At 63.9% G+C, this 113278-nt stretch carries 101 protein-coding genes and 4 pseudogenes (2 of these 105 running past the window's edge); 63 read left to right on the top strand and 42 right to left on the bottom strand.

All coding sequences use genetic code 11. The annotated features are described in order from the left end of the window. Both ACLH0J_RS21310 and ACLH0J_RS21305 read right to left on the bottom strand, forming a co-directional pair. Positions 1-382: the 5' portion of a creatininase family protein gene (locus ACLH0J_RS21310; RefSeq protein ID WP_411388897.1), read on the bottom strand. The gene continues 365 nt to the left of window position 1, outside the view; only the first 382 of its 747 coding nucleotides appear in the window; the start codon lies at positions 380-382; its stop codon lies beyond the left edge, outside the window. A 30-nt stretch (positions 383-412) separates the two neighbouring features. Then, positions 413-1126 carry a murein L,D-transpeptidase catalytic domain family protein gene (locus ACLH0J_RS21305; protein WP_411388896.1) on the bottom strand — a complete coding sequence of 238 codons (714 nt, stop codon included), beginning with the start codon at positions 1124-1126 and terminating at the stop codon, positions 413-415. Between the two features lie 39 nt (positions 1127-1165). Here ACLH0J_RS21305 and ACLH0J_RS21300 point away from each other — a divergent pair, with 39 nt between their 5' ends. Continuing rightward, a complete protein-coding gene (locus ACLH0J_RS21300) occupies positions 1166-2767 on the top strand; it encodes a L,D-transpeptidase family protein (protein WP_411388895.1) in 1602 nt (533 codons plus the stop codon). A 187-nt stretch (positions 2768-2954) separates the two neighbouring features. Here the strand turns inward: ACLH0J_RS21300 and ACLH0J_RS21295 are convergent, their stop codons facing one another. The 3 genes from ACLH0J_RS21295 to ACLH0J_RS21285 form a co-directional block, all read right to left on the bottom strand. Next, on the bottom strand, positions 2955-3380 hold the full coding sequence (locus ACLH0J_RS21295) for a GNAT family N-acetyltransferase (RefSeq protein ID WP_411388894.1): 426 nt from the start codon (positions 3378-3380) through the stop codon (positions 2955-2957). 18 nt (positions 3381-3398) lie between these two features. After that, entirely contained in the window at positions 3399-3890 is a 492-nt protein-coding gene (locus ACLH0J_RS21290) for a GNAT family N-acetyltransferase (protein WP_411388893.1), read from the bottom strand. Positions 3891-3991: 101 nt separating this feature from the next. Further along, positions 3992-5407 carry a purine-cytosine permease family protein gene (locus ACLH0J_RS21285; protein WP_411388892.1) on the bottom strand — a complete coding sequence of 472 codons (1416 nt, stop codon included), beginning with the start codon at positions 5405-5407 and terminating at the stop codon, positions 3992-3994. A 216-nt stretch (positions 5408-5623) separates the two neighbouring features. On the opposite strand from ACLH0J_RS21285, the gene ACLH0J_RS21280 reads away from it, so the two are divergent. Beyond that, complete coding sequence (locus ACLH0J_RS21280; protein WP_411388891.1) at positions 5624-6535, top strand: LysR substrate-binding domain-containing protein; 912 nt, start codon at positions 5624-5626, stop codon at positions 6533-6535. 24 nt (positions 6536-6559) lie between these two features. Here ACLH0J_RS21280 and argE read toward each other — a convergent pair whose 3' ends face one another. From argE to ACLH0J_RS21260, 4 genes are read right to left on the bottom strand one after another with little or no spacing between them, the layout of a single operon-like run. Beyond that, positions 6560-7708, bottom strand: a complete 1149-nt coding sequence (gene argE, locus ACLH0J_RS21275) for an acetylornithine deacetylase (protein ID WP_411388890.1) — start codon at positions 7706-7708, stop codon at positions 6560-6562. Next, complete coding sequence (locus tag ACLH0J_RS21270; protein ID WP_411388889.1) at positions 7705-8382, bottom strand: DUF1028 domain-containing protein; 678 nt, start codon at positions 8380-8382, stop codon at positions 7705-7707. The genes argE and ACLH0J_RS21270 overlap by 4 nt, the downstream gene beginning before the upstream one ends. Positions 8383-8392: 10 nt before the next feature. Further along, the gene (locus ACLH0J_RS21265) at positions 8393-8803 is read right to left on the bottom strand and encodes a RidA family protein (protein ID WP_010171793.1); all 411 of its coding nucleotides are present in this window, start codon (positions 8801-8803) and stop codon (positions 8393-8395) included. A 23-nt stretch (positions 8804-8826) separates the two neighbouring features. After that, positions 8827-10158 carry a flavin-containing monooxygenase gene (locus tag ACLH0J_RS21260; RefSeq protein WP_411388888.1) on the bottom strand — a complete coding sequence of 444 codons (1332 nt, stop codon included), beginning with the start codon at positions 10156-10158 and terminating at the stop codon, positions 8827-8829. A 217-nt stretch (positions 10159-10375) separates the two neighbouring features. Between ACLH0J_RS21260 and ACLH0J_RS21255 the strand changes: the two genes are divergently transcribed. The 4 genes from ACLH0J_RS21255 to ACLH0J_RS21240 all read left to right on the top strand — a co-directional run bounded on the left by ACLH0J_RS21255 (position 10376) and on the right by ACLH0J_RS21240 (position 15299). Then, positions 10376-10810, top strand: coding sequence for a GNAT family N-acetyltransferase (locus tag ACLH0J_RS21255; RefSeq protein ID WP_411388887.1), 435 nt, complete (start codon positions 10376-10378; stop codon positions 10808-10810). Between the two features lie 185 nt (positions 10811-10995). Beyond that, the gene (locus ACLH0J_RS21250) at positions 10996-12579 is read left to right on the top strand and encodes a ShlB/FhaC/HecB family hemolysin secretion/activation protein (protein ID WP_411388886.1); all 1584 of its coding nucleotides are present in this window, start codon (positions 10996-10998) and stop codon (positions 12577-12579) included. Positions 12580-12586: 7 nt separating this feature from the next. Further along, positions 12587-14386, top strand: a complete 1800-nt coding sequence (locus tag ACLH0J_RS21245) for a filamentous hemagglutinin N-terminal domain-containing protein (protein ID WP_411388885.1) — start codon at positions 12587-12589, stop codon at positions 14384-14386. 10 nt (positions 14387-14396) lie between these two features. Then, positions 14397-15299, top strand: a complete 903-nt coding sequence (locus ACLH0J_RS21240; RefSeq protein WP_411388884.1) for a hypothetical protein — start codon at positions 14397-14399, stop codon at positions 15297-15299. Between the two features lie 34 nt (positions 15300-15333). Here ACLH0J_RS21240 and ACLH0J_RS21235 read toward each other — a convergent pair whose 3' ends face one another. Continuing rightward, on the bottom strand, positions 15334-15801 hold the full coding sequence (locus ACLH0J_RS21235; RefSeq protein ID WP_411388883.1) for a copper chaperone PCu(A)C: 468 nt from the start codon (positions 15799-15801) through the stop codon (positions 15334-15336). Next, the gene (locus tag ACLH0J_RS21230; RefSeq protein ID WP_411388882.1) at positions 15801-16406 is read right to left on the bottom strand and encodes an SCO family protein; all 606 of its coding nucleotides are present in this window, start codon (positions 16404-16406) and stop codon (positions 15801-15803) included. The genes ACLH0J_RS21235 and ACLH0J_RS21230 overlap by 1 nt, the downstream gene beginning before the upstream one ends. A gap of 642 nt (positions 16407-17048) precedes the next feature. Between ACLH0J_RS21230 and ACLH0J_RS21225 the strand changes: the two genes are divergently transcribed. From ACLH0J_RS21225 to hemN, 4 genes are all read left to right on the top strand, one after another. Continuing rightward, positions 17049-18365 (top strand): OprD family porin, encoded by a 1317-nt coding sequence (locus ACLH0J_RS21225; RefSeq protein WP_411388881.1) that lies wholly within the window; start codon positions 17049-17051, stop codon positions 18363-18365. 99 nt (positions 18366-18464) lie between these two features. Further along, on the top strand, positions 18465-18908 hold the full coding sequence (locus ACLH0J_RS21220) for a hypothetical protein (RefSeq protein WP_411388880.1): 444 nt from the start codon (positions 18465-18467) through the stop codon (positions 18906-18908). Positions 18909-18998: 90 nt separating this feature from the next. Beyond that, positions 18999-20318 carry a coproporphyrinogen III oxidase gene (locus ACLH0J_RS21215; protein ID WP_411388879.1) on the top strand — a complete coding sequence of 440 codons (1320 nt, stop codon included), beginning with the start codon at positions 18999-19001 and terminating at the stop codon, positions 20316-20318. After that, positions 20305-21690, top strand: coding sequence for an oxygen-independent coproporphyrinogen III oxidase (gene hemN, locus ACLH0J_RS21210; protein ID WP_411388878.1), 1386 nt, complete (start codon positions 20305-20307; stop codon positions 21688-21690). The genes ACLH0J_RS21215 and hemN overlap by 14 nt, the downstream gene beginning before the upstream one ends. Positions 21691-21712: 22 nt before the next feature. On the opposite strand, the gene ACLH0J_RS21205 is transcribed toward hemN, so the two are convergent. The 11 genes from ACLH0J_RS21205 to ACLH0J_RS21155 are packed head-to-tail and all read right to left on the bottom strand — an operon-like array spanning position 21713 to position 30619. Beyond that, on the bottom strand, positions 21713-23164 hold the full coding sequence (locus ACLH0J_RS21205) for a cytochrome D1 domain-containing protein (RefSeq protein WP_411388877.1): 1452 nt from the start codon (positions 23162-23164) through the stop codon (positions 21713-21715). Continuing rightward, complete coding sequence (gene cobA, locus ACLH0J_RS21200; RefSeq protein ID WP_411388876.1) at positions 23161-23985, bottom strand: uroporphyrinogen-III C-methyltransferase; 825 nt, start codon at positions 23983-23985, stop codon at positions 23161-23163. The genes ACLH0J_RS21205 and cobA overlap by 4 nt, the downstream gene beginning before the upstream one ends. Positions 23986-24029: 44 nt before the next feature. Then, positions 24030-25211: a heme d1 biosynthesis radical SAM protein NirJ gene (gene nirJ / locus ACLH0J_RS21195; RefSeq protein WP_411388875.1), complete on the bottom strand. Its 1182-nt coding sequence runs from the start codon at positions 25209-25211 to the stop codon at positions 24030-24032. Between the two features lie 3 nt (positions 25212-25214). Beyond that, positions 25215-25724 carry a nitrite reductase gene (locus tag ACLH0J_RS21190; RefSeq protein WP_411388874.1) on the bottom strand — a complete coding sequence of 170 codons (510 nt, stop codon included), beginning with the start codon at positions 25722-25724 and terminating at the stop codon, positions 25215-25217. Then, on the bottom strand, positions 25699-26142 hold the full coding sequence (locus tag ACLH0J_RS21185; RefSeq protein ID WP_411388873.1) for an Lrp/AsnC family transcriptional regulator: 444 nt from the start codon (positions 26140-26142) through the stop codon (positions 25699-25701). The genes ACLH0J_RS21190 and ACLH0J_RS21185 overlap by 26 nt, the downstream gene beginning before the upstream one ends. Continuing rightward, positions 26135-26623, bottom strand: coding sequence for an AsnC family protein (locus tag ACLH0J_RS21180; RefSeq protein WP_411392871.1), 489 nt, complete (start codon positions 26621-26623; stop codon positions 26135-26137). The genes ACLH0J_RS21185 and ACLH0J_RS21180 overlap by 8 nt, the downstream gene beginning before the upstream one ends. Before the next feature lie 23 nt (positions 26624-26646). Then, complete coding sequence (locus tag ACLH0J_RS21175) at positions 26647-27105, bottom strand: Lrp/AsnC family transcriptional regulator (RefSeq protein ID WP_411388872.1); 459 nt, start codon at positions 27103-27105, stop codon at positions 26647-26649. A gap of 1 nt (position 27106) precedes the next feature. Continuing rightward, positions 27107-28276 (bottom strand): cytochrome D1 domain-containing protein, encoded by a 1170-nt coding sequence (locus tag ACLH0J_RS21170; RefSeq protein WP_411388871.1) that lies wholly within the window; start codon positions 28274-28276, stop codon positions 27107-27109. After that, positions 28273-28590 (bottom strand): c-type cytochrome, encoded by a 318-nt coding sequence (locus tag ACLH0J_RS21165; RefSeq protein WP_411388870.1) that lies wholly within the window; start codon positions 28588-28590, stop codon positions 28273-28275. Before ACLH0J_RS21165 ends, ACLH0J_RS21170 begins: the two co-directional genes overlap by 4 nt. Before the next feature lie 16 nt (positions 28591-28606). Beyond that, positions 28607-28921, bottom strand: a complete 315-nt coding sequence (locus ACLH0J_RS21160; protein ID WP_411388869.1) for a c-type cytochrome — start codon at positions 28919-28921, stop codon at positions 28607-28609. 24 nt (positions 28922-28945) lie between these two features. After that, positions 28946-30619, bottom strand: a complete 1674-nt coding sequence (locus tag ACLH0J_RS21155; RefSeq protein ID WP_411388868.1) for a cytochrome D1 domain-containing protein — start codon at positions 30617-30619, stop codon at positions 28946-28948. A 192-nt stretch (positions 30620-30811) separates the two neighbouring features. On the opposite strand from ACLH0J_RS21155, the gene ACLH0J_RS21150 reads away from it, so the two are divergent. The 6 genes from ACLH0J_RS21150 to ACLH0J_RS21125 all read left to right on the top strand — a co-directional run bounded on the left by ACLH0J_RS21150 (position 30812) and on the right by ACLH0J_RS21125 (position 36292). Then, entirely contained in the window at positions 30812-31591 is a 780-nt protein-coding gene (locus ACLH0J_RS21150; protein ID WP_411388867.1) for a CbbQ/NirQ/NorQ/GpvN family protein, read from the top strand. Next, positions 31575-32147 carry a cytochrome c oxidase subunit 3 family protein gene (locus tag ACLH0J_RS21145; protein WP_411388866.1) on the top strand — a complete coding sequence of 191 codons (573 nt, stop codon included), beginning with the start codon at positions 31575-31577 and terminating at the stop codon, positions 32145-32147. Before ACLH0J_RS21150 ends, ACLH0J_RS21145 begins: the two co-directional genes overlap by 17 nt. Positions 32148-32154: 7 nt before the next feature. Further along, a complete protein-coding gene (locus ACLH0J_RS21140) occupies positions 32155-32385 on the top strand; it encodes a cytochrome C oxidase subunit IV family protein (protein ID WP_411388865.1) in 231 nt (76 codons plus the stop codon). A 107-nt stretch (positions 32386-32492) separates the two neighbouring features. Next, positions 32493-32933, top strand: coding sequence for a c-type cytochrome (locus tag ACLH0J_RS21135; protein WP_411388864.1), 441 nt, complete (start codon positions 32493-32495; stop codon positions 32931-32933). Between the two features lie 3 nt (positions 32934-32936). Then, complete coding sequence (locus ACLH0J_RS21130) at positions 32937-34358, top strand: cbb3-type cytochrome c oxidase subunit I (RefSeq protein WP_411388863.1); 1422 nt, start codon at positions 32937-32939, stop codon at positions 34356-34358. 89 nt (positions 34359-34447) lie between these two features. Beyond that, positions 34448-36292 (top strand): nitric oxide reductase activation protein NorD, encoded by a 1845-nt coding sequence (locus ACLH0J_RS21125; protein ID WP_411388862.1) that lies wholly within the window; start codon positions 34448-34450, stop codon positions 36290-36292. Here the strand turns inward: ACLH0J_RS21125 and ACLH0J_RS21120 are convergent. Further along, positions 36286-36477: a protein DnrP gene (locus ACLH0J_RS21120; RefSeq protein ID WP_411388861.1), complete on the bottom strand. Its 192-nt coding sequence runs from the start codon at positions 36475-36477 to the stop codon at positions 36286-36288. The genes ACLH0J_RS21125 and ACLH0J_RS21120 overlap by 7 nt on opposite strands. After that, the gene (locus ACLH0J_RS21115) at positions 36474-37157 is read right to left on the bottom strand and encodes a Crp/Fnr family transcriptional regulator (RefSeq protein WP_411388860.1); all 684 of its coding nucleotides are present in this window, start codon (positions 37155-37157) and stop codon (positions 36474-36476) included. Before ACLH0J_RS21115 ends, ACLH0J_RS21120 begins: the two co-directional genes overlap by 4 nt. A gap of 251 nt (positions 37158-37408) precedes the next feature. Between ACLH0J_RS21115 and ACLH0J_RS21110 the strand changes: the two genes are divergently transcribed. Together ACLH0J_RS21110 and ACLH0J_RS21105 are read left to right on the top strand one after the other, a co-directional pair. Then, positions 37409-38599 (top strand): NnrS family protein, encoded by a 1191-nt coding sequence (locus tag ACLH0J_RS21110; RefSeq protein WP_411388859.1) that lies wholly within the window; start codon positions 37409-37411, stop codon positions 38597-38599. Between the two features lie 9 nt (positions 38600-38608). After that, a complete protein-coding gene (locus ACLH0J_RS21105) occupies positions 38609-39040 on the top strand; it encodes a hypothetical protein (protein WP_411388858.1) in 432 nt (143 codons plus the stop codon). Here the strand turns inward: ACLH0J_RS21105 and ACLH0J_RS21100 are convergent. Then, positions 39041-39490 (bottom strand): annotated as a pseudogene (locus ACLH0J_RS21100) (hemerythrin domain-containing protein); the annotation flags it as partial. Positions 39491-39688: 198 nt separating this feature from the next. On the opposite strand from ACLH0J_RS21100, the pseudogene norR reads away from it, so the two are divergent. The 13 genes and pseudogenes from norR to ACLH0J_RS21035 form a co-directional block, all read left to right on the top strand. After that, positions 39689-40648, top strand: a pseudogene (gene norR / locus ACLH0J_RS21095) (nitric oxide reductase transcriptional regulator NorR); the annotation flags it as partial. A gap of 99 nt (positions 40649-40747) precedes the next feature. Continuing rightward, on the top strand, positions 40748-41395 hold the full coding sequence (pdxH, locus tag ACLH0J_RS21090) for a pyridoxamine 5'-phosphate oxidase (protein WP_411388857.1): 648 nt from the start codon (positions 40748-40750) through the stop codon (positions 41393-41395). Positions 41396-41480: 85 nt separating this feature from the next. Continuing rightward, a complete protein-coding gene (moaB, locus tag ACLH0J_RS21085; RefSeq protein WP_411388856.1) occupies positions 41481-42035 on the top strand; it encodes a molybdenum cofactor biosynthesis protein B in 555 nt (184 codons plus the stop codon). After that, the gene (gene glp, locus ACLH0J_RS21080) at positions 42032-43264 is read left to right on the top strand and encodes a gephyrin-like molybdotransferase Glp (RefSeq protein ID WP_411388855.1); all 1233 of its coding nucleotides are present in this window, start codon (positions 42032-42034) and stop codon (positions 43262-43264) included. Before moaB ends, glp begins: the two co-directional genes overlap by 4 nt. A 9-nt stretch (positions 43265-43273) precedes the next feature. Beyond that, positions 43274-44269 (top strand): peptidase U32 family protein, encoded by a 996-nt coding sequence (locus tag ACLH0J_RS21075; RefSeq protein ID WP_411388854.1) that lies wholly within the window; start codon positions 43274-43276, stop codon positions 44267-44269. A gap of 10 nt (positions 44270-44279) precedes the next feature. Continuing rightward, positions 44280-45170 carry a U32 family peptidase gene (locus ACLH0J_RS21070; protein WP_411388853.1) on the top strand — a complete coding sequence of 297 codons (891 nt, stop codon included), beginning with the start codon at positions 44280-44282 and terminating at the stop codon, positions 45168-45170. Then, the gene (locus tag ACLH0J_RS21065) at positions 45164-45631 is read left to right on the top strand and encodes an SCP2 domain-containing protein (RefSeq protein WP_010564601.1); all 468 of its coding nucleotides are present in this window, start codon (positions 45164-45166) and stop codon (positions 45629-45631) included. The genes ACLH0J_RS21070 and ACLH0J_RS21065 overlap by 7 nt, the downstream gene beginning before the upstream one ends. 269 nt (positions 45632-45900) lie before the next feature. After that, the gene (gene nosR / locus ACLH0J_RS21060; protein WP_411388852.1) at positions 45901-48033 is read left to right on the top strand and encodes a transcriptional regulator NosR; all 2133 of its coding nucleotides are present in this window, start codon (positions 45901-45903) and stop codon (positions 48031-48033) included. Positions 48034-48044: 11 nt separating this feature from the next. Beyond that, entirely contained in the window at positions 48045-49946 is a 1902-nt protein-coding gene (gene nosZ, locus ACLH0J_RS21055; RefSeq protein ID WP_411388851.1) for a TAT-dependent nitrous-oxide reductase, read from the top strand. A 52-nt stretch (positions 49947-49998) separates the two neighbouring features. Beyond that, positions 49999-51270, top strand: coding sequence for a nitrous oxide reductase family maturation protein NosD (locus tag ACLH0J_RS21050; protein WP_411392870.1), 1272 nt, complete (start codon positions 49999-50001; stop codon positions 51268-51270). Next, on the top strand, positions 51270-52193 hold the full coding sequence (locus ACLH0J_RS21045; protein WP_411392869.1) for an ABC transporter ATP-binding protein: 924 nt from the start codon (positions 51270-51272) through the stop codon (positions 52191-52193). The genes ACLH0J_RS21050 and ACLH0J_RS21045 overlap by 1 nt, the downstream gene beginning before the upstream one ends. Next, complete coding sequence (locus ACLH0J_RS21040) at positions 52190-53020, top strand: ABC transporter permease (RefSeq protein WP_411388850.1); 831 nt, start codon at positions 52190-52192, stop codon at positions 53018-53020. Before ACLH0J_RS21045 ends, ACLH0J_RS21040 begins: the two co-directional genes overlap by 4 nt. Before the next feature lie 30 nt (positions 53021-53050). Continuing rightward, positions 53051-53566 carry a nitrous oxide reductase accessory protein NosL gene (locus tag ACLH0J_RS21035; protein ID WP_411388849.1) on the top strand — a complete coding sequence of 172 codons (516 nt, stop codon included), beginning with the start codon at positions 53051-53053 and terminating at the stop codon, positions 53564-53566. Between the two features lies 1 nt (position 53567). Here the strand turns inward: ACLH0J_RS21035 and ACLH0J_RS21030 are convergent, their stop codons facing one another. The 3 genes from ACLH0J_RS21030 to ACLH0J_RS21020 form a co-directional block, all read right to left on the bottom strand. Then, positions 53568-54248: a Crp/Fnr family transcriptional regulator gene (locus ACLH0J_RS21030; protein WP_411388848.1), complete on the bottom strand. Its 681-nt coding sequence runs from the start codon at positions 54246-54248 to the stop codon at positions 53568-53570. A gap of 982 nt (positions 54249-55230) precedes the next feature. Then, a complete protein-coding gene (gene narL, locus ACLH0J_RS21025; protein WP_411388847.1) occupies positions 55231-55878 on the bottom strand; it encodes a two-component system response regulator NarL in 648 nt (215 codons plus the stop codon). Continuing rightward, positions 55875-57677 (bottom strand): HAMP domain-containing protein, encoded by a 1803-nt coding sequence (locus ACLH0J_RS21020; RefSeq protein WP_411388846.1) that lies wholly within the window; start codon positions 57675-57677, stop codon positions 55875-55877. Before ACLH0J_RS21020 ends, narL begins: the two co-directional genes overlap by 4 nt. A gap of 311 nt (positions 57678-57988) precedes the next feature. Between ACLH0J_RS21020 and ACLH0J_RS21015 the strand changes: the two genes are divergently transcribed. From ACLH0J_RS21015 to ACLH0J_RS20960, 12 genes are all read left to right on the top strand, one after another. Continuing rightward, complete coding sequence (locus ACLH0J_RS21015; protein WP_411388845.1) at positions 57989-59245, top strand: MFS transporter; 1257 nt, start codon at positions 57989-57991, stop codon at positions 59243-59245. Positions 59246-59247: 2 nt separating this feature from the next. Further along, on the top strand, positions 59248-60645 hold the full coding sequence (locus ACLH0J_RS21010; RefSeq protein ID WP_411388844.1) for a NarK family nitrate/nitrite MFS transporter: 1398 nt from the start codon (positions 59248-59250) through the stop codon (positions 60643-60645). A gap of 57 nt (positions 60646-60702) precedes the next feature. Next, a complete protein-coding gene (locus ACLH0J_RS21005) occupies positions 60703-64476 on the top strand; it encodes a nitrate reductase subunit alpha (RefSeq protein WP_411388843.1) in 3774 nt (1257 codons plus the stop codon). A gap of 1 nt (position 64477) precedes the next feature. Further along, the gene (narH, locus tag ACLH0J_RS21000; RefSeq protein WP_078733535.1) at positions 64478-66016 is read left to right on the top strand and encodes a nitrate reductase subunit beta; all 1539 of its coding nucleotides are present in this window, start codon (positions 64478-64480) and stop codon (positions 66014-66016) included. A 3-nt stretch (positions 66017-66019) separates the two neighbouring features. Further along, entirely contained in the window at positions 66020-66775 is a 756-nt protein-coding gene (gene narJ, locus ACLH0J_RS20995; RefSeq protein ID WP_411388842.1) for a nitrate reductase molybdenum cofactor assembly chaperone, read from the top strand. Further along, complete coding sequence (narI, locus tag ACLH0J_RS20990; protein ID WP_411388841.1) at positions 66768-67448, top strand: respiratory nitrate reductase subunit gamma; 681 nt, start codon at positions 66768-66770, stop codon at positions 67446-67448. The genes narJ and narI overlap by 8 nt, the downstream gene beginning before the upstream one ends. Before the next feature lie 10 nt (positions 67449-67458). After that, entirely contained in the window at positions 67459-68385 is a 927-nt protein-coding gene (locus ACLH0J_RS20985) for a peptidylprolyl isomerase (RefSeq protein WP_411388840.1), read from the top strand. Between the two features lies 1 nt (position 68386). Beyond that, complete coding sequence (gene moaA / locus ACLH0J_RS20980) at positions 68387-69373, top strand: GTP 3',8-cyclase MoaA (RefSeq protein WP_411388839.1); 987 nt, start codon at positions 68387-68389, stop codon at positions 69371-69373. 197 nt (positions 69374-69570) lie between these two features. Continuing rightward, complete coding sequence (locus ACLH0J_RS20975) at positions 69571-71571, top strand: ribonucleoside triphosphate reductase (protein WP_411388838.1); 2001 nt, start codon at positions 69571-69573, stop codon at positions 71569-71571. Positions 71572-71602: 31 nt separating this feature from the next. Beyond that, complete coding sequence (nrdD, locus tag ACLH0J_RS20970; RefSeq protein ID WP_010567361.1) at positions 71603-71758, top strand: anaerobic ribonucleoside-triphosphate reductase; 156 nt, start codon at positions 71603-71605, stop codon at positions 71756-71758. Further along, the gene (locus ACLH0J_RS20965; protein ID WP_411388837.1) at positions 71755-72450 is read left to right on the top strand and encodes an anaerobic ribonucleoside-triphosphate reductase activating protein; all 696 of its coding nucleotides are present in this window, start codon (positions 71755-71757) and stop codon (positions 72448-72450) included. The genes nrdD and ACLH0J_RS20965 overlap by 4 nt, the downstream gene beginning before the upstream one ends. A gap of 71 nt (positions 72451-72521) precedes the next feature. Then, positions 72522-74141 (top strand): methyl-accepting chemotaxis protein, encoded by a 1620-nt coding sequence (locus ACLH0J_RS20960; RefSeq protein WP_411388836.1) that lies wholly within the window; start codon positions 72522-72524, stop codon positions 74139-74141. Between the two features lie 601 nt (positions 74142-74742). On the opposite strand, the gene ACLH0J_RS20955 is transcribed toward ACLH0J_RS20960, so the two are convergent. From ACLH0J_RS20955 to ACLH0J_RS20940, 4 genes are read right to left on the bottom strand one after another with little or no spacing between them, the layout of a single operon-like run. Beyond that, a complete protein-coding gene (locus tag ACLH0J_RS20955) occupies positions 74743-76095 on the bottom strand; it encodes a 4Fe-4S binding protein (RefSeq protein WP_411388835.1) in 1353 nt (450 codons plus the stop codon). Continuing rightward, a complete protein-coding gene (locus ACLH0J_RS20950) occupies positions 76092-76931 on the bottom strand; it encodes an FTR1 family protein (protein ID WP_411388834.1) in 840 nt (279 codons plus the stop codon). Before ACLH0J_RS20950 ends, ACLH0J_RS20955 begins: the two co-directional genes overlap by 4 nt. Before the next feature lie 15 nt (positions 76932-76946). After that, complete coding sequence (locus ACLH0J_RS20945; protein ID WP_411388833.1) at positions 76947-77270, bottom strand: cupredoxin domain-containing protein; 324 nt, start codon at positions 77268-77270, stop codon at positions 76947-76949. Further along, the gene (locus ACLH0J_RS20940; protein WP_411388832.1) at positions 77270-77800 is read right to left on the bottom strand and encodes an iron transporter; all 531 of its coding nucleotides are present in this window, start codon (positions 77798-77800) and stop codon (positions 77270-77272) included. The genes ACLH0J_RS20945 and ACLH0J_RS20940 overlap by 1 nt, the downstream gene beginning before the upstream one ends. Before the next feature lie 178 nt (positions 77801-77978). Here ACLH0J_RS20940 and ACLH0J_RS20935 point away from each other — a divergent pair, with 178 nt between their 5' ends. Both ACLH0J_RS20935 and ACLH0J_RS20930 read left to right on the top strand, forming a co-directional pair. Further along, a complete protein-coding gene (locus tag ACLH0J_RS20935) occupies positions 77979-78188 on the top strand; it encodes a DUF3079 domain-containing protein (RefSeq protein WP_411388831.1) in 210 nt (69 codons plus the stop codon). Between the two features lie 72 nt (positions 78189-78260). Further along, positions 78261-79421, top strand: a complete 1161-nt coding sequence (locus ACLH0J_RS20930) for an L-lactate dehydrogenase (RefSeq protein WP_411388830.1) — start codon at positions 78261-78263, stop codon at positions 79419-79421. 192 nt (positions 79422-79613) lie between these two features. On the opposite strand, the pseudogene ACLH0J_RS20925 reads toward ACLH0J_RS20930, so the two are convergent. Both ACLH0J_RS20925 and ACLH0J_RS20920 read right to left on the bottom strand, forming a co-directional pair. Next, positions 79614-79888: pseudogene (locus tag ACLH0J_RS20925) on the bottom strand (hypothetical protein); the annotation flags it as partial. Between the two features lie 100 nt (positions 79889-79988). Next, positions 79989-81140: a diguanylate cyclase domain-containing protein gene (locus tag ACLH0J_RS20920; RefSeq protein WP_411388829.1), complete on the bottom strand. Its 1152-nt coding sequence runs from the start codon at positions 81138-81140 to the stop codon at positions 79989-79991. A 117-nt stretch (positions 81141-81257) separates the two neighbouring features. Here ACLH0J_RS20920 and ACLH0J_RS20915 point away from each other — a divergent pair, with 117 nt between their 5' ends. The 6 genes from ACLH0J_RS20915 (at position 81258) to uvrA (ending at position 90296) form a co-directional block, all read left to right on the top strand. Further along, positions 81258-81845: an NUDIX domain-containing protein gene (locus tag ACLH0J_RS20915; protein WP_411388828.1), complete on the top strand. Its 588-nt coding sequence runs from the start codon at positions 81258-81260 to the stop codon at positions 81843-81845. A 76-nt stretch (positions 81846-81921) separates the two neighbouring features. Next, complete coding sequence (gene lexA, locus ACLH0J_RS20910; protein ID WP_411388827.1) at positions 81922-82536, top strand: transcriptional repressor LexA; 615 nt, start codon at positions 81922-81924, stop codon at positions 82534-82536. Then, positions 82536-83150, top strand: coding sequence for a translesion DNA synthesis-associated protein ImuA (gene imuA / locus ACLH0J_RS20905; protein ID WP_411388826.1), 615 nt, complete (start codon positions 82536-82538; stop codon positions 83148-83150). Before lexA ends, imuA begins: the two co-directional genes overlap by 1 nt. A 7-nt stretch (positions 83151-83157) precedes the next feature. Further along, a complete protein-coding gene (locus tag ACLH0J_RS20900; RefSeq protein WP_411388825.1) occupies positions 83158-84570 on the top strand; it encodes a Y-family DNA polymerase in 1413 nt (470 codons plus the stop codon). A gap of 43 nt (positions 84571-84613) precedes the next feature. Continuing rightward, positions 84614-87685 carry an error-prone DNA polymerase gene (locus ACLH0J_RS20895; protein WP_411388824.1) on the top strand — a complete coding sequence of 1024 codons (3072 nt, stop codon included), beginning with the start codon at positions 84614-84616 and terminating at the stop codon, positions 87683-87685. Between the two features lie 91 nt (positions 87686-87776). Further along, positions 87777-90296 (top strand): excinuclease ABC subunit UvrA, encoded by a 2520-nt coding sequence (gene uvrA, locus ACLH0J_RS20890; RefSeq protein ID WP_411388823.1) that lies wholly within the window; start codon positions 87777-87779, stop codon positions 90294-90296. A 112-nt stretch (positions 90297-90408) separates the two neighbouring features. Here uvrA and tkt read toward each other — a convergent pair whose 3' ends face one another. Continuing rightward, the gene (gene tkt, locus ACLH0J_RS20885) at positions 90409-92475 is read right to left on the bottom strand and encodes a transketolase (protein ID WP_411388822.1); all 2067 of its coding nucleotides are present in this window, start codon (positions 92473-92475) and stop codon (positions 90409-90411) included. Positions 92476-92649: 174 nt separating this feature from the next. On the opposite strand from tkt, the gene ACLH0J_RS20880 reads away from it, so the two are divergent. Next, positions 92650-92874, top strand: coding sequence for a DUF465 domain-containing protein (locus tag ACLH0J_RS20880; protein WP_411388821.1), 225 nt, complete (start codon positions 92650-92652; stop codon positions 92872-92874). Positions 92875-92943: 69 nt separating this feature from the next. Here ACLH0J_RS20880 and ACLH0J_RS20875 read toward each other — a convergent pair whose 3' ends face one another. Continuing rightward, entirely contained in the window at positions 92944-94320 is a 1377-nt protein-coding gene (locus ACLH0J_RS20875; RefSeq protein ID WP_411388820.1) for a VOC family protein, read from the bottom strand. Between the two features lie 194 nt (positions 94321-94514). On the opposite strand from ACLH0J_RS20875, the gene ACLH0J_RS20870 reads away from it, so the two are divergent. Further along, positions 94515-97145, top strand: a complete 2631-nt coding sequence (locus ACLH0J_RS20870) for an MGH1-like glycoside hydrolase domain-containing protein (protein WP_411388819.1) — start codon at positions 94515-94517, stop codon at positions 97143-97145. Between the two features lie 121 nt (positions 97146-97266). On the opposite strand, the gene ACLH0J_RS20865 is transcribed toward ACLH0J_RS20870, so the two are convergent. Both ACLH0J_RS20865 and ACLH0J_RS20860 read right to left on the bottom strand, forming a co-directional pair. Next, positions 97267-97608 carry an SCP2 sterol-binding domain-containing protein gene (locus tag ACLH0J_RS20865; RefSeq protein WP_321144035.1) on the bottom strand — a complete coding sequence of 114 codons (342 nt, stop codon included), beginning with the start codon at positions 97606-97608 and terminating at the stop codon, positions 97267-97269. A 56-nt stretch (positions 97609-97664) separates the two neighbouring features. Next, positions 97665-98375, bottom strand: coding sequence for a histidine phosphatase family protein (locus ACLH0J_RS20860; RefSeq protein ID WP_411388818.1), 711 nt, complete (start codon positions 98373-98375; stop codon positions 97665-97667). Positions 98376-98569: 194 nt separating this feature from the next. Here ACLH0J_RS20860 and sohB point away from each other — a divergent pair, with 194 nt between their 5' ends. Both sohB and ACLH0J_RS20850 read left to right on the top strand, forming a co-directional pair. Continuing rightward, the gene (gene sohB / locus ACLH0J_RS20855; protein ID WP_411388817.1) at positions 98570-99595 is read left to right on the top strand and encodes a protease SohB; all 1026 of its coding nucleotides are present in this window, start codon (positions 98570-98572) and stop codon (positions 99593-99595) included. A 313-nt stretch (positions 99596-99908) separates the two neighbouring features. Then, entirely contained in the window at positions 99909-101477 is a 1569-nt protein-coding gene (locus ACLH0J_RS20850) for a TerC family protein (RefSeq protein ID WP_411388816.1), read from the top strand. Between the two features lie 43 nt (positions 101478-101520). Here ACLH0J_RS20850 and ACLH0J_RS20845 read toward each other — a convergent pair. Next, positions 101521-101787: pseudogene (locus ACLH0J_RS20845) on the bottom strand (thioredoxin family protein); the annotation flags it as partial. A gap of 357 nt (positions 101788-102144) precedes the next feature. Between ACLH0J_RS20845 and ACLH0J_RS20840 the strand changes: the two are divergent. The 8 genes from ACLH0J_RS20840 to ACLH0J_RS20805 all read left to right on the top strand — a co-directional run bounded on the left by ACLH0J_RS20840 (position 102145) and on the right by ACLH0J_RS20805 (position 108667). Continuing rightward, a complete protein-coding gene (locus tag ACLH0J_RS20840) occupies positions 102145-102993 on the top strand; it encodes a transporter substrate-binding domain-containing protein (RefSeq protein WP_010564616.1) in 849 nt (282 codons plus the stop codon). 52 nt (positions 102994-103045) lie between these two features. Then, positions 103046-103708: an amino acid ABC transporter permease gene (locus ACLH0J_RS20835; protein ID WP_010564617.1), complete on the top strand. Its 663-nt coding sequence runs from the start codon at positions 103046-103048 to the stop codon at positions 103706-103708. A gap of 11 nt (positions 103709-103719) precedes the next feature. Continuing rightward, the gene (locus tag ACLH0J_RS20830; RefSeq protein ID WP_411388815.1) at positions 103720-104382 is read left to right on the top strand and encodes an amino acid ABC transporter permease; all 663 of its coding nucleotides are present in this window, start codon (positions 103720-103722) and stop codon (positions 104380-104382) included. Then, positions 104379-105161 (top strand): amino acid ABC transporter ATP-binding protein, encoded by a 783-nt coding sequence (locus ACLH0J_RS20825; protein ID WP_411388814.1) that lies wholly within the window; start codon positions 104379-104381, stop codon positions 105159-105161. Before ACLH0J_RS20830 ends, ACLH0J_RS20825 begins: the two co-directional genes overlap by 4 nt. Positions 105162-105175: 14 nt before the next feature. After that, a complete protein-coding gene (locus tag ACLH0J_RS20820) occupies positions 105176-105565 on the top strand; it encodes a RidA family protein (protein WP_078742925.1) in 390 nt (129 codons plus the stop codon). A 106-nt stretch (positions 105566-105671) separates the two neighbouring features. Further along, positions 105672-106436, top strand: a complete 765-nt coding sequence (locus tag ACLH0J_RS20815; RefSeq protein WP_411388813.1) for an IclR family transcriptional regulator — start codon at positions 105672-105674, stop codon at positions 106434-106436. Between the two features lie 10 nt (positions 106437-106446). Next, positions 106447-107655, top strand: coding sequence for an amino acid deaminase (locus tag ACLH0J_RS20810; protein WP_411388812.1), 1209 nt, complete (start codon positions 106447-106449; stop codon positions 107653-107655). 103 nt (positions 107656-107758) lie between these two features. Beyond that, positions 107759-108667 carry a sugar kinase gene (locus ACLH0J_RS20805; protein WP_411388811.1) on the top strand — a complete coding sequence of 303 codons (909 nt, stop codon included), beginning with the start codon at positions 107759-107761 and terminating at the stop codon, positions 108665-108667. A gap of 116 nt (positions 108668-108783) precedes the next feature. On the opposite strand, the gene ACLH0J_RS20800 is transcribed toward ACLH0J_RS20805, so the two are convergent. The 3 genes from ACLH0J_RS20800 to ACLH0J_RS20790 all read right to left on the bottom strand — a co-directional run. Beyond that, positions 108784-109059, bottom strand: a complete 276-nt coding sequence (locus ACLH0J_RS20800; protein ID WP_017737235.1) for a peptidylprolyl isomerase — start codon at positions 109057-109059, stop codon at positions 108784-108786. A 31-nt stretch (positions 109060-109090) separates the two neighbouring features. Beyond that, positions 109091-111640 (bottom strand): PAS domain-containing protein, encoded by a 2550-nt coding sequence (locus ACLH0J_RS20795; RefSeq protein WP_411388810.1) that lies wholly within the window; start codon positions 111638-111640, stop codon positions 109091-109093. A 136-nt stretch (positions 111641-111776) separates the two neighbouring features. Beyond that, positions 111777-113278: the 3' portion of an acetoacetate--CoA ligase gene (locus ACLH0J_RS20790; RefSeq protein ID WP_411388809.1), read on the bottom strand. The gene runs 457 nt beyond the window's last position; 1502 of the gene's 1959 nt are visible here — the last part of the coding sequence; the start codon falls outside the window, past its right edge; the stop codon is at positions 111777-111779.

Below are 113278 nucleotides of genomic sequence, written 5' to 3'. Positions count from 1 at the left end.
CCTCGGCGTACAGCTCGGAAAACGCTGCCTCGATCGTGGCGATATTGCCGCCGTGGCCGTTGAGGAAGAGGATTTTCTCGAAACCGTGCCCGGCCAGGGAACGCACCCAGTCGCCAATCGCGGCAATGAAGGTGGACGGGCGCAGCGAGATGGTGCCGGGAAAGCCCAGGTGATGCTGGGCCATGCCGATATTGAAGGTGGGACCGATCAGGATGTCGGCGTTTTTCTGCGCGTGGTGGGCGATGATTTCCGGGCACATCCAGTCGGTGCCGAGCAGGCCGGTCGGGCCGTGTTGCTCATTGGAGCCGATGGGAATCACCACCGTGCGGCTGCGTTCCAGAAACTGCCCGATCTCGATCCAGGTGGACGTGTGTAGAAGCATGCGACGTTCTCTTTTAGCTAGGGAGACAGGCTATCCGCCGCGGATTGTACGACTACTCGCCACCTGTTGGGGTTTGCAATTGAGGTACGTCGAGGACTTCAGCCAGCGCTGGTCCGGGTACCACGAAAACATGAACTGGCCATCCTTGAGCTTGTCCACCACCTGGCGCGCCACCTGCGGGCGCACGGCCGGGCAACCCTGGCTGCGGCCGATGCGGCCTTCGCGCTTGCTCCACAACGGGTTGACGTAGTCGGCGGCGTGAATCACCAGGGCGCGATCGCGGGCCTGGTCGTTGAAGCCCGGCTCCAGGCCGTCCATGCGCAGCGAGTAGCCGTGGGTGCCGAGGTAACTTTCCTGGGTGCGGAACAGGCCCAGGCTCGATTGGTGGCTGCCTTCGCGGTTGGAGAACTGGGTGGCGAAGTTTTCCCCGGACTTGGCGCCATGGGCCACCAGATCGCGCAGCACCAGGGTCTTTTTGCGCAGATCGAAGATCCACAGCCGACGAGCGGTCGAGGGCTGGGAATAGTCAATCACCGCCAGGCGCTCGGAACGCTCCTCGCCATTATTGACCGCGCACTGCACCGCGTTGAGGGCGCTTTTGAGCACGGTGGGATTGAGTTCTGGAGCCGAGCGCGCCAGGCTGCTATACAAGGAAGGAGAGTGGCCATCGGCGGCGAGCGCAACCGGGCTCAGCGCAGCCAGGCTCACGGCGATCAAACCGAAGCGGCACATAAAATTCAGCATCTACAGTACATCCCCCCACTGTGGATTGGAGCAAAGTCATTGTTCAAAAAACACGCATGTTACTTGAGCATTTGCTTGCTCGTTGCACCACTGGTCGCCACAGCCGACGCGCTGGCAGACGACGCGTTACCCATCGCACCGCCCGCGTTGGTCGCCACGGCGCCGATACAGCAGGCCCTGGCGCAATTGACCAGCGTTTGCCCCCAGCTCGCGCCGCAGATAGACGCCGCCGTCCAATCGCGCCTGCAAGCCTTTTACCAGCAGCAGGGCGATCTGCCGCTGTGGTCGGCCAACGAGCGTCGGCAAGCATTGCTCGCGCAGTTGCTGATGCTCGCCGACGACGGCCTGGACCCCAGCCACTATAGCCTGCCGCCGGCGGATGCCACGGCCAACGTGCTGTGCAGCGATATCGACATCAGCCGCCAGTACCTGCAAGCCCTGCAGGATCTGCATTACGGGCGCTTGCAGCAATCGCGCTTCGAACCGCTGTGGCACGCTCAACCGCCGGCCCAAGACCCGAATTCAGAAGTGCTGGCCTTCGCCGCCGCCGGCCTGCAAGACATGGCCCGGGCCTTCGACCAGGCGCGCCCCAGCGCCGATCTTTACCGCAGCTTGCGCAACGCCTATTCCGCCGTGCGCCAGCAACCCTTGCCCCATTGGGACGCCGTCGCCGGCGGCCCGTTGCTGCGCCCCGGCATGGACGACCCGCGCGTCCCGGAACTGGCGCGGCGCCTCTACCGCGGCGGCTACCTGGCCAGCGAACCCAAGGGCAGCGGCACGCAATACCGCCCGGAACTGGTGACCGCCGTGAAGGCCTTCCAGCTCAGTCACTCCTTGCAGTCCGATGGGGTGATCGGTGCGGGGACGGTAGCCGAACTCAATATCAGCCCCGCCGTGCGCCGCGAACAACTGCGCATCAACCTGGAACGTTTCCGCTGGCTGGCCCAGGACCTGGAGCCCGAAGGCGTGCTGGTCAACGTCGCCGCCGCGCAACTGAGCGTGTACCAGAGCGGTATCCCGGTGTGGCAAACCCGCCTGCAAGTCGGGCGTGCCGAACGCCAGACGCCGTTGCTCAAGTCGCGCATTACCCGACTGACCCTCAACCCCACCTGGACCATCCCGCCCACCATCATGCGTGAGGACAAACTGCCGGCCATCCGCCTCAACCCCGAATACCTGCGCCAGCAAAACCTGCAAGTGCTCGACGCCGAGGGGCGCGCACTGATGCCCGAGCAGGTCGATTGGTCGCACCCCGGCAATATCCTGCTGCGCCAGGAAGCCGGGCCGCGCAACCCCCTGGGCAAGATCGTGCTGCGCTTTCCCAACCCGTATTCGGTGTACCTGCACGACACGCCGAGCCAGCCGCTGTTCACCAAGGGACCACGGGCGTTCAGCTCGGGGTGCGTGAGGGTCGAACAACCGTTGCTGCTGCGCGACCTGCTGGTCAGCCCGGCCGAACGTGCACGCACCGATGAACTGCTGGCCACCGGCGTGACCCACGAATTCCGCCTGGCCAACCCGGTGCCGCTGCTGCTGGGCTACTGGACGGTGCAGGTCGATGGCCAGGGCGACTTGGTATACGCTCCGGATATCTACGGCCGCGATCCCGTCCTGATGAAAGCAATGGGCAGCGTCCTCTAACCGCCCCCCACCTCCCTGTAGGAGCGAGCTTGCTCGCTCTTACGACTGCCCATGCCCTCGCCCCTCGACGGCAGCCCGGCGGCGTGCAGCATGGGCACGGTCGGCGTGGTGTTGACCGGAAGTGTGGAGCCGGTGATGCAGGGCCGCGCCTACGTGTAGCCCAGCCAATCCCTGCTGCGGTGACGCGTCACAACGGTTTGGTCAGAAACACACGGCTGCTGCCGGCTGGCGCGCAAGGAATCTCGCCAAACCGCACCCACCCGTGTTTCTGGTAAAAACCCGGCGCCTGGAAGCTGATGGTGTACCGCACCGCATTCAGGCACCCGCGGCGCCGGGCTTCGTCTTCAAAGGCTTGCAGCAACTGGCCGCCAAGGCCCGTGCCGCGCAGGGACTCGGGCAAGTGGAACAGGTCGAGGAAGGCCATGCCGAAGGCGGTTCTACCGGTTATGCCACCGAGGACTTGCTGGGTGTGCGGGTCTCTGACCAACACCGTCAGCGGGCGCCGATCATGGTAGCCGGTGGCTTGCGCGTTAAACTCGGCCAGGCCGTTGCCGAGGATGCGCTCGGCTTCGGGGTTGAGTTGGTCGCTGATTTCAATCGGCGTTACGGTCATCATCAAGTCCTTTTCGGCTCAGAGCGTCATCACCATCTCATGCCACGCCATGCCGCCATGATCCGACGGCGAAGGCCGCACATAGGTGTAGCCCATGCGCGTGTACAGCGGCACATGCTGCTCCTTGCACATCAAGTGAAGGGTCTGCTTGCCCATCGCCCGCATGCGCTGCACGAACTCGGTCATCAGGCGCTTGGAATAGCCGTTGCCCTGATGCGCCGGGTCGACCACCACCGACATGATCACCCCATTCGGTGCCTCGGGCGAATGACCCACCAGTTCCTTGAACGCCTCGTCCGCCATCACCACTTCGTGGGCGCAGCCGCTGTTGATGAAACCCACCACCTCGCCATCGGCTTCCAGGATCAGAAACCCTTGGGGGTACAACGCAATGCGCGTGGCGATCTTTTCCAGGGTGGCGGCTTCGTCGCCTTCGTAGGCGCTGATTTCGATCTCGTAGCAACGATCGGCGTCGGCGGGGCGGGCGTTGCGCAAGGTGAGGGCGGGCATGGTGGGTCCTGGGCGTTGAGCGAAAGGCCACATGATAAAGAAAGATCGCATTGCTGACACCGACGTAGGAGCGAGCTCGCTCCTACAGGGGCGTGTCGCGCTCAGGCCTCGCCCACCAATGCCCCTTGCGCCATCCTGCGCTTATACGCACTGTCCCGGCTCGCCAGCCAGAAATACAGCGGCGACGTCACCACCAGCCCCACCAGCCAGGACAGGTCCGCGCCGTTGATGTGTGCCGAAATCGGCCCCACGTACAGCGGCGTGTTCATGAACGGAATCTGCACCGCGATGCCCACCGCATACGCCAGCAACGCCTGCGGGTTGTAGCGCCCGTAGATGCCGCCATCCACGCGGAAGATCGAGGCAATGTCGTACTTGCCTTTGTGGATCGCATAGAAGTCGATCAGATTGATCGCGGTCCACGGCACCAACACCACCAGCAGCACCAGCACCATGTCGACGAAGTGGCCGATGAAGTCTTTGGAGGCGAACACCGCCGCAATCGCACAGGCCGCCAGCACCAGGATCGAGATCACCGCGCGGCTCTTGGCGGTGGGGATCCAGCGGTAGGCGAAGGTCTGCACCAGGGTGATGATCGACAGCACGGCGCCATACAGATTGAGCGCGTTGTGGCTGATCACGCTGAGCAGAAACAGCACCAGCATCAACGGGCCGATGGCGCCGGTGGCGAGCTTGACCGCGTCCATGGTGTCCATGCCCACCGGGGTGGCGAGCACGGCGACGGCGCCGAAGATGAACGACAGGCTCGAACCCAGGGCCGAGCCCAGGTAGGTGGTCCAGAAGGTCGACGCGACGGGCACGTCGGCCGGCAGGTAGCGCGAGTAGTCGGAGACATAAGGCGCGAACGCGATCTGCCACAGCGCGGCCAGGGACACGGTGGCCAGCCAGCCGGAGAGGTTGAAGCTGCCACGGGTCAGGAAGTCGCTGGTCTGCACGTGGGTGAAGATGTAGCCGAAGCCCAGCACGATCCCGGCGCCCAACACCCAGGTGCCGATGCGGTTGAGCACGTGGATGAAGCGGTAGCCGATGATGCCGATGATCCCGGAGCCGATGGCGCCGATCACGATGCCCACCGGCACGGGCACTGCGTCGACCACGCCGTGCAGGGATTTGCCGGCGAGCACGATGTTGGAGGCGAAGAAACCGACGTACATCACGCCGGCGATCACCACCACCAGTAGCGCGCCGAGGGAACCGAACTGTGCGCGGCTCTGGATCATTTGCGGGATGCCCATCTGCGGGCCCTGGGCCGAGTGCAACGCCATCAGCACGCCGCCGACCAGGTGGCCGACGAGGATGGCGACGATGCCCCAGAGCAGATTGAGGTGGAACAACTGCACCCCCAGCGCACCGGTGACGATCGGCAACGGCGCGATATTGCCGCCGAACCACAGGGTGAACAGGTCTCTGACCTTTCCGTGGCGATCTTCCGGGGGCACGTATCCAATCGTGTGTTTTTCGATAAGCGGGGCGGAGGATGTTGCAGTGGTGACCATGACGAACTCCAAGGCAAGGTGAGTACGTGGACGTACTTCGCGGTGCGCCGCCGGGCGGCGCTTTGTTGTTGGAGCGATCATCGGCAATGGGGGCGGGGAGGTAAATTAGTAAGTTTGTTGCTATAGACCTTAAAAAATATCGCTCGCGCCGGGACGCGCTCCGGTATGTTGCCTACCTGTCTTTTGCGGGCGAAGCCCCACGTTTACGGAGGCCCGATGGCTGCCTACAACCTGCGTCAACTCAGGTATTTCGTCACCACCGCCGAATGCGGCAGCGTCGCCGAGGCGTCGCGCAAGCTGTATATCGCGCAGCCGTCGGTCTCCACCGCGATCAAGCAGTTGGAAGACAGCTTTGGCGTGCAACTGTTTATCCGCCACCACGCCCAGGGGGTGTCGCTCACCCCCAGCGGCGCGCGGTTTTATCGCAAGGCGCTGGAACTGCTGCGGGTGGCTCACGAGTTCGAACAGAACGCCCTGGCCGACAATGATGTGGTGGCGGGGCAGATCGATATTGGCTGCTTCGAAACGGTGGCGCCGCTGTACCTGCCGCGGTTGATCGCGGGCTTCAAGGCGCGCTGGCCGGGGGTGGAAATCCGCATGCGCGATGGCGAGCAACAGGAACTGGTGCAGGCGCTGACGGCGGGCAGTATCGATGTGGCGATGCTGTTCGAGCACGACCTGGGCGCGACCATCGAGACCACACCGCTGATGCCGCCGCAACAGCCCTATGCGTTGCTGCCGGCGGATCACCGCTTCGCCCAGCAGGCCAAAGTGTCCCTCGCCGACCTGGTGCGCGAACCGATGATCCTGCTGGATGTGCTGCCGAGCCGCACCTACTTCGTGAGCATTTTTGAAGAGCGCGGGTTGACGCCGAATATCGTCTTCAGCTCGCCGTCGATCGAGATGGTGCGCGGGATGGTGGGCAGGGGGTTCGGGTTTTCGATTCTGGTGACCAAGCCGTTCAGCGAGTACACCTATGACGGGCAGAAGGTGGTGTGCGTGCCGTTGGCGGAGACCGTCACCGGTTCGGGTTTGTCGGCAGTGTGGCTGCGGCGGGCACCGTTGACCAAACCGGTGCAGTTGTTCGTCGATTATTGCCGCGAAGAACTCGCGCGGTTACTCGCCTGATACCAAACCCCGGAGCCGGCTTGATCACAACGCAGTGATCGACAGGTACATCCGCCGCAGCATTTCATCGCAGCCGTTGAGTTGCGCCACGCTCACAAATTCATCCGGCTTGTGTCCCTGGTCCATGCTCCCCGGCCCGCACACCACGGTAGGGATGCCCACCGCATCGAACAACCCGCCTTCGGTGCCAAACGCCACCGTGCCGAATGCCCGCGAGCCGGAAAACGCCGCGATCAGTTCCGCCGCCTGGCTGTGTGCATCGGTGGCCAGCCCGGGATACGCCGACAACTCGATAAAGCGAATTGCACTCTGCGCGCTCACCGCCTGCATGCGCGGCAGCACCTGTTGTTCTGCATACGCCTTCAATTCATCCGCCACTTCGCCAGGGTCCTGGGACGGCAGGGCGCGGATCTCGAAGTCGAAGCGGCAATCGGCCGGGACGATATTCAGCGCCTTGCCGCCGCTCATCACCCCGGTCTGCACGGTGCTGAACGGTGGATCGAAGCGCGCATCCCGGGTCGCCCGCAACCGCTGGCCGATGCGCCCCAGCTCGCCGATCAGCTCGGCGGCGTGCTCGATCGCGTTCACGCCGTAAGGCGCGTAGGCCGAATGGCAGGCCTCGCCGTGCACGTCGCAACGCATCGCCAGCTTGCCCTTGTGACCGAGCACCGGCTTGAGTTCGGTGGGTTCGCCGATGATGCACAGCATCGGTTTGACCGGGCGCTGTTCCAGCACCTTGAGCAGCGAGCGCACGCCCAGGCAGCCGACTTCCTCGTCATAGGACAGCGCGATATGCACCGGCTGGCGCAGCGTGGCCTTGACCAGTTCCGGCACCAGCGCCAGCACACAGGCGATGTAGCCCTTCATGTCCGCCGTGCCCCGGCCGAACAACTTGCCGTCGCGCTCGGTCAGTTCGAACGGCGGCACGCTCCAGGCCTGGCCGTCCACCGGCACCACGTCGGTATGCCCGGACAGCACGATGCCTGGAAGCGCCACCGGGCCGATGCTGGCGAACAGGTTGGCCTTGCTGCGTGCTGCGTTGTAGATCAACTCGCTGGCGACGCCGAACCCGGCCAGGTAATCGCGCACAAACTCGATCAATTGCAGGTTGGATTCGCGGCTGGTGGTATCGAACCCCACCAGCGTGCGCAGCAGTTCACGACTGCGGCTCATCGGTCGTCTCCGGCCACGCCGTAGCCGGGGGATCGGTCCGGGGCGAGGGCACGGTCGATGTAGTCCTGCACTTGCGGGCGGTAGGCGTCCCAGAGTGTTTGCAGCGTGCCGATGGGCTGTTCATCGGCCCAATCCACCCGCAGGTCGATGATCGGCCAGGTCAGTTCGCCCACCACCACCAACGCCGCCGAATGCACCGGGCCGGCTTCGCCACCGGCGGCGATGGCGGCGTGCATGGCGGCCAGCAGACGATCCGCCAACTGGCCTTCAGTCTGTTCAAAGGCGCTGACCATCGCCGTGATTACTGCGCGGTCGGCGAGCATATTGCCGGCCGCCACGCACTGTTCGCCCGACACCGCGTGATGGGTGCCGAGGGTTTCGCTGCCGCTGAAATGCACGCTGCGGCCCAGGTGGTCGATGGCCGTGAGTTGCCGGTATTGGCTGTAGCCATTGCGCGTCAGGGCCTGGTCGACCGCTTCGGCCGGGGCGCGGCCTTGCTCCAGCAGGTCCAGCACGTCCGGGCCCAGGGCCGGCAGCGTGATGTTCTGGGTCGACACCGCACCTACGCCGGGCCGCAACCAGGGGCAACGGGCGCCCACGGCGATGCTCGATGAGCTGATGGCGATGCCCAGTTGGCCGGTGTCGGCGCAACGGGCGACGATGGAAAAAGTCATGGGCGGTTCCTTATTCGGGGATCACGGCGATCACATCGATTTCCATCAGCCACTGCGGCTGGCCCAGGGCCGACACCACCAGGCCGGTGGAAATCGGGAACACGCCTTTGAGCCACTTGCCGACCTCCTGATACACCGGCTCGCGGTAGCGCGGGTCGATCAGGTAGGTGGTGGTCTTGACGATATGCGACAGGTCGGAGCCGGCTTCCTCAAGCAACTGCTTGACGTTGCGCATGGCCTGTTCGGCCTGGGCCCGCGGGTCGCCGAGACCGACCAGGTTACCGTCGAAATCGGTGCCCACCTGGCCGCGCACATACACGGTGTTGCCGGCACGCACGGCCTGGCACAGGTCGTTGTCCAGGCTCTGATTGGGGTAGGTTTCCTTGGTGTTGAACATGCGGATACGAGTGTGGGTAGGCATCTAAAAAACTCCGGAAAAAGGACTCAGGCACTGGCCGCACTTTTATCAACGACTGGTGCGGCTTCGCGGTAGTCGAGGTACTGACGCTGGATGGCGATATGGTCGGCCAGGTACTTGGCGTCATGCCACACGCCCCAGATAAACGACGAGCCACGGCGCGATTGCCAGGGCAAACCGAGGAAGTAGATCCCGGCTTCGCTGGACACCCCGCGCTGGTGCTGCGGCTTGCCGGCGGCGTCGAAGGCATCGACCTGCAGCCAACCGTAGTCCACGGCAAACCCGGTGGCCCAGATGATCGAGGTGATACCGGCTTCGGCCAGGTCCAGGCTCAGGATCGGTTGCGTGATGCAGTCCGCGTCGGGGAACACGCGACGGGCTTCGGGTTCCGGCGGCAGGTCCAGGCCGTTGCGTTCGACGTAGGCGTCGGCCGCCTCCAGCAGGGCCAGGTAGTTTTCATCACCGCGTGCCAGGTTCTCCACCAGATTGGGCTGGAACGTGGCAACGTGGCCATCGAAGGATTGCGTCAGGCCGACCAGGGTCATGCCTTGCTGGGCCAGCTCGCGGAAGTCGATGGTCTTGCCGCCATGGGCGCCACTGACGGCGATGGTCACGTGCTCGCGACCGGGTTTCATCGCGGCCTGGTCCCACTCGCCCAACACCCCCAGCCACCAGCAGAAATCGCGGTTGCGGTAGGCGCGCGGCGGCCGGTCGTGGGCGCCGACCGAGAGGTACACCCGGCGACCGGCGCGCTGCAATTCATCGGCAATCTGCACGCCCGACGACCCGGCGCCCACCACCAGCACGGCGCCGGCCGGCAGTTGGTCCGGGTTGCGATAGTCGGCGGAGTGGATCTGATGCAGCGCGGTGTCCTTCGGTGCAATCGCCGGAATCACCGGGATCTGGAACGCCCCGGTCGCCGCCACCACGCGGTTGGCTTCGATCACGCCTTCACTGGTGTGCACGGTAAAGCCGGGGCGGCCCACGTTGCGTACCACTGAGGTCACGTCGACGCCGGTGCGGATCGGTGCGTTGAACTGGCGTGCATAGGTTTCAAAGTAATCCGCCACCCGTTCCTTGGGAGCAAAGCCGTCCGGGTCGACGTCATCGAACGCCAGGCCCGGAAACCGGTCGTGCCAGGCCGGCCCATTGGCCACCAGCGAATCCCAACGCCCGCTGCGCCAGCGCTCGGCGATCCGGCTGCGCTCCAGCACCAGGTGCGGCACGCCTTGCTTGCTCAGGTGCTCGCTCATGGCCACGCCAGCTTGACCGGCGCCCACCACCAGGGTGTCTATTGTTGTTGTCGCTACAGTCATGTGTCTGTCCTTCTGTAATGCAGTTGGATTCAGGTCGGGCATGACGTCAAGGCTAGGGGGAGGGCGGTTATTAATAAAATATTATTAAGCTGGGAAGTGAGCATAAATATCGGATGCAGCGCGTGCCGGCCAATGTCCACCGAACGCCGCCGATCAAATGTGGGAGCGGGCTTGCTCGCGATTGCAATCGCCCAGGCGATAGCGTCATATCTGACTGGCTGTTATCGCGAACCAGCCCGCTCCCACAAGGTTTTGCACCATGCACACAATCCGCACCATGACCCCCTCCGACTACGACGCCGTCCTCGCCCTGATGCAGGACACCCCCGGTATTTCCCTGCGCGATGCCGACTCCCGCGAGGCCACCGAACGCTATCTGGCGCGCAACCCCGGCTTGAGTTTCGTGGCAGAAGCCGAAGGCCGGTTGATCGGGTGTGTGATGTGTGGCCACGATGGGCGACGCGGTTATCTGCAACATCTGCTGGTGCTGCCTGAGTATCGCCGCCAGGGCATTGCGCGGGCGTTGACGCAACGCTGCCTGGCGGCGCTGGCGCAACTGGGTATCCACAAATGTCACCTCGATGTGTTCAAGACCAACACCGGCGCCGCCCAGTACTGGCAGGGCCAGGGGTGGACGTTGCGCACGGATATCGACCGTTATTCATTCACCCGGCCGGGGCATGAAAACGCCTGATCAAGCGGCGCCGAGGGTAGGAGGACGCGGGTTTTTGAGGGCTAAATATTTAATTCCCGAAAAATACAGGGGGCTTTGTATCGAAGTGGCAATGTAATGGCTACACTCCGCGCCGGGGCTCACCTCCTGCTGGCGCTTAACGCAGCGTAAGTCGTTCAACTTTCACGCTGCCCAAGGCCCACTCCATGATCGACCGTTTCATGCTGTTGCTGGTGCCCGCCTCATTGGCGGTCTGCACCACCTTCGCCGTGGCCGCTGACAGCGACCCGCTGTCGCCACGCTTTGATATCACCCGTTTTGAAGTGCGCGGCAATACGCTGTTGCCCGCCAGTGCGCTGGCGCAGAGTGTGGCGCCGTTCGTGGGGCCCCAGCGCGATTTCAGCGATGTGGCCAAGGCTCAGGAAGCGCTCGAAGACGCCTTCCATCGGCACGGCTATCAATTGGTGCGCGTCGACCTGCCTGAGCAGGAGTTGAACGGCGGCGTGGTAGTGCTGGACGTGGTGCAGGTGCGGATTGGCCAGGTGACGATCGCCGGCAACCAGCATTTCAGCGCGGCCAATGTGCGTCAGTCGTTGCCGGGCCTGCAAGAGGGCGCCTCGCCTGATCTGGCGGCGGTGTCCAAGAGCCTGAAGCTGGCCAACGAAAACCCGGCCAAGCAGACCGTGATGAAACTCAAGAACAGCGCCGCCAACGATACGGTGGACGCCGACCTGCAGGTGAGCGATGAGTCGCCGTGGAACGCTGCGCTCAACATCGATAACAGCGGGTCGAAGGAAACCGGGCGGACCTACGTCGGGGCTGTGCTGCAAAACGCCAATATGTTCGGGCGCGACCAGGTGATGAGCCTGCAATACACCACCACCGTGGAAAAGCCCGAGCGGGTCAGCGTCTACGGCCTGGGCTATCACCTGCCGCTGTACGCGCTGGGGGACTCGCTGGACTTTTTCACCAGCTACTCCGACGTCGACAGCGGCACGGTGACGGCGGGCATCTTCGACGTGGCCGTCAGCGGGCGCGGCACGATCTTCGGCACGCGCTACAACCAGAACCTGGCGACGCTGGGCAACTACCAGTCCAAGCTGATCTATGGCGTCGACTACAAAGCCTACAAAAGCAGCCTGGAACTGTTCGATGTGCAACTGGGCAACGACATCACCGTGCACCCCATCAGCCTGGGATACCAGGGCACCTGGGTGCGGATGGACGGCGATGCGAATATCGGCCTGTCGCTGTTGCACAACATTCCCGGCGGCGCCAAGGGCCGGCAGCGCGATTTCGACCTGGCGCGCGCCCATGCCCGGGACGACTACACGGCGTTGCGGTTCGCCGCCAGTATCACGCAGATCCTGCCGGCCGCCTGGCAGTTGCGCGCCGCCTTGAACGGCCAGTACACCCGGGATGCCCTGGTGCCGGGCGAGCAGTTCGGGGCCGGCGGGGCGGCGTCGGTGCGTGGCTTCCGTGAGCGCGAGGTGAGCAACGACTCGGGGGTGGTCGGCAACCTGGAAGCCTATACGCCGCCGCTGTGCCTGGGCGGCAGTTGGCAGTGCCGCGCCCTGGTGTTCTACGACGCCGGCTACCTGACCCGCAACGACGCGCTGCCCGGCGAGTTCGAGCACCTCAGCTTGAGCAGCACCGGCCTGGGGGTACGCCTGATCTACCGGCGCAACCTCAACCTGCAAATGGACTACGGCCATGCGCTGCACGCCGAAGCCAGTGACACCCAGCGCGGCGATGATCGCCTGCACGTCCGTCTCAGCCTGGCCTTTTGAGGGTGCCATGACATTCAAACCAACGTTGATGGCGCTGTGCCTGGCGATGGCTGCCAATGCGACGGCGGCCCCGCTCAACCCGGTGATCGTCAACGGCCAGGTGACGTTCACCCAGGATGGCAACAGCCTGACCGTCACCAACAGCCCCAATGCAATCATCAACTGGTCGAGCTTCTCCATCGCCCAGGGCGAGCTGGTGCGCTTTGTGCAACAGAGCGGCAACAGCAACGTGCTCAACCGCATCACCGGCCAGGACCCCAGCGTGATCCTCGGCACGTTGCAGTCCAACGGCCGGGTGTTCCTGATCAACCCCAACGGCATCGTGTTCGGCGCCGGTTCGCAGATCAATGTCGGCGGCCTGGTGGCGTCGAGCCTGGCGATTTCCAACGCGGACTTTCTCTCGGGCAACCGGCGTTTCGCCGCTGACGGGCCGGCTGGGCAGGTCAGCAACCAGGGCGCGATCACCACACCGTCGGGGGGGCAGGTGTATCTGATCGCGCCGGATGTGAACAACACCGGCATCATCACCACGCCCGAGGGCGAAACGGTGCTGGCGGCGGGGCATTCAGTGCAGTTGGTGGACTCCAGCAACCCCGGCCTGCACGTGGTGGTGTCGGCGGAAAAAGACCAGGCGCTGAACCTCGGTACCGTGATCGCCCAGGGCGGCAACATCGGTATCTACGGCGCGTTGGTCAACCAGCGCGGCACGCTGAACGCCAACAGTGCGGTGGTCGGTAGCAACGGCAAGGTGGTGCTCAAATCCAGCGGCACCACCTTGCTCGAAGCCGGCAGCGTCACCACCGCCACTGGCGTCGACTGTGGCGGCGATATCCAGGTGTTGGGCGAGCAGGTCGGCGTGATGGGCAATGCGCGCATCGATGCCAGCGGTCAGCGCGGCGGTGGTCGCGTGTTGGTGGGCGGTGATGACCAGGGCAAGAACCTGGCAGTGCTGAACGCCAGACAAAGCTATGTGAGCCAGGACGCGCGGATTGCCGCCGATGCCCTGGCCAGTGGCGATGGCGGCAAGATCATCGTGTGGGGCAATGACACCACGCGGGTCTACGGCACGCTGTCGGCACGCGGCGGGGCGGCTTCGGGCAAGGGCGGCCTGGTCGAGACGTCCGGGCATTTCCTGGATGTGGCCGGCGCACGGGTCGACACGCGCGCAGCCAACGGCACGGCCGGTTTCTGGCAGTTGGACCCGGCGAATATCCTGGTCACCTCGTTCCTGTCCGGCCCTTCGGCCTCTTTGGGGGACGTGTCGGCCTTCGCCAACGCACCGGGCGCCGACAGTGAAATCGACGCTGACCTGCTGTCCAACGCGACCTCCAATGTGTTGCTGCAAGCGACCCACGACATCACGTTCTACACCGGCGTCAACAACACCCAGACGGGTGTCGGCCTCACAGCCCAGGCGGGCAATGACATTCACGTCAACTCGCTGATCCAGTTCACCGGCGATATCACCCTCGCCGCCAACCATAACGGCGCGGGCACGGCCAGCGGCAGCGGACGGGTGTTTATCGAGGGCCAGCCCACCGCCGGCGGACGCTTGACGATCACTGACGTCGACCGGCCGCTCGTCGAACCCGTGAAGCTGCCGGTGCGGATTGAACTGATCCCATCGGTGCAATTGGCATCGAGTCAGACCATTTCCCTGATAAATAGAGCGTCCGCCAGCGTCGTTCCGGGCACCGACCTCTTGTCAGGAGGAGCAATCGGCTATTCCGTAAACAACAACAAAGTCGCCTCCAATACTTCAGTCGGTAAAGAAAATGCACCCATTAAAAAAACCTACTGCAACTAACGCGCTGCTGATGCTGACACTGATGAGTGCGGCGACCTGGGTCCAGGCCGCGCCAGTGGCCGGTACCGTGATTCATCTGAGCGGGCCGTTGTTCGTCAAGAAACTCGACGGCAGCATGCGCGTGCTGGGTGAACAGTCGGGGGTGGAAGTCGGCGACACGTTATCGACCCAAGGCAAGGGCTATGCACAAGTTCGCCTGCGCGACGACAGCCTGTTGACGTTGCAGCCGGAGACCGTGCTGAGCGTGGACACGTTTGCCTACGATGCGGCGTCGCCTGCTGCCGATGCGGTGGTGTTCACCCTGAAGCACGGCGGGTTGCGCTCCGACGGCGGGTTGCTGGGCAAGCGCAGCCAGGATCGCTCGACGTTGATCACGCCCAATGGCCGTATCGGCCTGCAATCGGCCAGCGTGGTGGTGCATTACCAGCCGGCGGCAGTCGTGGCGATGCGCGCTTCGTCCCGGCTGAAAAGCCTGGCCGTGGGCTTGGCGTCCTCGGCCGGACAGGCTGATGCCTCTTACTCTGCATTCGTCGCCGCGGTCTCGGCGCGCTATGTCTATCGCCTGGGCAATGTCCTGGCCTCGGCGGAGTCATGGGCGGCGCAAGGCAGGGCTTCGTTGACGGTGATGTTTGTGTCCGATCCGTTCAGCGCGCCCCTCCCACCAATGCGGGTGCCAGGTTTATATGTGCAGGTTCTCGACGGTCAGATCAATGTGACTAACAGGGGCGGTACGCAGGATTTGATAACCGGCCAGTTCGGATTCACAGCAAGCAACACGACGCCTCCATTGGTGGTACCGAACGACCCCGGCATTTTGTTCACCCTGCCTGTTTCATTCTCCCAGCCTGATGGGGCGACGGGCGCTACCAGCAAGGGCAGCGTACCGGCCGCCGTCGATTGCCAGGTGCGCTGAGCCCGATGGCACGCGACAGCCCCCGGCGAGCCCGTCAATGCATTTTGCTGTGGTCCATGCCATCCATTCCACGGGCAGGCGCCTTGACCTCGACGGTCTGCTTCTGGCCCTGGGCATTTTCTACGGTCAGGGTCAGCGGCACCTGGTCGCCTTCCTTGATCTGGCCGGTCAGGCCCATCAGCATCACGTGATAGCCGTTCGGGTCGAGCTTGACGGCCTGGCCCGCAGGCAAGGCCAGCGCGTCCACCGGACCCATGCGCATCACGTCGTCCTTCATGCTCATTTCATGGATCTGCACGTCCTTGGCCACAGGCGAGGCGACGCTGAGCAGCTTACTGTCGCTGTCGGCGGTCAGGGTCATGAATGCACCGCTGGACGGCTGGCCCGGCACGGTGGCGCGTACCCAGGCATCGGTCACCAGCACCTGGGCGCTGGCGTGGGCGGCCAGGCCCAGCAGGGTGAGGCCGAAGGTGAGGCGTTTGAGGTGTTGAACGGCAGTCATTAGCAGACCTCCATGACGGTGAGCAGGTCTTCTGCGCACTCTTTAGCGGTAAGGGATGCCTGCAGGCCCAGGCGCAGGTTGCCGCGCGTGTCGAAGACGAAACTGGTGGCGGTGTGGGACAGGGTGTAGGTGTCGCCGGCGGGGACCTTTTCATAAAAGATCCCGAATTCCTTGGCGGCCACGGCGATTTCTTCCGGGGTGCCGTACAGCGCTTCGAAGCTGGGGTCGAAGGCCTTGACGTACCTGTCGAGAATCTGCGGCGTGTCGCGTTCCGGGTCGAGGGTGATGAAGATCACTTGCATGATCTCGCCGTCGCGGCCCATCAGCTTCTTGGCCTGGGCGGCGCGAGCGAGGGTGGTCGGGCACACGGCCGGGCACTGGGTGAAGCCGAAGAACACCACCGGCATCAGGCCACGGTAGGAACTGAGGGTAACGGTGTCGCCCTCGGTGTTCTTGAGCTTGAAGGTGCGGCCCATGATCTTGTCGCTCAGGTCCTTGCCGTACTTGAAGTTCAGCTTCGGGCTGTTGTCACAGCCAGCCAACAGGCCCAGACCCAACAGGCCCATGCCGGTCAGGACCTTGCGGCGGGTGAATAACGTACTCATCAACTGTGCATCCTGTGAAGCGCCTGCCTTGCTCTGGATCTATACATCAGGCTTTGAAAAGGAGTAGGTGCGGAGGGCGGCCAGTCTACCAACCCTGCCCGGCCAGCGTAATCTGCGACGTTCTGCCACAGGGGGCTGCCGCATTTCATCGCCTGGCGCCGCTGACGCTCGCGTTGCCACCGTGAAGTTCAACCTTCCTGGCTGTTCGCCGCTCGCCCGGAGCCTGTGGGGCGGCTTGGCTCGCGTGGGGTGTGAGCCTCCGCCAGCCGCTCGATGGGCGCGTCGGCGCGCGCTGTCCGGTGGACGGCCAGCCCGTGCGATTTTCCGACAAAAGGGTTGGATGGCCGGTGTTTCGGCAACATCTGGAACAACTTTGCTTGGCGAAGGTGCCACGCATTGACCGTCGCCCGCACGTTTCCGATCCAAGGTTCGACGCAGGAGGTCGATGCCCTGAACACCTCACGCTAGAGCGGGATTGTTACGGAAACTGAAAAGGTGATTGGCAATTTAGGTGGCTATATCTTGGCCGTCCAACGCTATACCGTGCGCGGTCCTGTCAAATAATGCAGCACCACCCCCGCGACAAAATAAAAAATGAGCTGGGCTGTGACGGGATCGCCTCGATCACTTTTTGGAGCCTTCATGAATCACACCACTCGCCTGGCCCTGGCCGTTTCCCTGGGGGCCGCGCAGCAGGCTGTCGCCTCCGGTTTTATCGACGACAGCAAAGCCAGCCTCGACCTGCGAAATTTCTACTACAACCAGGACACCCGTAACGCCAAGGCCGCCTCCGACAAGGAGTGGGGCCAGGCGTTCATGTTCAACTACCAGTCCGGTTTCACCGAGGGCACGGTGGGCCTGGGCGTGGACGTGCAGCAATGGTACGGCCTGCGCCTGGATGCCTCGGGGCGCTCGGGCAAGAAAGGCGAAGACAACACCCCCGGCAGCGTCTTCCCGCTGGACGATGGCAAGGCCGCCCACGACTTCAGCAAGACCGGTGTGACCGGCAAGATGCGCATCTCCCAGACCCAACTGAAAGTCGGCAGCATGATGCCCAAGTTGCCGGTGCTGACCACCGAAGACGGACGCCTGCTGCCCCAGACCTTCCGCGGCTATCAAGTGGATTCCAAGGACTTCAAGGACTTCAACCTGATCGCCGGCAAAATCGAACAGGTGCTGGACCGTAACTCGAGCAACGGCCAGGGCCTGTCGATTGCCGGCGCCAATGACCCGATCAAGGGCAGGGACAGCAACCAGTTCTACTACGGTGGGGTGGATTACGCGGTCAGCAAGCAACTGCAATTGCAGTACTACTACGCCAACCTCGAGAACTTCTACCAGCAGCACTTCCTGGGCCTGGTGCACAACTGGCAGTTGCCGGTGGGGCAGATCAAAAGTGACCTGCGCTATTTCTACAGCACGGCCGATGGCAAGAACGACAGCGCCTCGGGGCGTCACGAAGGGTATGTGAGCGCGGGCTACTACGCGCCGGGCGTCAACACCGGCAAGGTCGACAACCGCCTGTGGAGCGCAATGTTCACCTACAGCCTGAGCGGGCATTCGTTGGGCCTGGGCTACCAGAAGACCACCGGCGAAAGCGATTTCCCCCATATCAACCAGGGCCAGGGCCGCTCGCTGTACCTGATCACCAACTCGCAATCGCTGAAGTTCGTGAATGCCGGCGAACAGGCGACCGTTGGCAGCTACGCCTATGACTTCGCCAGCCTGGGCGTGCCGGGCCTGCGCTCCAGCGTCACCTATATCCACGGCAGCCATATCCGCACCGCAACCCGTGACAACAGCGAATGGGAGCGCGACTTTCGCGTGGACTACGTGATCCCCACCGGCACCTTGAAAGGCCTGGGCTTTACCTGGCGCGGTGCGGTGATGCGCGGTAACGACACGGCGGACAAGGATGAGACGCGCCTGATCGTCAGCTACAGCATCCCGCTGATATAAGCCGCGCACGGCGCCGCAACGCTTGATCGGTATCAAGGCCACACCCTGTGCCCGCGTGCACACTGGGCGCTCCACGGCCGGTCCCCCTGCGAGGCCATCATGCTCTACCTTCTGTTGCTATTGGCCCACCTGTTCGCCGCGCTGATATTTATCGGCACGGTGTTTTTCGAGGTGCTGATCCTCGGCAGCCTGCACCGGCAATTGCCGGCGCGGGTGATGGTGCTGGTGGAGCAGGGGGTTGGCCTGCGGGCGCGGGCGTTGATGCCATGGGTGTTGCTGGTGCTGTTCGGCGCCGGCCTCGGCATGGTCTGGCTGCGTTACCTGCCGGTGCTGGCGGCGCCCCTGGCGTCGTCGTTTGGCACCTTGCTCAGCGTCAAGCTGGCCCTGGCCGCCAGCGTGCTGCTGCACTTTCTGGTGACCATGGCGCGGATGCGCTGGGGCACCGTCAGTGCGGGTTATATCCGCGGGGTTCACCTGAGCCTGTTCGCGCATATGGTCGCCATCGTGCTGCTGGCCAAGGGCATGTTTTATCTGAGCTGGTAGCGGCGCGACCCTCGGGCCTTGATGCATATCAAGGTGAGACGCCAAGTCGCACCGGACAATGGCGCACAGTCACCCGCTCCGGAGTCCGTCATGCGCAGCCCGATTCACCCCACCCGCTTTCGCCAGGATCAGGGCGTGTTGGATCTGGCCTGCCAGATGGACACCCGTCGCTTCCATGCCGGGGTCGGCAGCCTGGACCTGTTGCGCGCCTTGCGTGACAGCCGCCAGCGTCAACGCCCGCTGGCGTTGAACCTGCACTGGCCGGCGAGCGATCCCGGTGGCGACTACCTGCACAGCGTGACCCAGGAAATCCAGATGATCGGCTGCCAGCTCGGCGCCCGCCAGCCGGTCGATCACTTTCACCTGCGGGGCACGCCGCCGGCGTTGGCGCAGTTGCAGCCGTTGATGGCGCACCTGCACGGGCGCTTCAATTTCCTCGACCATGACCGGGGCGACTACCGTATCGACCTCGACCCCTGGCACACCGACTGGGCCACCATGGGCGCGCTGCGCGAGCTGGGCTTCAATCACGCCAGCATCGGCGTGCCGGATGCCGGCAGCGACGGGATGTCGTCCCAGGCCCGCTATCAGGACCCGGCACCCATCGAGTCCCTGGTCGATGCCGCCCGCACCTTCGGGTTTCGCTCGGTGAGCATCGACCTCGGCTATGGCCATGCCTGGCAGACCCCGGCCAGCTTCGAACTGAAACTGGCCAGTCTGATCACCCTGGAACCCGACCGCCTGCACCTGTTCGATTACGCCCAGGCACCGACCCGCTACCAGGGCCGGCCGTCCCAGGCCTTCAGCAGTGCCGCGGATAAAAGCGCCATGCGTCGCAGCGGCTTCGAGTCCCTGACGGCGGCGGGCTACCACTACATCGGTCTCGGCCAGTTCGTACGCGCCGACGATGACCTCAAACAGGCCCAGGAACGCGGGCGCCTGAGCCGTAACTGCGAGGGCTTCACCCTGCATGGGTATTGCGACCACATCGGCCTGGGCCTGGGCGCCATCAGTCAGATCGACACGTTGTGTGCGCGCAACACCCTGGACGCGCACCAGTACCGCGAACAACTGGCCAGCGGTCAACTCGCCACCCACAGCGGTTGGTTTCGCCAGAGCGTCGACCCGGTGCGCCTGCACGTCGCCGAGCGCCTGGCCTGCGATCTGGAGTTGGATATCCCGGCGGTGGAGCGTCGTTACGGCCTGGTGTTCCGGCGCTATTTCGCCAGCCTCTGGCCGCTGCTGGTGGCCTTGCACCGCGACGGACTGATCGAGTTGTCGCCGAGCTTCATCTGGCTGTTGCCGGCCGGGCTGCCGCACGTGGATGGTATTTGTGCGTTGTTCGAACGTGCGGTGCTCGCCAGCCCGGTCAGTGCCAACGATGAGGAGATCGACCATGACGGCGTTTGAATTCGACCGCGCCCTGGTACACAAATACGACCGCCCGGGGCCACGCTACACCTCGTACCCCACCGCGCCGCAATTCCACAGCGAATTCGCCCTGGATGACTATCACCAGGCGGTCCGCGCCAGCCATCGGCAGGCGGTGCCCAAGGCGTTGTCGGTGTACATCCATATCCCGTTCTGCCAGAGCCTTTGCTACTACTGCGGTTGCCACAAGATCATCACGCGCAAGACCCACCGCGCCGTGGAGTACATGGGCTACCTCAAGCGCGAGATCCAGATGCAGGGCGCATTGTTCGAGCGCTCGCGGTGCCTGACCCAACTGCACCTGGGCGGCGGTACGCCGACCTACCTGGACGACGCGCAACTGGCCGAGTTGATGGCTTGCCTGGCGCAGCACTTCACCCTCGACACCAGCGACAACCATGAGTTTTCCATCGAGGTGGACCCGCGCACCATCAGCGTCGAGCGGATCCAGACCCTGCGTCGCCTGGGCTTCAATCGCTTGAGTTTCGGCGTGCAGGACTTCGACCCCGACGTGCAGGCTGCGGTCAATCGCCTGCAAAGCGAGGCGCAGATCCTGCAACTGGTGGCCGCGGCCCGCGAGGCGCGGTTCAAGTCGATCAGCGTCGACCTGATCTACGGCCTGCCGCTGCAAACCGTGGCCAGTTTCGATGTGACCCTGAGCAAACTGATCGCCCTGCGCCCCGACCGGGTCGCGGCCTACAGCTATGCGCACCTGCCGAGCCAGATCCGCGCCCAGCGCATGATCCGCCCCGAAGACATGCCACCGCCGGCGCGCAAGCTCGAATTGCTGGAACTGACCATCCGCCGTCTCACCGAGGCCGGTTATGTCTACATCGGCATGGACCATTTCGCCTTGCCCGACGATGAACTGGCCCTGGCTCGCGCCAATGGCAGCCTGCAACGCAACTTCCAGGGCTACTCGACCCACGCCGACTGCGACCTGATCGGCCTGGGCGTGTCGGCCATCGGCAAGGTGGGCGACAGCTACAGCCAGAGCGTCAAGGAACTGTCCCAGTACTACGCCCGACTCGACGCGGGGATGCTGCCGGTGCAGCGCGGTTATCGGCTCAATGCCGATGATGTGCTGCGTCGCGAGGTGATCAACGCATTGATGTGCGACGGCCGCGTCGATTTCGCCGGGATCGAGGCGGCCCATGGGGTGCGCTTCGATGAGTATTTTGCCGAGGCCATGACCCAACTGCAGGAGCAGGTGGCGGATGGGTTGCTGCTGATCCAGCACGATGCGCTGCAACTGCTGCCCAAGGGCCAGTTGATGGTGCGCAGCGTGGCCATGGCCTTTGATGCCTACCTGGGCGGCGCGCAGAAAGGCCAGTTCTCGCGCACGGTGTGAGCTGAGTGCCCGGCCCGATGGCTCAATGGGACGTGCCTTCGGCGAACTCGACCTTGTTGCCCACGTTGTACTTGCCCGACGGTTTGTTCATCGGCAGGCGTTTCACCTCCTTGAGCGTCTGGCTGTCGTACACGATCACCGCGCCGTCGGTGGCCCAGATGCTCAGCAACAGGTAGCGGCCATCGCGGGTGAATTCCACATGCGCCGCCGTCTTGCCGGGCATCGGCCGTAGGGTGTGGGCGATCTCCAGAGTCTGTTTGTCGATCAGGTGGATGGCATCATTGTCCGGGCCGAAGAACACATCGCTCCAGATATAGCGCGAGTTCGCGTGGCTGCGCATGAAGAAGCCCGGCCCGAGGGTGGGGATCTGCTTGATCAGTGTCCAGGTCTTGAGGTCGATCACCGAGATCTGCCCCTTGCTGATATTCGGCGTGGCGAACACCCATTGGCCGTTGCGCTGCCAATAGGTCCCCGAGCCCAGGTGCGGCATGCCTGACAGTGGAATATCGGTGACCACCTGGCCCGAGTCGAGGTCAATCACCTGGCCGCCACCGGCCTTGCGTGAGGTGGCGATCAATTGCCGGTAATCGGGCGAGAACGAAAAGTCATCGAGTACGTCCTGGGCCTGGATGCGCCGGGGTTCAAAGCTGGGTTGGGCGGCTGCATAGGACAACTCCCAGACCTCGTTCACATCCTTGAGCGCGACGATAAAACTGTCGCGCGGCGGCGCGGTGTACACGGCGCTGACCCGTGAGCCGGTGTCCAGGGTCTTGACCAGGGACAGGTCGCGGGCATCGAGCAGCACCAGGTTGCCCGGCAGGTAATTGCCCGCCAGCACCCAGCGCCCATCCTTGCTGACCGCCAGGTTGCGGGTGTTGAGGCCCACGCGGATTTCGGCGATCAACCTGAGGTTGTGCAGGTCGTACTGGCTGATCCAGCCGTCGCGCGAGGCGAAATACACAAAGCGCCCGTCAGGCGAAAATTTAGGCCCGCCATGCACCGCGAAATGCGTGGGGAACCGGTCGAGGACGGCAAAGCTGTCGCCGTCGAGAATGGTGATGTGGTGATCGCCCGACTCCACCACCACAAACAGGTTGAGCGGGTCGGCGTGGTGTTGTGGCGTGGTCGGCAAGGTGCTGACGTCCACCCGCACCGTGTGGCTGGCGCGGATGTCGTGGGTGTTCCAGGTCGCCTGGGCGTCGGGTTGTTGCAGGAAGTCCGCCAGGCCGTCGATCTGCGCGGCACTCAACTGTGGCGCGAACGCGGCCATCTGGCTGGCGGGCCGGCCTTGTGCGATGACCTTGCGTATCTCGTCCGGTTTGATCCGCCCCAGGCTTTGCGGCAGTAACGCCGGCCCGGTGGCGCCGATGCGGTTGAGGCCGTGGCAACTGGCGCAGTGACGTTGGTAGTCCTCGGCCGGCGTGCCGTGGGCGGCCGTCGCCCACAGCAGCGGCACCAGCAGCAGACGCTTCATGGTGTCACCGCCGTACGCGCGGGTATCAGGCTGGCGGGGAAGTGCAGGGCGGTGTCGGCGAACAGGTTCACCACGTGGCCGATCACCGTCAGGGTCGGCACCCCCGGTGTGCAGTCGGCGGCCAGGCTGGGCAACTGGCGCAGGGTGCCACGGGCCACCCGCTGGTCGGCCCGCGCACCGTTGCTGATCAGCGCCGCCGGGGTATCCCCCGGCAGACCGGCCGCAATCAGGTGCACGGCGATCAGCGCCAGGTTCGACAGGCCCATGTAGAACACCAGCGTCTGGCTCGGCTCGGCGAGGCTGGCCCATGGCAGTTTCAGCGCGCCGTCGCGTTGCAGGTGCCCGGTGACGAAGCGGCAGGAGTTGACCAGGTCGCGGTGGGTCAGGGGGATGCCGGCGTAGGCGCTGCACCCGGAGGCCGCGGTGATGCCCGGCACGACCTGGCAGGGAATGCCGCGCGCCAGCAGGTACTCCAGTTCTTCGGCGCCGCGCCCGAAGATAAACGGGTCGCCGCCCTTGAGGCGTACCACCCGTTGCCCCTGGTCGGCCAGCTCGGCCAGCAGGGCGTTGAGTTGGTCCTGGGGCAGACTGTGGCAGCCGCTGGCCTTGCCCACGTAATGGCGGGCGCAGCTCAGCGGAATCAGGCTCAGCAGTTCGCTGCTGATCAGGCGGTCGAATACCACTGCATCGGCCTGCATCAACAGGCTCCAGGCGCGCAGGGTCAGCAGGCGCGGGTCGCCGGGACCGGCGCCGACCAGGGCGACTTCGCCGGGGTGGAAGGGGCAATGCAAACTGGCGGGGAGGGCGGTTGAAGTGTGCATGAGACATCCTTGGTTCATCGTCAGGGCGGCGGCCGCCGGTGGGGTCACCGGGTGGTCGAGCAAGGGATCAGGCGCGGCGGCGTGCGGGCAATCTCGGCGTCACTGAGGTGGCAACCGGGGTCCTGGCCCCACAGGTCGCCGTCGGCCCAGGCGCGGGTGCGGGTATTGCCGTTGCAGATCGCCAGCCAGCGACAGTCGGTGCAGCGCCCGCCGATGCGGCGCGGATGTTCGCGCAGGCGCAGCAGCAACGGATCGGGCTTATCCAGCCACAACTGGTGGAACGGCGTGTGGCGCACATTGCCCACCGAGTGCTGCCACCAGTAGGTGTCCGGGTGCACGTCGCCGGTGTTGTCGATATTGGCGATGCCGCTGCCCGATGCATTGCCGCCCCAGTGCTGTAGCAGGTGTTCGAGCTGCGGGTAATGTTCGGGCAGATGCTGCTGGACCCAGTGCAGCAACAGCACGGCGTCGGCGTCGTTGTTGCCGCTGACGAAGTCGCTGTCGATGCCGTGCTGAATGTCGCGCCAGGCCTGCTCGAAGAGCAGTGTCATCGCCTCGCGGCTCATTTGCCGGTGCGCATCCAATTGGCGACTGCGCTTGCCGCGCCCGCTGTAGTTGAGGTGCGACAGGTAGAACTTCTGCACATCGTACGTACGCATCAGCTCCAGCAACTGTGGCAACTGCGCATGGTTCTCCTGGGTCAGCGTGGTGCGCAGGCCCACGCGAATCCCGGCCTGGCGGCACAGGCGGATGGCATGCATCGAGCGGCGGAAACTGCCGTGCGACTGACGAAACGCGTCGTGGGTCGCCTCCAGGCCGTCGATGCTGATGCCCACATAGTCGAAGTGCGCGTCGGCGATCTGCCCGACCGTGTGTTCATCGATCAACGTGCCGTTGGTCGACAGCGCGACGAAAAAACCTTGTGCGCGCGCGTAGGCGGCGAGTTGGAACAGGTCTTCGCGCAGCAGCGGCTCGCCCCCGGACAGAATCAACACGCGCACCCCGGCCGCGCGCAAATCATCGATCACCTTCAAGGCGGCGGTCGTGTCCAGCTCATCGCGAAACACGCTGTCGGCGCTGGTGGCGTAGCAGTGTTTGCAAGTGAGGTTGCAGCGGCGCAACAGGTTCCAGATCACCACGGGCGCGCGATCATTGCCGGGCGGCGAGGTGCGCGGTGGTGGGCATTGGCCGGCGAGGGTGCGCAGGTAATGACTGATTCGCAGCATGGGCTAGTCCTTTAAAGGTGCCGGCGTCAGGCGCAGGCCGGTTTTTTTCAGGATGCGACTGCTCACCAGCATCTCGTCGGCACGGCAGGCATCGCCGAGCAGAATCCGCAGCTGTTCGCGGTAGCGGTCGATTTCACCCCGGCTGCGCCCATGCACCATGGCGAACAGGTTGTAGGGCCAGTCGGGACGGCGCGGGCGCCGGTAGCAGTGGCTGACGAACGGCTGGGCCGCGAGCAATTCGCCGAGGCGCGGCATCTGCGTGTCGAGCACATCCCACACGGTCATGCCGTTATGGCGATAGCCCAGGCGGTAATGGTTGGGCACCGCGGCGATGCGCCGGATCACACCGTCGGCCTGCAGGCGTTCGAGCAGGTCCAGGGTCGCCGCGACGCTGATGCCCAACTGTTCGGCGAGCCAGGCCCAGGGGTCTTCCAGCAGCGGCAGGCCGTCCTGGGTGAGGCTCACCAGGCGCAGGGCCAGGCGCGGGTCAGACGGGGAAATACAGGCCGACATGATAGGTTTGCTCCTTCGGCAGATTGAGCACCGCCAGGCCGGTCAGGGCCTCGATGCGCGACAGGGTAGCGGTCAGCTCCTGCGCGGTGGCGCAGGCCAGCACGAACCACATGTTCCAACGGTGTTCGCGGCGGTAGTTGTGGGCCACCTGGGGCAGCGCGTTGAGCTGTGCGGCGACCGCCTCGAAGCGTGTCTCGGGCACCGCCAGTGCCGCGAGGGTGAAGGCACCGCCGAGGCGCTCGATATCGAACATCGGCCCGAAGCGTGTGAGCACGCCGTCTTCGAGCAAGGCATGCACCCGATCGAGGACTTCGCCCGGCTCGCTGCCCACTTCCCGCGCCACTTGCTGCCAGGGTTGGCGCACCAGCGGCAGGCCGAGTTGCAGGCGGTTGATCAGTTGCCGGTCGAGATCATCCATGTGCCCACACCTGTGACGAAGGTGGGGTAAAGCGCCCGCCGCATTGCTTGAAAGCGCGCGCACTGAACAGCAGTTGATGGGGCAGGTCGCTGAGCAGGTGCTGTTCGAGCAGCGCGTGAATCTGCGCCTCGACCCTGCGACGCTCGCGGCCGTGAACCATGCAGAACAGGTTGTAGCGCCACTGCGGCAGGCGCCGTGGGCGCTGGTAACACAGGTTCACCCCCGGTGCGCGGCCCAGGCGCTGACCGACTTCATCGACCAGCGCATCGGGCACATCCAGCACCAGCATGGCGTTGGCCACGTAGCCCAGGGCGCGATGGTTGAGCACCAGGCCGACGCGGCGAAACAGGCCCTGGTCGCTCCATTGCCGCATCTGTTGCAGCACCTGATCGTGGTGGGCGCCGATCTCCTCGGCGAGCGCGTCATAGGGGCGTGAAACGATCGGCAGGCCGCGCTCCAGGCACTGGCGCAGGTCGAGCATCTGTTCGTGGGTCAGCGGCGTGATCACGGCTGGTCCCCCAGGGAAAAACCCAGGTCGACGCGATACGCCGTGAGCATCGGCAAATCCAGCGGGGTGAGGCCGGTGTCTTTCTCCAACTCGTCGAGGATCTGTTGCAGGTGCTGGCGATGGGGGCCGGTCAGCACGAACCACAGGTTGTAGTGATGCTCGCGGGCATAGTTGTGATTGACCTCCGGGTACTGGCTGACCCGTGCGGCCACCTGTTCCAGGCGTTCGACCGGCACCGCGAGGGCGGCCAGGGTGCTGGCGCCGGCGCGGGTATGTTCGAACACCGGGCCGATCCGGGAGAGCGCTCCGGCCAGTTCCAGGCGTTGCAGGCAGGCCATCACCTGGGTTTCGCTGCAACCCAGCACCTGGGCCATGGCGTGGTAGGGCTCGGCGCACAGCGGCATGCCGTGCTGGAAGCGTTCGATCAATTGCAGGCTGAGTCGGTCAAGGTCCATTTCAATACCCCATCTTTTGCGCGCGGAGGCTGAAAAAAATGCCGCTGGGACTCTGGGCCGGCAGGGTTTTCAGCAGGGTCAGACGGTACGGGTCCCACACTTGCACCTGTTCGCCGTCGCGTACCGACAGCCACAGTTGCTCGCCACGTCCGGTGAATTCCATGTGCAGCACGCCGGGGCCGGGACGCAGGTCGGCGACCACTTGGTGCGATTCGCTGTCGAGCACCTGCACGCGGTCGTTATCGGGGTAAGCGAAGTTGACCCACAGCTGGCGCCCGTCGGGGCGCGCGGTGACGAAAATCGGTTGGCCGGCGACCGCGATCGCCGCCGTCTGTTGCCAGTTGCGCGCATCCATCACCAGCACCTCATGGCGCCCCACGGCCGGCACGAACGCCTGGTTGTCGGCCACGGCCCAGCCTTCCAGGTGGGGCATCTTGTACACCGGCAACCGCGCCTGGCCGCGCCCGTAGTCCTTGAGCACGCGGGTGACGCCGCGCTCCGGGTGCCACAGGTCGAGTTGGGCCATGCCGTCTTCACCGAACAGCCCGGCCATGTAGTAGCGGCCATCGGCGGTGATCAGGGCGTCGTAGGGTTGGTCGCCGACGTCCTTGAAGCGGCTGATGCGCGGCGTAGTGCCGTGGCTGAAGTCGGCGCTCCAGATTTCGCCACTGTCGAACAGGCTGAACACGAAGCGCTGCCCAGGCGCATCCACCAGGCCCACCACCCGCGCACGCTTGCCGTCGGGCAGGGCGGTGGCGGGAATGTCGGCGACTTGCTGCAAGGTGTCGGCATCGAACACCTTGACCCCGCCAGGCACGTAGTTGGACACGGCAATCAGGCGCCCGTCCTGGCTGATCGCGCCGCCGATGCTGTTGCCGCCCTGGACGATGCGCCGCTCGATGCGTTGGCGCAGCAGGTCGACCTTGGTCAAGCCGCCATCGCGGGCGGACACATAGGCGTAGCGCTGGTCGCGGGAAAACACCGCCGACGCGTGGGACAGGTCGCCCAGCCCGTCGATACGCGCAAGCGCCGTCATGCCGCTGCTTTCGACGATCTGCACGCTGCCACGGGTGCGTTCGATCACCAGGCCCAGGTCGCCACTGCCGCGCAACGCCGGTTGCGTGCAGGCGCCGAGCAACAGGCACAGGGATAACAGGGTGGGACGCATCATGGTGCGGGGCTTCCTTGCAACAGGCGGTCGACCAGCCAGGCGATCTCGCCGGCACTGAGCAGCGGGGCCCAACCGGGCATGGCGCGGGTGGGGCGCCCGTAGGTCACGGTGGCGATCAGGCTGTCACGGCTGTGGTCGGCGAGTGCCTGGGGGGTGAGGGGCGGGCCGAGGCCGCCCGTGAGGTGCAGGCCGTGGCAGGCGCCACAGTCCTGGGTCAACAGGTGTTCGAGGCGGGCAGCGTCCGGGGTGGCCGCTGCGCACGAGGGAATCAGCAGGAGCAGCGCCATGGCCGTACCGATCGTCGATGCTTGCATGGCACGCTCCTTGTGCTTATTTCAAGGTCAGGACCCAGTTGGCCAAGACGTTGGCTTCCTCTTCTGTCACCTGGTTCGGTGGCATCGGCGTCGGCCCCCAGTTGCCCTGGGTGCCGTTTTTGATATGGCTGGCCAAGGTGGTGGCGGCGTCCTTCACGCCGGCATTTTTCGCGGCGACCTCCTTCAGGGCCGGGCCCACCAGTTTGCTGTCGATCATGTGGCAGCCCACGCAGGGCTTGCTGTTGAACAGTGCCGCCCCGTCTTGGGCCAGGGCCGGTTGCAGGCTGAGTGCGGCGCTACAGGCGAGCAGTGCGAGAAGCATATTTTTCATAGGAAAACCTCGTATTGATGGGGCTCAATAAATGTCGTGCTGGGTGTTGTAGACGTTGAATTTTCCGGTCGGTGTGATCAGGCGCTTGTCCTTGATCACCTGCTTGAGCTTGAGGGTCTTGTCATCGATCACCACCAGTGCCGATTCCTCGGTCTGGCCGTTCCAGACCGAGAACCACACCTCGTCGCCGGCCTTGTTGTATTCCGGTTGCACCACGCGCAATGCGCCTTGCTTGATGCCGGAATACTCGGCAATCGGCAGCACGGTGTAGCCCTTGTCGAGCCGGTCGATATCGAACACCGCCACCGACTGACTGAGCTTGGCGTCGGGGTTGAGGGTGGTATCGACATACAGGTGGCGGGAGTTGGGATGGGTCTTGATAAACAGCGAACCGCCGCCCTGGCCCTTGAGCGACTCCACCTGTTTCCAGGCGTATTGCGCATGCTTGATCGGGTCGGTGCCGATCACGGAAATGCCGCCGTCGCCCAAGTGGCTGGTGGCCCACACCGGACCGTATTGGGGGTGGATGAAGTTGGCGCCACGGCCGGGGTGCGGGGTCTTGCCGACCTCCACCAGCGCGGCGAGCTTGCGTTCCCTGGAGTCGATCACCGCCACTTTGTTGGAGTTGTTCGCCGCGGTCATGAAGTAGCGGTGGGTACTGTCCCAGCCGCCGTCATGCAGGAACGGCGCGGCGTCGATGGTGGTGATGGTGAGGTTCTTGATGTCCTGGTAGTTGACCAGCATGACCTTGCCGGTTTCCTTGATGTTGACGATGAACTCCGGCCATTCGTGGGAGGCGATGATCGCCGCGACACGCGGCTCGGGGTGGTACTCCTGCTTGTCCACGGTCATGCCGCGAGTGGAGACGATCTGCTTGGGCTCCAGGGTTTCGCCGTCCATGATGGTGAACTGCGGCGGCCAGTAGGAACCGGCGATCGTGTACTTGTCCTCATAGCCCTTGAACTTCGAGGTCTCCACCGAGCGGGCTTCGATGCCCACCTTGATCTCGGCGACTTTGGTCGGCTCCATCGGCCACAGGTCGATCATGTCGATCTTCGCATCGCGGCCGATCACCAGCAGGTAGCGGCCGGAGGCGGAGATGCGCGAGATGTGCACGGCATAACCGGTGTCGATCAGCTTGATGATCTGCTTGGTATCGCCGTCCACCAGGGCGATCTTGCCATCGTCGCGCAGGGTGACCGAGAACAGGTTTTGCAGGTTGAGCGTATTGAGCTGTTTTTTCGGCCGGTCTTCGGGTTTGACCAGCACTTTCCAGGTCTTGAGGGTTTCGGCCATGCCCCATTCCGGCGGGGTGGGCGCGGTGTGCTGGATGAAGCTGGCCATGGCGGTGATCTGTGCCTTGGTCAGCGCGTTGGACGTGCCCCAGTTCGGCATGCCGGCGGGGGAGCCGTAAGTGATCAGCGCCTCCAGATACGCCTGGCCACGGGCCTGGGTGATGTCCGGGGTCAGCGGTTTACCGGTGGCGCCCTTGCGCAGCACACCGTGGCAACCGGCGCAGCGTTCGAAGTAAATCTGTTTGGAGGTGTCGAAATCGGCCTGGCTGATATCCGCCGCGCCGGTGGTTTTCACCACGCCGGTCGGGGCGTCGCCATGGGCGTTGAGCGGCAGTGTGAGGGCCAGGGCGCAGCTCAAGCCGGCGAGGCTCAGGCTCCAGGGTGTTCTGTTGCGAGTCGGCATTCCATTTCTCCTCAGGCAAGACCTTTGCGGTGCCCGGCGAAGGCAGGGTAGAGCGCAGGTTCTCAGTGCCCGGCAAGACTATGTTGTCGAGCCGCGATGTTCGCTTGACGGCGATCAAGTTCCGCGCCAAGCCCGCTTGCCAGGTTGTCGCAGGGCGCCTTAGCGTGGGCGCCGAACCCGTTGTGAGGACGCATGATGAGCGAGCCCTTCTACCAACCGCTGGATAACGAACAGCCGCTGTTCGAGCACGCCTGGCGCCACCGCATGCCGGTGCTGATCAAGGGGCCGACCGGCTGTGGCAAGACACGCTTCGTGCAGCACATGGCGCACCGTTTGAACCTGCCGCTGTACACCGTGGCCTGCCACGACGATTTGAGCGCCGCGGACCTGCTCGGCCGTCACCTGATCGGCGCCGACGGCACCTGGTGGCAGGACGGCCCGCTGACCCGCGCGGTGCGCGAAGGCGGAATCTGCTACCTCGACGAAGTGGTCGAGGCGCGCCAGGATACCGCCGTGGTGCTGCACCCGATTGCCGATGAACGCCGCGAGCTGTTCCTGGAACGCACCGGCGAAGTGCTCAAGGCGCCGCCGTCGTTCATGCTGGTGGTGTCGTACAACCCCGGCTACCAGAACCTGCTCAAGGGCATGAAACCCAGCACCCGCCAGCGCTTCGTGGCGATGCGTTTCGGCTACCCGCCGGTGGCCGACGAGGAGCGCATCGTGGCCCGCGAAGCCGGGGTCGACAGTGCCTTGGCCGCGCAGATCGTGCGCCTGGGCCACGCGCTGCGCCGGCTCGATCAGCACGATCTGGAGGAAGTCGCTTCCACGCGCCTGTTGATCTTTACCGCACGCCTGATCGGCGCCGGCATGAGCCCGCGCCAAGCCTGCCTGGCGTGCCTGGCCGAACCGCTGAGCGACGATCCGCACACCGTGTCCGCCTTGATGGACATCGTGGATGTGCACTTTGCCTGAAGCCCGGCGCCTGCCGGGCGACTTGGCGATGTGGTTTTTCATCCTTGCCGAACTGTCCGTGTTCGCCCTCCTGATCCTCGCATTTGCCGTGGCTCAGGTGCTCAAGCCTGAGGTGTTCGCTGTGGGGCGCGCGCAACTGGATACCTCGACCGGGTTGGCGATGACCCTGAGCCTGTTGACCGCCGGCTGGCTGGCGGCGTTGGCCGTGCACCAGGTGCGCCTGGGGTTCTCGCGCCGGGGCGCGGCGTTGTTGTGTGGGGCGTTGCTGGTGGCACTGGTGTATGTGGCGATCAAACTCGCTGAGTACGCCCACCTGGCGGGAGCCGGGCTGGGGCTGGAACACAGCACCTTCTTCACCCTGTACTGGATTCTGACCGGGTTTCACTTTTTGCACGTGCTGCTGGGCATGGTGATCCTGGGATGGGTGGCGTGGCGCTGTTGGCAACGCGCTTACCGGGTGCCGCACTTGAGCGGGCTGGAATCCGGCGTGCTGTATTGGCACATGATCGACCTGGTGTGGGTGGTGCTGTTTCCGTTGGTCTATGTGATTGGCTGAGGTGGGTATGACGGTTTCCCGAACGCTGCTGCTGTGTTGGGCGCTGCTGGTGGCGCTGAGCATCGGCACCGTGCTGACCGGCGCGTCCGGTCTTTGGCCGGTGGTGCTGTTGCTGGCGGTGGCCAAGGGCTGGGTGATTGCCGATGGGTTCATGGAACTGCGGCATGCGCCAAGGCTATGGCGTGCCGCGATGCTCGGCTGGGCGGTCGTCATCATGGGCGTGATCGCCGTCCTGTAGGCGGATGTAATACCCGACCAAAACCATCAACATTTCTTGATCGCCATCAAGCGGTTTTCACCCCCCACCTCCCTATCATCACCTGGTCAAGCCACGAGGAAGCGACCATGTCAGAGACCTTCACCAAGGGCATGGCCAGGAATATCTACTTCGGAGGAAGCGTGTTCTTCTTCCTGATTTTCCTGGCCCTGACCTATCACACCGAACAAACCTTTCCCGTCCGCAGCAACGCTGACCAACTCACTGAATCTGTCGTGCGCGGCAAGGGTGTCTGGGAGCGCAACAACTGTGTGGGCTGCCACACGTTGCTGGGCGAGGGGGCTTATTTTGCGCCGGAGCTGGGCAATGTGTTCAAACGCCGGGGCGGTGAAGAAGGGTTCAAGCCGTTCCTGCACGCCTGGATGAAGATGCAACCGTTGGGCGTGCCCGGACGACGGGCCATGCCGCAATTCAACCTCAGCGACCAGGAGGTGGACGATATGGCCGAGTTTCTCAAATGGAGCTCGAAGATCGATACCAATAACTGGCCACCGAACAAGGAGGGCTGAGTCATGCGCAGTGCCAACCCCTATTTGAAATTCCAATCCCAGGCCGTGGCCAAACCCTACTTTGTGTTCGCCCTGATCCTGTTTCTCGGCCAGGTGCTGTTCGGGTTGATCATGGGCGTGCAATACGTGATCGGCGACTTTCTGTTCCCGTTGATCCCCTTCAACGTGGCGCGGATGGTCCATACCAACCTGCTGATCGTCTGGCTGCTGTTCGGCTTTATGGGCGCCGCCTACTACCTGGTGCCCGAGGAGGCCGATCGCGAGCTGCACAGCCCCAAACTGGCCATCGTGCTGTTCTGGGTGTTCGCCGCCGCCGGGGTGTTGACCATCCTCGGCTACCTGCTGGTGCCGTATGCGGCGCTGGCCAAACTGACCCATAACGAATTGCTGCCGACCATGGGCCGCGAGTTCCTGGAGCAACCGACCATCACCAAAATGGGCATCGTCGTGGTGTGCCTGGGCTTTCTCTACAACATCGGCATGACCCTGCTCAAAGGGCGCAAGACCACGGTCAGCATGGTGATGATGACCGGGCTGATTGGGCTCGCGGTGTTCTTCCTGTTCTCCTTCTACAACCCCGGCAACCTCGCGCGCGACAAGTTCTACTGGTGGTGGGTGGTGCATCTTTGGGTGGAAGGCGTGTGGGAACTGATCATGGGTTCGATGCTGGCCTTCGTGCTGATCAAAGTCACCGGCGTCGACCGCGAAGTGGTGGAGAAATGGCTGTACGTGATCATCGCCATGGCATTGATCACCGGGATTATCGGCACCGGCCACCACTTCTTCTGGATCGGTGCGCCGCAAGTGTGGCTGTGGGTCGGTTCGATCTTCTCGGCCCTGGAACCGCTGCCGTTCCTGGCGATGGTGATATTTGCCTTTACCATGGTCAAACAACGCCGCCGCCAGCACCCCAACCGGGCGGCCACGTTGTGGGCCAAGGGCACCACGGTCACGGCGTTCTTCGGCGCCGGGGTCTGGGGGTTCCTGCACACCCTGGCACCGGTCAACTTCTACACCCACGGTACCCAACTCACCGCAGCCCACGGCCACCTGGCGTTCTTCGGCGCCTACGCGATGATCGTGATGACCTTGATCAGCTACGCCATGCCCCGCTTGCGCGGCCTCGGTGAAGCGCCGGATGCACGTTCGCAGACCCTGGAGATCTGGGGCTTCTGGATGATGGTGTTGTCCATGGTGATGATCACGCTGTTCCTCACCGCTGCGGGTGCCGTGCAGGTCTGGCTGCAACGCTGGCAGGTGGATGGTGTAGCGCTGCCGTTCATGGCCACGGTGGAGCATTTGCAGGGGCTGTTCTGGGCGCGCCTGGTCAGTGGCGTGGTGTTCCTGTGCGGGCTGCTCTGCTACCTGTACAGCTTCCGGCAACGGCGCGGCCGGGTCGGGGCCGGGGTGCCGATCGTTCACTAAAGAGGCCGCCCGTCAGATGTGGGAGCGTGCTTGCTGCCACATCGGGCGTGTGCTGTACCGATCAAATACCCCCTGTCTGGAGTACGTCCATGGCCTTTACCCTGGAACTGGAAGAGTGGGTCGGCAGTGCCTGGCACCGCTTTATCACCCGGCGTGCGAGCGTCGATTTCCCGGCTGCGCGGGTCGAGCTTGTCGACCGCCAGCGCAGCCTGGCTCTGTTGTTTCGTGCCCTGGGCGGTGCCAGCGGGATTTCCCTGGAAGCGGCCAGCGAACGCGACCTGCTGCTGCGCCGCAACCTGTTGATGCGCATCGCCGGCACCTGCAAGCACGCGCCGCTGGCCTCCTGCGATGGCAACCGTCTGCGCCTGCCGTCGAGCCTGGCGGTGTACTCCACGGCCGCGCTGAACCTGGAGCTGTATCGGTGGCTGGCCTTGCTGGCGGCCCACGCCGGCCCCATGACCCACTGGGCCCGCGACAACCAGCGCTGGACCTGGCTGTTGCTGCAACGCTACCCGGCGCTGCTGCCCAGCTACCGGCGCCTGGTGGACGCCCACCTGGCCTTGCGTCCTGATCCGGCCAGCCTCAAACCCGGCGAAGCCGCCCTGGAAAAAGCCTTGTGCAAGGCCCTGCGCGAACCCGGCAGCGTACGCCACTTGCCCCGCAGCGAAAGGGCCGCCTGGCCGCTGCCATTGTGGTTGTACCCGGCGCAGCACCTCGACGCGCCGCACGCCCTGGACCCTGAAGACGAGGAGGGCGACGACCTGGCTACACGCCCTGGCGAGCAACACGGCGCGCCCAAACGCGCCAGCCGCGTGGATGACCCGACCCGCGACGGCGGCCTGCTGGTGGTACGCCTGGAAAACCTGTTCAGTTGGACCGAACATGTCGACCTCGATCGCTGGACCGACGACAGCGAAGACCCGGACGCCGCCCGCGTCGCCGAAGACCTGGAGCAGTTAAGCCTGTCGCGCCAGCGCGTGCGCAAGAGCGGCGGCCTGAAGCTGCACCTGGACCTGCCGCCCGCCGATGTCGATGACATCCCCCTCGGCGCCGGTATCAAGCTGCCCGAATGGGATTACCGCCAGCAATGCCTGCAGGAAGGCTTCGTCAACCTGCAACTGATGCTGCCGCGCGCCGATGCGCCGCAACCCTTGCCGGAGCGATTGCGCGGCCCGGCCCAACGTCTGCGTCGGCAGTTCCAGCAGTTGCGCACCGACCGCCAATGGCAGCGCCAGCAACCCCAGGGCGCGGAACTCGACCTGCAAGCCTGGGTGGATTTCCAGGTCCAGCGCCAGGTGGGCGCCTGCACCGAACGCGGCTTGTACCAGGAGCAACGGCACACTCATCGCGACCTGGCCTGCCTGCTGCTGGCGGACGTGTCGATGTCCACCGACGCGCATTTGAACGACAACCAAAAGGTCATCGACGTGATCCGCGACAGCCTGTTGCTGTTCGGTGAAAGCCTGGCCGGGCTGGGGGATGGGTTTGCGTTGTACGGCTTCTCGTCCTTGCGCCGGCATGACGTGCGTCTGCAACAGCTCAAGACCTTCGAGCAACCCTACGACGACCGTACCCGTGGCTGCATCCAGGCGCTCAAACCGGGTTACTACACGCGCATGGGCGCCGCGATTCGCCAGGCCACGCGCCTGCTGGGCGCGTGCAAACAGCGGCGCAAGTTGTTGTTGCTACTGACCGATGGCAAGCCCAATGACCTGGATTTGTATGAAGGCCGCTACGGCGTCGAGGACACCCGCCAGGCGGTGGTGGAGGCGCGGCGCCAGGGCCTGATCCCGTTCTGCATCACCATCGACAAACAGGCGCAGGACTACTTGCCGCACATGTTCGGTGCCCATGGCTACACCCTGATCCGCCAGCCGGAACACTTGCCGTTGCGCCTGCCGCAGTTGTATCGGCAACTGACCGAACGTCAATAGAAGTCGCGCGGCAACCAGAAGAACAGGGCGATGCAAAACAGCGTCAGGCTCAGGCAGAACCACTGAAAACGCTGCAAGCGCCGCGCTTGCACCTCGGCGTTCGAGGCGGGCAGGGCCATGCCGCAGCCGGTGCACGCCTCGCGCGCATCAGCATGGCGCTGTTGGCAATACAGGCAGGTCTTCACTCGAACTGCTCCAGGCGCAGGCGATCGAGAATGACAATCTGGCGACCGTCCTGGGTGATGATTTTTTCGTCGATCAGGCGTCGGATAATCCGCGAGAACGTCTCCGGCTGGATCGACAAATGCCCGGCGATCAATTGCTTGGCCATGGGCAGCTCGAAACGGCTGTTGGCGTCGGACAAGTGCATCAGTTGCGTCAGCAGGTAACGCACCACGCGGTGAGTGGCGTTTTTCAGCGACAGGGTTTCGATCTCGTTGACCCGCTGGTGCAGGCGCACGCACAACTTGCCGAGCAGGGCAAAGGTCAGGCGGCTATTGCCGTGCAGCAGGCGCATGTAGGTAGCGTTGGACAACCGGTATAGCTGAGTGGGGCATACCGCTTCGGCGCAGGCCACATAGTTGGGGGTGTCCATCAGCATCATGGCTTCGGCGAAGGTCTGCCGTTCGCCGATCACCTCGAAGACCTTCTCCTGGCCATCGGGCGTCAGGCGGTAGATCTTCACCGCTCCGGCGATCACGAAGTAAAACGCTTCGGCAGGTTCGCCCTGGCGGAACAGCGGCTCGCCCTTGTCGATGCTGAGTAACTGACTGCTGCCCATCAACTCGTCGAGCTCCTGCTCGTTCAGCGGCTCGAACAAGTGGTGGCTGCGCAGGATTTGATGGTGCACGCGATGCAACACCATGCCTGGCTCCCGGAGTATCAGCGGCGCGTTCACACCAACACCAAAGACAGGCCGCTGGCAGCCGCCAGCATGGAACCGAGGATCACAAACCAGGCGAGGGGGACACAGGCGTTTTTCATCATGGCTCCGGGGTACGGTGTGGATACAGGCGCGAGGGTAATCCTTTGGCTTGGATGGCGACTTGATTTAAGACAAGGGCAATTCACACGCATCAGCGCAAGATCGTCGCAGTCCTGAAGGGAGGCCGTGTTATGCAAGTGCTCGATCGACGCAAGGCTATGTCGATTCATCCGTTGTTTCGCCTGGCTTTCCGGCCATTCTTCCTCGGTGCCTGCCTGTTGGCGGCACTGGCGATCCCCCTGTGGCTGCTGGCCCTTGGCGGCCACGTCGGCGCCTGGCAACCCGCCGGCGGCTGGCTGGCCTGGCACCGCCATGAACTGCTGTTCGGCTTTGGCCTGGCGATCATCGCCGGGTTCCTGCTCACGGCGGTGCAGACCTGGACCGGCCGCCCGGGCATCAGCGGCAACGCCCTGGCGCTGCTCGCCGGGCTGTGGCTGGCGGCGCGCCTGGGCTGGTTGTTCAACCTGCATTGGCCGCTGCTGGCGGTGCTGGAACTGGCCTTTCCCCTGGCCGTGGCCGGTGTGATGGGCTGGACCTTGTGGCAGGTGCGGCAGAAGCGCAACTACCCGATTGTGCTGGTGCTGACGTTGCTGGCGGTGGCCGATGTGCTGTCGCTGTATGGCTTGCTGCGCAACGACCCGGGCTTGCAACGCCAGGCGGTGCTGACCGGCCTGTGGCTGGTGGCGGCGATGATGGGATTGATCGGCGGCCGGGTGATTCCGTTCTTCACCCAGCGCGGTCTGGGCCGGGTCGAGGCGGTCAAGCCCTGGCCGTGGCTGGACCGCCTGTTGCTGGGCGCCTCGATGCTGGTCGCGCTGCTCTATGCGGCGGGGCCGGCGCTCTCGCCCAACCTGTGGACCGGCCTGTTGTTTGCCGGCCTCGGGCTTGGGCACTTGCTGCGCCTGGTGCGCTGGCATGACCGTGGCCTGTGGCGCGTGCCGCTGCTGTGGTCGTTGCACCTGGCGTATGCGTGGCTGGCCGTGGCGTGCCTGGGCATGGCGCTGTGGCATTTCGGTGCGCCGCTCAACCCGAGCCTGGCCGTGCATGCGTTGACCATTGGCGCCATGGGCGGCTTGATCCTGGCGATGATCGCCCGCGTCAGCCTGGGTCATACCGGTCGTCCGTTGCAGCCGCCGGCCGGGATGACCCTGGCGTTTGTCCTGCTCAACCTGGCGTGTGTGAGCCGCGTCGCGCTGGTGCTGTGGTTGCCATTGGCCGCGCTGTGGCTGGCCGGGTTGTGCTGGACGCTCGGGCTTGGCCTGTACCTGTGGCGTTATGGCCCGATGCTGTGGCAGGCCCGGGTCGATGGGCATCCAGGTTAGGAGAACGTCATGCTCTATTCGTGGCTGTTGATCGTGCATCTGCTGGCGGCGATTGCTTTTATCGGCACGCTGTTTTTCGAAGTGGTGATCTGGCACAGCGCCCGTGAGGAGTTGGCCTGGTCGGCGCAATTCACCTGCGACCACGCCATCGCCCGGCGCTCGCGCCAGGTGCTGCATGGCGTCGTGGTGCTGCTGTACGGCGCCGGCATCGGCCTGGCCTGGCACTACCGCGGAGTGTTGAGCGTGCCGTGGGGCAGCCGTTTTGCCGCGCTGCTGAGCCTCAAGATCGTCTTGGCGCTGAGCATCATCGGCCACTACCTGTGGCTGGCCTACCTGCTGCGGCATCAGCGCCTGAGTCCCAGGCGTGCGACGTGGATTCGTCGCAGCATCCTGGGGCATATGGTGTTGATCGTGATCCTGGCCAAGTGGATGCTGCGCTGATCAGGCCACCGGGTTGACCGCGCGGGCAAACAACACGTCGTTTTCCAGGTGGATGTGCTCGCGCAGGTCGTCATGAAAGGCCGTGAGTTGCTCATACAAGTTGCGCCAGGTACCGCACGCGCCTGACGGTGGGGTGATGCGGTCGGTCAGGCCCAACAGTTGCTCCAGCGCTTCTGCGTGCTGGTCATGCTCGTGACGCATCACCTGGATCGGCATCGCCGCCTGTGGCCCCATGCCCATTTGCAGCATTGGGAACAGCACCTGTTCTTCCTTGAGCATGTGGTTCTCCAGTTCCTGCTGGATGTCGCGCAGCAGATCGGCCAGGCCGTTGGGGCAGTGCAGGTGGTGACCATGGACCTGTTCGACACGGCTGGCCAGGCGAATCAGCTCCGGCAGTTGCTCACGGTGCCGGGCGTGGTAACGCGCCAGCAGGTGGTCGATCAGTTGATCCTGGGGTTGGGTGTTCCAGAGGCTCAGGCTCATCGGGTTTCCTCGTTGGGGTAACGGTATAGCTTGGTTATTGCAGTTGCCGTGCCAATTTATAACTTGTTGATATTTATGAATTTATTGTGAGTCGAGGTGATCATGACCCGCCTGTACCAGGGTAATGCGAACCCCATCGGGGTCGAAGGGACCGTGTCGTCCGACGACATCCTTGGGCAAAGCCAGGTGCTACGGCAGTTGCTCGACGAGTTGGCGGTAGTGGCACACACCGAACTGCCGGTGCTGTTGCAGGGCGAAACCGGCGTGGGCAAGGAATTGTTCGCCCGCCGCCTGCATCGTCAGTCGCAGCGCTGTCACCGGCCGCTGGTGCACGTCAACTGCGCGGCGCTGCCGGAGGCGCTGGCCGAGAGCGAATTGTTCGGCCATGTGCGCGGCGCGTTCTCGGGGGCCAGCCATGACCGCGCAGGGCGTTTTGATGCGGCCAATGGCGGCACGCTGTTCCTCGACGAGGTGGGGGAGTTGCCCTTGAGCATTCAGGCCAAGTTGTTGCGCACCCTGCAAAATGGCGAGATCCAGCGCCTGGGGGCCGACCGGCCATTGCATGTGGATGTGCGGATCATCGCCGCCACCAACCGTCACCTGCCCGACAGCGTGCGTGATGGCTTGTTTCGTGCCGACCTCTATCACCGTCTGTCCGTGTACCCGGTGCAGATTCCCGCGCTGCGCGAGCGCGGCGACGACATCCTGTTGTTGGCCGAGCACTTCGTTGAACTCAACCGGGCGCGCCTGGGGTTGCGCGGGCTGTGCCTGTCTCCTGCGGCACGCCGGGCGCTGCGGGGATATGCCTGGCCGGGCAATGTGCGCGAGCTGGAACATGTGATCAGCCGCGCGGCTTTAAAGCTGCTGTGCCGCGCCGCCAGCCACCCCGGCATGAGCCTGGAACCGCAATGGCTGGGCCTGGGCGATGCCACCCCGGTGCTTGAACCGCCGGCGTTGCCCGGCACGCCGTTCCAGCCGCTGGCCGCAGCGGTCGATGCGTGTCAGCGCGACAAGATCCGCCAGGCCCTGGCGCATTGCACCGGTAACTGGGCGAGCGCCGCGCGTCTGCTGGGGGTGGATTCGAGCAACCTGCACAAGCTGGCGCGACGGTTGGGCCTCAAGTAATCGCGTGCGTCGTCATGCCGCGGACGAATGTTGATCGTGGTCAAGGGCTAAAAGCGTCGGGGTTCCCACACTGTGGCGAACTTTTTCGAGGACCGCGCCATGCCCCTGTCTCTTGCGCAATTGCGCCGTAACTACACCCTTTATGGTTTACGCGATGAGGGTGTGCCGGCCGATCCCATGGAGTTGTTCGACCAGTGGCTCAACCAGGCGCGCAAGACCGAAGTGCCGCCCGCCGAGGCCAACAGCATGGCTCTGGCCACGGTCGACCGTGACGGGCACGCCCATTGCCGCATGCTGCTGCTCAAGGGGTTCAACGCCCAGGGGCTGTTCTTTTTTGGCCATTACCTGAGCGCCAAGGGCCAGGAATTGGCGAACAATCCCCACGCCGCCATGACGTTTTTCTGGCCGGGCCTGGAGCGCCAGGTGCGCGTTGAAGGGCCGGTGGTGAAAGTCGATGAGCAACTGTCGGACGACTATTTCGACGTCCGCCCGGCCGCCAGCCAGTTGGGTACCTGGGCCTCGCCCCAGAGCCAGGCCCTGAGCCATCGCAGCGAACTGGACACCCGCTTGCGCGAAGTCACCGAGCATTTCGCCGGCCGGCAACCGCCACGGCCCGAACACTGGGGCGGCTACTGCCTGCAACCGCGCCGCATCGAGTTCTGGCAAGGCCGCCCCAACCGCCTGCACGACCGCCTCGACTATCGCTTGCATGAAGCGACCTGGCAGCGCACGCGCCTGGCCCCCTGAACGGGGTACCTCCTTCGAGGAATAGGCCCTGCGCCCGTTGCGGCGCAGGCTGACGATCACTTTCTTCACACCTGGAGCCTTGATCATGGCCCATTTGAAACAACGCAATTTCGTGCCCCTGAACATCGCCGTCCTGACCATCAGCGACACCCGTACCCTCGACACCGACACCTCCGGCCAGACCCTGGTGGACCGCCTCCAGGGCGCCGGGCATGTGTTGGTCGACCGTGGCCTGGTGATCGACGATATCTACCAGATCCGCGCCCAGGTTTCGCTGTGGATCGCCGACCCCGACGTGCAAGTGGTGCTGATGACCGGCGGCACTGGCTTCACCGCGCGCGACAACACGCCTCAGGCGGTGCTGCCGTTGCTGGACAAGCAGGTGGACGGTTTCGGTGAACTGTTCCGCCAGGTGTCCCTGGCCGAAATCGGCACCTCGACCTTGCAGTCCCGCGCCTTGGCCGGCCTCAGCAACGGCGTGCTGGTGTGCTGCGTGCCGGGCTCGCCGGGCGCGTGTCGAACCGCCTGGGACCAGATCCTCGTCGGGCAGTTGGACAGCCGCACCGGCCCGTGCAATTTCGTGCCGCACCTCAAGCCTCAGGTCGAGCAAATCCTGCAGGCCTGCGAGGCGCGGTCATGAGCACCTCGGTGTGTGACAGCGGGCACCTGATGCCGGTGGACGAGGCGATTGCCACGCTGCTGGCCCAGGCACCGCCGCCGCCCGCCACCCAAGTGATCGGTCTGGAGCTGGCGCTGGGGCGGGTCATCGCCGAAGAGCTGTTCTCGCCGCTGGACTTGCCCGGCTTCGACAACAGCGCCATGGACGGCTACGCCCTGCGCGCCGAGGACGTGCCGGCGGAGGGCGGCTACCTGATGCTCGCCGGGCGCATCGCCGCCGGGCAGCACAGCACCGCGAACGTGCAGGCCGGGCAGGCGGTGCGCATCTTCACCGGCGCGCCGTTGCCGCCCGGCGCGGACACGGTGGTGCCCCAGGAACGCTGCCGCAGCTATGGCCAGCGCATCTGGTGCCCGCCGGTGCGTGCCGGCGAACACGTGCGCAAGCAGGGTGAAGAATTGCGCCGCGGCCAGACCCTGATCGCCGTCGGCAAACGCCTGCGCGCCCAGGACATCGGCCTGCTTGCTTCGGCCGGCATCCCGCGCTTGAAAGTCTATCGCCCGCTGCGGGTGTGCCTGCTCAGCAGCGGCAACGAACTGCGCGAACCGGGCGAGGCGCTGGTGCCGGGGCAGATCTACAACAGCAACCGGCATGCCCTGGCCGCGTTGCTGCGCGGCTGGGGCGTGGAGGTCTATGACTATGGGGTGATGGCCGACGAACTGGCCGCCAGCCGCGATGCGCTGGCCCTGGCGGCGTCCGAATGCGACGTGCTGCTGACCTCCGCCGGTGTGTCGGTGGGGGAGGAGGACCATCTCAAACAGGCCATCGAAGAACTCGGCCGCGTCGACTTCTGGCGCCTGGCGATCCAGCCCGGCAAGCCCCTGGCGTTTGGCAACGTGGCCGGCAAACCGTGGCTGGGGTTGCCGGGCAACCCGTCGGCGGCACTGATCACGGCGTTGGTGGTGGTGCGTCCGTTCCTGTTGCGCGCCCAGGGTGTGGAGCGGGTGCTGCCGGTGCCGATCCCGGTGCCGGCCGGTTTTGAATGGCCCAAGCCCAACCTGCGCCGTCAGTACCTGCGCGCGCGCCTGGTGCCCGATGAGGACGGGCAATTGCGCGCGGTCCTGCATCCCCAGCAAAGCTCGGCCATGCTCACCGCGGCGTGCTGGGCCGACGGCCTGGTGATCGTCGAACGCGAGCAGTTGGTGGCCAGGGACGCGCCGGTGGCCTTTTTGTCTTTTGCCGAATTTCAGTGAGGAACCCCCATGCAACTGGTCTGCCCCGCAGGCAACCTGCCTGCGCTCAAAGCCGCGGTGCGCCAAGGCGCCGATGCGGTGTATGTCGGCTTTCGCGATGACACCAACGCCCGGCATTTCGCCGGGCTGAACATGGACGACAAACAGTTCGACGGTGCCGTCGCCTTTATTCGCCAGCACCAGCGCAAGCTGTATGTGGCGGTCAACACCTACCCGCAACCGAAGATCTGGGCGCGCTGGCAACGCGCGGTCGACCGCGCGGCGGACCACGGCGTGGACGCGTTGATCGCCGCCGACCCCGGCGTGCTCGACTACGCCGCCCGTCAGCACCCACACATGGCTTTGCACCTGTCGGTGCAGGGCTCGGCCACCCACGCGGCGGCGCTGAAGTTCTATGCCGAGCGCTACGGCATTCGGCGCGCGGTGTTGCCGCGCGTGCTGTCCCTGGCCCAGGTCAAGCAAGTGGCCGCCAGCAGCCCGGTGCCGATCGAAGTCTTCGGCTTCGGCAGCCTGTGCATCATGGCCGAGGGGCGTTGTCACTTGTCGTCCTACATCACTGGCGAGTCGCCCAACCTGTGCGGCGTGTGTTCGCCGGCCAAGGCGGTGCGCTGGAGCGAGGACGCCACGGGGCTGAGCGCACGCCTGAGCGACGTGTTGATCGACCGCTACACCCCGGACGAGCCCGCCGGCTACCCGACCCTGTGCAAAGGCCGTTTCCTGGTCGGCGGCAAGCGCTTTCATGCGCTGGAGGAACCCACCAGCCTCGACACCCTCGACCTGCTGCCGGAACTCAGCGCCATCGGTGTCGCGGCGGTCAAGATCGAAGGCCGGCAACGCAGCCCGGCTTATGTAGAACAAGTCACCCGAGTCTGGCGCGCCGCGCTGGACGCCCACCGCAGCGCGCCGGCCGGTTTTGTGGTCAAGGACCAGTGGCGCCAGGTGTTGGCCGGGTTATCCGAAGGCAGCCAGACCACGCTCGGCGCCTACCATCGTGCGTGGCAGTGAGGAGACACAGATGAAACTCAGCCTGGGACCGGTGCTGTTTTATTGGGATAAGGAACACTTGGGGCGCTTCTATTCGGACATGTCCGGTTTGCCCCTGGACGTGATTTACCTGGGGGAAACCGTGTGCGCCAAACGCCGCGCGCTGTCCCTGGATCACTGGCTGGGGCTGGGCCGCGAATTGCAGGCGTGCAGCCAGGCGCAGATCGTGTTGTCGAGCCTGACCCTGATCGAAGCCGCCTCCGAACTGTCGAGCCTGCGGCGCCTGTGCGACAACGGCGAACTGTTGGTGGAAGCCAACGACATGGGTGCGGTGCAGATGCTGATCGAGCGCAAATTGCCCTTCGTCGGCGGCCCGGCGCTCAACCTCTACAACGGCCACGCCCTGGTGCAATTGCTCGACGCGGGCATGGTGCGCTGGGTGCCGCCGGTGGAATGCTCCCAGGGCTTGATCGCCGATGTTTTGGCGCAAGTGCGCGAACTCGGACGGCCGCTGCCCGAGGTGGAAATCTTCGCCTACGGCCATCTGCCCCTGGCGTACTCGGCGCGCTGCTTCACCGCCCGCGCCGAGAACCGGCCCAAGGACGATTGCCAGTTCTGCTGCCTCAACTACCCCGACGGCATGGCGTTGACCAGCCAGGAAGGGCAGGCGCTGTTCACCTTGAACGGCATCCAGACGATGTCGGCCGATGTCACCAACCTGCTGGCCGACTACCCGGGATTGGTGAACAGCGGCGCCGACCTGCTGCGCCTGAGCCCGCGGGCCGAAGGCATGGTGGAGGTGGTCCAGGCGTTCGACCAGGTCCGCCAGGGCGCCGCGCCGCCGCTGTTCGTCGGCGGCTGCAACGGCTACTGGCATGGCCAGGCCGGCATGCTGCGGGTCGAGGAGGTGGGCCTGTGCTGAGTCGCAAACAATGGCTGCTCAAGGGCGCCGACCGCTTCCTCCCCTTGATCCGCCACGTGCCTTTTGGCGTGCAGCGCCTGGCCTTGCAACAGGCCCTCAACCGCAGCCTGGCGCAACCGCTGCGCGACGGCGGGTTCGACCTGCTGCGTGGGCGCTGGTTGTGCCTGCGCATTCCCGACCTGGGGTTGTGCTGGTACCTGACCCTGGCGCGCGAGGGCCTGCGCATCGCTGAAAAAGCCGAAGCGCAGGTGAGCATCAGCGGCAACTGGCGAGAGTTTTTATTGCTGGCCAGCCGCCAGGAAGACCCGGATACGTTGTTCTTTCGGCGACGCTTGGTGATCGAAGGGGACACGGAGTTGGGATTGGGCTTGAAAAACCTGATCGACAGCCTCGACCCCGACGTACTACCGCCCTGGTTGTGGCGCAACCTCGAACGCGCCGGGCGGGGGGTAGCGGTTTAGGTCACCGCCGGCGGTGGTTGCGCGCTTACCGAGCCTAGGCGAGGTGCCGAGTGTTGGGGCAAGAGCCTTTTGGTTACTTTTGGGCTCTTTCCAAAAGTGACCCGCCGTAAGGGCGGAACCCATAGCGGCCGTTACCGAAGCAACGGATATGTACCCAACCTCAACCCCCAATCACCCCCCTATAAGCAACTTGATTTCAATCAAGGGCCACTGGCTATCCCCGCAACTACCATCGATCCCGTCTTCCGCGTCATCACCGAAGGGATCCCATGGCTCGCTCCTCGCACCTGACACTTCGCTGGCTGGTCACGTCAGTGCTGCTGATGCTGATCGTCGCCAGTGCCCAGGCCCAGCCTTACGGTGACCTCGAACAGCAGCGCATCGACAAGACCTTCCCCCAGCACGATGCAGTGTCGGCCCCCGAGGGGCGGTTCAAGGTGCGTACGCTCAGCGCGGCCGGCAAGCCCATCGGCTATGTGTTCCAGAGCCTCGACGTGCTGGCGATCCCGGCCTATTCGGGCAAGCCGATCAATACCCAGGTCATCCTCGACACCGCCGGTGTGATCCGCGATGCCTACGTGCTGGAGCATCACGAGCCGATCCTGTTGATCGGCATTCCCGAGGTCAAACTCCACGAATTCACCGCGCACTACGCCGGCGTCGATGTGCGCCAGCGCGTGGTGGTCGGGCATTCCAGCGACCCCAAGGCGGTGACGGTGGATGCGATTGCCGGCGCGACCGTCACCGCCATGGTGGTCAATGAAGGGGTGATGCGCGCGGCGCGCGAGGTGGCGGTGTCGCTCAAGTTGATCGACGACACGGCAGCCACCGCGCAGAAAGTCGCGTTGATCCGCACCGATGTGTTCGCCCCCGCCACCTGGGCGCAGTTGACCGGCAACGGCGCGATTCGTCGCCTGCTCCTGACCCGTGGCCAGGTCGACGCCGCCTTCAAGGACACCGCCGCCGAAGCTGGCGAGGCGCCCGATGAAACCTTCATCGACCTCTATGTGGCCGACATCAATCCGCCGACTATCGGCCGCAACCTGTTGGGCGATGCCCACTACCAACGCTTGATGCAGGCGCTCAAACCCGGTGAGCAGGCGATTGCCGTGCTCGGCCGTGGGCGGTTTTCGTTCAAGGGGTCGGGCTATGTGCGCGGCGGGATTTTCGATCGGGTGCAGTTGCGCCAGTTCGGCAACGTGATCAGCTTTCGCGACCTCGACCACCAGCGCATCGACGATGCCTATGCCGAGGGCATGCCGGCCTTCGACGAGATGTCGATATTCATCGTGCGTGCGCAGGCCGGCTTCGACCCCGGCTCGGCCTGGACCCTGGAGCTGCTGGTGCGGCGCCAGACCGGTCCGGTCAGCGGCACCTTCAGCAGTTTCGAGTTGCCCTACCAGATGCCGGAACAGTACCTGGAACGGCCACTGCCCACGGCGGCGGAACAGGCTGCAATTGACGAGGCCAACCGTCCGCTGTGGCTGAGCATCTGGTACCAGAAGCAGGTCCAGGTGCTGGTGCTCGGCGTCGCGCTGCTGCTGCTCACCACGATCCTGTTCCTGCAGGACAGCCTGGCCCGGCGCCCGCGCTTGCTGCACTGGCTGCGCCGCGGCTACCTGGTATTCACCGTGGGGTTCATCGGCTGGTATGCGCTGGGGCAGTTGTCGGTGGTCAACGTGCTGACCTTCGTGCATGCGCTGGTCCAGGACTTCCGCTGGGAGCTGTTCCTCACCGACCCGCTGATCTTCATGCTCTGGGTGTTCACCGCCGCCAGCATCCTGCTGTGGGGGCGCGGGGTGTTCTGCGGCTGGCTGTGCCCGTTCGGCGCGCTGCAGGAGCTGCTCAACGAAGCGGCGCGGCGCCTGAAGATCCGCCAGTTCGAATTGCCCTTCGCAGTGCATGAGCGGCTGTGGGCGATCAAGTACCTGATCCTGCTGGTGCTGTTCGGCCTGTCCCTGGAGTCCATGGCCACCGCCGAACGCTTCGCCGAAGTGGAACCGTTCAAGACCGCCATCACCCTCAAGTTCGACCGCCAGTGGTGGTTCGTGCTCTACGCCGTGGCGTTGCTGGTGATCAACCTGTTCACCCGCAAAGTCTACTGCCGCTACCTGTGCCCCCTCGGCGCCGCGCTGGCGATCCCCAGCAAGTTCCGCCTGTTCGACTGGCTCAAGCGCCGCCAGGAATGCGGCAACCCGTGCCAGTTGTGCGCGAAGGAATGCGAGATCCAGGCGATCCACCCGGACGGCCATATCAACGCCAACGAATGCCACTACTGCCTCGACTGCCAGATGACCTGGCACAACGAAAACAAGTGCCCGCCGCTGATCAATAAGCGCAAGAAACGCAACAAAGCGGCGCCCGCACAGATCCCCGTAGTGCAGATCAATCCCAACACTTGAAGGAGCAACCCATGAGCGATACAGACGACACACACGGCGGCCTGACCCGGCGCGGTTTCCTCGGCACCGGTGCGGTGACCGGCGCCGTGCTGGCCGGTGCATCGGCCCTCGGCGGCGCAGTGTTTACCCGTGAGTCCTTCGCGGCGGCGGCCAAGGACGCCAAGTCGAAAATCCATATCGAGCCCGGACAACTCGACGATTACTACGGCTTCTGGAGCGGCGGCCATCAGGGCGAAGTGCGGGTGCTGGGCATCCCGTCGATGCGCGAGCTGATGCGCATCCCGGTGTTCAACATCGACTCGGCCACCGGTTGGGGCCTGACCAACGAGAGCAAGCGCATCCTCGGCGAAGGCGCCAAGTACGCCAACGGCGACTGCCATCACCCGCACTTGTCCACCACCGATGGCCACTACGACGGCAAGTACCTGTTCATCAATGACAAGGCCAACAGCCGGGTGGCGCGCATCCGCCTGGACATCATGAAGTGCGACAAGATCCTCACCGTCCCGAACGTCCAGGCCATCCACGGCCTGCGCCTGCAAAAAGTGCCCTACACCAAGTACGTGTTCTGCAACGCCGAATTCATCATCCCGCACCCCAATGACGGCCACAGCTTCGACCTGAAGGATCGCACCAGCTTCACCATGTTCAACGCCATCGACGCCGAGAAAATGGAGATGGCCTTCCAGGTGATCGTCGACGGCAACCTCGACAACGCCGACATGGACTACACCGGCAAGTACGCGGCGGCCACCTGCTACAACTCGGAAAAGGCCACTGACCTGGCCGGCATGATGCGCAACGAGCGCGACTGGGTGGTGGTGTTCAACATCCCGCGCATCGAAGCGGCGATCAAGGCCGGCAAGTTCATCAGTGTGGACGGGGTCAAGGTGCCGGTGGTGGACGGGCGCAAGTCCGAGGACGGTCAGGACAGCGAATTCACCCGCTACATCCCGGTGCCGAAGAACCCCCACGGCTGTAACACCTCGCCGGATGGCAAGTACTTCATCGCCAACGGCAAGCTGTCGCCGACCTGCACCATCATCGCCATCGACAAGCTCGACGACCTGTTCAGCGGCAAGATCGCCGACCCGCGCGGCGTGGTGGTCGGTGAACCGGAACTCGGCCTGGGGCCGTTGCACACCACCTACGACGGACGCGGCAACGCCTACACCACGCTGTTCATCGACAGCCAGGTGGTCAAGTGGGATATCGCCGCCGCCATCCGCGCCTATGGCGGCGAGAAGGTCAACTACATCAAGCAGAAGCTCGATGTGCAGTACCAGCCGGGCCATAACCATGCGTCGCTGACCGAAACCCGCGACGCCGACGGCCAATGGCTGATGGTGCTGAGCAAGTTCTCCAAGGACCGCTTCCTGCCCACCGGCCCGCTGCACCCCGAGAACGACCAGTTGATCGACATCTCCGGCGACGAGATGAAACTGGTCCACGACGGCCCGGCCTTCGCCGAACCCCACGACTGTGTGATGGCGCGCCGCGACCAGATCACGACCAAGAAAATCTGGGAGCGTAACGACCCGTTCTTCGCCGAGACCGTGGCCATCGCCGCCAAGGACGGCATCAAGCTGGAAACCGATAACAAGGTGATCCGCGACGGCAAGAAGGTGCGCGTGTACATGACCTCCATGGCCCCGGCCTATGGCCTGGGGGAGTTCACCGTCAAGCAGGGCGATGAGGTCACCGTGACCATCACCAACATCGACATGATCGAGGACGTGACCCACGGCTTTGTCATGGTCAACCACGGCGTGAGCATGGAGATCAGCCCACAGCAGACTTCGTCGATCACGTTCATCGCCGACAAGCCGGGGCTGCATTGGTACTACTGCAGCTGGTTCTGCCATGCGCTGCACATGGAGATGGTCGGGCGGATGAAGGTCGAGCACGCCTGACCCCTGTAGGCGCGAGCCAGCTCGCGCCTACCCTCATTTCGCTCACAAGGACATCACTGTGGCTCGATCACTCATCACCTTGATAGGGCTCGTACTGCTCTCGTCCGGGGTGAACGCTGCCGTGCGCCCCGTCACCGACTTGCCCCTGCAAGCCGCCGGCGCCAACCACTGGCGCCTCCCCGCCGGCGAATACCGCGGCACCTTCCGCATCGACCAACCCCTTGACCTGACCTGCGACCCCGGTGCGGTTTTCCAGGCCGAAGGGCAGGGCAATGGCCTGCTCATCAGCGCCCCGGACGTCAGCGTCCAGGGCTGCACGTTCCTCGATTGGGGGCGCGACCTCACGGCCATGAATGCCGGCATCTTCATCCAGCCCAACGCCGCGCGCGCGCAGTTGCGCGGCAACCGTCTGCAAGGTCCGGGCTTCGGTATCTGGGTCGATGGCACCGAGGACGTGAGCCTGATCGGCAACCGCCTCCAGGGCGATCCCTCGATCCGCTCCCAGGACCGCGGCAACGGCATCCACCTGTACGCGGTGCACGGCGCGCGCGTCGTCGATAACCAGGTGCGCGAGACCCGCGACGGCATCTACATCGACACCTCCAACGGCAATCTGCTGCAAGGCAACACCCTCGAAGACCTGCGCTACGGCATCCACTACATGTTCTCCAACGACAACCAGGTCCTGGGCAACACCACCCGCCGCACCCGCACCGGCTACGCCCTGATGCAAAGCCGCAAGCTGACGGTGATCGGCAACCGCTCCGAACAGGACCAGAACTACGGCATCCTGATGAACTACATCACCTATTCGACCTTGCAGGACAACGTCGTCACCGATGTGCGCGACGGCTCCACCGGCGACACCATGATCGCCGGCGGCGAAGGCAAGGCGCTGTTCATCTACAACTCGCTGTTCAACCGCATCGAACACAACCGCTTCGCGCGCAGCGCGGTGGGCATTCACCTGACCGCCGGCTCCGAAGACAACCGCATCGCCGGCAACGCCTTCGTCGACAACCAGCGCCAGGTCAAATACGTCGCCAGCCGCTTGCAGGAATGGTCGGCGGATGGCCGGGGCAACTACTGGAGCGACTACCTCGGTTGGGACCGCGACGGCGATGGCCTCGGCGATGTGGCGTACGAGCCCAACGACAACGTCGACCGCCTGCTGTGGCTGTACCCCCAGGTGCGGCTGTTGATGAACAGCCCCGGTATCGAGTTGCTGCGTTGGGTGCAACGCGCGTTTCCGGTGATCAAGTCGCCGGGCGTGATGGACCGCCACCCGCTGATGCAAGCCCCCACCCAGAAGGAACCTGCATGATGAATGTCGTCGAGATCGAAGGCGTCAGCCAGCGCTATGGGCGTACCACGGTGCTGCACGACCTGAACCTGAGCCTGGCCGCCGGGGAAGTGTTGGGCTTGTTCGGGCACAACGGCGCCGGCAAGACCACGGCGATGAAACTGGTGCTCGGCCTGCTGCGCGCCAGCAGCGGCCAGGTGCGGGTGTTCGAGCGTGCGCCGAGTGATCCCCATGTGCGCCGCTGGCTCGGTTACCTGCCGGAAAACGTCACGTTCTACCCGCAGTTGAGCGGCGTCGAAACCCTGCGCCACTTCGCCCGGCTCAAGGGCGCGCCGATGCATCAGGTCGACCGCCTGCTCGACGACGTTGGCCTGAGCGCGGCGGCGGGGCGGCGGGTCAAGACCTACTCCAAAGGCATGCGCCAGCGTCTGGGGTTGGCCCAGGCCTTGCTCGGCGAGCCACGCCTGTTGCTGCTCGACGAACCCACCGTGGGCCTCGACCCGTTCGCCACCCAGGACCTGTATCGCCTGCTCGACCGCCTGCGCGCCGGGGGGGCCAGCATCATCCTGTGCTCCCACGTGCTGCCGGGTGTCGAGGCGCATATCAACCGCGCGGCGATTCTCACCCAGGGCCGCCTGCTGGCCTTGGGCAGCCTCGCGCAGTTGCGCGCCGAGGCCGGTTTGCCGACGCTGATCCGCAGCAGCGGCCTGCAGCGCGCCGAGCTGTTACAACAACGCTGGAGCGCCGCCGGCCACGTGACCCGGCGCTGGGGCGTCGAAGGGCTGCAAGTGGCGGCGCATAACGGCAGCAAGGTGCAACTGCTGCGGCAACTGCTGGCCGAGGACAACCCCAGCGACGTGGAAATCCTGGCGCCGTCCCTGGAGGACCTCTACCGCCACTACATGGACCGCGCGCTGGTCACGGCACCGGAGGCGGCGTTATGAGCCCGATCTGGAACATGGCTCGCAAGGAATTCTGCGACGGCCTGCGTAACCGTTGGCTGTTGGCGATCAGCCTGTTGTTTGCGGTGCTGGCCATCGGCATTGCCTGGCTGGGCGCCGCCGCCGCCGGGCAACTGGGCTTCACCTCGATTGCGGCGACCATCGCCAGCCTGGCCAGCCTGGCGACCTTCCTGATGCCGCTGATCGCGCTGCTGCTGGCCTATGACGCGATCGTCGGCGAAGACGAAAGCGGCACCTTGTTGCTGCTGCTCACCTATCCCCTGGGGCGCGGGCAGATCCTGCTCGGCAAGTTCGTCGGCCATGGGCTGATCCTGGCGCTGGCCACGGTACTCGGCTTTGGCTGCGCGATGCTCGCCATTGCGCTGCTGGTCGATGACGTGCAATTGGGCCTGCTGCTCTGGGCCTTTGGCCGGTTCATGCTGACGTCGACCTTGCTGGGCTGGGTGTTTCTCGGGCTGGCATACGGCCTGAGCAGCCTGTGCGCGGAAAAGTCCACGGCCGCCGGCCTGGCGCTGGGCGTGTGGTTCTTCTTTGTGCTGGTCTTCGACCTGGCGCTGCTGGCCCTGCTGGTGGTCGGCAAGGGCCAGTTCAGTCCGCAGGGATTGCCCTGGTTGCTGTTGCTCAATCCCACCGACGTGTACCGGTTGATCAACCTGTCCGGTTTCGACAGCGGCACACAGTCGATGGGCGTCATGGCCCTGGGCTCGGACCTGGCCGTGCCGCCGCTGGCCTTGTGGGCGTGTTTGCTGGCGTGGGTGGGCGTGCCGTTGGCGCTGGCCTACGCGCTGTTTCGGCGCCGTGCGGCGTGAGGATTTTTTATGACGGTTGGAGTGAGTGATATGGGGTTCAAGACACGGGTATTGGCGGCCTTGCTGGTCGGCTTGTTGGTGACCGCCTGCGACAAGGAGCCGGAGTCGAGCTTCAGCGAATCGCCGGTGGCGTTTCATCCCAACGATGAGTGCCACGTCTGCGGCATGGTGATCAACCAATTTCCCGGGCCCAAGGGCCAAGTGGTGGAGCGGAGCGGGGTGAAGAAATTCTGCTCCACCGCCGAAATGCTCGGCTGGTGGCTGCAACCGGAAAACCACCATGACGACGCCAAGCTGTACGTGCATGACATGGGTCGCAGCCAGTGGGACTCGCCGAACGACACTCACCTGATCGACGCCCGCCGCGCCTTTTACGTGATCGGCACCGGGCTCAAGGGCGCGATGGGCGTGGTGCTGGCCTCGTTTGCCGATGAGGCGAAAGCGCAGAAGGTCGCGGCCGACAGCGGTGGGCGGGTGTTGCGATTCGAGCAGATTGACCTGGCGTTGTTGCAGCAACCCGCCGGGATGGCCCACAGCGGGCACTGACTCACCCGGCTTGATAGCCCATCAAGCCTTTCTCGCACAGGATCCGAATGGTGCGCCGCTGCACCTCGATCAACCCGCCTTCCACCAGCCGGTGCAGGATCCTTGAAAAGGTCTCCGGCTGGATCCCCAGCTTCGACGCCACCAGGCGCTTGGGCACCTGCAATACCACCTCGCCGCTGACGGCATCGCGCTCCTGGAAGAGGAAATTGATCACCCGGCGACTGGCGTTGGCCAGGGTCAGGGTGTCAATGTCCTTGAGGCGCTGATGCAGGTGGATGCTCATGCTCGCCAGGATCGCCAGGCAGATCTTGGGCTGGTCTTCCAGGGCGCGGCGGTAGTGCTGGCCTTCGATACTGACCAGGACACTGTCCTTGAGCGCAGTGGCGCTGACCGGGTACGCCTTGGCCTGGGTGAACAACAGGGCTTCGGCGAAGGTCTGGCCGGGTTGGATGACCTCCACCAAGTGCTCCTGGCCTTCGCCGGTGACGCGGTGCAGTTTGATCTGACCGCTGACCAGCAGGAAGAACCGGTCGGCAGCATCGCCCTGATGCATGAGCGGGGTGTGATTGGGCAGACGCTTGAGGCTGGCCAGGGTGCAGACGTCCTGGAAGGTTTTTTCCGGGAGCTGACTGAACAGGTGATGCCTGCGCAGGGTTAGGACGATGTGGGGATGGGTGAGCATAAAGGCCTCCGCTGACCGGGCATGGTAGGCCGCTTGCCGCGCGGTTCATATGCCTCTGTGGGGGTACCTCTGATGTGGGAGCAAGCCCCTCCCACAATCGGATCTGTGTGTATCAGCCAGTCCAGCCCGGATCAAAAGCCCAGGCAAAGCGATCATATAGCCGGAACCCGGTTAAAAATGTGGGGGCTTGCTCCCGATGACGGTGGGTCAGCCAATACCTGCTTGACCGATGCACCGCTATCGGGAGCAAGCCCCTCCCACAATGGGATCTGTGTGTATCAGCCAGTCCAGCCCGGATCAAAAGCCCAGGCAAAGCGATCATATAGCCGGAACCCGGTTAAAAATGTGGGGGCTTGCTCCCGATGACGGTGGGTCAGCCAATACCTGCTTGACCGATGCACCGCTATCGGGAGCAAGCCCCTCCCACAATGGGATCTGTGTGTATCAGCCAGTCCAGCCCAGATCAAAAGTCCAGGCAAAGCGATCATATAGCCGGAACCCGGTTAAAAATGTGGGAGGGGCTTGCTCCCGATGACGGTGGGTCAGCCAATACCTGCTTGACCGATGCACCGCTATCGGGAGCAAGCCCCTCCCACAATGGGATCTGTGTGTATCAGCCAGTCCAGCCCAGATCAAAAGTCCAGGCAAAGCGATCATATAGCCGGAACCCGGTTAAAAATGTGGGGGCTTGCTCCCGATGACGGTGGGTCAGCCAATACCTGCTTGACCGATGCACCGCTATCGGGAGCAAGCCCCTCCCACAATGGGATCTGTGTGTATCAGCCAGTCCAGCCCGGATCAAAAGCCCAGGCAAAGCGATCATATAGCCGGAACCCGGTTAAAAATGTGGGAGGGGGCTTGCTCCCGATGACGGTGGGTCAGCCAATACCTGCTTGACCGATGCACCGCTATCGGGAGCAAGCCCCTCCCACAATGGGATTTGTGTGGGGGGGAAGGGGGCTTGCTCCTACCTGTGGTTCCTTCATCCCACCTGCCGCAAATGCTCCATCGCCCAAACCGCCGCTTCCACCCGCGAGCGCAACCCCAATTTGTGCAGCAGATTCTTCACATGCACTTTCACCGTGCCTTCGGTGATCCCCAGCTTATGCCCGATCACCTTGTTGCTATGCCCGCTGGCAATCGTGCGCAGCACTTGCCGTTCGCGTTCGGTCAATTCCACTGCGGCATGGGGTTGCGGTGAGCGCAGCGCCTGGGCCAGGACTCGCGTCAATCCGGGGCTGATCACCAACGCGCCATGCAATGCATCGCGGATGTAGGTCACCACCAGCTCCGGTTCCATGTCTTTGAGCAGGTACCCGTTGGCATCCAGGCGCAGGGCGTCGCGGACGTCGTCTTCAGCGTCGGACACGGTAAACAGCAGCACCTTGCCCGCATAGTGCATGGCGCGCAGGCGGCGCAGGGTTTCTACGCCGTTCATGTGCGGCATGTTGTTGTCCAGCAGCACCAGGTCCGGTTGCAAGGTCTCGATCTGGTCCAGGGCTTCCTGGCCGTTGCCGGCTTCGCCGACCACGTGCAGGTCGTCTTCGAGTTCGAGTATCTGGCGCATGCCGTGGCGCATCATCGGGTGATCGTCGACCAGCAGGATGCGATGGCGGGTGAGTGTGTTCATGCAGGGTTGCCTTGTAGGGGTTGCCCGAGGAATTCCGGGTGAAAGCGCAGTTGCACCCGTGTGCCCTGGGGCTCGCGGGGGCTGATGTCGAGTTGGCCGTGCAGGCTGCGTGCGCGCTCGTCCATGATGGTCAGGCCATGGTGTTCACGTTGGTCGACCTCACCGCAGAACCCCCGGCCGTCGTCCTCGATGCACAGGCTCACGGTTTCGCCCTCCTGGCGCAGTTGCAGCCAGGCGTTTTGCGCATGGGCATGGCGCAGGCAGTTGGACAGCGCTTCGCGGGTGATTTGCAGCAAGTGGATCTGCTCGCTGGCCGACAACTGGAAGGCGAGGGCGTCGACGTGCAGGTGCACCTGGAATTCGCCACGCCGGGAAAACTCTTCGGCGGTGTCCGACAGTTCCTGCACCAGCCCGGCATCGTGGATTTGCAGGCGGAAGGTGGTCAGCAGTTCGCGCAGTTGGCGGTAGGCATTGTTCAGGCCATCGCGCAGTTCGACGGTGACGGCGGCCAGGGTTTCCACCGGTTCGCCACGGCGGATCAGGGTTTGCATGCGGCTGACTTGCAGCTTCATGTACGACAGCGCCTGCGCCAGCGAGTCGTGTAGTTCGCGGGCGATGATGGTGCGCTCGTCGAGCAGCAGCAACCGGTGATCCTGTTCGCGCTGGCGTTTGAGCGACAGCGACGTGCCGATCAGGTTGGCCAGGGCCTGGATCAATTGTTTCTCCCAGTCCTGGGGCGGATGGCCGTCGTCGAAATGGGCCTTGAGCTCGCCGAGTTCCGAGCCCTGGTTGCTGATGCTGAAGATCTGCGACGGCGCCACCTTGTGTTTATCGCAGGAGGCGCACTCGCCGAGGGCACAGATATTGCGGCTGTCACCGCCGTTCAAGGAGAGCATCTGCTGGGCCGGCGCCAGAAAATGCCCTTGCAGGCACAACGACAGGCGCAGCCCCGGCAGGCGCTTCTGGAAGCGCCGGATCAGTTCGTCCAGGCCTTCGGCATTGGCCAGGCGCGTGGCCAGGCTGCGGCTGCTTTGGTACAGCAATTCGAGGGCGGCGTTGGCTTGTTGCAGGTTGAGGGTCTTGAGGCGCACCTGGCTTTCCAGGGTGCGGTGGGACGCCTCGATGGTCTCGGCCATGGTGTTGAAGCTCAGGGCCAGTTGCCCCAGCTCATCCTCGGAACGGTGGTTGACCCGGGTCTTGAAGTCGCCATCGCGAAAACGCCGGGTGGCCTGTACCAGTTCCTGCAAGGGGTTGACCACGCCGTACTGCAACTCATACAGACCGATCAACAGAATGATCAGCGTGCTGAACAGCGCCAGGCCCTGGATGCCTTGTTGCCAGCCTTGTTTTTGTTCGCTCTGTTGCTGCAACAGGCTGACGAATTGATTCATTTGTTCGACGAACGCCGGCGCGCTGGCCTGGAACAGCGCCGTATCACCGCGCGCCAGCGCCGGGCGCAACGCGTCGTTCCAGCGTTGCTGGATCTGTTGGTAGCTCTGCTGCAGGGCGCTGCGCGGCCCGTCTTCCAGCACCGCCTTGAGCGACTGGCTGTCGAGACGCCCTTGCAGGCTCTGGGTGATGGCGTCGATCTCCTCGGCCGGCGCGGCCGCAGCGAGTCGCCAACTGAGGTGGTAGGTCTCCATGCGCACTGAGCCGGCGGTGTTGATCGCGGCGGCGTCGCCCTGGCTGAACCAGGCGATCAGCCCGGCACTCAAGGAACTGGCCAGGGCCAGGACAGCGATCAGGATCACCGCCAGACCGGCGCGGGCGGGCAGGGAACTGCGCAGCCAGTTAAACATCACGCTGTCGTCGGAGGGGGGAGAAAACGGGCATGGAGGCACCTGCAAAGGAAAAACGCGCGGGAAAACTATGATCCTTGGTGCTCTACCTCTAAAGAATTGCCGGCCAACCCTCCCACGGGAAAACGCCGGCAACATAGATCAATCCATTGATAAATAAAGACTTTGTCTTGTTATGGGGGCTACCTCCTTAGAGGTATGTGGGGTCAGCATAGCCTTATACCCCCCAGACCGACGTTGATCTACGTCAAGTTCCACGGGGGTGTCGCCCCTAACCTGCGCTCACGAAATCACTTCTCGGAGCGCATACCGTGACTCAACCCCGTATAAGACAAGGCCTGGTGCTGGGCATGAGCACGCTGGCCTTCACCGTCTGCTTTATGGTGTGGATGATGTTCGCCGTACTCGGCGTGCCCATCAAAGAACTGCTGCAACTCAACGAAACCCAGTTCGGCCTGCTGGCCGCCACGCCGGTGCTGACCGGTTCCCTGGTGCGCCTGCCGCTGGGCTTGCTGACCGACCGCTTCGGCGGGCGCATCGTGTTCTTCCTGTTGATGCTCGCGTGCGTGCTGCCGCTGTACCTGATCACCTACGCCACCGCCTATTGGCAGTTCCTGGTACTGGGCCTGTTCGTCGGCCTGGCCGGCGGTTCGTTCTCGGTGGGCATCGCCTACGTCGCCAAGTGGTTCGACAAGGAGAACCAAGGCTTTGCCATGGGCGTGTTCGGCGCCGGTAACGCCGGGGCTGCCGTGACCAAGTTCCTCGCCCCGGCGCTGATCGCCCTTGGCACCTGGCACCTGGTGCCCAAGGTGTTCGGCGCGATCCTGTTTATCACCGCGCTGCTGTTCTGGTTCCTCACCAGCGAAAACAAGGCCCATCGCAGTGCCGGCGGCGCCACCTTGCGCGAGCAACTGCGCTGCCTGAAAGACCCGGCCGTGTGGCGCTACTGCCAGTACTACTCGATTGTGTTCGGCGGCTACGTCGGCCTGGCGTTGTGGATGACCAAGTATTACGTGCAGGAATACGGTTTCAGCCTGCAAAGCGCAGCGCTGCTGGCCGCCTGTTTCTCCCTGCCCGGCGGCGTGCTGCGTGCGGTCGGCGGTTGGCTGTCCGACCGCTGGGGCGCCCAGAGCGTGACCTGGTGGGTGTTGTGGGTCAGCTGGATCTGCCTGTTCCTGCTCAGCTACCCGCAGACCCAACTGCAAGTGATGACCGTCAACGGTCCGCTGGATTTCCACATCGGCCTCAACGCCACCCTGTTCACCGTGCTGCTGTTCGTGATGGGCATCGCCTTCGCGTTCGGCAAGGCCTCGGTGTTCAAGTACATCGCCAATGACTACCCGCAGAACATGGGCGCGGTGTCCGGCATCGTCGGCCTCGCCGGCGGCCTGGGCGGCTTTGTGCTGCCGATCCTGTTTGGCGTCCTGGTGGACCTCACCGGCGTGCGCTCGTCCTGCTTCATGTTGATGTACGGCGTGGTCTGGGTGTCCCTGACCTGGATGTACCTCAGCGAAATCCGCAAACAACCGCTGCTGGGCAACACCGCCCAACGTCTCCAAGGAGCATGAACATGTCCATCGCGCAAAAGCCCGAGTCGGGCCCGGTGATTCACGACTGGCGCCCGGAAGATCCCGCGTTCTGGGGCGCCAGCGGCAAAAAGACCGCCACCCGCAACCTGTGGATCTCGATTCCCGCGCTGCTCCTGGCCTTCGCTGTGTGGATGGTGTGGAGCACGGTGATCGTGCGCCTCAACGCCATCGGCTTCAGCTTCACCACCGACCAGCTGTTCTGGCTGGCGGCGTTGCCCGGCCTGTCCGGTGCGACCTTGCGGGTGTTCTACTCGTTCATGGTGCCGATCTTCGGCGGCCGCCGCTGGACAGCCCTGAGCACCGCATCGTTGCTGCTGCCGTCGCTGTGGATGGGCTTCGCGGTGCAAGACCCCAACACCCCGTACAGCGTGTTTGTGTTGATCGCCCTGTTGTGCGGCTTCGGCGGCGGCAACTTCGCCTCGAGCATGTCCAACATCAGCTTCTTCTACCCCAAGGCGCAACAGGGCACGGCCCTGGGCCTGAACGCCGGCCTCGGTAACCTGGGTGTGTCGGTGATGCAGTTCTGCGTGCCGCTGGTGATCACCTTCGGGGTGTTCGGCCTGGTCGGCGGGCAAGCGCAAACCCTGCCCGATGGCAGCCAGTTGTGGCTGCAGAACGCCGGGTTCATCTGGGTGCCGTTCATCCTTATCGTCACCGTGGCGGCCTGGTTCGGCATGAATGACCTGTCCAGCGCCCGCGCATCGTTCAGCGAGCAGGCGGTGATCTTCAAGCGCAAGCACAACTGGCTGATGTGCTGGTTGTACCTGGCGACCTTCGGTTCGTTCATCGGCTTTTCGGCGGCGTTCCCGCTGTTGATCAAGACCTCGTTCCCCGACGTGGTGGCGTTGAAATTCGCCTTCCTCGGCCCGCTGGTCGGCGCGCTGGTACGCCCATTGGGCGGCTGGCTGGCGGACAAACTGGGCGGCGCGCGAGTGACCCTGTGGAACTTCGTGCTGATGATCGTGATGGTGTTCGGCGTGCTGCACTTCCTGCCGCAGAACGGCCAGGGCGGCAACTTCTACGGTTTCCTCGGCCTGTTCATGTTGCTGTTCATCACCACCGGCGTGGGCAACGGCTCCACCTTCCGCATGATCCCGGTGATCTTCCGCACCCAGCACGAGAAAGCCAGCGCCGGTAAACCCGCCGCCGAGCGCGAGCAGGCGCTCAAGGACGCCGGCAAGGAATCCGCCGCGGTGCTGGGCTTCAGTTCGGCGATGGGCGCCTTCGGTGCGTTCTTCATTCCCAAATCCTTCGGCACCTCCATGGCCGCCACCGGCAGCCCGGCGATGGCCTTCTACATGTTTGTCGGTTTCTACCTGAGCTGCATCGTCGTGACCTGGTGGTGGTACGCCCGTAAAGGTTGCGCCACTCCCTGCTAGTCCGACCTGAATTCGCGGGGCAACGCACCCCGCAGCACGCCTGATGAGGAAAGCACCATGAGTCATTTATTGGATCAACTGCGGTTCTTCAACCGCAAACAGAACGAGTTCTCCGACGGCCACGGCGAGACCCGCAAGGAGTCCCGCGACTGGGAAAACGTCTACCGTTCGCGCTGGCAGTACGACAAGATCGTGCGTTCCACCCACGGTGTGAACTGCACCGGCTCGTGCTCGTGGAAGATCTATGTGAAGAACGGCCTGATCACCTGGGAAACCCAGCAGACCGACTACCCGCGCACCCGCAACGACCTGCCCAACCACGAACCGCGCGGCTGCCCACGCGGTGCGAGCTATAGCTGGTACATCTACAGCGCCAACCGGCTCAAGTACCCGAAGATCCGCAAGCCGCTGCTCAAACTGTGGCGTGAAGCGCGCCAGACCCTGGCGCCGGTGGAAGCCTGGGCGAGCATCGTCGAGGACAAGGCCAAGGCCGACGCCTACAAGAGCAAGCGCGGCATGGGCGGTTTCATTCGCTCGAACTGGGAGGAGGTGAACGAGATCATCGCCGCCTCCAACGTCTACACCATCAAGCAATACGGCCCCGACCGCATCGTCGGCTTCTCGCCGATCCCGGCCATGTCCATGGTCAGCTACGCGGCGGGTTCGCGTTACCTGTCGCTGATCGGCGGCGTGTGCCTGAGCTTCTACGACTGGTACTGCGACCTGCCACCGGCCTCGCCGATGGTGTGGGGCGAGCAGACCGACGTGCCGGAATCGGCCGACTGGTACAACTCCAACTACATCATTGCCTGGGGTTCCAACGTTCCGCAGACCCGTACCCCGGACGCGCACTTCTTCACCGAGGTGCGCTACAAGGGCACCAAGACCGTGGCGATCACCCCCGACTATTCGGAAGTGGCCAAGCTCACCGACCTGTGGCTCAACCCCAAGCAGGGCACCGACGCCGCACTGGCCCAGGCCTTCAACCATGTGATCTTCAAAGAATTTCACCTGGACAAGCCGAGCGCCTACTTCACCGATTACGCCAAGCGCTTCACCGACTTGCCGGTGCTGGTGATGCTCAAACCGATGACCGGTTTCGCCCCCGGTGCCGGCTTCCAGCCCGACCGCTTCCTGCGCGCCTCGGACCTTACCGGCAACCTCGGCCAGGACAACAACCCGGAATGGAAAACCATCGCCCTCGATGAGAGCGGCGAACTGGTCTCGCCACAAGGTTCCATCGGCTACCGCTGGGGCGAGAAGGGCAAGTGGAACATCCTCGCCAAAGAGGGCGGCGAAGGCCGCGCCATTGACCTGAAACTCAGCCTGATCGGTGACGACGTCGCCGAAGTGGCGTTCCCGTACTTTGCCGGCGAAGCCCACGAGCACTTCCAGCACGTGGCCGGCGATGCCGTGCAATTCCGCCGCGTGCCGGTGCACAACGTGACCCTGGCCGACGGCAGCGTGGTCAAGGTCGCCACCGTGTTCGACCTGTCGGCGGCCAACCTGGCCATTGACCGTGGCCTGGGCGGCCACAACGTGGCCAAGGACTACGACGACGCCAGCGTGCCGGGCACCCCGGCGTGGCAGGAAGCGATCACCGGCGTCAGCCGCGAGAAAGCCATCCAGATCGCCCGTGAGTTCGCCGACAACGCCGACAAGACCAAGGGTCGCTCGATGATCATCGTCGGCGCGGCGATGAACCACTGGTACCACATGGACATGAACTACCGCGGGCTGATCAACATGCTCATGCTCTGCGGTTGCGTCGGCCAGACCGGCGGCGGCTGGGCCCACTACGTCGGCCAGGAAAAACTGCGCCCGCAATGCGGCTGGCTGCCCCTGGCGTTCGGCCTCGACTGGAACCGCCCACCGCGGCAGATGAACGGCACCAGCTTCTTCTACGGCCACAGTTCGCAATGGCGCCACGAGAAAATGAGCATGCACGATGTGCTCTCGCCACTGGCCGACAAGTCGCAGTTCCCCGAACACGCCCTGGACTACAACATCCGCGCCGAACGCGCCGGCTGGTTGCCCAGCGCGCCGCAGCTCAACACCAACCCGCTGCACATCTGCCGTGAGGCCGCCGCTGCGGGCATGACGCCGAAAGACTACGTGGTCAAGTCCTGGCAGGACGGCAGCCTGCGCTTTGCCTGCGAACAGCCGGACAGCCCGGTGAACTTCCCGCGCAACATGTTCATCTGGCGCTCCAACCTGCTCGGTTCGTCGGGCAAGGGCCATGAGTACATGCTCAAGTACCTGTTGGGCACCAAGAACGGCGTGATGAACGAAGACATCGGCCACAGCACCGAATGCAAGCCCACCGAGGCCGAATGGGTCGAGGACGGCGCCATCGGCAAGCTCGACCTGGTGACCACCCTGGACTTCCGCATGTCCTCGACCTGCGTGTATTCCGACATCGTCTTGCCGACCGCCACCTGGTACGAAAAAGACGACATGAACACCTCGGACATGCACCCGTTCATCCACCCATTGTCGGCGGCTATCGACCCGGCGTGGGAATCGCGTTCCGACTGGGAAATCTACAAGGGCATCGCCAAGGCGTTCTCGGCCATGTCGGTCGGCCACCTCGGCGTCGAGCAAGACCTGGTCACCGTACCTTTGATGCACGACAGCGTCGGCGAACTGGCCCAGCCGTTTGGCGGCACCGACTGGAAAAGCGCACGCGTGGCCCCGGTGCCCGGCAAGAACGCGCCGAACATTGCAGTGGTGGAACGCGACTACCCGAACATCTACAAGCAGTTCTCGTCGCTGGGCCCGATGCTGGAAAAACTCGGCAACGGCGGCAAGGGCATCAACTGGAACACCGATGAAGAAGTCGAGTTCCTCGGCGAACTGAACCATCACGAAAACGATGCCGGGATCAGCCATGGCCGGCCAAAAATCGACACGGCTATCGACGCCGCCGAGGTGATCCTGTCCCTGGCCCCGGAAACCAACGGCAAGGTGGCCTTGAAAGCCTGGGCCGCGCTGTCGGAATTCACCGGCATCGACCACAGCCACCTGGCGATCTCCAAGGCCCATGAAGCGATCCGCTTCCGCGATATCCAGGCGCAGCCGCGCAAGATCATCTCCAGCCCGACCTGGTCGGGCCTGGAAGACGAACACGTGAGCTACAACGCCGGCTACACCAACGTCCATGAAAACATCCCATGGCGCACCATCACCGGCCGCCAGCAGTTCTACCAGGATCACCCGTGGATGCAGGCGTTCGGCGAGCAGTTGATGAGCTACCGGCCACCGGTCAACACCAAGACCATCGAAGGCGTGAAGGGCAAGCGCAGCAACGGCGAAACCGAGATCGTGCTGAACTGGATCACCCCGCACCAGAAATGGGGCATCCACAGCACCTACAGCGACAACCTGCTGATGCTCACCCTGAGCCGTGGCGGCCCGATTGTGTGGCTCTCGGAAATCGACGCCAAGCGCGCCGGGATCGAGGACAACGACTGGATCGAGTGCTTCAACGTCAACGGCGCCCTGACTGCCCGTGCGGTGGTCAGCCAGCGCGTCAAGGAAGGCATGGTGATGATGTACCACGCCCAGGAACGCATCGTGAACGTGCCGGGTTCGGAAACCACCAAGACCCGCGGCGGCCACCACAACTCGGTGACCCGCGTGGTGCTCAAGCCGACCCACATGATCGGCGGCTATGCCCAGCAGGCCTACGGTTTCAACTACTACGGCACGGTCGGTTGCAACCGCGACGAGTTTGTCGTGGTGCGCAAAATGGCCAAGGTCGACTGGCTCGATGGTTCCACCGGCGATGATCTGCCGCGCCCATTGCCGACTGATATCGAGGAGAACTGAGATGAAGATTCGCTCACAGATCGGCATGGTCCTGAACCTGGACAAATGCATCGGCTGCCACACCTGTTCCATCACCTGCAAAAACGTCTGGACCAGCCGTGAAGGCATGGAATACGCCTGGTTCAACAACGTCGAGTCCAAGCCCGGCATCGGCTACCCGAAAGAATGGGAAAACCAGGACAAGTGGAAGGGCGGCTGGGTACGCAACGCCAACGGCTCGATCAACCCGCGCATCGGCGGCAAGTTCCGCGTGTTGGCGAACATCTTCGCCAACCCTGACCTGCCGAGCCTGGACGACTACTACGAGCCGTTCGACTTCGACTACCAGCACCTGCACACCGCGCCGTTGGGCGAGCACCAACCGACCGCGCGTCCGCGTTCGCTGGTGTCCGGCAAGCGCATGCAGAAAATCGAGTGGGGCCCCAACTGGGAAGAAATCCTCGGCACCGAGTTCGCCAAGCGCCGCAAGGATAAGAACTTCGACCAGATCCAGGCCGACATTTATGGCGAGTACGAAAACACTTTCATGATGTACCTGCCGCGCCTGTGCGAGCACTGCCTCAACCCGGCGTGCGCGGCGTCGTGCCCGAGCGGTGCGATCTACAAGCGTGAAGAAGACGGCATCGTGCTGATCGACCAGGAAAAGTGCCGCGGCTGGCGCATGTGCATCAGCGGCTGCCCGTACAAGAAAATCTACTTCAACTGGAAGAGCGGCAAGTCCGAGAAGTGCATCTTCTGCTACCCGCGTATCGAAGCCGGCATGCCCACCGTGTGTGCCGAAACCTGCGTCGGTCGGATTCGCTACCTCGGCGTGCTGCTCTACGACGCCGACCGTATCAGCGAAGTGGCGAGCACCGCCAACGAGCAGGACCTGTACGAGAAGCAGTTGGAAATCTTCCTCGACCCGAATGACCCGGCAGTGATCCGCCAGGCCCTGGCCGATGGCGTGCCGCAGTCGGTGATCGACTCGGCGCAACGTTCGCCGGTGTACAAAATGGCCGTCGATTGGAAACTCGCGCTGCCGTTGCACCCGGAATACCGCACCTTGCCGATGGTCTGGTACGTGCCGCCACTGTCGCCGATCCAGAACGCCGCCGCTGCCGGCACCGTGGGAATGAACGGGGTGATCCCGGATGTCGACAGCCTGCGCATTCCGCTGCGTTACCTGGCGAATATGCTCACCGCCGGCGATGAAAAACCGGTCAAGCGTGCGCTCAAACGCCTGTTGGCGATGCGTGCCTACAAACGCTCCCAGCAAGTCGACGGCGTGCAGGACCTGCAAGTGCTCGAAGACGTCGGCCTGAGCGTGGAACAGGTGGAAGAGATGTACCGCTACCTGGCGATTGCCAACTACGAAGACCGTTTCGTGGTGCCGAGTGCGCACCGTGAAGACGCCATGAGCGATGCGTTCGCTGAACGCTCCGGCTGTGGTTTCAGCTTCGGCAGCGGTTGCAGCGGCAGCTCCGACACCAACATGTTCGGCGCCAAGAAGGCCAACCGCCGCGACGTGCTGAAAACCGTGCAGATCTGGGAGGACTGAACCATGCGCATTCTTAAAGTGATTTCGTTGCTGCTGGACTACCCCACCGAGACCCTGGTGAGCGGCCGCGACGAGCTGGAGCAGGCGATCATCGAGTCGCGGGAAATCAGCCCCAAGCAGCGCGGTGCGTTGTTCGAGTTGCTGGAGTTGATCTGCGCCAATGACCTGATGGACGGCCAGGAACACTACGGTGCGCTGTTCGGCCGTGGGCGTTCGCTGTCGTTGCTGTTGTTTGAACACGTGCATGGCGAGTCCCGCGACCGGGGCCAGGCCATGGTCGACATGATGGCGCAGTACGAAGAGGCCGGGTTTGCCATCGACGTCAAGGAGCTGCCGGACTACATCCCGCTGTACCTGGAGTTCCTCTCGACCCGCGAAGACATCGAGGCCCGCGAGGGCCTGGCGGATGTCGCGCATTTGCTGGCATTGCTCGCCGCGCGCCTGGACGAACGCGAGAGCGCCTACGCCAGTTGCTTCCGGGCGTTGCTGCAGATCTCGGGGGCCGAGCCGCACCAGGCGGTGGCCGAGTTGCGCGCCCAGGTCGCCGCCGAGCCGCGTGACGACTCCCTCGAAGCCCTGGACAAAATCTGGGAAGAGGAAGCGGTGGACTTTATGCAGGCCGAACAACAGGACCGTTGCAGTTCGATGCCCAGCGCTCCAGGCAAAGCCCGCGAAGAAAGCGCGGTGCCGTTGCACTGGGTGGATTTTCAGCAAGAAGGGCAGGCCAGCGTGCCGGCCACGGAGGTGGGTAATGTCTAAGTGGAATTTGCTGGTATTCGGGGTGTACCCCTATGTCGCCCTGGCGATCTGCCTGTTGGGCAGTTGGGCGCGGTTCGACCTGTCGCAGTACACCTGGAAGGCTGGCTCCAGCCAGATGCTCAACAACCGTGGCATGCGCGTGGCGAGCAATTTCTTCCACGTCGGTGTGCTGTTCGTGCTGGCCGGGCACTTTGTCGGCCTGCTGACCCCGGCGTCGGTCTATCACCATGTGATCAGCACTGAGCACAAGCAGTTGCTGGCGATGGTCTCCGGTGGCGTCTTCGGCCTGCTGTGCCTGGTGGGCCTGCTGATGCTGGTCAAGCGCCGCCTGGGCGACCCGCGTGTACGGGCCACGTCGAGCCCGTCGGACATCCTGATCCTGCTGGTGCTGCTCGCGCAGTTGGTGCTCGGCTTGCTGACCATCGTCGCGTCCACCGGGCATATGGACGGTTCGGTCATGGTGATGCTCGCCGACTGGGCGCAGAACGTGGTGCTGTTGCGGCCAGTGGACGCGGCGGCGTCGATCGAGCCGGTGTCGCTGATCTACAAGGCGCATGTGGCGCTGGGCTTGACCTTGTTCGTGCTGTTCCCGTTTACCCGCTTGGTGCATATGGTCAGCGCGCCGATCTGGTACCTGGGGCGTCGTTATCAAATCGTGCGGCAGAAGTATTGAGGAGAGCGTCATGACAACGGGATGCGGATGTGGTGGCGGTAAGGGCGGCAGCGGCGGTTGCGGCTCGTCGGTCAAAGAACCGGTGGTGGCCGAGGTTGCGGCGCCGGCTCTGTTCGAGGAACTCAAGGCACCTGAATTGATCGCCAGCAGTGAACAGGAATGGCCAATCATCAGCGTCAACGGCGTGCCCGTCACGCCGGAGGCCATGGCCCTGGAGTTGCAATATCACCCGGCCGACAGCCGCGAGGAGGCGGTGTACCTGGCCGCCCGCGCGCTGGTGATCCGCGAGCTGTTGCAGCAGCGGATCACCGAGCTGGGCCTGGCGGTGGACATCGCCGCCGGCGAGAACGAAGAAGAAGCCGCCACGCGCTTGCTGCTCGAGCGTGAGGTCACGGTGCCCGAGTGCGACGAGGCCACCTGTGTGCGCTACTTCGACAACAATCGCGGGCGCTTTCACAGCGCGCCGTTGCTGGCGGTGCGGCACATTCTGCTCGAATGCGCGCCGGACGACGCCGAGGCGCGGCATCTGGCGCACGATCAGGCGGAGGTTCTGCTGCTGAACCTGGTGGAGCACCCCGGCCAATTTGCCGAACTGGCCCTGCAGTATTCGGCGTGCCCGTCCAAGGCCCAGGGCGGTTCGCTGGGCCAGGTGAGCAAAGGCCAGACCGTGCCGGAGCTGGAGCGGCAGTTGTTCACCCTGGCGCCGGGCCTGGCCGCCAAGCCGCTGGAAAGTCGCTACGGCTGGCACGTGATCAGTGTCGATCAGCGTATCGAAGGTCAGCCGCTGCCGTATGAAGCGGTGGCGGTGGCGATCCGCACCCAGTTGCAGCAAGGCGTGTGGCAAAAGGCATTGCTGCAGTACCTGCAAACCCTGATCGGCGCGGCGGACATTCGCGGCATCGCGCTGCAGGGCGCCGACTCGCCGTTGGTGCAGTGACGTGAGCCTGGTGGATGGGGTGGGCCGCTCGATTGATTACCTGCGCTTGTCGGTGACCGACCGTTGCGATTTTCGCTGTGTGTACTGCATGGCGAAAAACATGACGTTCCTGCCGCGCCAGCAGGTGCTGACCCTGGAAGAGCTGGAACGCCTGGCCGCGCTGTTCGTCGGCCAGGGCGTGCGCAAGATCCGCCTGACCGGCGGCGAGCCGTTGATCCGTCCGGGCATTGTCGGGCTGTGCCGCAACATCGCGGCGCTGCCGGGCTTGCGCGAACTGGTGATGACCAGCAACGGCTCGCAGTTGGCGCGCCTCGCGCGGCCGTTGGTGGAGGCCGGGGTCAAGCGCATGAACATCAGCCTCGACAGCCTGGATGCAGAGCGCTTTCGCGCGATCACCCGCAACGGTGATCTGCGCCAGGTGCTGGACGGCATCGAGGCGGCGCGGGACGCCGGGTTCGAGCGGGTCAAGCTCAATTGCGTGGTGATGAAAGGGCGCAACTTCGATGAAGTGCCGGCGCTGGTGCAGTACGCGATCGACCAGGGCATCGACATCAGTTTCATCGAGGAAATGCCCCTGGGGGATGTGGGGCGTTCGCGGGGCGAGACGTTCTGTGCCAGTGATGACGTGCGCGCGCTGATTGCCCGTCACCATGAGTTGCTCGACAGCACCGAAAACAGCGGCGGCCCGGCGCGCTATGTGCGCCGGGCGCAGCATCCACAGACGCGCATCGGCTTTATCTCGCCCAATTCCCATAACTTCTGCGGCAGTTGCAACCGCGTGCGCATGACCGTCGAAGGGCAGTTGCTGCTGTGCTTGGGGCAGGACAACGCGGTGGACTTTCGCGCGTTGCTGCGGCGCTATCCGTTGGACGACGGGCCGTTGATTGCGGCGTTGCGTCGCGGGTTGAAAGGCAAACCGTTGCGGCATGATTTCAGCGGGGATGGGGAAGTGCAGGTGGTGCGATTCATGAATATGAGCGGCGGCTGATGGGGGAGGAGAACTGAATCTGGGAGGGGAATGAATGTGGGAGGGGGCAAGCCCCCTCCCACACAGCCCCTCCCACATTTTGATCTTCGTTCAGACTTGACCCTGATCAATGGCAGCCAAGGCGTCTGCCCGTACCATCACTGCATGTTGTGTTGTTGGTATTAAATTTATCTATATGTAGTGTCTGGAGCCTTCCAATGCAAAGCATGCTCAGCCCGCTGGTCAGCACCCGCCTGCACAAACGCGACGGCACCCTGGTCCCCTTCGACGCCGAAAAAATCCGCCAGGCCCTGCTCGCTGCCGGCACCGCCACTGGCGAGTACCAGGAGGCCGACGTCGACCTGCTATTGGGTGCGGTGCTGGCCCGTCTGAGCGGCATCGAGCGGCTGGATGTCGAACAAATCCAGGACAGTGTCGAACGCATCCTGATGGATGCCGGTTACTTCCTGTCGATGCGCGCCTACATCGTCTACCGCGAACAACATGGGCGCCTGCGCCGTGACCGCAAGACCCTGGTGGAAGTCGCCACCTCGATGAACGAATACCTCGACCGCGAAGACTGGCGCGTGCAGGCCAACGCCAACCAGGGCTATTCCCTGGGCGGGCTGGTGCTGAACGTGTCGGGCAAGGTCACGGCCAATTACTGGCTGGACGAGGTCTACAGCGAGCAGATCGGCCGTGCCCACCGTGAGGCCGATCTGCATATCCACGACCTCGACATGCTCGCCGGTTACTGCGCCGGCTGGTCGCTGCGTTCGTTGCTGCACGAAGGCCTCAATGGCGTGCCGGGTCGCGTTGAAGCGGGACCGCCCAAGCATCTGAGCAGTGCCCTGGGGCAGATGGTCAACTTCCTCGGCACCCTGCAAAACGAATGGGCCGGCGCCCAGGCGTTCAGCTCGTTCGACACCTATCTCGCGCCCTACGTGCGCAAGGACCAACTGAGCTACCCCGAAGTGCGCCAGGCGGTGCAGGAGTTCATCTACAACCTCAACGTGCCGTCGCGCTGGGGCACCCAGACGCCGTTCACCAACCTGACCTTCGACTGGGTTTGCCCGGAGGATCTGCGCGAGCAAATCCCGGTGATCGGCGGTGAGGAAATGCCGTTTGCCTATGGCGACCTGCAAGCGGAAATGGAGCTGATCAACCGCGCCTACATCGAGGTGATGCAGGCCGGGGATGCCAAGGGCCGGGTGTTCACCTTCCCGATTCCGACCTACAACATCACCCACGATTTCCCCTGGGACAGCGAAAACGCCGACCGCCTGTTCGAGATGACGGCGCGCTACGGGTTGCCGTATTTCCAGAACTTCCTCAATTCCGATATGCAGCCCAATCAGGTGCGCTCCATGTGCTGTCGCCTGCAACTGGATGTGCGCGAGCTGCTCAAGCGCGGCGGTGGGTTGTTCGGTTCGGCGGAGCAGACCGGCAGCCTGGGCGTGGTGACGATCAACTGCGCGCGCCTCGGTTACTTGTTCAAGGGCGACACCTCAGGCTTGCTGCAACGCCTGGACAGCCTGATGGACATGGCCATGGAAAGCCTGGAAATCAAGCGCAAGGTGATCCAGCACCACATGGACGCCGGGCTCTATCCCTACACCAAGCGTTACCTGGGCACCTTGCGCAATCACTTCTCCACCATCGGCCTTAATGGCATGCACGAGATGCTGCGCAATTTCACCGATGACACCCAGGGCATGCACACCGAAGAAGGGCGCGCGTTCGCCCTGCGCCTGCTCGACCATGTGCGCGCCACCTTGTTGCGCTTCCAGGAAGAAACCGGCCACCTCTACAACCTCGAAGCCACACCGGCCGAAGGCACCACCTACCGCTTCGCCAAGGAAGACCGCAAGCGCTACCCGGACATTCTGCAAGCCGGCAGCGTGGATGCGCCGTACTACACCAACTCGTCGCAACTGCCGGTGGGCTTTACCGAAGACCCCTTCGAAGCCCTGGAGCTGCAAGACGAACTGCAATGCAAATACACCGGCGGCACCGTGCTGCACCTGTACATGGCCGAGCGGATTTCTTCGGCCCGGGCCTGCAAGCAGCTTGTACGCAAGGCGCTGGGGCGTTTCCGCCTGCCGTATCTGACGGTGACCCCAACGTTCTCGATCTGCCCGGTCCACGGCTACCTCGCCGGCGAACACGAGTTCTGTCCCAAGTGCGATGAGGTCCTCGCGCTTGCCGCTCAGTCTTGAATCTGTTTTTCAACCCGCAAGGAGATTCACCATGCAAACGTCCCAGCCACAACGTCAGCGCTGCGAAGTCTGGACCCGGGTGATGGGTTACCACCGACCGGTGTCCGCGTTCAATCCCGGCAAACAGTCCGAGCACAAGGAGCGTGTGCACTTTACCGAAGCGGCCGCCGCGGCCGGGCGCCAATGACTCGAGCGCTACGGGTCGGGGGCATGGTGCCCCTGACCACCCTCGACTACCCCGGCATGCTCGCCTGCGTGCTGTTCTGCCAGGGGTGTGCGTGGCGCTGTCGTTACTGCCATAACCCGGACCTGATTGCGCCGCGCGGTAGCGCGGAAATCGATTGGCGCCGGGTCTTGCTGTTTTTGCAGCGCCGCCAGGACCTGCTGGACGCGGTGGTGTTCAGCGGCGGTGAGCCGACCTTGCAGGAAGGCTTGCCGGCGGCGATGGACGAAGTGCGCGCCATGGGCTTTCGCGTGGGCCTGCACAGTGCCGGGATCAAGCCGGCAGGGTTTGCCAATGCGTTGCGCCATGCCGACTGGGTGGGCTTCGATGTGAAGGCCCTGGTCGAGGACTATCCAATGATCACCCAGGTCAAAGGCAGCGGCGTCGCCCATTGGCGCAGTCTGGATGCCTTGCTGGCCAGTGGCGTGGATTACGAGTGCCGCACCACGGTGCATTGGCACCTGATCGATCCGCCGCGCCTGTTGCGCCTGGCCCAGCGTTTACAAGCCAGTGGTGTCAAGCGCTTCGCCGTGCAGATGGTCCGCACGACGAGCATGCTCGATGAGCAATTGCCGATTGCGCCCGCACAGATGGCGTTGCCGGAGTTATGGGGCCGCATGCACGAGTTGTTCCCGGCTTTTGTATTGCGAGGGTGACCGATCACCCTCTACAGGATTTTTATAGATGCTGCCCGTTGCGGGCAGGTATTCATCAAGGAATGTTCAGCATGACGCAGTTAACCACGGCACAACGCATTGTCATCGGCTTCGCGATTGCGCCGCTGGCTCTGGTCGGTTTGGTGTTTTACGCCTTGCACGACCTGGCAACCCTCAAACAACAGTCCGAACAGATCGTGCAACAGGACTGGCCGAAAATCGCACCGATCATGGTGATCGCCACCGGCGTGCGCGATAACGGCCGCAACACCCGCGACCTGCTGATCGAGCCGGATAACCAGCAGGCCCAGGAAGCCATCGGCACCACCCGGCAGCGCATTACCCAGGCGTTCGCGACCCTGGAGCCGCTGTTCGATAGCGCCGAAGGCAAGGCGGCGTATGCCGGCTTGAAAACCCATCGGGAAACCTACGTCGCCGCCTTTACCCAGGTGCAAGCGCTGATCAAGCAGGGCGCCCACGAAGAGGGCCTGGCCCAGCTCAAGCAACAGGTGGTGCCGGCTGAACGTGAGGTGTTCAAGAGCCTCGATGCGTTGATGGCCATGCAAGGCCGACTGTTCGCCGAGCGCGAGCAGGCCGCGCAAACCCTCTACGACGAGGCGCGCCGCACGATGATCGGGTTGTTCCTGCTGTGCGTGACCCTGGTCGTGGCGGCTGCCGTGATCGTCACGCGCAGCGTCACCCGACCGCTGGGTGGCGAGCCGGACGAGGTGGCGCGAGTGCTCAGCCATATCGCCCAGGGTGACCTGACCATCGAGGTGCCATTGGGCAACAGTGCCGAGGGCAGTGTGATGCGCAACCTGCACCAGATGCAGCAGAACCTCAACCAGATGGTCCGGCAGATCGCCGCCTCGGTGGATGGCGTGGCCAGCTCCTCGGAAGAGTTGAGCGCGGTGAGCAGCCAGACCAGCAGCAGTCTGCAGTTGCAGGGCCAGGAAATCGAACAGGCCGCCACGGCGGTGAACGAAATGACCGCCGCCGTCGATGAAGTCGCGCGTAACGCGGTGAGTACCAGCGAAGCCTCGCGCCTGTCGGAACAGACCGCCCAGCGCGGGCGGGCGCAGGTCCAGGAAACCGTGGCGTCGATCAACACCCTGGCCACCGGTGTGGTGGAAACCTCGGAACGTATCCAGCAACTTGCCGGCCGCGTGCAAGACATCAGCGGCGTGCTGGACGTGATCCGCAGCATCGCCGACCAGACCAACCTGCTGGCCCTCAATGCCGCCATCGAAGCGGCCCGGGCCGGTGATGCCGGGCGTGGTTTTGCGGTGGTCGCCGATGAAGTGCGCGCACTGGCCCATCGTACCCAGACCTCGACCCAGGAGATCGAGCAGATGATCGGCAACATCCGCCAGGACAGCGAACACGCCGTGGCGGCCATGCACACCAGCAGCGATCGGGTGCAGGCGACCTTGGGCGTGGCGCAGCGTTCGGGCGAGGCGCTGGATGAAATCACCCGCTCGATTTCGCAGATCAACGAGCGCAATTTGATGATTGCCAGTGCGACCGAAGAACAGGCGTTGGTGGCGCGGGAAGTGGATCGCAATCTGGTGGGGATTCGCAACCTGTCGCAGCAGGTGTTGCAGGGGGCCTTGCATACGGAGACGGCGGGGCATGATCTGGCGGGGATGGCGGGGGAGCTGCATCAGACGGTGGCGCGGTTTAAGGTTTAGGCGGTGTGGCTATGCGTTTCTTCGGTAATGGCCAACCCGAGAAGTAACCAAAGCGCGGTGGCCTTATAGCCGACCTGATACTGGAGGCCGAACTCGGTCAGAAATGTGGGAGGGGGCTTGCTCCCGATGGGGGGGCAGCCACTACATGCATGACTGATCCACCGCTATCGGGAGCAAGCCCCCTCCCACATTTTGATCTCCATGGATCAGATAGACCTCGTTATGCTCTGGCTCTGGGAGTGGCTTAGGCGCCCCGTAAAACCGCTGGCCGGATAGAAATGTGGGAGGGGGCTTGCTCCCGATGGGGGGTGTCAGCCACTACATGCATGACTGATCCACCGCTATCGGGAGCAAGCCCCCTCCCATTTTGATCTCCATGGATCAGATAGACCTCGTTATGCTCTGGCTCTGGGAGTGGCTTAGGCGCCCCGTAAAACCGCTGGCCGGATAGGTACTCAACAGCCGACCTGATACTGGAGGCCGAGCTCGGTCAGGAATGTGGGAGGGGGGTTGCTCCCGATGGGGGGGGCAGCCACTACATGCATGACTGATCCACCGCTATCGGGAGCAAGCCCCCTCCCACATTCCGATCTCCATATACTCAACCCCACCCCCAAAACTGCAACCACCATCCCCCACCCACCCACCCCACGCTCAACCCCACACACCACCACCCCCCCCAACGCCGCAGCCCCCCAACCCCCTGAAGCTGCCGCCACCCCAACCACAAACACCACCCAACCGCCGCCATCAACAACCCCGCCCGCGCCGATTGCACCCAAGCCAACCCCAACCCCTCATACCGCAACAACTTCACCGTGGTCGCCGATAACCCCAGGAATAAACCCGCACCACCGAGGGGCGTCAGCGTCAGCGCCAAGGGCCGAAACAGTGCACGATCCCCCGCCACCCACGCAGCCAATCGCAGCAGCAGCCAGCAGCCACCTCCCAACACCAACGAACTCCCCCCCAGATACAACACAATGCACACGCCATCCAACCAACTGAAGCTGTCATTGAGCTGCGGATAGTGAGTGAGCAACCACCACGGGGCGTTGTCTTGCAGCGGCCACAGCCAGTCATGGCTGACCAGCCACGTCGCCAGGCTTTGTTTGAGCGCGATAAACCACGGACTGACGGTCCATTGAAACGCCCCCATCGCCAGGCCGATCACACCAAACAGCAACAGCCGCGTGTCCCACGTCGAACCGGGTTGACGGGGAGCCTGGAGAATTTCCTGATTGCACGAGCGGGCGATCAACCGCACCGCGCCGCGTTGCCCGCTGCAACGGCCGCAGGCATGGCACTCGCTGGCCCCTTGCAGGCGGCGGATATCCAGCAGCGGCGCGCAGTTGGGCAGCGGCAGGCGGGGCGCGTCGTTGGCTTTCCAGCGTTGTTCATCCACCGCGAAATGCACTGGCGCCAGGCGGGCGAGCAGGGCGAAGACGCCGCTGACCGGGCACAGGTAACGGCACCACACACGCTTGCCACGCACGAACAGCAGGCCGACGATCACCGCGGCCACGGTCGAGCCGCCGAGGATCAACAGGGCTGCCTGGGCGTAGTCGTACACACTGATCAACTGGCCGTAGAGCGTGGTCAGGCAAAAGCCCAGCGTCGGCCAACCGCCCCAGCGCAGCCAGCGCGGAATACCGAGGCCGCGCCCATGCTGGCTGGCCCATTCGCTCAGCGAACCTTCCGGGCAGAGCACGCCGCACCACAGGCGCCCGAACAGCACCATCGACAGCAACACGAACGGCCACCACAGGCCCCAGAAGATAAATTGCGCGAGCAGCGTCAGGTTGTTCACCACGCGCGCCTGGCTGTCCGGCAACGGTAGCAGCACCGGCAACACCAGCAGCACGGCGTAGACCAGCACCACCGCCCATTGCACGGCGCGGATCAGCCGCGCGTGGCGGCGCATGCCATCGCCCAGTTGCGCGAGTCGGCTCATGGCGCTTGCCGTGACCGGCGCAGACCGTTGCCGACCAGCAGCCAATAGCCAAGCAGCACTACCACGGTGATGAGGCTCGGCGCGGCGCGGTAGCCGACAAAGTCAGCCAGCAGTGCGCCGAGGCCGTGGCTGTCGCTGAGCAGGGCGCTGCTGTCCCAGCGGCTTTCGCCAAAGCTGGAATAGACCCATTCGGGCATGTCCATCGCCAGCAATTGCCCGCTGATTCGGTCCACGGCCGCCACCAGTAAAGCCCCGCCAAGCAGCAGCAACAGCGCTTCACTGAGGGCGAAAAACAGCGACCAGGAAATGAAGCGCCGCGTACTGCGCAGCAGCAGCACCGTGAGCGCCGCCAACACCAGGCCCAGCCCGCCGCCGATGGCGAACAGGCTCAGCGCCGGGCCTTGCAGACGCGCGCCGGCACCGTACAGAAACACCACGGTTTCACTGCCTTCGCGGCTCACTGCCAACAGCGTCAGTAGCAACACGCCCCAACCGCCCTGGCGCGCCAGGCGTTCATCGGCTTCGCGCACCAGGGTGTGTTTGAGCGTGGCCGCGTGGCGATGCATCCAGAACACCATCTGCACCATCAGGCCGCTGGCCAATAACGTCAGCGCCGCTTGCAGCCATTCGCCCTGGGGGCCGGTCATGGCCTCGCCGGCCCATAGCATCAAGCCGGCCAGACCGGCAGAGCAGAGCAACCCCAGGACCACCCCGGCCCACAGAAAACGGCCCAGGCGCGAGTGCTCGCCCTGGCGGCTGATCCACACCTGCAGAATGCCGATCACCAACAGCGCCTCGACGCTTTCGCGCCAGACAATAAACAACGATTGATTCATCAACGGCTCCCGAGCCTATTCGGCGAGGATGCTGCCTTCGGGCAACTGTGGATTGAATTCGTCAAAGAACGGGTAAAGCCCCGGCTTGAGTGGATGGATCACCACGAAGGTGGTCACGCCGGGGGACAGCACTTTCTCCACGCGCAGCGGCGTACTCTCGAATTCGGCCGGGCCTTGTCCCCGGTTGCTGAGCACGATCTTGAAGCGCTCGCCGGCCTTGACCGTCAATTGCGGCGGGGTGAAGTGGCCGTCCTGCAGGCTCAGTTCATAGGTGGGCAACGGCGCCGCCAGGGCCGCGCCACTGAGCAGCAGGCCGCTCAGCGACAGGGCACGGCGCATCAGTAGCCGCCTTTCTTGCCGATGCCGGCATAGACGAATTCGTAGTGCACCTCGCAACGCTCGAACCACGGCGCGACCCCGGTTTCCTTATCGGTATGGCGACCCAGGGACGCGTGGCCGCTGGGCGGCAAGACGCTGAAGGTCAGGGTGTATTTGCCCGGGCCTTGCAGCTTGACGTTGTCGCCGTAATGCGGCCCGTCATTGGCGACCATGGCGTGGAAATCGCCGCTGATCGGTGTGTCGCTGCCTTGCTTTTTCAGCACGAACGACAGGTTCAGATAGGGCACGAAACTGCCTTCCTGAAAGCCTTGGGTGTTATTCGCCGTGGCGCGTACGTCGGCTTCCAGGTGCACGTCGGAATCGGCCGTGGCGCGCATCATGCCGGCGGGCGCCATCTCGATCGGCTGCAAATACACGGCACCGATTTCCAGCCCCGGGCAGGTTTGCGGTTCGCCGATGGGGTACTCCTTGGCGAAGGCCGCGCAAGTGGACATCAGCAGCAGAAGAGGCAGTAAAGAAGGGGTACGCATGGGAGCTTCCTGACGGATGAGGGGAGAGCGCACGAGTCTAGGAAGGTTGGGCATGAATAATAATGATTCCTGTCAAGTTTTGAGAATGTTTCATGATTGCCAGCCTTGATGCCGGTCAAGGTCGGACACGCCTGACAAGCCTAGGCTGTGGCTATCGTTTGAAGGGAGGGAACGTCCCATGGCCAAGCCTTTTCCGCTGCACCCCAAGCACCCCGAGCGCATCTGCTGGGGCTGTGATCGCTACTGCGCCGCGACCGACCTGGCCTGCGGCAATGGGGCCGACCGCACCATGCATCCGGCCGAAATGATCGGCGATGACTGGTACGAGCACGGCGACTGGGGGCTTCTTGCCGAGCCCGCCAGCAAGGATGAGCCTTCAACGGTTTGAGCCAAGCGTGGGCTGGTTGCGCAGCCCATGGCCGGTTACTCTCTGCGCTCAGTTCAGGGAGAGGTGACCTAGATGCCGTTGATTACAACCATCGAAGATTTACGCAAGCTCGCGCAAAAACGTGTGCCACGGATGTTCTACGATTACGCCGATTCCGGTTCCTGGACTGAGAGCACCTACCGGGCCAACGAAAGTGATTTTGCCCGGATCAAATTCCGCCAACGGGTGGCGCGCAATATCGACGCGCGCTCGATCCGCGCCACGATGATCGGCCAGGACATGGCCATGCCAGTGGCCCTGGCGCCCACCGGTCTGGCCGGCATGCAACACGCCGATGGCGAGATTCTCACCGCCCGCGCCGCCGCCGCGTTCGGCCTGCGCTACACCTTGTCGACCATGAGCATCTGTTCCCTGGAAGACATCGCCGAGCACGTCGGCCAGCCGTTCTGGTTCCAGCTGTATGTGATGCGTGACCGCGCATTCATCGAGCAATTGATCGAGCGCGCCAAGGCCGCCGGTGTGGATGCGTTGGTGTTGACCCTGGACCTGCAGATCCTCGGCCAGCGTCACAAGGACTTGATCAACGGCCTGTCGGCGCCGCCCAGATTGACCCTGGCGAATATCCTCAATATGGCGACCAAACCGCGCTGGGTGATGGGCATGCTCGGCACCCGGCGTCACGGCTTCGGCAATATCGTCGGGCATGTGAAGGGCGTGGCGGACATGAGTTCGCTGTCGTCGTGGACCGCCCAGCAATTCGACCCGCGCCTGAGCTGGGACGATGTGGAATGGATCAAGAAGTGCTGGGGCGGCAAGTTGATCATCAAGGGCATCCTCGATGTGGAGGACGCGCGCCTGGCCGCGAATGCCGGTGCCGATGCGTTGGTGGTGAGCAATCACGGCGGGCGCCAGCTCGATGGTGCGCCGTCGAGCATCAGCCAACTGCCGGCGATTGTCGACGCGGTGGGCGAACGCATCGAGGTGTGGCTCGACGGCGGCATCCGTTCCGGCCAGGACGTGCTCAAGGCCATGGCGCTGGGCGCCAAAGGCACCCTGATCGGCCGGCCGCATTTGTATGGTTTGGGGGCGTTGGGCGAGGCGGGGGTGACCAAGGCCCTTGACATCATCGCCCGTGAGTTGGACGTGTCGATGGCCTTGTGTGGGTATAACGATATACGCGATGTGAATCGCGAGATTCTGTTGCCCGGTACATTTCCCGAAAACGTTTTCTGAGCAAAAAAATCGTAAAAAAATAAAAAGAGTTGTCCACGAAAACCGTGGGTATCTCTGTGGATAACTTTGTGAGACCCCGGCGGGTATGGCGATTTAACCTAAGGTCAATATTTGATCAATTACCGGCGCGGGCCAGTATGGGCAGGGTTTGCGCTTGACAGCCAAGCGCGGACCCAGTGCCGAAAAGCGTTTTCAGGAGTCGCCGTTGCGCCCTGTGGAGCGTGTCACCACCGGTGCTGGCATCTTGAATGGCATGTGGATGTCGGCGATCTTGTCGATGGAATCGAACTTCTGCGACAGCAACCAGCGCACCGGCAGCGGCGTTTGATTGCCCAGCTCCGCCGCCAGGTCGATGGCCACCGCACCCCCCAGGAGTGGCCGTAGATCAGGCGTTTGTTCGGGTCTGGTTGTAGCAGTTGGAAGCGTTCCCAGGCGATGCGCGCGTCTTCGTACATGGGCAAAGGTGAAGCTGGGGTTGTACCAGATGGTTTGCGCAGGCAGGCATTAATTCGACGGCTGTCCACGGCGATTGCTTGCAACGTGTTACAGCATCCAGGCGTTGCTCACTCAGGCGGTGGCCATCCGCTGCACCCGGTTACGTCCCTGGGCCTTGGCCTGGTACAGCGCCTGGTCGGCCTGGGAGAGCAAGTGCGACAGGTCGTGACCTGCGCGATCGGTGCTGATGATGCCGATGCTCACGCTGAGGAAACCCGGTGCCAGCAGGTCCAGGTGGGCAAAGGCCTGGCGAATGCGCTCGGCCACCTCGTATGCAACGGCTTCGTCGCTGTCGGCCAGCAGGCAGGCGAACTCCTCGCCGCCGATCCGCGCGAACAAGTCACCCTTGCGCAACGCGGCCCGGGTCACCTGGCTGAACGCGATCAGCGCCTGGTCGCCCATGGGGTGGCCGAAGCTGTCGTTCAGGCGCTTGAAGTGGTCCAGGTCGCACAGCAACAGAGCCGCGGTCTGCTGGCGACGGACACTGTCCGCCAGCAGTTTTTCACCTTTTTGCATAAAGGCGCGGCGGTTGCCGGCACCGGTCAGCGCGTCGCTGAACGCGGCGGCCTTGAAGCGCAGTTCGGCGCGCTCCTTGACCATCGCCAGGGTGACGTAGGCGATGCCGATGGCATACAGCATTGACTCGAACAGCATGAATGAGAAAAACGGCACGCCGTCACCGGCCGACGTCTGCGCATTCTTGAGCGGCAGGCCTGGGTCGAGGAACGCACGGATCGCGTAAAAGCCCGTGTGCCACAGGGTCAGTACCAGGGCGGGGGCGTAGGCCACTTCAAGGCTGGCACGCTTGCGCCATAACTCCAGGGCCGACAACACGCCATAAGCGGCCGCCAGCAGCGAATACAGCATGACCCGCGCCGCCAGCGAACCATAGAACTGCGGCACCAGGCACATCACCAGCCACAGCCCGCACCCGGCAAAGATCCCCGGCAGGCTGGGGTCGCGGTGCACGAAGGCGCGCATGGCGGTCCAGTTCATTGCGGCACTGAGCAGCAGCACCACATTGCCGATGATCAGCGCGACGAACTCCATGCCCGCGCCACGCACCACGATCAACCCGGTGCCCAGGGACGCGCACAGCAGCATGATGCCCAGGTAACCCAGGGTCGGCTCGCGGCCACGGCTCCAGGCATGCACCGTGAGCAGGCCCATCAGGCAGAACACGAACACGGCCACTATCAGTAGCGTCGGGATGTGCAACATCATTGGTTCGAACCTGGAGAGGGATCTTGTTGTGGAGCGCGATTGTAGCCGCATGTCGCGCGCTTGACGCTGGCCTTGGCCGCGCGACATGCTCGCGCTTCTTTGCGCAAAGGCCCGACCATGGACAACAGCCCCGTTCGCATCACCGCTGAAGAAACCCTCTCGGACAATTGGTACCTGCTGAAAAAATACAGCTTCGACCTGCGCCGCCGCGACGGCCGCTGGCAAGCCCAGACCCGCGAAGTGTACGACCGCGGCAATGGCGCGACCCTCCTGTTATACAACCGCGAGCAGCGCACGGTGGTGCTGATTCGCCAATTCCGCATGCCCACCTTCGTCAATGACTACCCCGGTTACCTGATCGAGACTGCGGCAGGCTTGCTGGACAACGCCAGCCCCGAGGAACGCATCCGCCTGGAAGCCGAGGAAGAGACCGGCTACCGCGTGGGGCGGGTGGAGAAAGTCTACGCGGCGTTCATGAGCCCGGGCTCGGTGACCGAGCGGATTCACTTCTTTATCGGTGAATACCAGCCGGGTGACCGGGTCGGCGCCGGTGGTGGGCTGGAGGAGGAGGGCGAGGATATCGAAGTGCTGGAACTGGGCTTCGAACAGGCGCTGGCGATGGTGCAGAGCGGGGAGATTGTGGATGGCAAGACCATCATGTTGTTGCAGCATCTGGAGTTGCGGATGTTGAAAGAGGGGTGGTGAGGGGGGCGTATACACAGCCGGTACCGGGTGTTGCGCTCCTACAGGGTATTGTCAGAAACTTCCCACAGGAGTACAAATGTACTCCATGACTCTAACTCCTCGCCGTACCGCCATCCTGACCTTCATCCGCGACCGTATCGCGCAGCAAGGCCAATCCCCCAGCCTCGCCGAGATCGCCGAGGCGTTCGGTTTTGCCTCGCGCAGTGTCGCGCGCAAACACGTGGTGGCGTTGACCGAAGCCGGTTTCATCGAGGTCAACCCCAACCAGGCCCGTGGCATTCGCCTGCTCAATCAACCCGCGCGCGCCGAATGGCTGGATGTTCCCGTCCTGGGACGCGTGGCCGCCGGCTTGCCCATCGGCGCCGATGCCGACGTGCACAGTCGCCTGCAACTCGATCCCGCCACCTTCACCAAAACCCCGGATTACCTGCTGCGAGTGCAGGGCGATTCGATGATCGAGGACGGTATTCTCGACGGCGACCTGGTGGGCGTACGGCGCAGTGCCGAGGCCGTGAATGGGCAGATCGTGGTGGCGCGCCTGGACGGCGAAGTCACCATCAAGCGTTTCGAGCGTCACGGCGAGCAGGTGCGCCTGCTGCCGCGTAACCCTGCGTATCAACCCATCGTGGTCGGCCCCGACCAGGACCTGGCCATCGAAGGGGTGTTCTGCGGCCTGGTGAGGCAAGGCTGATGGGCGCCGTCGTTGCGTTGGATACGCTGTTCAATGGCGGCCGCGTATGGAAGGGCCGGCCCGTCGCGCCGCCGGCCAGCGTGCACCCCACCGGGCTGGCGGCGCTGGATGCGGTGTTGCCCACGGGCGGTTGGCCGGAGTCGGCGTTGAGCGAAATCCTTATGGCCAAGGACGGCGTGGGCGAACTGCAACTGGTGCTGCCGACCCTGGCGCGGTTGTCGGCGGCGGGGGAGCGCATTGTGTTGGTGGCGCCGCCCTACACGCCGTATCCCCATGCCTGGCAGAACGCCGGGGTGGATTTGCGCCAACTCTCGGTGGTCCAGGCCGAGGAGCGCGATGCGTTGTGGGCGGTGGAACAGTGTCTGCGTTCCGGCAGTTGCGGCGCGGTGCTGTGCTGGCCGCGCAAGGCCGATGACCGCGCGCTGCGGCGTTTGCAGGTGGCGGCGGAAACCGGGCAGACCCTGGCGTTTGCCTGGCGCGCCTTGAGCGAAGCGATCAACGCCTCGCCCGCCGCCTTGCGCCTGGTCGTCGAGGCCAAACCGGCCCGGGTGCGGGTGCTCAAATGCCGGGGCGGCCTGGCCCATCCGACGCCGATTGCCCTGGCGGGGCACTGAGGTTGCCATGCGCTGGGTGTGTATTGTCTTCCCGCAATTGGCGCTGGACGGGGTGCAGCGCCTGCATCCCGACCCGGCCCAACCGCTCGCGCTACTGGCCGGCACGCCGCAGCGGCGTGTGCTGCAAACCGTCAATGACGCCGCCCGCGCCCTCGGCCTGCGTCCCGGCCAATCCCTGACGGCGGCCCATGCCCTGGTCAAGACCTTTACCTGCGCCGAATACGACGCGGTGGAGATCGAGCGCTGGCAGCAGTTTCTCGCGGCCTGGGCCTATCGCTTCAGTTCCCAGGTCAGCGTGTATTACCCGCGTGCATTGCTGTTCGAGATCGAATCGAGCCTGGGGCTGTTCGGGCCCTGGCCGCAGTTCGAGGCGCGCTTGCGTCAGGAGCTGACCGAACTGGGCTTTCGTCATCGTATCGTCGCCGCGCCCAACCCGGTGGCGGCGCGGGTGCTGGCCAATGTCTACGACGGTGTGGCCGTCGGCGATGAGGCGTTGTCGCATGCCCTGGCGCCGCTGCCCATCGACCGCGCCGGCCTCGACCCGACGGCCGCCACGGCCTTGTCGCGCATGGGCCTGCGCACCCTGGCCCAGGTGCAGGCGCTGCCCCGGCACACCCTGGCGCGGCGCTTTGACGCCAGCCTGCTCAAGCACCTGGATGCGCTGACCGGACAGCGGCCCTTGGCCCTGGCGTTCTATCAGCCGCCGGACCAGTTCGATGTGCGCATCGAGTTGAATTTCGATGTGCAATCCCACCAGGCCCTGCTGTTTCCCCTGCGCCGCTTGACCGCTGATCTGTCGGCGTTCCTCTGCGGCCGCGACAGTGGCGTGCAGCGTTTCGACCTGCACCTGGAACACGCCCAGGCGCCCGACAGTGTGATCAAGGTCGGCCTGCTCAGCGCCGAGCGCGAACCGGCGATGCTGTTCGAGCTGGCCCGTGGGCGCCTGGAACAGGTGCAAGTGAGCGCGCCGGTGCGCGGTTTTCGCCTGGTGGCCCAGGACCTGCCGGTGTTCGTGCCGCAGCGCCAGGACCTGTTCGACGACCGTCCGCAACAGACCTTGCCGTGGGAGCAATTGCGCGAACGCCTGCGCGCCCGCCTGGGCGATGAGGCCGTGCAAGGCCTGCGTTTTCACGCCGACCACCGCCCCGAATGCGCCTGGCAAGCGGCGACCGATAAACACCCGTGCCCGACCTTGAACAAGGTGCGACGCCCCGGCTGGTTGCTCAACGAACCGACGCTGCTGGCCGAGCCGGGCGTGCAGATCCTCATGGGCCCGGAACGCATCGAGTCCGGCTGGTGGGACGGTGCGGATATCCGTCGCGATTACTACTTGATCCAGACCCGCGCCGGCCAGCAAGGCTGGGCCTACCGCACGGTGGGGCAAAGCGATGGGCTGTGGCTGCAAGGCTGGTTCGCATGAACACCCAAGCCTTGCCACCGCCCTCCTACGGGGGATCGTGGTTGTGAGTTATGCCGAGTTGCATTGCTTGTCCAATTTCAGTTTCCAGCGCGGTGCCTCCAGTGCGCTGGAGTTGTTCGAACGCGCCAAGCGCCAGGGCTACAGTGCCCTGGCGATCACCGACGAATGCACCTTGGCCGGCATCGTGCGGGCCTGGCAGGCGGCGAAGGCGGTGGCGTTGCCGCTGATTATCGGCAGTGAGATGCGCATCGAAAACGGCCCGAAACTGGTGTTGCTGGTGCAGGATCTCAGCGGCTACCAGCACCTGTGCCGCCTGATCACCCTGGCCCGGCGCCGTGCCGAAAAAGGCCGCTATCGCCTGCTGCTCGAAGATTTCGAGCAACCGTTGCCCGGCCTGCTGGCGCTGTGGGTCGCTGAAGACAGCGACACCCAGGCTTCAATCCAATGGCTACGCCGCACCTTCGCCGAGCGCCTGTGGCTGGCGGTGCACCTGCATTGCGGCCAGGACGATGGGCGTCACCTGGAGCAACGCCTGCAACTGGCCGCCAGCCTGCAGATCCCGGCGGTGGCTTGTGGCGATGTGCACATGCATGCGCGGGGTCGCCGCGCCCTGCAAGACACCCTCACCGCCATCCACCATCACGTGCCGGTGGTCGACGCCGGCACGCGCCTGCACCCCAATGGCGAGCGCCATCTGCGCAGCCTCGACGCCCTGGCCGCGCTGTACCCGCAGGCGCTGCGCGACGAAACCCTGGCCATCGCCCAGCGCTGCACCTTCGACCTCAGCCAGTTGCGCTACCACTATCCCCGCGAGCTGGTGCCCGCCGGGCATGACGCCACTTCCTGGCTGCGCAGCGTCACCGAAACCGGCATCGCCCAGCGCTGGCCCCACGGCGTCGATGCCAAGACCTTGCAGCAGATCCATCACGAGCTGACGTTGATCGGCGAACTGGGCTACGAAAGCTATTTCCTCACCGTGCACGACATCGTGCGCTTCGCCCGCAGTCGCGGGATTCTGTGCCAGGGCCGGGGCTCGGCGGCCAATTCGGCGGTGTGTTTTGCCCTGGGGATCACCGAGATCGACCCGGGCCTGACCAACATGCTGTTCGAGCGCTTTTTGTCCAAGGAACGCAATGAGCCGCCGGACATCGATGTGGACTTTGAACATGAACGCCGCGAAGAAGTGCTGCAGTACGTGTTCCAGCGCTACGGGCGCCACCGCGCGGCGCTGACGGCGGTGGTCAGCAGTTATCACGCCTCTGGGGCGGTGCGCGACGTGGCCAAGGCTCTGGGCCTGCCGCCGGACCAGATCAACGCCCTGGCCGAGTGTTGCGGGCGCTGGAGCGACGACGCGCCGCCGCTGGAGCGTCTGCGTGAAGCCGGCTTCGACCCGCACAGCCCGATCCTGCGCCGCGTGCTGAGCCTCACCCAGCAACTGATCGGCTTCCCCCGGCACCTGTCCCAGCACCCCGGCGGTTTCGTGATTTCCGAACACCCGCTCGACACCCTGGTACCGGTGGAAAACGCCGCGATGGCCGAGCGCACCATCATCCAGTGGGACAAGGACGACCTCGACGCCGTCGGCCTGCTCAAAGTGGACATCCTCGCCCTGGGCATGCTCAGCGCGATCCGCCGCTGTTTCGACCTGCTGCGCCGCCATCGTGATCGCGATCTGGCCCTGGCGACGATCCCCAGGGAAGACCCGGCCACCTACGCGATGATCAGCCAGGCCGACACCATCGGCGTGTTCCAGATCGAGTCGCGGGCGCAGATGTCGATGTTGCCCCGGCTCAAGCCCAGGACCTTCTACGACCTGGTGATCGAGGTGGCCATCGTGCGCCCCGGGCCGATCCAGGGCGGCATGGTGCACCCGTACCTGCGCCGGCGGAACAACGAGGAGCCCACCACCTATCCGTCGCCGGAACTGGAAACGGTGCTCAAGCGCACCCTGGGTATCCCGTTGTTCCAGGAGCAAGTGATGCAGATCGCCATGGTCGCCGCCGACTACAGCCCCGGCGAGGCCGACCAGTTGCGCCGCTCCATGGCCGCCTGGAAACGCCACGGCGGCCTGGAACCGCATCAGGCGCGCCTGCGCACCGGCATGTTGAAGAACGGCTATAGCGAAGCCTTCGCCGCGCAGATCTTCGAGCAGATCAAGGGCTTTGGCAGTTATGGTTTTCCCGAGTCCCACGCGGCCAGTTTCGCCTTGCTGACCTACGCCAGTTGCTGGCTCAAATGCCATGAACCGGCGGCCTTCGCCTGTGCGTTGATCAACAGTTGGCCCATGGGTTTCTACAGCCCGGACCAGATCCTGCAGGACGCGCGGCGCCATCGCTTGCAGGTGCGCCCGGTGGATGTGCTGGCCAGTGACTGGGATTGCAGCCTGGAACCCATCGACGGCGCGCAACCGGCGATTCGCCTCGGGTTGCGCATGATCGCGGGGTTTCGCGAAGAGGATGGGCGGCGTATCGAAGCGGCGCGCCAACGCCGTATGTTCAGCGACATCGCCGACCTGGACGCACGCGCCGGCCTGGATGCCCGCGCCCAGGCATTGCTGGCGGATTCGGGGGCTTTGCGGGCCCTGGCCGGCAACCGGCACCAGGCGCGCTGGGACGTGGCGGGCGTGCATAAACAACTGGGCTTGTTTGCCGGTTTGCCCAGCCCCGACGAAGCGCTGGTGGAACTGCCCGCACCGACCGTGGGCGAGGACCTGCACGCCGATTACGCCACCGTCGGCACCACCCTCGGTCCCCATCCCTTGGCGCTGTTGCGGGCGGAACTGCGTAAGCGCCGCTGCCGCAGCTCGAACGAACTGCTGGCGGTGGCGCATGGGCGGCCTGTCAGCGTCGCCGGGCTGGTCACCGGCCGGCAGCGTCCCGGCACTGCCAGCGGGGTGACGTTCGTGACCCTGGAAGACGAATTCGGCAACCTCAATGTGGTGGTCTGGCGCGATCTGGCAGAACGTCAGCGCGCCGTATTGGTGGGCTCGCGGCTGCTGAAAGTCGACGGGCGCTGGGAAGCGGTGGGCGAGGTGCGGCATCTGATCGCCGGACGGTTGACTGACCTCACGCCGTTGCTGGAGGGCATCACCGTGCGCAGTCGGGATTTTCACTGAGGCCGGTGGCATCTGCGGTGATTACCCCCTAACGTATGACCCCTGAAACCCAACGGGTGCGCAGCGTGCTCACCGCCAGACAAGGCCGACCATGACTTCACAGCGCAACATCCCCCCGATCACTGCCCAGCGCCCAGGCTTTGTGCGTGTGCGCGGCGCCCGCGAACATAACTTGCGCAACGTCGATGTGGATATTCCACGGGATGCCCTGGTGGTGTTCACCGGCGTGTCGGGCTCGGGCAAATCGTCCCTGGCGTTTTCCACCGTGTATGCCGAGGCCCAGCGCCGTTATTTCGAGTCGGTGGCGCCCTATGCGCGGCGCTTGATCGACCAGGTCGGCGTGCCGGATGTGGATTCCATCGAAGGCCTGCCGCCGGCCGTGGCCTTGCAACAACAGCGCGGCACGCCGAGTGCGCGGTCGTCGGTGGGCAGCGTCACCACCTTGTCGAGTTTGATCCGCATGCTTTACTCCCGCGCCGGCAGTTATCCGCCGGGGCAGGCGATGCTGTATGCCGAGGATTTTTCACCGAACCTGCCCCAGGGCGCGTGCCCGCAATGCCATGGCCTGGGTCGTGTGTATGAAGTGACCGAGGCGCTGATGGTGCCCGATCCGTCCCTGACCATCCGCCAGCGCGCGGTGGCGTCCTGGCCATTGGCGTGGCAGGGGCAGAACCTGCGCGACATCCTGGTGACCCTGGGCTATGACGTTGATATTCCGTGGCGCGAGTTGCCGAAAAAACAGCGCGACTGGATCCTGTTCACCGAAGAAACCCCCACCGTACCGGTGTACGCCGGCTTGACCCCCGAACAGACCCGCGAGGCGCTCAAACGCAAGCTGGAACCGAGTTACCAGGGCACCTTCAGCGGTGCGCGGCGCTACATCCTGCACACCTTCACCCACACCCAGAGCGCGCTGATGAAAAAGCGCGTGTCGCAGTTCATGCAGGGCAGCGCCTGCCCGTTGTGCGCGGGTAAACGGCTGACCCAGGCGGCGTTGTCGGTGACGTTCGCCGGGCTGGATATTGGCGCGCTGTCACAGCTGTCGCTGACCCAATTGGCCGAGGTGCTGCGCCCGGTGGCGGCGGGGCAGGACACCATGAAACTGTCGGTGGAAAAGCGCCTGGCGGCCCAGCGCATCGCCGAGGATTTGCTCGATCGGGTCAGCACCTTGACCGAACTGGGCCTGGGCTATCTGGCCCTGGAGCGCAGTACGCCGACGTTGTCGTCCGGCGAGCTGCAGCGTTTGCGCCTGGCCACGCAGTTGGGCTCGCAGCTGTTCGGCGTGATCTATGTGCTGGATGAACCTTCGGCGGGCTTGCACCCGGCCGATGGCGAAGCGCTGTTCACCGCGCTCGAGCGTTTGAAGGCTGCGGGCAATTCGTTGTTTGTGGTGGAGCATGACCTGGAAACCATGCGCCGGGCCGACTGGCTGATCGACGTCGGCCCGGCGGCCGGTGAGCATGGCGGCCACGTGTTGTACAGCGGGCCGCCGGCGGGGCTGGCCGATGTGGAGGCTTCGCAGACCCGCCACTACCTGTTTGCCGAACGGCGTGCGTCGAACCCATCGCAACGCCAGCCCCAGGGCTGGTTGACGCTTGAAGGCGTGACGCGCAACAACCTCAAGGACTTGGACGTGGACTTCCCGCTGGGCTGTTTTACGGCGGTGACCGGGATTTCCGGTTCGGGCAAGTCCAGCCTGGTCAGCCAGGCCTTGCTGGAACTGGTGGGCAGCGGCCTCGGCAGTCGGCTGGACAGCGACGAAGAGCCGAGCCTGGAAGACGACGCCCCGCAACCCAGCGGCGGGCGCATCGGCGCCGGGCTGGAGCACATCCGCCGTCTGGTGCAGGTGGACCAGAAACCCATCGGCCGCACCCCGCGCTCCAACCTGGCGACCTACACCGGTTTGTTCGACCACGTGCGCAAACTGTTCGCCGCCACACCGGCGGCAAAAACACACGGTTACGACGCCGGGCAGTTCTCCTTCAACGTCGCCAAGGGCCGCTGCCCCCATTGCGAAGGCGAGGGCTTTGTCAGCGTCGAATTGCTGTTCATGCCCAGCGTGTACGCGCCATGTCCGACCTGCCACGGCGCGCGTTACAACCCCGAAACCCTGGCGATCGAATGGCAAGGCCTGAGCATCGCCCAGGTGCTGGGGCTCACGGTGGAACAGGCGGTCGAGGTGTTTGCCGAGCAGCCTGGCGTGTTGCGTTCGTTGCAGGTGCTGCGCGATATCGGCCTGGGCTATCTGCGCCTTGGCCAACCGGCGACCGAACTCTCCGGCGGCGAAGCGCAACGCATCAAGCTCGCCACCGAGCTGCAACGCAATGCCCGTGGCGCGACCTTGTACGTGCTGGACGAACCCACCACCGGCTTGCATCCACGGGATGTCGACCGCTTGCTCAGCCAGCTCAATCACTTGGTGGATGCCGGGCACACGGTGGTCGTGGTGGAGCATGAAATGCGCGTGGTGGCCCAGAGCGATTGGGTGATCGACATCGGGCCGGGGGCAGGTGACCTGGGAGGCAAGGTGGTTGCCAGCGGCACGCCGCAGACGGTAGCCAGGAGCAAGAACAGCCGCACCGCAGCGTTCCTGGCCCGAGAGCTGGCCTGACAAGCGAAAAGGCTCAACAGTGTGGGAGGGGGCTTGCTCCCGATAGCGGTATATCAGTCACAACATTCCTGACTGATCCATTGCAATCGGGAGCAAGCCCCCTCCCACAGGTTTATTTGTGTTGGGGCAGTTGGATTTGTGCCTTGGCCTGCTTCACCACATTCGCCACGGTAAAGCCGAACTTCTCCTGCAGCTTGGCCAGCGGCGCCGATGCGCCAAAGCTGTTCATCACCACTTTGGCGCCGGTCTGCCCGACATAACGGTCCCAGCCCAGGGGGCCAGCCTGTTCCACCACGACCCGGGCCTTTACCGCCGGCGGCAACACGCTGTCGCGGTAGGCCTGGTCCTGCTCTTCAAACAGTTCCCAACTGGGCATGGACACGACCTGCGCGGCAATTCCTTCAGCCTCGAGCTGTTCATAGGCCGCCACCGCCAGGCTGACTTCACTGCCCGTGGCGATCAGGAGCACTTCGGGCTTGTCTGCGCCCGCCAACACATAAGCACCCTTGGCGGCACCGGCCGCCGCTGCGTAGCGGGTACGGTCCAGCGTCGGCAGGGGCTGGCGTGACAGTACCAGGCAACTGGGGCGATCGGTCTGGGCCAGGGCGACGGTCCAGAGTTCCCGCGTTTCATTGGCATCGCCCGGACGCAGGGTCAGCAACCCCGGCGTGGCGCGCAGTTGGGTCAAGTGCTCGATGGGCTGGTGGGTGGGGCCGTCCTCGCCGACGCCGATCGAGTCATGGGTAAACACGAACACCACCGGCAACTCCATGATGGCCGCCAGGCGGATCGGCGGTTTCATGTAGTCGCTGAATACCAGGAACGTCGAGGTGTACGCACGCAGGTAAGACAGCGCCATGCCATTGGCGATCGCGCCCATGGCGTGTTCACGGATGCCGAAGTGCAGGTTGCGTCCGCTGTAGTCGTCGGCACTGAAACGCCCGGCGCCATCAAAGGTGAGGTTGGTCTTGGTCGAGGGCGACAAGTCCGCCGAGCCGCCGAGCAGCCACGGGATCTGCCGGGCAAACGCATTCAGCACGTCACCACCGGCCGCGCGGCTGGCCACGCCCTTAGCGTCGCTGGCGAAGCCGGGCACGTCGGCCTGCCAATGCTCGGGCATTTCCCCCGCGCGCATGCGCCGCAACTCGTCGGCCCGTTGCGGGGCGTCCTGCTCGAGCTGCGCCAGGTGCTGGTTCCATTGTTCATACAGCGGGCGGCTGCGCGCCAGCAAGGCATCGCGCAGTACCGTGCGCGCTTCATCGGGCACCAGGAAGCTTGAGTCTTGCGGCCAGCCATACGCGGCTTTGGTCAGGCGAATTTCCTCAGCGCCCAAGGGTTCGCCATGGGCGGCGGCGGTGTTGTGTTTGTGCGGCGAGCCATAGCCGATGACGCTGTCGACCACGATCAGGGTCGGCGCGCCGGTATTGCCCTGGAAGGTCGCCAGCGCATCGCTCAAGGCGCGCAGGTCGTTGGCGTCGGTCATGTGCACGGTGTGCCAGCCGTAGGCCTGGAAGCGTGCGATCACGTCCTCGCTGAACGCCAGCTCGGTGTGGCCTTCGATGCTGATGGTGTTGTTGTCGTAGAGCCAGCACAGGTTATCCAGCTTCAAGTGCCCGGCCAGGGACGCGGCTTCGCTGCTGATGCCTTCCATCATGTCGCCGTCGCCGCACAGGGTGTAGACGTTGTAGTCGAACAGCACCTGGCCGTCGCGGTTGAAGCGCTCGCCCAGCCAGCGCCCGGCCATGGCCATGCCGACGCTGTTGGCGCAGCCCTGGCCGAGGGGGCCGGTGGTGGTTTCGACGCCGGTGGTCATGCGGTACTCGGGGTGGCCCGGGGTCTTGGAACCCATCTGCCGGAACTGCTTGATATCGTCCAGGCTGATCGCCGGTTGCCCCGAGCGTTTGCCCTGGGCATCGACCTCGACCACGCCGGCCAGGTGCAGCAGCGAATACAACAGCATCGACGCATGCCCCACCGACAGCACAAAGCGGTCACGGTTGGGCCAGTCGGGATGCTCAGGGTGGTAGCGCAGGAAGCGGCTCCACAGTGTATAGCCCACCGGAGCCAGGCCCATGGGCGTGCCCGGATGGCCGGAATTGGCCTTCTGCACGGCGTCCATGGCCAGGGTGCGAAGGGTGTTGATGCATTGCGTGTCGACAGCGGTGGCGGCATGGGTCATGAAACCGGTCTCCCTCGAGTGGCGATCTACAGTGGAGGACGGGAGGCGGCAAAGGTTTGATCCGGGCGCCGGCGTTGCGACGAACGGAGATGTATTGACCTTGAGCATGACAAGGTCCCTTGGAATGGGCTAGCTTCAAGGGTGTACACATTGATCAACTTGCGGAGGTACGCCATGCCAGTGAAACACGACTTGTATCAGGATTTGGGATTGAGCAAGGAAGAGGTTGATGGCCACCGGGCGAAAAGCCCTCATCTGAACGCGTTGTTTGATAAATACGCCGAGGCTGACCGTTCGGTCGTGAGCGCCGAAGAGAAGAACGGCAGCGATGAGGAAGTGAAGAAATTGAAAGAAAAACGCTTGCTGGTCAAAGATCAGATCAAGGATCTGCTGCAGTAACACGGGCGGTCTATTCGATGAGGGAGCGGGCCAATCGCTCCCTTGCACATTTGCCGGGCGGGCACCTCTCTACGCCAGCAGTGCCTGAGTGCATTCGTCGATCGAGCGCTGCTGCGTCTGCTCGTACAGCTTCAATTCATCCAGGGTCTGGCGCCCCAGCGCCTGCTCGAATTCCGCCTGATTGGCATTGGCCGCGTAGTGACTCTGGGCGGCGTCCCCCAGGTTCGACTGAAAAATCCCCGCCGCACTGACCGGCAGAAAATCCTCATACACCAACGGTTCCACGTCCACATGGCCGACTGCGACCAGCGCGTCCAGGGTGCGCGGTTGATCGGCCTGGCCGCGTGCCGCCAGGCCTTTGTCCGTCGCGAAATAACGAAAATACGCCAGGCCTTGTTCACGCATCTGCGCGTAGTTGTCCGGGAAGGCCTGGAAGTGCTGCGCCATCAAGGCCATGTAACGCGCGGCATTGCCCTCGTTGGGGAACGCGCCCAGTTCATCGCGGGCGGCGTTGAGTAACTGGTCGTAGAGCGCACGACCCTTGGGCGTCAGCGCTACGCCACGCTGTTCGATCTCGCCGAAGCGCGCGCTGTGGCTGCCTTTGGCGTCGGTGAAGGCGATGGACTCGTCGAGGGCCTTGAAGCTGGTCTGGCGTAACAGGATCGGGCAGGTGCGGCGCGGTGGGCCTTCGATCACGGCCTTGGGGGTGATGCCTTTGCCGGGCATGGCGGCCTGGACCTGGTCGATGTCCAGGGTACGCGGGGTCAGGTGGTTGATGTGCGGACCCTTGAAGGCCACCACGTCGGCGATCAGGCGGTGTTGGTCGCTGAGTTGCTGGTACTGGGCGGCGGTGACCGTGGCGGTGTGGTGCCAGCGGAAGGTTTCCAGGGCCTGGCGGATAAATTCGTCGGCATCCGTTGCACGCAGGCCGCCGTCTTTTTCCGCTTGTTCGATCAGCGCGAGGGCGCGCGGGGTGAAGATCGAGCGTTTGGCCAGGGCGGCTTCGGCGAAGGCGCGCAGGTCGGGGTTTTCGATCAGCTCCAGGCGCAGTAACGAAGTGAACACGCGAAACGGGCTGGTTTGCAGCGCGCTTTCATGCACGGCGCGAAACGCGGTGGAGTGCACCGGCACGCCGGCCGGGGTCAGGTCGTAGTAGCCCACCGGCTGCATGCCCATCACCGCGAACAGCCGGCCGATGGTGGCCAGTTCCGCGGCAGTCCCCAGGCGGATGGCGCCGTGGCGTTCCATGTCCAGGCGCTGGAGCTCGCCGGTGCGCTGCAGGTGCTGCGCCAGGCTCGGGTCGGCATCAAGCACGCCACGGTTGGTTTCGGCGACCAACTCCATCAGCGCGCCGTACAGGGGGACTTCAGCGCGGTACATATCGGACATGGCCTTGGAAAAGCCTTTGCGGATGTCGTCGGGGCTGATGAACGAAACGGTGGGCATAGAAAAATTCCTGGCTGCGGTAAGAGTAATGAATGCCGTTGTGCCGATTCTGTTGGGCGCGCTGGGGCTGTGCAAACGAAGATTCCTCTGGACTTCATTCTGCAAATGAATGAGTAGGGTAAAACTGTCTTCATGTGCGCCGGCGGGGGATGGGTTCTACACTGGCCCTCACGCGACGGCTGAGGGAGGCTTGGATGACTGCCACGATTCTGCAAACGGTTGAAGGCCAGCGTCTGGCCGGCGAGGCGGCCGCCCGTTGGCGCGAGTGGGGCCCGTACCTGAGCGAACGCCAGTGGGGCACCGTACGCGAGGATTACAGCGCCGACGGCGACGCCTGGGCCTACTTTCCCCACGAACATGCGCGCAGCCGTGCCTACCGGTGGGGCGAGGATGGTCTGGCCGGTTTCAGCGACAAGGCGCAACGCTGGTGCCTGGGCCTGGCCCTGTGGAACGAGCGCGACGCGATCCTCAAGGAACGTCTGTTCGGCCTGAACAACGCTGAGGGCAACCACGGTGAGGACGTCAAGGAACTGTACTTTTTCGTCGACGGTGTACCGAGCCATGCCTACATGCGCATGCTCTACAAGTATCCCCACGGGGCGTTTCCCTATGCCGACCTGATCGCCGAAAACGCACGGCGCGGTCTGGAGGATGCCGAATATGAAATCCTCGATACCGGCGTGTTCGAGGACAACCGCTACTGCGACGTCAGCGTCGAATATGCCAAGCATCGGCCCGACGACATCTTCATGCGTGTCACCGTGCATAACCGTTCCGATCAACCGACCCGTCTGCAGGTGCTGCCGCAGTTGTGGGCGCGCAACGACTGGAGCTGGACCGTCGATGCCCCCAAGCCGCAGTTGCGCCTTGAGGGCGAGCAGGTGCTGGCCCGCCATCATGGCCTCAGTGATCGCTATCTCAGCGCCTGGGGCCAGGACGGCGTGCAGTGGTTGTTCTGCGAAAACGACAGCAACGTGCCCCGGCTGGACGGGCAACCGGCGCCCGGCCCGTTCAAGGATGGCATCAACGATTACGTGGTGGATGGCGTTCAATCGGCGATTCGCCATGACACCGGCACCAAGGTCGCTGCGCGTTTCATCCTTGACCTGGCGGGGCTGGAACATAAAACCCTTTACCTGCGTTTTGCGCCCACGGCTGCGCCGGCCGTCAACGCCCGCAAGCTGTTCGAGTTGCGCCGCCAGGAGGCCGATGACTTCTACGCCGCCCTGCAACACGGCATCGCCGACGACGATGCGCGCAATGTGCAGCGCCAGGCATTGGCCGGGTTGCTGTGGTCCAAGCAGCTCTACTATTTCGACGTGAACCAGTGGCTCGACGGCGACCCGGCCCAGCCCGCGCCGCCGCCCGAGCGCCTGCATATCCGCAATACCCATTGGCGGCACCTGTCCAACTTCGACATCCTGTCCATGCCCGACACCTGGGAATATCCGTGGTACGCCTCCTGGGACCAGGGCTTCCAGGCGGTGGCGTTGGCGCTGATTGACCCGGGGTTCGCCAAACAGCAGTTGCTGCTGCTGGTGAAGGACCGTTTCATGCATCCCAATGGTCAATTGCCGGCCTATGAATGGCGTTTCGACGACGCCAACCCGCCGGTGCATGCCTGGGCCAGTTGGCGGGTGTATCAGCAGGACAAGGCGCTGAATGGCATAGGCGATCTGGATTTTCTGGAACGGATCTTCCACAAGCTGCTGCTGAATTTTTCCTGGTGGGTCAACCGCAAGGATGCCGAGGGGCGCAACCTGTTCCAGGGCGGTTTCCTGGGCCTGGACAATATTGCCTTGTTCGACCGCTCGGCTGCGCTGCCGCCGGGCTATCAGCTCGATCAAGCCGATGGCACCGCCTGGGTCGCCGCGTATGCGCTGGACTTGATGCGCATGGGGCTGGAACTGGCCAAGCGCAATGGCGTGTACGTCGATATATCGGTGAAGTTTTTCGAGCACTTCCTGTATATCGCCGGTGCGATCAACCGCGTCGATGACAGCGTCGAAGGGCTGTGGGATGAGCAGGACCTGTTTTTCTATGACGTGCTGCACCGTCCCGATGGCCAGAACGAACCGGTGCGCCTGCGTTCCATCGTCGGTCTGATGCCCTTGTTCGCCGTGCTGGTGCTCGAACAGCGCGAGCATGAGGGCTTGGAAGGTTTGCGTGAGTCCTTGCTGGGGTTCATGCAGCATCGGCCGGACCTGGCCAGATTGGTCTCGCGCTGGAACGAGCCGGGGCAGGGCAATCGCCTGTTGCTGGCGTTGTTGCGCGGCGAGCGTACCAAGGACTTGCTGCGGCGCATGCTCGATGAAAACGAGTTCCTCTCGGCGTTTGGCGTGCGCTCCCTGTCCAAGGCCTTTGCCGAACAACCCCTGGCCTTGAAGATGAATGGCAACACCCTGTGCGCCCGCTACCAGCCAGGCGAATCCGATTCACGCTTGTACGGCGGCAACTCCAACTGGCGCGGGCCGTTGTGGATGCCGGTGAACTACATGCTGATCGAGTCGCTGCGCGAGTTTCACCGTTACTACGCGGACGATTTCTCGGTGGAGTACCCGACGGGTAGCGGGTACCTGGCCTCCCTGGAGGAAGTGGCCGACAGCCTCAGCCAGCGGCTGACGCGCCTGGTGCTCAGGGATGAAAACGGTTCGCGGCCGTCGATGGTGGGGTATGCGCAACTGGAGGCGGACCCGGCCAGTCGCGACCTGGTGCTGTTTCATGAGTATTTTCATGGCGAGACGGGACGCGGCCTGGGGGCTTCGCACCAGACCGGCTGGAGCGCGTTGGTGGCGTTGCTGCTGCATGTACCGTTACGGGCTTGAATCGGGTAGGTTCCATGGTCAACAGCGCTACTGCCGTCCTGATCTGCCCCTGGGCCAGAAACGACAAATCCCGCCATTGGCGGGATTTGTGTTTTTAACATGGTGCTTACAGCCAGTGTTCTCAGGAAGGGAACAGATCGCTCAGCTTCATGGCCAGCATCATGTCGCCTGCTGTGCGCAGTTTGCCGGACATGAAAGCCTGCATGCCGTCGGTTTCACCGGAGACAATGCCTTCCATGGTTTCGGCGTTCATGATCAGCGTCACTTGAGCACCTTCGACGTTCTCGTCATCGGGGGCAGGTGCTTGAGCTTCATGCAATTCGCAAGTGCCGTTCGCAACGGTCAATGTGAAGTATTTTTTCTCGTCGGTAATATTAAAACCGAAAACCAGGTCAAGGCCGGCAGCAGCGGCTGGGTTGAATTTGGCTTTCATCGCTTCTACAGCTTTGGCTACATCAGTCATGGTTTCGATCCTTAAGGGTAGAGTCCAGTGACCTTGGGGTCACGGTTGGCCGCAGTTCACCGGAAGGTGATGAGCTGCGGCGCCTTCAACAGTTGCAAGTGGGTATGGCTGTTGAAGGAAGCCAGTGCCACCTCGCGACCGCGGAATTTCAGCTGGTTGAGCGAGGTGTTAACAATTTGCCAGTTCAGTTCGAAGGCCTGGGCGGCCGGTATTCGGGTAATCAGGTGGAGCAGGGCGGTGATGGTGCCGCCGGAGGTGAACACGGCGATCTTCTGCGTGTTGTCCGCTGCCTCGAGAATGCGTTGCAGGCCTCCCTGGACACGTTCCACGAACCCCAGCCAGCTTTCCAGTCCTGGCGGATCATAGGTGCCGGTCAGCCAGCGCTCGATGATCAGGGCGAAGATACGCTGGAATTCGCTGCGGTTCTGCGCAGCGTTGCGCAGGATGTCCAGGGCTTCGGGTTCGGTGGTCAGCAGGTCGGGGAGCAGGGCGCGAATGATCGCTTCGCCGTCGAATTCGTTGAAGGCGCTGTCGATTTCCAGCGCCGGCACCGGCAGGCCGAGGGCGCTGTATTGCTCGAAAGCCGCCGTGGCCGTGTGCTGTTGGCGACGCAGGTCGCCGGATACGCAGCGGTCGAACGTGAGGCCCATGTCCGCCAGATGGCGACCGAGCACTTGCGCTTGTTCCACACCGACGGGCGACAGGACGTCATAGTCGTCTGCACCGAAGGAGGCCTGGCCATGTCGAATCAGATAAATGCTGCCCACGTCCGTTTTCCCGGTACGTTGAAGTCTGGCGAGGTTATGAGGATGCCGAAGAGCTGTCAATGAAAAAACATACGCTTGTTTTAAAAGCGTGTTGGAGTGCCTCGCTGGTGGCGGTTTGAGCACTGGCCCCATGGCGATCCCGTCGGTATGCTTGGGCCATTCGCGCCTGGCGCCGTGCATTGTTAAGGAGACACATGGATTTTTTGGCTGAATATGCGAGCTTTCTGGCGAAGACCGTTACCCTGGTGGTCGCTATTCTGGTGGTACTGATCAGCTTCGCGGCACTGCGCAGCAAAGGTCGTCGCAAAGCTGCCGGTCAACTGCACGTCAGCAAACTCAATGATTTCTACAAAGGCCTGCGTGAACGCCTTGAGTCGACCGTGCTCGACAAGGATCAGCTCAAGGCCTTGCGCAAGTCCGAAAGCAAAGCCGAAAAGAAGAACAGCAAAAAGACACCCGAGGCCAAGCCGCGGGTGTTCGTGCTCGACTTCGACGGCGACATCAAGGCCTCGGCCACCGAGAGCCTGCGCCACGAAATCACTGCCCTGCTGAGCCTGGCCACGCCCAAGGACGAAGTGGTGCTGCGCCTGGAAAGCGGCGGCGGCATGGTGCACAGCTATGGTTTGGCCTCGTCGCAACTGGCGCGTATCCGCCAGGCGGGCGTGCCGTTGACCGTGTGCATCGACAAGGTCGCGGCGAGCGGCGGCTACATGATGGCGTGCATCGGCGAGAAGATCATCAGCGCGCCGTTCGCGATCCTCGGCTCCATCGGCGTGGTGGCGCAGTTGCCCAACGTCAACCGCCTGCTGAAGAAGCACGACATCGACTTTGAAGTGCTGACCGCCGGCGAGTACAAACGCACCCTTACGGTGTTTGGCGAAAACACCGAGAAAGGCCGGGAGAAGTTCCAGGAAGACCTGGACATCACCCATCAACTGTTCAAGAACTTCGTGTCGCGCTATCGCCCGCAATTGGCCATCGACGAAGTGGCGACCGGAGAAGTGTGGCTGGGTGTTGCAGCCCTCGACAAATTACTGGTCGACGAACTGCAGACCAGTGACGAATACCTGGCCACCAAGGCCAAGACTGCCGAGGTGTTCCACTTGCACTATGCCGAGCGCAAGAGTCTGCAAGAGCGCGTAGGCCTGGCGGCCAGCGGTTCGGTGGACCGCGTGCTGCTGACCTGGTGGAGCCGGTTGACCCAGCAGCGATTCTGGTAGGGCGCGCGGGTTTGTTGTGGCCTCAGGTGCTCCATTGGTCACAACAAACCAAGTCTATCGGGGGCTTTTACAGATCTTGTAATAGTTCTGCGTTATAGGAAGTTTGTACTTCAACTGTAGGATCCAAGTCCTTTTGTTATTTCAGGACTTGCATGAACACCCTCTCGGAGCCCCCCAGTCGTCTTTCCCCAAGACAACCCCTGTTGCTGTTCCCGCTGAAGCACCCCGTATTCCAATGGCTAACCCTGTCCCGGTCCTCTGACCGCGCTTTGCCGTGCCCGGCATTCTGAACACCGATAAAGAGACTCTATAAATGGAATGGTTAGCGGACCCCACGGCCTGGCTTGGCCTGTTGACGTTGATTGTGTTGGAACTGGTGCTGGGTATCGACAACCTGGTGTTTATCGCGATCCTGGCGGACAAACTGCCGCCGGAGCAGCGTGACCGTGCGCGGTTGATCGGTTTGTCCCTGGCCTTGCTGATGCGCCTGGGCTTGCTGGCAAGTATTTCCTGGTTGGTGACCCTGACCCAACCGCTGTTCGAGGTGTTCGACAAGAGCTTCTCGGGACGTGACCTGATCATGTTGTTCGGTGGTGTGTTCCTGTTGTTCAAGGCCACCATGGAATTGCACGAACGTCTTGAAGGGCATGTGGCCCAGCGCTCGGGCAATGTGGCGTATGCGATGTTCTGGCCGATCGTGGCGCAGATCGTGGTGCTCGATGCGGTGTTCTCCCTGGATGCGGTGATTACTGCCGTGGGCATGGTGGATGAACTGGCGGTGATGATGATCGCCGTGATCATTTCCATCGGCCTGATGATCGTCGCCAGCAAGCCGCTGACCCGTTTCGTCAACGCCCACCCGACGGTGATCATGCTGTGCCTGGGCTTCTTGATGATGATCGGTTTCGCCCTGACAGCCGAAGGCCTGGGCTTCCACATTCCGAAGGGCTACCTGTACGCCGCGATTGGTTTCTCGATCCTGATCGAAGTGTTCAACCAGATCGCCCGCTCCCGGCGCAAGAAGTCCGCGCAAGGCGTATTGCCGGTGCGTGAGCGGACTGCCCATGCGGTGATGCGTTTGCTCGGTGGCCGCAGCCTGGCGGTGGAAGAGGTGGACGAAGACGTGGCCGACCTGCTGGGCGAGCCGGATGCTGCGCAAGGGCCGCTGTTCGATCGGCGTGAGCGGGTAATGATCAGCGGCGTGCTGCAACTGGCCGAACGGCCGATCCGCACCTTGATGACGCCACGGGCCAAGGTCGACTTTATCGACCTGGCGGACGATCCCGACACAATCCGCCTGAAACTGATGCATTCGTCCTACTCGCGCCTGCCGTTGATCCGTGACGGTGCTGTCGATGAGCCATTAGGCTTCGTGCACAAAAAGGAACTGCTCAAGGAGTACCTGGCCGGTAATGAGCCGAACCTGGAACACCTGGCGCGACGTGCGATCAATCTGCTGGAAAGCTTTTCGATCCTCAATGCCCTGGAGCAGATGCGCCAGGCCTCGACCCACATCGCCTTCGTGATCAACGAGTTCGGTGATTTCATCGGCGTGTTGAGCATGACCGACATCCTCGAATCCATTGCCGGTGAGCTGCCCGATGCCAGTGAGATCGAAGGGCCGGACATCGTCGAGGAGGGCGATGGCTTCCGCGCCAATGGCGCCTTGAACCTGAACCAAGTCCGTCAGCGCACTGGCTTCAAGGCGGTCACGACCGAGGATTATCAGACCCTGGCCGGCCTGGTCATGAGCCTGCTCGACCGTCTGCCGGTGGTGGGCGATAGCCTGGAGCATGAAGGCTGGTGTCTGACAGTGGCGGCGGTGGAGGAGCGACGGGTGACACAAGTGGTATTGCGCCCTGGTGCGGGGCATAGCGCTTGAAAAGGCCCTCGACGAACTGCGCCTGTTCTGGCGCGGGGCCAAACCCCTTGGCTTTCTCCGCCATCAGGCCGTTGAGGTAGACCAGCAGGGTCGGAGTGCCTGTGACTTCCGGGTGCTTCGGCGTCTCTGCGCAATCCAGTACCAGGCTGACCGCGTCAGGGTGTTCCCCGGCAACGTGCTTGAACAGCGGCACCGCGCTCGAGCAGGCGGGGCAGTGGCTGGAGACGAACAACAGGAATACTGGACGGGATGTACTCAGCACCCGTTGATAGTCCTCGGCATTGGCAATAATCGCGTTGGCATACCCCATGACGGTTGTCCTCCTGGATGACAGGGTTGTCTGCCAACGCTAAGCGCGGTGCCCGCTGTCGTCTACTGTCAACCTTCACAGGTCTGCGCGTTCGCGCGCCCCGCAATGGGGCGTGGTAACCCTGGCGTGGTGCGCTCGGTTGAACCTGTCACCGCCGTGTGGGGTCTTGGGTAGCAATGCGATTGTGGCTGCTGGCCTGATGCCTTGTTGTCCTAAAGACTTATCCCTCTGATTTAAAACGCGTTTATTCCCTGCATATTTTTCTGTTGCTGCGTGTGGCACACTTTCTGCTGTCTATTCCGTTGTTACATACTAAGTTCCGGTATAGCGGAATACACAACTTCTGGAGTGCTTGTCATGCATCACCGACCTTCCGTGTTCAAAGCGTGTGTTTTTCTCTTCGCCGCATCGGCTTCCCTCGCAGGCATCGTGCAGGCGGCGGACAGCAAGCTCGATAACGTGCTCAAGCGTGGGCACTTGATCGTGGGTACAGGCAGTACCAATGCGCCGTGGCACTTCCAGGGAGCGGATGGCAAGTTGCAGGGGTTTGATATCGACATCGGCCGCATCGTGGCCAAGGGCTTGTTCAACGACCCGAGCAAGGTCGAGTTCGTGGTGCAGTCGTCCGACGCGCGGATTCCCAACCTGCTGACCGACAAGGTCGACATGAGCTGCCAGTTCATCACCGTCACCGCCAGCCGTGCGCAGCAGGTCGCGTTCACCCTGCCGTATTACCGCGAAGGCGTCGGCCTGCTGTTGCCGAACAACAGCAAATACAAAGAGATCGAAGACCTGCAAGCCGCCGGCGACGGCGTCACCGTAGCCGTGCTGCAAAACGTGTATGCCGAAGAACTGGTGCACCAGGCGCTGCCCAAGGCCAAGGTCGACCAGTACGACAGCGTCGACCTGATGTACCAGGCCGTGAACTCCGGCCGTGCCGATGCCGCCGCCACCGACCAGTCCTCGGTCAAGTACCTGATGGTGCAGAACCCAGGCCGCTACCGCAGCCCGGCCTATGCCTGGAGCCCGCAAACCTATGCGTGCGCGGTCAAGCGTGGCGACCAGGACTGGTTGAACTTCGTCAATACCGCGCTGCATGAAGCCATGACCGGTGTGGAGTTCCCCACCTACAAGGCCTCGTTCAAGCAGTGGTTCGGCGTCGATCTGCCAGAGCCTGCGATTGGTTTCCCCGTCGAGTTCAAGTGATTCGTGAAAACCGGGGCGCCGGCAATGGCGCCCCCATCAGGTACTGTCGACCATGAACTATCAGTTGAACTTTGCCGCCGTGTGGCGCGATTTCGACACCTTGCTGGCGGGGCTGTGGCTGGGCCTCGAACTGGCGCTGCTGTCGATCGCCATCGGTTGCGTGATCGGCCTGTTGATGGCGTTCGCCATGCTGTCCAGGCACCGGGCGTTGCGCATCCTGGCTTCGGTGTATGTGACGGTGGTGCGCAATACGCCGATCCTGGTGCTGATCCTGTTGATCTACTTCGCCTTGCCCAGCCTGGGCATCCGCCTGGACAAGATCCCGTCGTTCATCATCACCCTGTCGTTGTACGCCGGGGCCTACCTGACCGAAGTGTTCCGCGCCGGGCTGTTGAATATTCCCAAGGGCTTGCGCGAAGCCGGGTTGGCCATCGGCCTCGGCGAGTGGCGGATCCGCGCGTACATCACCGTGCCGGTGATGCTGCGCAACGTGCTGCCGGCACTGTCGAACAACTTCATTTCGCTGTTCAAGGACACCTCCCTGGCCGCTGCAATCGCGGTGCCGGAGCTGACCTATTACGCCCGCAAGATCAACGTCGAAAGCTACCGGGTGATTGAAACCTGGCTGGTCACGACCGCGCTCTACGTGGCCGCCTGTTACCTGATCGCCATGCTGCTCCGTTACCTGGAACAGCGTTTGGCGATCCGTCGTTAGAAGAGGCTCGCATGTACCAATCCCCCAACTGGCTGCAGGAGTTGTGGATCGCCCGGGACACTCTCTGGGCCGGCTTCCAGACCAGTGTGTATGTCTCGGCGCTGGCGATTATCTTCGGCACCCTGATCGGCATCGTCGCCGGGTTGATCCTCACCTACGGCAAATTCTGGATGCGCGCACCGTTCCGGCTGTACGTCGACCTGATCCGCGGCACGCCGGTGTTTGTGCTGGTGCTGGCGTGTTTCTACATGCTGCCGGCGCTCGGTTGGCAGATCAGCGCGTTCCAGGCCGGTGCCGTCGGGCTGACCTTGTTCTGCGGCTCCCATGTCGCGGAGATCGTGCGCGGCGCGCTGCAAGCCATTCCCCGTGGGCAACTGGAAGCGGGCAGGGCGATCGGCCTGACGTTCCCCCAGTCCCTGGGCTACGTGCTGCTGCCCCAGGCGCTGCGCCAGATCCTGCCGACCTGGGTCAATTCCTCCACGGAGATCGTCAAGGCCTCGACCCTGCTGTCGGTGATCGGCGTCGCCGAGTTGCTGCTCAGCACCCAGCAGGTAATCGCGCGCACCTTCATGACCCTGGAGTTCTACCTGTTCGCAGGCTTTATGTTCTTTGTCATCAACTACGCCATCGAATTATTCGGGCGCTACATTGAAAAGCGGGTGGCCTTGCCATGAACCAACCTCAAACGACCCAGCCGCTGCTGGACATTCGCGGCTTGCGCAAACAATACGGCGCAGTGGAAGTGCTCAAGGGGGTCGACCTGTCCATGCAGCGCGGCAACGTGGTGACGTTGATCGGCTCCAGCGGCTCGGGCAAGACCACGCTGCTGCGCTGCGTCAACCTGCTCGAAGAGTTCCAGGGCGGGCAGATCACCCTGGACGGCGAGTCCATCGGCTACAACGAAGTCGCCGGCAAGCGCGTGCGCCACCCCGAGCGGGTGATCGCCCAACACCGTGCGATGACCGGCATGGCGTTCCAGCAGTTCAACCTGTTCCCGCATTTGACTGCGCTGCAGAACGTCACCCTGGGCTTGTTGAAAGTTAAGAAAATGCCTAAGGACGAAGCCGTGGCCTTGGCGGAAAAATGGTTGGATCGTGTAGGACTCCTAGAACGCCGCAATCACTTCCCCGGCCAACTGTCCGGCGGCCAGCAACAGCGCGTGGCGATTGCCCGTGCGATTGCGATGAACCCCAGCCTGATGCTGTTCGACGAAGTCACCTCGGCCCTCGACCCCGAACTGGTGGGCGAAGTGCTCAGCGTGATCAAGGGGCTGGCGGAAGAGGGTATGACCATGTTGCTGGTCACCCACGAAATGCGCTTTGCCTATGAAGTGTCGGACAAGATCGTATTCATGAACCAGGGGCGCATCGAGGAACAGGGCTCGTCGAAGGACATCTTCGAACGGCCGCAGTCGCCGCGCCTGGCGGAATTTTTGAAGAACATTCGTTTTTAATCAGGAGCATATTTATGAGCATTACTCGTTACGGCACCGGCAGCACCGCCGGCGGCGGCCAGCCCCGTCCTTTCGCCCGCGCGGTGGAAGCGGACGGCTGGCTCTACGTCTCGGGCCAGGTGCCAGCGGTGGACGGTGAAATCATCAACGGCGGCATCGTCGAACAAACCCGGCAGACGATGCGCAACGTGGTGGCGATCCTCGAAGAGGCCGGTTACGAACTTAAGGACGTGGTGCGCGTCGGCGTGTGGCTGGAAGACCCACGGGACTTCTGGAGTTTCAACAAGGTCTTCGGCGAATACTTCACCCCGGAACACGCCCCGGCGCGCGCCTGTGTGCAGGCCAACATGATGGTCGACTGCAAGGTGGAGATCGATTGCGTGGCCTACAAGAAAAAGGGCTAAATGCCCCACTCTTGAAACCACAGCCAATTCAATGTGGGAGGGAGCAAGCCCCTCCCACAGGGGATCTGTGTTGATAGCAACATCTTTATCGGGACCGACCACCACCATGACCGAAGACACCATCAAACGCCGCGCCAAAGGCCTGGACCGTGCATTCGATATCCTCGATTTTCTCAAGGAGGTCGGCCAGCCCCTGCGCCCGAATGATATTGCCAGCGGCATCGGCAGCCCCAAGTCCACGGTCTACGAGCTGGTGGCTTCCTTGCTGGAGCGCCGCATCCTGGAAACCGTGGGCAAGGACGGGCACGTCTACCTCGGCCGCCAGTTGTACTTTCTCGGCCAGGCACACCTGCGCCATTTCGACCTGACCCGCGAGGCCGATCACGCCCTGCAGGAAATCGTCAGCCAGACCCACGAAACCGCGCAGATGTGCCTGCTCAACGGGCGCAAATACACGGTGGCGCTGATGCGCGAAGGCGAGCGGCACTTCCGTATTTCCTCGGACATCGGCGAAAACGCCCCGATCCCGTGGACCGCTTCCGGGCGCCTGTTGCTGGGGCATTTGAGCGACCAGCAGATCGTCGACCTGATCGACCCCGACGACTTCATCCTGCCGGACGGCGAGCGCCTGGCGCTGGACACCTTCCTCGCGCAGATCCGCCAGGCCAGCCTCGATGGGTTCTTTTCCTTCGACAGCGTGGCCGACACCTTTACCCATTGCTTCGCCGCCCCGGTACGGGACGCGCAAGGCATCAGTATTGCGACGTTGTGCATCGTCGCCCCACGGGCCGATGCGCTGAAAAACTACAACGACTATCGCCGGGTGTTGATCGAAAGCGCCAACAACCTGGCCCGTCGCATCAACGAATAGGAGTTTTTGCATGTCTGCCATCAATGCCGTTGAAAAGGGCGCCGCTGCTGTCGGCGCCCACCTGGTCCGTGACGTCAGCCTGCCGGCCCTGGTGCTGCACCGCGACGCCCTGGAGCACAACATTCACTGGATGCAGGACTTTGTCCGCCGCAGCGGCGCGGAACTGGCGCCCCATGGCAAAACCAGCATGATGCCGGCACTGTTCCAGCGCCAGATCGCCGCCGGCGCCTGGGGCATCACCCTGGCCAATGCCGTGCAGACCCGCGCCGCCTACGCCGGTGGCGTGCGCCGCGTGTTGATGGCCAACCAACTGGTGGGCGCGCCGAACATGGCGTTGATCGCCGAGTTGCTGGCCGACGCGGATTTCGACTTCCACTGCCTGGTCGACCACCCGGACAACGTCGCCGACCTGGGCCTGTTCTTCGCCGCCCGTGGCCTGCGCCTGAACGTGATGATCGAATACGGCGTGGTCGGCGGCCGTTGCGGGTGCCGCAGCGAGCAGGAAGTGCGCGAGCTGGCCAGGGCGATCAAGGCTCAGCCGGCTCTGGCCCTGACCGGCATAGAAGGCTACGAAGGCGTGATCCACGGTGAACATGCCATCAGCGGCATCCGCGACTTCGCCGCCAGCCTGGTGCGCCTGGCCGTCGACCTGCAAAACAACGGCTCGTTCGATCTGCCCAAGCCCATCGTCACCGCGTCGGGTTCGGCCTGGTACGACCTGATCGCCGAATCCTTCGCCGCGCAAAACGCCGCCGGCCGCTTCCTCAGCGTATTGCGCCCCGGCAGCTATGTGGCCCACGACCATGGCATCTACAAAGACGCGCAGTGCTGCGTGCTCGACCGGCGCAGCGACCTTGACGAAGGCCTGCGCCCGGCCCTGGAAGTCTGGGCCCATGTGCAATCGCTGCCTGAGCCTGGGTTTGCGGTGATCGCCCTGGGCAAGCGCGACGTGGCCTACGACGCCGGATTGCCGGTACCGCTCAAGCGCTACCGCGCGGGGATTGTGCCGGCGCAAGGCGATGATGTGACCGCGTGCACCGTCACCGCCGTGATGGACCAGCACGCGTTCATGCGCGTGGCGCCCGGCGTCGAGCTGCGTATCGGCGACATCATTGCCTTCGGCACGTCGCACCCTTGCCTGACCTTCGACAAGTGGCAGGTCGGTTGCCTGGTGGATGAGCAGTTGCAGGTGATCGAGTCGCTGCCTACCTGCTTCTAGACCGCGTCGGCTCTATTGCGAGCAAGCCCCTGCGTGAACACATTCAAAGGTGGGAGCGGGCTTGCTCGCGATGGGGCCATCAGCCTCCCCGGAGACAACAGGCATGAACACCACCCCCCGCATCGCCCTCATCGGCGAATGCATGATCGAACTGCAGCACCGCGCCGACGGCAGCCTGCAACAAAGCTTCGGCGGCGACACCCTGAACGCGGCGGTGTACCTGCGCCGCGAATTGGGCGATGTCGGTACGGTCGACTATGTCACGGCCCTGGGCGATGACAGTTTCAGCGATGCCATGTGCCAACAGTGGCGCGCCGAAGGCCTGGGACTGGGCATGGTCCAGCGCTTGCACGGGCGTTTGCCTGGCCTGTATTGCATCCAGACCGACGCCAACGGCGAACGCAAATTCCTCTATTGGCGCAACGAAGCCGCAGTGCGCGACTGCTTCACCACGCCGGCGGCGGCGCCGATCCTGGCGGCGCTGCCGGGTTACGACGTGGTGTATTTCAGCGGCATTACCCTGGCGGTGCTCGGTGAGATTGGCCGCGAGCGGTTACTGCACGCGCTGATCGACACCCGTCGACGCGGCGGCAAAGTGGTGTTCGACAACAACTACCGCCCGCGCCTGTGGGCCAGTGTCGACGCGGCGCGCGCGGCCTATCACACGGTGTTGGCCGAAGTGGACATGGCCTTGCTGACCGAGGACGACGAGTGCGCGCTGTTTGGTTATACCGACAGCGAGCAGGTATTCGCCGCGTACCCGGCGATTGCCGAAGTGGTGCTCAAGCGCGGGGCGGATGCCTGCCTGATCCGCTGCGATGGCGAACGCTTTGCCGTGCCGGCGCTGCAGGTCGAGAAGGTGGTGGACACTACGGCGGCGGGGGATTCATTCAGCGCGGCGTATCTGGCCGGTCGTCTCAAAGGCGCTTCGCCGCAGGAGGCCGCGAAGGCTGGGCATCGGTTGGCCAGTCGGGTGATCCAGGTGCCGGGGGCGTTGATTCCTCGGGGGTGAATGGCCGCCTGTGGCGGATCGGGAGCAAGCCCCCACAATGAACCACGTTCCTCCAGGTGAAATGCGGTTCATTGTGGGAGGGGGCTTGCTCCCGATAGCGGCCTCAAGCCCAACACTCAATCGCGATAAAACACCTGCACCAAGTGATACCCGAACTTGCTCTTGATCGGCCCATGCACCACCCGCAAGGGTTTCTTGAAGATCACCGCGTCGATCACCCCGACCATCTGCCCCGGTCGAATCTCCCCCAGATCGCCGCCGCGCTTGCCCGACGGGCAGGTGGAGTATTTCTTGGCGAGCACATCGAAGGCTTCGCCCTTGGCGATGCGCTGCTTGAGTTGTTCGGCTTCTTCGCTGGTTTTCACCAGGATATGGCGGGCTTGGGCTTTCATAACGATCTACCAGGTGTGCGACGGCGCGCGATTATGCCTGATCCGAACCTTCGACGCTGATCATGCTGCGGATTTTGGTGGCCAGCAGGTCGATGGAAAACGGCTTGGCGACCATGTCCATGCCGTCCTCCAGGAAGCCCTTGCGCTCGGTGGCTTTCTCCGCGTAACCGGTCATGAACAACACCTTGAGGCCTGGACGGTGCTGGCGGGCGATTTCCGCCAGTTGCCGGCCGTTCATGCCGGGCAGGCCGACGTCGGTGACCAGCAAGTCCACGCGCAGGTCCGATTCCAGCAGCGGCAGCGCCGTGCGGGCGTCGGCGGCCTGGTGCGCGGTGTAGCCCAGTTCGTCGAGCACATTGACCACCAGCATGCGCACCGCCGGGTCGTCCTCGACCACCACCACCGCCTCGCCGGCCAGCGCCATGGGCGCTTCGCTCAGGTGGGACGGGGCGTGGCTTTCCAGCGCGGTGCCGTGCAGGCGTGGCAGGTACAGGCGCACGCAGGTGCCCTGGCCCGGTTCGCTTTGAATGGTCACATGCCCGCCGGATTGCTGGGCAAACCCGTAGATCATCGACAGCCCCAGGCCCGTGCCCTGGCCGATGGGTTTGGTGGTGAAGAACGGGTCGAAGGCCTTGGCCAGAATCTTCGGCGCCATGCCGCTGCCGTTGTCGCACACGCCCAGCATCACGTAGTCGCCGGCCTTGACCGGTTCAAGGGTGGTGATGTCGGTGCCGTCGAGGTAGCTGTTGGCGGTTTCGATCAGCAGTTGGCCGCCGTCGGGCATGGCGTCGCGGGCATTGATCACCAGGTTGAGCAGGGCATTTTCCAGTTGGCTGGCGTCGGTGTTCACCGGCCAGATATCGCGGCCCAGTTTGACCTTGAGCTCGATGTGCGCGCCTTTGGTGCGTTGGAACAGGTCTTCCAGGGACGCCACCAGTTGATTGGGGTCCAGCGGGCGGCGGTCCAGCGACTGGCGCCGCGAGAACGCCAGCAGGCGATGGGTGAGGGCGGCCGCGCGATGGGCGGAGGACACGGCGGCGTCGGTGAAGCGGCCGATCTCTTCGCTGCGCCCGGCGGCGATGTAGCGCTGCATCAGGTCCAGGCTGCCGATGATGCCGGTGAGCATATTGTTGAAGTCATGGGCGATGCCGCCGGTCAACTGGCCCACCGCTTCCATCTTCTGCGCATGGCGCAGGGCGTCTTCGGCGCGCTCGCGTTCGAACATCTCGTTTTGCAGGCGCAGGTTGGCCTCGGCCAGCGCCTGGGTGCGCTGGGCCACCCGTTCTTCGAGGTTCTCGTTGAGGTGGCGCAGGGCTTCTTCGGTGAGTTTGCGTTCGGTCTCGTCGATCACAAAGATGTAGAAACCGTTCACCGAACCGTCGTTGCCGAAGCGCGGCAGGTACTTCATCAAGGCATGGCGCGGCCGCCCGTCGCGGTGCGGGGCGATGGTCATGAAGCTGCACGCTTTGCCCTTGAGCGCGGCGGCGATCTTGTCTTCGCGCCCGGCGTACGCGTCGTCGCCGAGCACTTCGCGGATGGTCTTGCCGTACAGCTCCTGGGGCGTCATGCCGTACCAGTCGAGGTAGGCGCTGTTGTTCAGGCGAAAACGCTGCTCATGGTCGACGTAGCCGATCAGCACCGGCATGGCGTTGATGATCAGTTGCAGCTCGGTCTGGCTTTGGCGCAGGGCCTGTTCGGTATTCTTGCGTGCGGTCAGGTCCAGCGCCGCACCGAGGAAACGCGCCGGGTGGCCTTGCTGATCCTTGTAGCAGCGGCCACGGGCGAAGACCCAGCGCACCTGGCCGTCGGCTTGCAGCAGGCGATATTCCTCGGCGTATTCGCTGCCGTGGGTGATGCAGTGCTTGATGCTGCGCGCCACCATGCCCCGGTCTTCGGGGTGCACGCCGTGCAGGTAGGCGCTGATGGGCAGGCGCCCGGCGTCACTGGGATCGACGCCGTGCAGGCCGGCGAAGTGGGCGTCGGCGATGAAGCGATCTTCGCCGATGTCCCAATCCCAGGTGCCCACGGCACCGGTGGCGGCCAGGGCCAGTTGCAGGTGTTGTTCGGTGTTGTGCTGGGCCTTGAGGCTGTCTTCGGAACGCTGTTGCAGTTCCTGGGTTTTGCTGCGCCGCTCGTTGGTTTCGATGGCGGTGACCAGGATGCCCGCCACCTGGCCGTGCTCGTCGCGGATCGGGCTGTAGGTGAGGTCCAGCCAGATCTCGGTGTCGCGGTTATTGCGCTGCAGCACGAAGGGCTGCTCGCTGAAGCTGCGCACCTGGCCGCTGAGGACGGCGTCGTAGACCGGCGCGGTAAAACTTTGCAGCTCCGGCCAGGTGGCATGCGCCGGCTGGCCCAGTGCGCCGGGGTGCTTGTTGCCCGCCAGCCGGGCGAAGCCGTCGTTGTAGAGTTGGATGAGTTCGCGGCCCCACAGCAGCAGCATCGGCATCGGCGAGTTGACGACGATATCCACGGCGGTGCGCAGGCTTTGCGGCCAGTCATTGGCCTCACCGAGCGGGCTTTGCGCCCAGTCCAGCCGCGCAATCAATGCAGCAGCTTCGCTACCGGTGGATGTTCCATTCATGAAAAAGCCCTGAGCTTGACGCTTTGAAAATGACAACAGCGGATTATCCCGGGACGCGGGAACGGCTGACTACCCCTCGAAAAATAGCACGCATTGGGGCTTTGTCTTCAAATGAGTGGCTCAGGGCTGAAACCTTTCACCCTTGTGCAAGCTCGGGGCGATCGCGAAATTGCGCCAGGGCCTGCGGGTTGGCCAGTGCATCGGTGTTCTTCACCGGCTCGCCATGCACCACATTGCGCACGGCCAGTTCGACGATTTTGCCGCTGATGGTGCGCGGGATATCGCTGACGGCGAGGATCTTCGCCGGCACATGGCGGGGCGTGGTGTTGGCGCGGATCACTTGGCGGATCTGTTGCTCGAGGGCGTCGTCCAGCGCGATGCCGTCCTCCAGGCGCACAAACAGCACCACGCGCACGTCGTCCTGCCAGCGTTGGCCGATGGCGAGGCTTTCCAGGACCTGCGGGACTTTCTCCACCTGGCGATAAATCTCGGCGGTGCCGATGCGCACCCCACCGGGGTTGAGCACCGCATCGGAGCGCCCGTGAATCAACAGGCTGCCGTTGGGCCGCTGTTCGGCGTAGTCGCCCTGGGCCCACACGCCGGGGAACTGGCTGAAATACGAGGCGCGCAGCTTGGTCCGGTCCGCGTCGTTCCACAAACCGATGGGCATGGCCGGAAAGTGTCGGGTGCACACCAGCTCGCCTTTTTCCCCGACCAACGGTTGACCCTGGTCGTTCCACACCTCGATGGCCATCGCCAGGCTCTTGCACTGCATTTCACCGCGCCGCACCGGCAACACCGGGTTGCCGATCACAAAGCAGGAGACGATATCGGTGCCACCGGACATCGACGACAGGCACAGCTCGCCCTTGATCTCGCGGTACACGTAGTCATAGCTCTGGGGCGACAGCGGCGATCCCGTGGAAATCAGGCCCTTGAGGCTGCCCAGGTCATGGCTCAGGCGCGGTTGCAGCCCGGCTTTTTCCAGGGCGGCGAGGTACTTGGGGCTGGTGCCGAACACGCTGATCCGCTCTGCGTCGATCAGGTCGATCAAGCGCTCCGGCCCCGGATGAAACGGCGAGCCGTCATACAGCACCGCCGTGGCGCCGAGGGCCAGCACCGACACCAGCCAGTTCCACATCATCCAGCCACAGGTGGTGTAGTAGAACAGGCCGTCCTGATCGGACAGGTCGGCGTGCAGGCCGTGTTCCTTGAGGTGGGTGAGCAGCACGCCGCCGGTGCCGTGGACAATGCATTTGGGCACGCCGGTGGTGCCGCTGGAATAGAGGATGTACAGCGGATGGTCGAACGGCACAGCGACGAATTCAGGTGCGCCGCCGGGGGTGTAGAAGTCGTTCCACAGCGCGACGCGGGCCTGGGTGCGGTAGTCGTCGATGCGCGCCTGGGGCCGCGTGTACGGCACGATGATCAACTGTTGCAGGGACGGCAGGCGTTCGAGGATTTCATTGAGCTTGGCGCTCTGGTCGATGTCCTTGCCGGCGTAGCGATAGCCGGCGCAGGTGATCAGCACCTTGGGTTCGATCTGGCCGAAACGGTCGATCACGCCCTGGGTGCCGAAGTCCGGCGAGGAACACGACCAGATCGCGCCCAGGCTGGTGGTGGCCAACATGCCCGCCA

The organism is Pseudomonas sp. MPB23, from assembly GCF_046605395.1.
In the GTDB taxonomy this organism is placed as follows: domain Bacteria; phylum Pseudomonadota; class Gammaproteobacteria; order Pseudomonadales; family Pseudomonadaceae; genus Aquipseudomonas.
The sequence above is the reverse complement of the archived record's forward strand: the minus strand, read 5'-3'. Positions and strand labels throughout refer to the sequence as shown.

What these genes read in the sequence shown, in the direction of transcription:
- ACLH0J_RS21305 (WP_411388896.1), bottom strand. Translation starts at nt 1,126, where the DNA reads ATGCTGAATTTTATGTGCCGCTTCGGTTTGATCGCCGTGAGCCTGGCT.
- ACLH0J_RS21295 (WP_411388894.1), bottom strand. Translation starts at nt 3,380, where the DNA reads ATGACCGTAACGCCGATTGAAATCAGCGACCAACTCAACCCCGAAGCC.
- ACLH0J_RS21290 (WP_411388893.1), bottom strand. Translation starts at nt 3,890, where the DNA reads ATGCCCGCCCTCACCTTGCGCAACGCCCGCCCCGCCGACGCCGATCGT.
- ACLH0J_RS21285 (WP_411388892.1), bottom strand. Translation starts at nt 5,407, where the DNA reads ATGGTCACCACTGCAACATCCTCCGCCCCGCTTATCGAAAAACACACG.
- ACLH0J_RS21280 (WP_411388891.1), top strand. Translation starts at nt 5,624, where the DNA reads ATGGCTGCCTACAACCTGCGTCAACTCAGGTATTTCGTCACCACCGCC.
- argE (WP_411388890.1), bottom strand. Translation starts at nt 7,708, where the DNA reads ATGAGCCGCAGTCGTGAACTGCTGCGCACGCTGGTGGGGTTCGATACC.
- ACLH0J_RS21270 (WP_411388889.1), bottom strand. Translation starts at nt 8,382, where the DNA reads ATGACTTTTTCCATCGTCGCCCGTTGCGCCGACACCGGCCAACTGGGC.
- ACLH0J_RS21265 (WP_010171793.1), bottom strand. Translation starts at nt 8,803, where the DNA reads ATGCCTACCCACACTCGTATCCGCATGTTCAACACCAAGGAAACCTAC.
- ACLH0J_RS21260 (WP_411388888.1), bottom strand. Translation starts at nt 10,158, where the DNA reads ATGCCCGACCTGAATCCAACTGCATTACAGAAGGACAGACACATGACT.
- ACLH0J_RS21255 (WP_411388887.1), top strand. Translation starts at nt 10,376, where the DNA reads ATGCACACAATCCGCACCATGACCCCCTCCGACTACGACGCCGTCCTC.
- ACLH0J_RS21250 (WP_411388886.1), top strand. Translation starts at nt 10,996, where the DNA reads ATGATCGACCGTTTCATGCTGTTGCTGGTGCCCGCCTCATTGGCGGTC.
- ACLH0J_RS21245 (WP_411388885.1), top strand. Translation starts at nt 12,587, where the DNA reads ATGACATTCAAACCAACGTTGATGGCGCTGTGCCTGGCGATGGCTGCC.
- ACLH0J_RS21240 (WP_411388884.1), top strand. Translation starts at nt 14,397, where the DNA reads ATGCTGACACTGATGAGTGCGGCGACCTGGGTCCAGGCCGCGCCAGTG.
- ACLH0J_RS21235 (WP_411388883.1), bottom strand. Translation starts at nt 15,801, where the DNA reads ATGACTGCCGTTCAACACCTCAAACGCCTCACCTTCGGCCTCACCCTG.
- ACLH0J_RS21230 (WP_411388882.1), bottom strand. Translation starts at nt 16,406, where the DNA reads ATGAGTACGTTATTCACCCGCCGCAAGGTCCTGACCGGCATGGGCCTG.
- ACLH0J_RS21225 (WP_411388881.1), top strand. Translation starts at nt 17,049, where the DNA reads ATGAATCACACCACTCGCCTGGCCCTGGCCGTTTCCCTGGGGGCCGCG.
- ACLH0J_RS21220 (WP_411388880.1), top strand. Translation starts at nt 18,465, where the DNA reads ATGCTCTACCTTCTGTTGCTATTGGCCCACCTGTTCGCCGCGCTGATA.
- ACLH0J_RS21215 (WP_411388879.1), top strand. Translation starts at nt 18,999, where the DNA reads ATGCGCAGCCCGATTCACCCCACCCGCTTTCGCCAGGATCAGGGCGTG.
- hemN (WP_411388878.1), top strand. Translation starts at nt 20,305, where the DNA reads ATGACGGCGTTTGAATTCGACCGCGCCCTGGTACACAAATACGACCGC.
- ACLH0J_RS21205 (WP_411388877.1), bottom strand. Translation starts at nt 23,164, where the DNA reads ATGAAGCGTCTGCTGCTGGTGCCGCTGCTGTGGGCGACGGCCGCCCAC.
- cobA (WP_411388876.1), bottom strand. Translation starts at nt 23,985, where the DNA reads ATGCACACTTCAACCGCCCTCCCCGCCAGTTTGCATTGCCCCTTCCAC.
- nirJ (WP_411388875.1), bottom strand. Translation starts at nt 25,211, where the DNA reads ATGCTGCGAATCAGTCATTACCTGCGCACCCTCGCCGGCCAATGCCCA.
- ACLH0J_RS21190 (WP_411388874.1), bottom strand. Translation starts at nt 25,724, where the DNA reads ATGTCGGCCTGTATTTCCCCGTCTGACCCGCGCCTGGCCCTGCGCCTG.
- ACLH0J_RS21185 (WP_411388873.1), bottom strand. Translation starts at nt 26,142, where the DNA reads ATGGATGATCTCGACCGGCAACTGATCAACCGCCTGCAACTCGGCCTG.
- ACLH0J_RS21180 (WP_411392871.1), bottom strand. Translation starts at nt 26,623, where the DNA reads ATGCTCGACCTGCGCCAGTGCCTGGAGCGCGGCCTGCCGATCGTTTCA.
- ACLH0J_RS21175 (WP_411388872.1), bottom strand. Translation starts at nt 27,105, where the DNA reads ATGGACCTTGACCGACTCAGCCTGCAATTGATCGAACGCTTCCAGCAC.
- ACLH0J_RS21170 (WP_411388871.1), bottom strand. Translation starts at nt 28,276, where the DNA reads ATGATGCGTCCCACCCTGTTATCCCTGTGCCTGTTGCTCGGCGCCTGC.
- ACLH0J_RS21165 (WP_411388870.1), bottom strand. Translation starts at nt 28,590, where the DNA reads ATGCAAGCATCGACGATCGGTACGGCCATGGCGCTGCTCCTGCTGATT.
- ACLH0J_RS21160 (WP_411388869.1), bottom strand. Translation starts at nt 28,921, where the DNA reads ATGAAAAATATGCTTCTCGCACTGCTCGCCTGTAGCGCCGCACTCAGC.
- ACLH0J_RS21155 (WP_411388868.1), bottom strand. Translation starts at nt 30,619, where the DNA reads ATGCCGACTCGCAACAGAACACCCTGGAGCCTGAGCCTCGCCGGCTTG.
- ACLH0J_RS21150 (WP_411388867.1), top strand. Translation starts at nt 30,812, where the DNA reads ATGATGAGCGAGCCCTTCTACCAACCGCTGGATAACGAACAGCCGCTG.
- ACLH0J_RS21145 (WP_411388866.1), top strand. Translation starts at nt 31,575, where the DNA reads ATGTGCACTTTGCCTGAAGCCCGGCGCCTGCCGGGCGACTTGGCGATG.
- ACLH0J_RS21140 (WP_411388865.1), top strand. Translation starts at nt 32,155, where the DNA reads ATGACGGTTTCCCGAACGCTGCTGCTGTGTTGGGCGCTGCTGGTGGCG.
- ACLH0J_RS21135 (WP_411388864.1), top strand. Translation starts at nt 32,493, where the DNA reads ATGTCAGAGACCTTCACCAAGGGCATGGCCAGGAATATCTACTTCGGA.
- ACLH0J_RS21130 (WP_411388863.1), top strand. Translation starts at nt 32,937, where the DNA reads ATGCGCAGTGCCAACCCCTATTTGAAATTCCAATCCCAGGCCGTGGCC.
- ACLH0J_RS21125 (WP_411388862.1), top strand. Translation starts at nt 34,448, where the DNA reads ATGGCCTTTACCCTGGAACTGGAAGAGTGGGTCGGCAGTGCCTGGCAC.
- ACLH0J_RS21115 (WP_411388860.1), bottom strand. Translation starts at nt 37,157, where the DNA reads ATGGTGTTGCATCGCGTGCACCATCAAATCCTGCGCAGCCACCACTTG.
- ACLH0J_RS21110 (WP_411388859.1), top strand. Translation starts at nt 37,409, where the DNA reads ATGCAAGTGCTCGATCGACGCAAGGCTATGTCGATTCATCCGTTGTTT.
- ACLH0J_RS21105 (WP_411388858.1), top strand. Translation starts at nt 38,609, where the DNA reads ATGCTCTATTCGTGGCTGTTGATCGTGCATCTGCTGGCGGCGATTGCT.
- pdxH (WP_411388857.1), top strand. Translation starts at nt 40,748, where the DNA reads ATGCCCCTGTCTCTTGCGCAATTGCGCCGTAACTACACCCTTTATGGT.
- moaB (WP_411388856.1), top strand. Translation starts at nt 41,481, where the DNA reads ATGGCCCATTTGAAACAACGCAATTTCGTGCCCCTGAACATCGCCGTC.
- glp (WP_411388855.1), top strand. Translation starts at nt 42,032, where the DNA reads ATGAGCACCTCGGTGTGTGACAGCGGGCACCTGATGCCGGTGGACGAG.
- ACLH0J_RS21075 (WP_411388854.1), top strand. Translation starts at nt 43,274, where the DNA reads ATGCAACTGGTCTGCCCCGCAGGCAACCTGCCTGCGCTCAAAGCCGCG.
- ACLH0J_RS21070 (WP_411388853.1), top strand. Translation starts at nt 44,280, where the DNA reads ATGAAACTCAGCCTGGGACCGGTGCTGTTTTATTGGGATAAGGAACAC.
- nosR (WP_411388852.1), top strand. Translation starts at nt 45,901, where the DNA reads ATGGCTCGCTCCTCGCACCTGACACTTCGCTGGCTGGTCACGTCAGTG.
- nosZ (WP_411388851.1), top strand. Translation starts at nt 48,045, where the DNA reads ATGAGCGATACAGACGACACACACGGCGGCCTGACCCGGCGCGGTTTC.
- ACLH0J_RS21045 (WP_411392869.1), top strand. Translation starts at nt 51,270, where the DNA reads ATGAATGTCGTCGAGATCGAAGGCGTCAGCCAGCGCTATGGGCGTACC.
- ACLH0J_RS21040 (WP_411388850.1), top strand. Translation starts at nt 52,190, where the DNA reads ATGAGCCCGATCTGGAACATGGCTCGCAAGGAATTCTGCGACGGCCTG.
- ACLH0J_RS21035 (WP_411388849.1), top strand. Translation starts at nt 53,051, where the DNA reads ATGGGGTTCAAGACACGGGTATTGGCGGCCTTGCTGGTCGGCTTGTTG.
- ACLH0J_RS21030 (WP_411388848.1), bottom strand. Translation starts at nt 54,248, where the DNA reads ATGCTCACCCATCCCCACATCGTCCTAACCCTGCGCAGGCATCACCTG.
- narL (WP_411388847.1), bottom strand. Translation starts at nt 55,878, where the DNA reads ATGAACACACTCACCCGCCATCGCATCCTGCTGGTCGACGATCACCCG.
- ACLH0J_RS21020 (WP_411388846.1), bottom strand. Translation starts at nt 57,677, where the DNA reads ATGTTTAACTGGCTGCGCAGTTCCCTGCCCGCCCGCGCCGGTCTGGCG.
- ACLH0J_RS21010 (WP_411388844.1), top strand. Translation starts at nt 59,248, where the DNA reads ATGTCCATCGCGCAAAAGCCCGAGTCGGGCCCGGTGATTCACGACTGG.
- ACLH0J_RS21005 (WP_411388843.1), top strand. Translation starts at nt 60,703, where the DNA reads ATGAGTCATTTATTGGATCAACTGCGGTTCTTCAACCGCAAACAGAAC.
- narH (WP_078733535.1), top strand. Translation starts at nt 64,478, where the DNA reads ATGAAGATTCGCTCACAGATCGGCATGGTCCTGAACCTGGACAAATGC.
- narJ (WP_411388842.1), top strand. Translation starts at nt 66,020, where the DNA reads ATGCGCATTCTTAAAGTGATTTCGTTGCTGCTGGACTACCCCACCGAG.
- narI (WP_411388841.1), top strand. Translation starts at nt 66,768, where the DNA reads ATGTCTAAGTGGAATTTGCTGGTATTCGGGGTGTACCCCTATGTCGCC.
- ACLH0J_RS20985 (WP_411388840.1), top strand. Translation starts at nt 67,459, where the DNA reads ATGACAACGGGATGCGGATGTGGTGGCGGTAAGGGCGGCAGCGGCGGT.
- ACLH0J_RS20975 (WP_411388838.1), top strand. Translation starts at nt 69,571, where the DNA reads ATGCAAAGCATGCTCAGCCCGCTGGTCAGCACCCGCCTGCACAAACGC.
- nrdD (WP_010567361.1), top strand. Translation starts at nt 71,603, where the DNA reads ATGCAAACGTCCCAGCCACAACGTCAGCGCTGCGAAGTCTGGACCCGG.
- ACLH0J_RS20965 (WP_411388837.1), top strand. Translation starts at nt 71,755, where the DNA reads ATGACTCGAGCGCTACGGGTCGGGGGCATGGTGCCCCTGACCACCCTC.
- ACLH0J_RS20960 (WP_411388836.1), top strand. Translation starts at nt 72,522, where the DNA reads ATGACGCAGTTAACCACGGCACAACGCATTGTCATCGGCTTCGCGATT.
- ACLH0J_RS20955 (WP_411388835.1), bottom strand. Translation starts at nt 76,095, where the DNA reads ATGAGCCGACTCGCGCAACTGGGCGATGGCATGCGCCGCCACGCGCGG.
- ACLH0J_RS20950 (WP_411388834.1), bottom strand. Translation starts at nt 76,931, where the DNA reads ATGAATCAATCGTTGTTTATTGTCTGGCGCGAAAGCGTCGAGGCGCTG.
- ACLH0J_RS20945 (WP_411388833.1), bottom strand. Translation starts at nt 77,270, where the DNA reads ATGCGCCGTGCCCTGTCGCTGAGCGGCCTGCTGCTCAGTGGCGCGGCC.
- ACLH0J_RS20940 (WP_411388832.1), bottom strand. Translation starts at nt 77,800, where the DNA reads ATGCGTACCCCTTCTTTACTGCCTCTTCTGCTGCTGATGTCCACTTGC.
- ACLH0J_RS20935 (WP_411388831.1), top strand. Translation starts at nt 77,979, where the DNA reads ATGGCCAAGCCTTTTCCGCTGCACCCCAAGCACCCCGAGCGCATCTGC.
- ACLH0J_RS20930 (WP_411388830.1), top strand. Translation starts at nt 78,261, where the DNA reads ATGCCGTTGATTACAACCATCGAAGATTTACGCAAGCTCGCGCAAAAA.
- ACLH0J_RS20920 (WP_411388829.1), bottom strand. Translation starts at nt 81,140, where the DNA reads ATGATGTTGCACATCCCGACGCTACTGATAGTGGCCGTGTTCGTGTTC.
- ACLH0J_RS20915 (WP_411388828.1), top strand. Translation starts at nt 81,258, where the DNA reads ATGGACAACAGCCCCGTTCGCATCACCGCTGAAGAAACCCTCTCGGAC.
- lexA (WP_411388827.1), top strand. Translation starts at nt 81,922, where the DNA reads ATGTACTCCATGACTCTAACTCCTCGCCGTACCGCCATCCTGACCTTC.
- imuA (WP_411388826.1), top strand. Translation starts at nt 82,536, where the DNA reads ATGGGCGCCGTCGTTGCGTTGGATACGCTGTTCAATGGCGGCCGCGTA.
- ACLH0J_RS20900 (WP_411388825.1), top strand. Translation starts at nt 83,158, where the DNA reads ATGCGCTGGGTGTGTATTGTCTTCCCGCAATTGGCGCTGGACGGGGTG.
- uvrA (WP_411388823.1), top strand. Translation starts at nt 87,777, where the DNA reads ATGACTTCACAGCGCAACATCCCCCCGATCACTGCCCAGCGCCCAGGC.
- tkt (WP_411388822.1), bottom strand. Translation starts at nt 92,475, where the DNA reads ATGACCCATGCCGCCACCGCTGTCGACACGCAATGCATCAACACCCTT.
- ACLH0J_RS20880 (WP_411388821.1), top strand. Translation starts at nt 92,650, where the DNA reads ATGCCAGTGAAACACGACTTGTATCAGGATTTGGGATTGAGCAAGGAA.
- ACLH0J_RS20875 (WP_411388820.1), bottom strand. Translation starts at nt 94,320, where the DNA reads ATGCCCACCGTTTCGTTCATCAGCCCCGACGACATCCGCAAAGGCTTT.
- ACLH0J_RS20870 (WP_411388819.1), top strand. Translation starts at nt 94,515, where the DNA reads ATGACTGCCACGATTCTGCAAACGGTTGAAGGCCAGCGTCTGGCCGGC.
- ACLH0J_RS20865 (WP_321144035.1), bottom strand. Translation starts at nt 97,608, where the DNA reads ATGACTGATGTAGCCAAAGCTGTAGAAGCGATGAAAGCCAAATTCAAC.
- sohB (WP_411388817.1), top strand. Translation starts at nt 98,570, where the DNA reads ATGGATTTTTTGGCTGAATATGCGAGCTTTCTGGCGAAGACCGTTACC.
- ACLH0J_RS20850 (WP_411388816.1), top strand. Translation starts at nt 99,909, where the DNA reads ATGGAATGGTTAGCGGACCCCACGGCCTGGCTTGGCCTGTTGACGTTG.
- ACLH0J_RS20840 (WP_010564616.1), top strand. Translation starts at nt 102,145, where the DNA reads ATGCATCACCGACCTTCCGTGTTCAAAGCGTGTGTTTTTCTCTTCGCC.
- ACLH0J_RS20835 (WP_010564617.1), top strand. Translation starts at nt 103,046, where the DNA reads ATGAACTATCAGTTGAACTTTGCCGCCGTGTGGCGCGATTTCGACACC.
- ACLH0J_RS20830 (WP_411388815.1), top strand. Translation starts at nt 103,720, where the DNA reads ATGTACCAATCCCCCAACTGGCTGCAGGAGTTGTGGATCGCCCGGGAC.
- ACLH0J_RS20825 (WP_411388814.1), top strand. Translation starts at nt 104,379, where the DNA reads ATGAACCAACCTCAAACGACCCAGCCGCTGCTGGACATTCGCGGCTTG.
- ACLH0J_RS20820 (WP_078742925.1), top strand. Translation starts at nt 105,176, where the DNA reads ATGAGCATTACTCGTTACGGCACCGGCAGCACCGCCGGCGGCGGCCAG.
- ACLH0J_RS20815 (WP_411388813.1), top strand. Translation starts at nt 105,672, where the DNA reads ATGACCGAAGACACCATCAAACGCCGCGCCAAAGGCCTGGACCGTGCA.
- ACLH0J_RS20810 (WP_411388812.1), top strand. Translation starts at nt 106,447, where the DNA reads ATGTCTGCCATCAATGCCGTTGAAAAGGGCGCCGCTGCTGTCGGCGCC.
- ACLH0J_RS20805 (WP_411388811.1), top strand. Translation starts at nt 107,759, where the DNA reads ATGAACACCACCCCCCGCATCGCCCTCATCGGCGAATGCATGATCGAA.
- ACLH0J_RS20800 (WP_017737235.1), bottom strand. Translation starts at nt 109,059, where the DNA reads ATGAAAGCCCAAGCCCGCCATATCCTGGTGAAAACCAGCGAAGAAGCC.
- ACLH0J_RS20795 (WP_411388810.1), bottom strand. Translation starts at nt 111,640, where the DNA reads ATGAATGGAACATCCACCGGTAGCGAAGCTGCTGCATTGATTGCGCGG.